Source organism: Dietzia sp. Die43 (genome assembly GCF_024519835.1).
Lineage (GTDB): Bacteria > Actinomycetota > Actinomycetes > Mycobacteriales > Mycobacteriaceae > Dietzia > Dietzia kunjamensis.
The window spans coordinates 1-115,343 of the sequence record NZ_JALJRF010000012.1 but is presented as its reverse complement, the minus strand read 5'-3'; the positions used below and the strand labels follow the sequence as shown (position 1 = coordinate 115,343).

Sequence of the window (115,343 nt, the reverse complement as noted above, 5' to 3'; positions counted from 1 at the left end):
GTTCCGCAAGGCGCACACCGAGCAGTACCCGGAGGAGAAGGTCCCCACCGCGCCCCGCTACCACGGGCGACACCAACTCAACCGCTACGCCGACGGGCTGGAGAAGTGCATCGGCTGCGAGCTGTGCGCATGGGCGTGCCCGGCGGACGCGATCTACGTCGAGGGCGCCGACAACACCGCCGAGGAACGCTTCTCCCCCGGCGAACGCTACGGGCGGATCTACCAGATCAACTACCTGCGCTGCATCGGCTGCGGCCTGTGCGTGGAGGCGTGCCCCACCCGGGCGCTGACCATGACGAACGACTACGAGATGGTCGACGACAACCGCGCCGACCTCATCTACGAGAAGCACGACCTGCTCGGACCGATGCTCGCCGGGATGGTCCCCGCCCCGCACGACATGTACCCGGGCGCCGACCACTTCGACTACTACCGCGGAGAGATCACCGGCTCCGCACCCGAACAGGGTGAGCCGTACGAGCCCGGTGAAGCCGAAGCGCGCGGTGCGACCGCAGCCGGCTCGCGCGTTCGCCGCGGAAGGGGGGCCTCGTGACCACCGGGGAGTCCGTCCTGTTCTGGGTGCTGGCCACCATCGCCGTGGCGGGCGCACTCGGCGTGGTCTCGGCGACCAAGGCGGTCTACTCGGCGCTGTGTCTGGCGGCGACCATGGTCTCGCTCGCGGTGCTGTACATCGCGCAGGGGGCGGTGTTCCTGGGCGTGGGCCAGATCGTCGTCTACACCGGCGCCGTGATGATGCTGTTCCTGTTCGTGGTGATGCTCATCGGGGTGGAGTCCTCGGACTCGCTGGTCGAGCGGATCCGGGGGCACCGGGTGGCGGCGATCATCGCGGGCCTGGGGTTCGGCATCCTGCTGGCCACCGGGCTGGCGCGGGCGCAGCTGCCGCCGTTCGCCGGGTTCGCCCCCGGATACTCCGACGTCCCCGCGCTGGCGGAGCTGCTGTTCTCCCGCCACGTGTGGGCGTTCGAGCTCACCGGGGTGCTGCTCATCATCGCCACCCTCGGCGCGATGGTCCTGGCGCACCGCGAGCGGTTCACCGGGCGCCTCACCCAGCGGCAGATGTCGCAGCAGCGCTTCCTCGACTGGCAGGCCGACGACACCGCCCGCGTGACCCCGCTGCCCAGCTCCGGCGTGTACGCGCGCCGCAACTCCGCCGACATGCCCGCCCGACTGCCCGACGGGTCCGACGCCCCCGACTCGGTGAGCGAGGTGCTGCGGCGCCATGCGACCGATCGCGCGGACGGTCCCGACGAACTCGGCAGCTGCGGACCCGGCGAAGGGGGCCGACGGTGAATCCCGAGTACTACCTGTACCTCTCGGCCGTGCTGTTCACCATCGGCGCGGCCGGGTTCCTGCTGCGGCGCAACGCGATCGTCCTGTTCATGTGCATCGAGCTCATGCTCAACGCCACCAACCTCGCCCTGGTGGCGTTCGCTCGGATGCACGGCGACGTCACCGGCCAGCTCTTCGCGTTCTTCATCATGGTCGTGGCCGCCGCCGAGGTCGTGATCGGCCTCGCGATCATCATGGCCATCTACCGCTCCCGCCGATCGGCGTCCGTCGACGACGCCAACCTGCTCAGGTACTAGGGGGGACGACGATGACGACGACCGTGATGACGACGACGACAACGACCGCAGCCGCCCTCGCCCCCGCCGTCGCCGGGTCCGCGCTCTGGCTCATCCCCGCACTGCCGCTGTTCGGTGCGGCGGTCCTGCTGCTGCTCGGTCGCCGCGCGGACGGGTGGGGCCACCTGCTCGGGTGCGCGACCGCGCTGGCCTCATTCGCGGTGGCGGTGTGGCAACTCGTCGCCATGACCGGCCGCGACGCCGCCGACCGCGCCTCCGGACAGACCCTGTTCGAGTGGGTCTCGGTCGGCGAGCTCCAACTGGACTTCGGCCTGCGCCTGGACGAGCTGTCCATGGTGTTCGTCCTGCTCGTCACGGGTGTCGGCCTGCTCATCCACGTGTACTCCATCGGCTACATGGCGGCCGACCCGGCGCGGCGCAAGTTCTTCGCCTACCTCAACCTGTTTCTCGCGGCGATGCTGCTGCTGGTGCTGGCCGACAACTTCCTCGGCCTCTACCTGGGCTGGGAGGGTGTCGGCCTGGTCTCCTACCTGCTCATCGGGTTCTGGCAGCACAAGCCGTCCGCCGCCACCGCGGCGAAGAAGGCGTTCGTCGTCAACCGCGTCGGCGACATCGGTCTGGGTGTAGCGCTGATGGTCATGGTCACCCAGCTGGGCACGCTGTCCTACGAGGGCGTGTTCTCGGCGATCGGCGGCGGGGCGGCGGGCGGCGGGGCGGCGGGCGGCGGGGCGGCGGGGGCCGACGGCGGGGCGGTGAGCTCGGGGCTGGTCACCGCGCTCGGGCTGCTGTTGCTGCTGGGCGCGTGCGCCAAGTCCGCCCAGGTGCCGCTTCAGTCCTGGCTCGGCGACGCGATGGAGGGTCCCACCCCGGTGTCCGCCCTCATCCACGCCGCGACCATGGTCACCGCGGGCGTCTACCTCATCACCCGGTCCAACCCGATCTATGACGCGACCCCGACCGCGCGCGCCGCGGTGATCACGGTCGGCGCCGTGACGCTGCTGTTCGGTGCGGTCATCGGTTGCGCCAAGGACGACATCAAGAAAGTCCTCGCCGCCTCCACCATGAGCCAGGTCGGGTACATGGTCATGGCCGCCGGCTTCGGGCCCGCCGGATACGCGCTGGCGATCATGCACCTGCTCACCCACGGTTTCTTCAAGGCCGGACTGTTCCTCGGCGCCGGCTCGGTGATGCACGGGATGAACGACGAGGTCGACATGCGACGCTACGGCGCCCTACGCGCGGTCATGCCGGTCACCTTTGTCACCTTCGGACTCGGCTACCTGGCCATCATCGGCGTCCCGCCGTTCGCCGGCTTCTACTCCAAGGAGGGCATCATCTCCGCGGCGTTCGACGTGGGCAGCGGGTCGGCTGCGGGTGCGGGCGCGTTCGGCTCAGGATCGGCGGTCGGCTACCTCCTGGGGGCGGTGGCCCTGCTCGGCGCGGGCCTGACCGCCTTCTACATGACCCGCGTGATGATCCTGACCTTCTTCGGGCCCGGGCGCTGGGCCGACGACGCCCACCCCCACGAGTCGCCGGCGATCATGACGGCGCCGATGATCGCGATCGCCTTGGGATCGGTGCTCTCGGGTCTGCTGCTGTCGCTCGGCGGGCGGCTGCAGGACTGGCTGGCACCGGTCGTCGGCGAGCACCATCCGGAGCACGTCCTACCGGTGTGGTTGGTCACCGCCGCATCCCTGGTCGTGGTGGCCGTCGGTATCGCCCTCGCCGTGCACCGCTACACCCGTAGTGAGGTCCCGACCACCGCCCCCGCCGGCTCCGCGCTCACGCGGGCCGCGCGCCGCGACCTGTATGCCGACGACCTCAACGAGGCGGTGTTCATGCGACCCGGCCAGGCCCTGGTCGCGGGCACCGAGGTGATAGACCGGCGAGTGGTGGCCGGGACGGCGACGGGTGTCGGCACCACCCTCGGGGAACTGTCCGCCCGGACGAGGCTCCTGCAGTCGGGGCTCACCCGCTCCTACGCGCTGTACATGCTGATCGGCGCGGTTCTGGTGATCGCCGCGATGTTGGGTGGTGGTGTGCTGTGACCGGTCCCGGACTACTCACCGCGCTGTGGCTCGCTCCCCTGGTCGGCGCACTCGTCGTCGTCGTCCTCCCTGCGAGCGCGCGCCGCGCGGCGAGGCCCCTCGCCCTGGTCACGTCACTGGTCGTCCTGGGGGTGGCCGTCGCGCTGGCTGTCGGGTTCGAGCCGGGCGGCGACACCCACCAGTTCGTCGAGTCGCGGCCGTGGATCCCTGCGTTCGGCGCGACGTACACACTCGGGATCGACGGCGTGGCGCTCGTGCTGGTGCTGCTCACCGCCGCACTCATGCCGTTGCTGCTGCTCGCCGGGTGGCGTGACACCGACGACTCCAGCGGCGCCACCTCGGACGGTCGGCGCGCACAGTCCTACCCCGCGCTCATGCTGGCCACGCAGGGGCTCGCGCTGGTGGCGTTCACGAGCCTGGACGTGTTGCTGTTCTACGTCGCGTTCGAGGCCATGCTCATCCCGCTGTACTTTCTCATCGGGGGATTCGGAACAGGCGCGTTCGGGGACAGCGGCGCCGACCGGGCGCAGGCGGCCGTCCGGTTCCTCCTCTACAACCTGCTCGGCGGACTCGTCATGCTGGCCGCGGTGCTCGGGCTCTACATGTACACAGCCCGGGCCGGACTCGGGCCCGACGGCCGCGGCACCTTCGACTACCGCCTCATCACCGACGCCGTCGCCGACGGTCGACTGCAGATCCCGCCCGGCGCAATGCTGCTGCTGTTCGCCGGGTTCACGCTGGCCTTCGCGATCAAGGCCCCGCTGTGGCCGTTCCACACCTGGCTTCCCGGGGCCGCCGTCGCCGCGACGCCCGCCTCCGCGGTGCTCATGATGGCCGTGGTGGACAAGGTCGGCACCTTCGCGATGCTGCGGTACTCGCTGCCGCTGTTCCCCGAGGCAGCGGCGACCGCGGCGCCGGTGATGGTGACGCTCGCGGTGATCAGCATCGTCTACGGCGGCATCATGGCCATCGCCCAGACCGACCTCCTGCGGCTCATCGCCTACGCGTCGATCTCCCACTTCGGGTTCATCGTGCTGGGTGTGTTCGCCGCGACCGAGCAGTCGGCGACCGGCTCGACGCTGTACATGGTCAACCACGGCATCGCCACGGCCGCACTGTTCCTCGTGGCCGGGTTCCTCGTCCGGCGGCACCGGATCCGCGAGATCGGCTACTACGGCGGGGTGCAGCAGGCCGCGCCCGTGCTCGCCGGGGTGTTCCTCATCGCCGGGCTCGCGACGCTGTCACTGCCCGGGCTGGCCCCGTTCATCAGCGAGTTCCTGGTGTTCGTCGGCACGTTCGAGGTCTACCCCGTCGCCGCCGTACTGGCCACGTCCACCTTCGTCCTGGCGGCCGTCTACATCCTGTGGACCTACCAACGGGTCATGGGCGGGCCCGTCGCACCGGGACTGCGGTCCACGCCCGACCTGACGACCCGCGAGCGCGTGGTGCTGGCCCCGCTGGTCGTGGCGCTGATGGTGCTGGGCTTCTACCCGCAGCCGGTGCTCGACGTGATCGACCCGGCGGTCGCCGAGACCGTCGCCCACGTGGAAGGTGCCACCCGATGACCCCGGACATCGCCTACTCCTCGCTTCTGCCGCTGCTCGTGGTGCTCGGGACGGCGATCGTCTCGGTGCTCATCGAGGCGTTCGCCCCCGCCCGGCACCGCTACGCCGCGCAGCTGGTTCTGTACCTCGGCGGGCTCGTCGCGGCGCTGGTGACGGTGGTTCTGCTCGCCGGGACGCGGTTGGTGACGGCCGGCGGCGCCGTGGCCGTGGACGGGCCCGCGCTGTTCCTGCAGGGGGCGACGGTCCTCGTGGCGATCGGGGCGGGGGTGCTCATCGGGGAACGCTCCCGGGTGGGCGCGCCGGCCGGGGCCTCGTCGGATGCGGTGGGCGCGTCGGCCACGGCCAGCCGCCCGGTGCTCGCGGGTTTCGCCCCGCAGGCCGCCCTGGCCCCGGGCGGCGACGCCGAACGCGAGGCCGAGCGCGCGGGCGTCTCCCAGACCGAGGTCTTCCCGCTCGCACTGTTCGCCACGGGCGGGCTCATGCTGTTCCCCGCGGCGAACGACCTCATCACCCTGTTCATCGCGCTCGAGGTGCTCTCCCTGCCGCTGTACGTGATGTGTGGCATGGCTCGCCGTCGGCGACTCCTCTCGCAGGAGGCCGCGGTCAAATACTTCCTGCTGGGGTCCTTCTCCTCGGCGATCTTCGCCTACGGCGCCGCGCTGATCTACGGGTACGCCGGAACCGTCGAGTTCGGCGGCATCGCCGCGGTGGTCGCGACCGAGGGCGGCAGCTCACTGGCGCTGATCGGCGTGGCGATGATGTCGGTGGGCCTGCTGTTCAAGGTCGGGGCCGTGCCGTTCCACACCTGGACCCCCGACGTCTACCAGGGCGCGCCCACCTCGATCACGGCGTTCATGGCCGCGGGGACCAAACTCGCCGCGTTCGGTGCGATCCTGCGGTTCTTCCACACCGCCGTCCCCCGCCTCGAGGACGACTGGGCGCCCGTGCTCTGGGTGATCGCGGCGCTGACGATGATCGTCGGCACGGTCGTCGGTGTCACCCAGAACGACGTCAAACGCCTGCTGGCATACTCCTCCGTCGCACACGCAGGGTTCCTGCTCACCGGGGTGCTCGGCCCTCCGGCGGCCGGTACCTCCGCCGTGCTGTTCTACCTCGCGGCGTACGCGGTCAGCACCGTCGGCGTGTTCGCGGTGGCCGGGCTGGTCCGCGCGCCCGACGGCGCCGAGATCACCGACCTGCAGGCCTGGGCCGGGCTCGGCCGACGTCAGCCACTGGTGTCGGGCGCGTTCGCACTGCTGTTACTCGCACTCGCGGGCATCCCGCTGACCAGCGGGTTCATCGCCAAGTTCGCCGTGTTCTCCGCAGCCGTGGCCGGTGGCGCGGTGAGCCTCGTGGTGGTCGGCGTGCTCACGAGCGCGATCGCGGCCTCGTTCTACGTCCGCGTGATCGTGGTGATGTTCTTCCGCGATGCGGGCGACGACTCCGCAGGGTCGGGCTCTGCAGGGTCGGGCTCTGCGGGGTCGGGCTCTGCGGGGTCCGGTGAGGTGGCGTTCGCGCGGAGGCCCGTCACGTACGCGGTCGTCGGCGTCGCGGTAGTGGTGACGATCCTCCTGGGGATCGTGCCCCAGCCGCTGCTCGACCTGGCCACCGCGGCGGCCGCGTTCGCGGGGTAGGAGTCCGAGTTGGCGGAGTTCGCGGGTAGACAGCCAACCGGCCATCAGTCACCGCGTCGACAAGAGTCTTTCACCCGCATCGGTCGAGTAGCAGTGTACGAAACACTCTTCTCGACGACTGCCGCCCACTGCCTGCCGCCCGCCGCGCCCCCGGATCCCGCCGCGCCCCCTACTCCCCCAGGCCCAGCGGGGTGGCGTCGAACTCCCCGGACAGCGCGGAGACCGACCGAGCCAGTCGGAGGTCGCGCTGGGTCACCCCGTCGACGTCGTGGCTGCGGAGATCGAGGGTGACCTCGTCGTAGCTCCACAGCAAGTCGGGGTGGTGGTCCTGCGAATTGGCGGCCTGCCCGATCGCGGCGACGAGGTTGATCGCGGCCTGCGGGGTCTCGCACACGGCCGTGTAGGTCAGCGACCCCTCCGAGAAGGCCCAGCCGGGCAGGTCGGCGAGACCTTCGGCGATCTGCTCCTCGGTCAGGCGGGTGTTGTCGTCGGCGGCGGGGCGGGCGTTGTCGGCGGCGGGGCTCATGCTGTCCAGTCTGGCACCTCGCAGCGCACCCGGCACTCCCGCCGGGGCGCGGGAACTCATCGCCGCGCCCGCTGCTTCTCGCCGGGGCCCGGGGAATCCCAGCCGCGCCCGGCACTTCCCGCCACGTCGGCCCTTCCCGGTCGCGCGGCCTACTCTGTTCAGCGTGGAAGCCCCCGCCAGTCCTCTGCCCCCCGGCGCCGGCCGGTACGCGCCCAGCCCGTCGGGCGACCTGCACCTGGGCAATCTGCGCACGGCGGTGGCGGCGTGGGTGCTGGCCCGCGATTCGGGCCGGGCGTTCCGGATGCGCGTAGACGATCTCGACGCCGCCCGAGCGCGCCCCGGGGTGGCCGAGCGTCAGCTGGCGGATCTGGCGGCGATCGGCCTCGACTGGGACGGCGAGATCATGTGGGAGTCCGAGCGGTCGCACGCCTACGCCGCGGCGGCGAACCAGCTGTCCGACCAGGGCCTGGTCTACGAGTGCTACTGCTCGCGCCGCGAGATCGCCGAGGCCCCGCGCGCACCGCACTCCCCGCCCGGGTCGTACCCCGGCACGTGCCGTGACCTGTCGGAGGCGGAACGGGAGCGTCGCCGGGAGGCACTCGGCCCGGGGCGGGTGCCTGCGCTGCGACTGCGCGCGACGGTCGACGAGCTGACGATCACCGACGGCGTCCACGGGCCGTACACGGGTGTCGTCGACGACGTCGTCCTGCGCCGCGGTGACGGCGTTTGGGCGTACAACCTCGCCGTCGTCGTCGATGATGCCGAGCAGGGCGTCGACCAGGTCGTGCGCGGCGAGGACCTGCTCTCCTCCACTCCCCGCCAGGCCCATCTGGCCGACCTGCTGGGGCTGCCGCACCCGGAGTACGTGCACGTGCCGCTCGCGGTCAACGCCGCCGGTGAGCGTCTGGCCAAGCGGGACGGCGCGGTGACCCTGGCCGATCTGGCGCAGGAGGGGACGACGACGAGGGCCGCGGTCGCCAGTATCGTGGCCTCCCTCGGTGGGCCGGAGGGCGCGGACTCGATCGAGGCGCTGCATGGAGTGGTGACCACCGAGTCCTTGCGGGCCGGCCCCTGGGTGGTGGCCTGATCGGCCGACGCGCGCCCAGCCCGGCCCTCCCGCCTCATCGAAAAGAGCGTTCCGCGCAGACCTACTCGCACAACGCGTGCGGAAGCGACTTGTCGATCAACGGTGACGCGGCGCGACGCGACCTATTCGACAGGCAGGGATTCGGCATCGCGGCGGGCGGCGCGGATAATCGTCGTTCGTGACCACTTCCTCGCAGAATCCCGACCAGCTGGGGACTGGGCGGCCGGACGGGAACACTCCCGAGCCGGCGCCCAGTACCCCTTCTACCGCGTCCGCCGCCTCCGCCGGTCTCCCCGGCCGCGCCGTATTCGCCACCGTCGCCAGCCCGTACTACGGCTATCTCATCGCCCTGTTCGTCGGCGTGATGCTCATCAGCAACGTCACCGGGACCAAGGGCGTCCTCCTCTTCCCCGACCTGAGCTTCGAACTCGGGTTCCTCTCGATGGACGGGCTCGTCACCGACGGCGCCTTCCTGCTCTTCCCGCTGGCCTACGTGCTCGGCGACGTGATCAGTGAGGTGTACGGCTTCAAGGCGATGCGCCGCGTCGTGCTCTCCGGTTTCGCCGTGCTGGCGCTGGCCGCGTTGAGCTTCAGCCTGACCGTGCAGTTGCCGCCGGCCGACTTCTACGAGAACCAGGACGCGTTCGAGGCCGTCGCGGGGGTCATCCCGCAGTTCTTCCTCGCCGGCCTGGCCGGGTACGTCGTCGGCGAGCTGCTCAACTCCTACGTCCTGGTGTGGATGAAGCGCCGCACCGGTGAGCGGAGCCTGTGGGCGCGGCTCCTGGGGTCGACCGTGGTCGGCCAGCTCGCCGACACGCTGGTGTTCTGCACGATCGCGGCCCCGGCGCTGGGCATGGTGCTCGGCTCGGGCGACTACTGGAACTACGTCGTCATCGGTTTCGTCTGGAAGACCCTCGTCGAGGCGGTCCTGCTGCCGGTGACCTACGTGGTGATCGCGTGGATCAAGAAGCGCGAGCCCAGCTATCAGGCCGCCCTGTCGGGTTCCGCCCTGTCACACTCGGCGGTATGACCTCCGCTGACCGGGACGCAGACGACGGGCGCGATGTCGAACGACCCGCCGCGGTGACGGTGCTCGGCGCGACGGTCGACGACCAGACCAGGTGCGTCCACTACCACGGCCCGTTGGACGTCATCGCGATCCGCTTCCACTGTTGCGGCGAGTTCTATCCCTGTTTCCGCTGCCACGCCGACGCCACCGACCATGCGCTGTCGGTGTGGCCGCGGGACGAGTTCGACACCGATGCCCTGCTCTGCGGCGCATGTTGGAGCACGCTGACCATCGCCGAGTACCAGGCCGTCGACGCCTGCCCGGCCTGCGGCACGGCGTTCAACCCGGGCTGCTCGCTGCACTACCCGCTCTACTTCGAGTCATAGGTCGAGTTCAACGGCGCGCGAAACTCCTCGACCATGCGTGCTGCCAGGACCAGGTGAGCCCGGATCACGCCCGCGAGTTCGTTCTCGATGCGTTCTCGGGGCAGGTCCCGAGCTCTGGCCCCCTCCGGCAACCTGTCAGCCACCCGTTGTAACCGGTCGTTGTGGACTCCGCCGCGTCGCTGTCTCCACGGGTCGGAGAGCACGTCGAGGATCGATGCCCGGAGCGTCGCGAATGCCACTGGGTCCGCCCCGTACGCGGCTCTGTAGATCCCAGTCGCCACGGAGACCCGGGGCTCCTCCTCCTCTAGTTCGGCGATCAGTTCGTCGTCTTCGTCGAAGTACGCCGCCTCGTACAGATCCTTCTCCTCCTCGAACTCTTCTACACCTTGCTCGAGCACCCCGGAGAGAATCTGGTCGGCGGCCACCAGCTGTGGCCACCTAACCATGAGCTCGTCGAACTCCAGATCCGCCATTCTGCTGATCAGTCGCCGAACCGCGGCGTCATCCCCGGCCAGCGCCTTTCGTAGCGCCTTCTCCGCGAGGTTGAACGCGGCGGTTTGCCACGTCTCACTCTTTTCTGAGCTATCGCGTACCGGACTGTGCAGGAGGACGCCCAACGGCGAGCGCCTCTCGAGGTCGTCGTGGGGGTGATCGTTTCTGGTCTGGTTCGTCATGCGCGCAGCGTCGCACGCAGCACCGACACCTACGAGTCGCCTCGGTCGTGCGGAGCTCATCCGCTGGTCGACCAAGACCGACGTGTAGGCCCGCCTATGTAGGTTCCTGCGTCATAGTGACGTATGGCCTCACCCCGCGTACCCGCCGCACTCGCACTCCTCACCGCCGCACTGCTCCTGGCGGGTTGCTCGGGTCAGAGTGAGGATCCGCGGGTCATCAGCACGCAGGGAACCGGCATCGTCACCGGTTCTCCCGATACCGTCACCATCGTGCTCGGCGTCGAGACCCGGGCATCTGACGCCAGCACAGCGCTGACCGACAACGCGGAACGCGCCCGATCCCTTATCGAGACCATCAAGGCCCAGGGCGTCGAAGAGGAGGACATCGCCACCAAGAACCTGTCGGTGCAGCCCAATTTCCTGCCCAGCGGCAGCATCGACGGATACATCGTCACGAACCAGGTGACGGCGACCTTGCGCGACGTCGACAGGAGTGGCGATCTCATCGATGCAGCGGCGGGCGCCGCCGGCGACGCGATCCGGGTTCAGCAGTTGACGTTCTCCATCGACGACGACAGCGACCTCAGGGCCCAGGCCCGGGCGCAGGCGGTCACGCGAGCTGAAGAACAGGCCCAACAGATCGCCGAGGCGGCCGGGGCGGAGTTGGGGGCGGTGCAGTCGATCACCGAGGTACCGGAGACCGGAGCGACTCCGTTTCCGGTCTCGAGGTCGTTGGCAGACGGCGCAGCTTCGACGCCGATCGAGGCCGGTAGCCAGGACCTCACTGTGTCCGTCTCCGTGACCTACGAGATCAACTAGCTGATCCCGCCGACGGATACGGGCGGCCGGGCGCCCTGGCCGCGCGGCCACGGCGGCCAGGGATCAGCGTCCCGAGTAGTACCGCCCCAGGAACTGTTCCTTGTAGGCGACGTACTCGTCGGGCCCGGCCGCCATCGCCGCGCGCACCTCGTCGACCAGCCGCACCACAAAGGCGAGGTTGTGCAGGGTGAGCAGGGTGGAGCCGAGGAACTCCTTGGCCTTGAACAGGTGATGCAGGTAGGCGCGGCTGTACTCGCGCGACACCTCGGACGGCCCCTCGGGGTCGAGCGGGGTGTGGTCGTGGCGGAACTGGGCGCGGGTGATGTTGACCCGCCCGTCGAGCGTGTAGATCCCACCGTGGCGGGCCAGCCGGGTGGGCGCGACGCAGTCGAAGGTGTCGGCACCGTTTTCCACGGCGGTGAAGATGTCGTCGGGCTCGCTGATCCCCAGCAGGTGCCGCGGCCGGTCCTCGGGCAGTTCCTCGGTGCACCAGCCGACGATCGTTCCGAGGTTCTCCTTCTCCAGCGCGCCGCCGATCCCGTAGCCGCCGAACCCGCGCCGCCCCTCCGCCTCGGCGCGCTCGCTCATCTCCACGAGCCCGCGCACGGCCTGTCGCCGCAGGTCCTCGAACTGTGCACCCTGGATCACGCCCCACAGTGACTGCCCCGGCCGGTGCCCCCGCTCCTGCGACAGCCGCTCGTGCTCGTCGAGGCAGCGCTGCGCCCACCGCCGGGTCCGCTCCACCGAACTCTCCTGGTACTTCCGCGTGTTCATCAGCGTGGTGAGCTCGTCGAACGCGAACAGGATGTCGGCGCCCAGCGAGTGCTGGATCCGCATGGACACCTCGGGCGAGAAGCGGTGCCGCGAGCCGTCGAGGTGCGAGGTGAAGGTGACACCGTCCTCGTCGACCTTCGCCAGCCGCCCCTGCCCCTTGTTGGTGGCCTTGTCGTCGGGCTTGGCACCGGCCGACATCTCGATGACCTTCTTGAACCCCACCCCGAGGCTCATCACCTGGAAGCCGCCGGAGTCGGTGTAGGTGGGCCCGGGCCAGCGCATGAACTCCCCCAGCCCGCCGGCGGCGTCGATGACCTCGTGGCCTGGCTGCAGGTACAGGTGGTACGCGTTGGCCAGGACCGCCTGGGCGCCGGTGGAGCGGACCTGCTCGGGGGTCAGCGTCTTGACGGTGGCCTTGGTGCCGACGGGGATGAACGCCGGGGTGGCGATGTCGCCGTGCGGGGTGTGGATGACGCCCGTCCGCCCGCCGGCCGTCCCGTCGAGGACCATCCGCTCGCCCACGTCGAAGGTGGTCGCGCGGGTGGTGGGCGTGTCGTTGTCCGGCATCACTCCATCGTGGCATGGCGGTCGCGGATTGCGGACGTGACCCTAAGATGGAGAGGTACGTCGGCACGGGGGGCGTAGTCGTCGGCGTCGGGGGGCGCGACGTGCGCGCCCGAGGAGTACGACGACGAGGTGGGGCGATGACCACATCAGGTGGCCGTAGGCTCTCCAAGCACGAACGCCGATCACAGCTGATCGTGTTGGGGATCCGTTTGCTGGAGACCGTGCCTTTCCACGCCCTGTCGCTGGACGACGTGGCCGAGCGGGCCGGGGTGTCCCGCAGCCTGCTCTTCCATTACTTCCCCACCAAGCTGGATTACCTCACGGCGGTCGTGCGGGCGGCGGCCGACCACGTGCTGTCGCTGACCGAGATCCCGGTGGGCGCGCACGCCGAGGACAGCACACGCGCGATCATCACGGCACTGGTGCGCTACATCCAGCGGCGTCGCGACAACTACGTGGCGGTCCTGCGTTCGGGCCGCGCGGTGGATCCGGTGCTGGAGAAGGTCGTCGACGGCATGCACCGCACGATCAGCCTGCGGATCCTCGACAGCCTCGGGGTACACGAACCGGACCCCCTGGCACTCGCTCTCACGCGGGCGTGGCTGGCCGGCGTCGAAGAGTTGGCACTGCTCGGCGAGGAGTCGGGGTTGCCACAGGAGGCGGTGATCGAGTCGGCGCTGTCGACGCTGAACGCGGTCGTGACGCTGCCGAACTTCGTCGAGGATTCCTCCGACCACGTCTGAAAGCGGGGCTCGCCTGCCCCACCCACAGCCGCCCGTCGCCATGGCGTCTCGCACCTTCCCCACACACAGCCGCCCGTCGCCATGGCGTCTCGCACCTGCCCCACACACAGCCGCCCGTCGCCATGGCGTCTCGCACCCACCGCGGGGCAGGCGAGACGCCATCGTCAGGGGCGGCTGCAGCCGGCACGGACAGGCGCTCGAGCGAGACGCCAGGCGCGGGAGCGGCTGCAGTCGGCACGGACAGGCGCGGGAGCGGAATGACGAGAGCCCCGGACCTCTCTCGAGATCCGGGGCTCTCCCCGTGGCGGTGGCGGTGGGATTTGAACCCACGGTTGGGGGTTACCCAACACAGCATTTCGAGTGCTGCACCTTCGGCCGCTCGGACACGCCACCGCCGATTAGGCTACTTCACCGGTGGCCCCAGACGAAAATCGCCAGGCCAGAGGCGAGGAGTCAGCTGCTGCAACTCACTTGTCGTTGCCGGTGAGCTTGCTCGCGGCCTCGTTGGCCTTGTCCTTGAGCTTCTCGGCGCCCTGCTTGACGTTGGCCGAACCCTGGTCCGCCTGGCCCTCGGCCTGCAGGTCACGGTCTCCCGTCGCGGCGCCGGCCGACTCCTTGGCGCGGCCGCCCAGCTCCTCGGCCTTGTTCGAGAACTTGTCTCCCACTCCCATGTGGTGCTCCTCTCGATCGCGGCGCCGGGGTCCGGCACCTCTCACGACCCACCGTACGGAGATGCCGGACCGGCCTCCACCGCGAGCGGGTCACGATCGGGTCACCGCCGTGCGCCCCGACGCGGCCCCGGTCACGGCCACCCTCACCGACGAGCGCGGAAGAAGTCCTCCAGGACAGCGGCGCACTCGTCCTCGAGCACACCACCCCGCACCTCTGGACGGTGCACCAGACGCCGGTCGCGGACGACGTCCCACAGCGACCCGCACGCCCCGGTGCGCGGCTCCCAGGCGCCGAAGACGATGCGGCCGACCCGCGCCGCGACCGCCGCCCCCGCGCACATCGTGCAGGGCTCCAGGGTCACCACGAGAGTGCAGTCCTCCAGCCGCCAACCGTCGCCCAGGACCCGCGCTGCCTCGCGGAGCGCGATCACCTCGGCGTGCGCGAACGGGTCACCGTCGGCCTCACGCCGATTGGTGGCGGCGGCCAACTCCCGACCGTCGGGGCCCAGCACCAGCGCGCCGACGGGCACGTCCTCGGCCGGGGCACCGCCCGCCACGGCCAGGGCGCGCCTCACCAGCATCTCGTCGGCCACCCGCGCAGAGCCCCGGTGTTCGGGGTGCGCCGATCCGGGCGGGTTCACGGACACACCGCGGTCACGGACACGGCGCCGTCACGACCCGTGGCTCACGAGTCGGGCTGGTGCCGCTCGAACTCGTCGCCGAAGCCCATCCGCTCGGCCACCGACTGCAGCTGTTCGTCGGCGTACAGGTCGGTCTCGGAGACGATGATCTCCAACACCCCGGCGGGCAGGCCCATGTCGTCGAGGATCGCCATGTCGCCCTCGCCCCACGGGTCGGTCTGCTCGAGCTCCTCGTCGGTCATGTCGGGCACGTCCACGTTGAGCTCGTCGAGCACATCCGCGGCGAGGTCGTAGTCCAGCGACGCGGTCGCGTCCGAGAGCATGAGTCGCATCCCGGACGGGCCCGGGCGCAGGATCACGAAGAACTCGTGGTCCACGTCGACCAACCCGAACGACGGCCCCTCCGCGCGCAGCGACCGGACCTGCCGGGCGGCGTCGTCGAGACTGGTGAGGGCGGCGTCGTCCAGACGGGTGACCTGCCAGGAACCGCCGTCCTGGACCACCCCGAGTGCGATGCCGGTGACCGAGTCGTCGTCGGAGTCGCGGGAGAGTCGGTCGGAGCTGCTGGGCATGGGCTCAACCGTAGTCTGCTGTGAGAACCTTGTCAGGTGACGGTGACGGCGGACGTGTGCGTGCTCGGGGTCGGCCTGATCGGCGGCTCACTCCTGCGGGCCCTCGGCCCCGATCGGACCTTCGGCTGGAACCGCTCCCCCGCCGGCGCCGAGGCCGCCACCGCCGCCGGTTTCGACGTCACCACGGATCTGCCCACCACACTCCGCCGGGCCGCGGAGGCGGATGCCCTCGTCGTCGTCGGCGTCCCCCTCCCCGCCCTCGAGTCGGTCCTGGGCGCGGTGGCCAAGCACGCACCCACGGCCGCCCTCACCGACGTGATCAGCGTCAAGGGCCCCGTCCTGGAGGCGGTACGACGTCACGGACTGGGGGCGCGGTTCGTCGGCGGGCACCCCATGGCCGGCACCGCCCACTCCGGCTGGGACGCAGGCGACCCCGACCTGTTCCGCGGCGCCACGTGGCTCATCGCGGCCGACGACGACGCCGACCCCGACACCTGGGGACGGGTGGCGCGACTCGCGCTGGACAGCGGCGCACGGGTGGTCGCGGCGACCTCCGCCGACCACGACGCGGCCGTCGCCCGGATCTCCCACCTGGGGCACGTGCTGGCCGAGGCGCTCGCGCTGGCGGGCGGCCGGGGCGGCGACCTCGCGCTCTCGTTGGCGGCGGGGTCGTTCCGCGACGGCACGCGCGTCGCCGGGACCGCGCCCGATCTGGTGCGCGCGATCTGCGAACCCAACCGGGACGCGCTGCTGGACGTGCTGGACGAGTGCCTCGCCGACCTCGGGGCCGCGCGGGCGGCGCTGGCCGAGCGGGGAACGCTGGGGCCGCTCGTCGACGACGGCCACCGCGCGCGGCGTGCCTATGAGGACGCGCAGGCCGATCGCACCGGCGGGGATCTCCGACCGGCGGAGGTCACGCCGGGGGCGGCCGGGTGGCTCGAGGCGCTCCGCGAGGCGGGCGCCTTGGGCAGGGAGGTCCGGCTCGCCGACAGGCCGTAGAGGCCCCTCGGCTGGCCGTTCAGGCCCTTCGGCTGGCCGTTCAGGCCCTTCGGCTGGCCGTTCAGGCCCTTCGGCTGAGCCCCGGCACGTCGATGATCACGCCGTCGGGGTCGACCGTCGCGCTGGTCGACGCGGTGGCGGTGATGCCGTGGACCTGCTCGTCGTCGCTGGAGAGCGTGACCGTGTCCTCGGTGACGTCGAGCGTCATGGAATCCACCGACAACACCCGCACATCCTCGGAACCCGGCTGCGCGTGCAAGCCCAGGCGACGGATCATGACGCTGGCGAAGAACACGCTGTAGGTGATGTCCACGTCCACCACGCCGTCGCCGCCCACGCGGGAGCGGGTGCCGGAGGAATCCTCGAGCAGCCAGGCCCCCTCGTCGTCGCAGACCAGGCCGATCGTGCGCTCGTGTTCCTCCGTGGTGAGGGTCAGCCACACCCGGCGCAGGGTCGTGTCGGCGCCGAGTTGAGCCTCGTACTCCACGGTGAAGGCGGAGTTGTCCGGGCTGGCGGCGGCGACGATCCGACCGCGAGCGCGGCTGGAATCACCCTTGGGGACGACCCTGACCTGCTCGATCAGCCTGCCGTTCTCGGATATCCACGTGTACATACGGGTGACCGAGGCGCGGTGCGCTTCGGTCTGCGGCGAGGACGTCTCAGAAGCGTTCACAGCCTCCACGGTAGGAAAATCTCCACCAAAACGCACATCTGAGTCCCGTTAACCTCCTGCCCACCACCCGTCACACAGGCGGATCCGGCCCCCGGACGGCCCTGAGGAGGAACTGAGGGCCCGGGACGGCGGCGGGCGCCGCCGGCCCGTACGCCGGGCTCAGCGTCGCCGCAGGTCCACCCGCGCACGGCGCCACGGGTACAGGGTGACGTTGCGGGACCGCGGCCACTCGCGACCGCTGCCCACCGACTCCAGGCGATACCGCTCCAGCAACTGCCGCAGGATGACCTGGCCCTCCATCATCGCGAACGATGCCCCGATGCAGCGGCGCGCGCCGCCGCCGAACGGCAGCCACTCGGTGGGCGTGGGCACCTCGCCGAGGAACCTCCCCGGGTCGAAGTCACGGGGTCCGGCGTAGGTGGCCGCGGAGCGGTGGGCCAGGACGATCGACGGCGAGATCGTCACTCCCCGCGGGTAGGTCCGCCCGCCGACGGTGGCCGGCTCCTGCAGCTCCCGCATCACCATCGGCACCACCGGATGCAACCGAAGGACCTCCTTGAGCACGGCGTCGAGGTACTCCGACCCGCCCTCGGCGATCTCGGCCACACACCGGTCCTGGACGTCCGGGTGGCGGGCCAGTTCCAGCATCGACCACGCCATCGCCGTGGCCGTGGTCTCGTGCCCGGCCGCCACGAGGGTCATGAGCTGGTCGCGCAGCTCCTGGTCCGACAGTCCCTGCGCGTCGGCCGCCGAGGCGCGGACCAGCAACGCCAGGAGGTCCCGCCGCTCGGACAATCCCGGGTCGAGGCGGGCCGCGGAGATCTCCTCGCCGAGGAACTCGTGGATGGTCTCCAGGTCGCGCACCTCCCGGCTCCACGGCCGGAACCTGCGCAGCGCCGGGATCCCCAGGCCGATCATCACCACCGGACCGGCGTCGACCGCCCGGGCGACGATCGGCCGCATGCGGTCCAGGCGCGCCGAGTCCGTCACCCCGAAGACCACCCGCAGGATCACCTCGAGCGTCAGCTGGTTGAGCAACACGTGCGCGCGGACGCGACCCGACCGCGGCCAGTGGTCCAGCTGTTCGCGGGTGACCTCCTCGACGAGCGTGCGGTAGCCGTCGATCTCGCGCCGCCCGAACGCCGGCGCGAGCAGCCGCCGGGCGCGCGCGTGCTCGTCGCCGTCCTGGAGGAGGAGGGAGTGCTCGCCGAGGAGGGGACGGAGCAGGTCGTTGCCCTTGCCGGCGTGGAAGACCGACGGCGAGCCGGCGAACACGTCCTTGATCTGCGCGGGCTCGGACACTGCGACGACCTTGCGCCCGGCGGGCATGAGATCGAGCGTGAACGGCACCCCGTAGCGCCGGGCCGCCGCCGGGAAGACGACGGCGGGAGCCGACAGGGCCAGCACCGCCTGCAGGATCCGCGGGAGCCGGGGGCCGGGCGGGAGCCCGTCCCGCCCGATCCCGGCCTGCGTGGTCGGGCCGGGGCCCGCGTGACCGTGTGCCGGGCCGGGGCCCGCGTGATCGTGTGTCGCCTCGCTGCGCATGCGCTCACCGTACGAGTCGGCACGCCCCCGCCGCAGCGGGATCGGTGATGCCCGGCGCCCGCCCGCGCACCCCTGCGTCACCCGCGGGTAGCCGGACGTTCACCGGTATCGCCACCTCGTCGTCGTCGATCAGGTCTAGCGTGGACCACATGGCCGTGCTCCCCGTGGACCTGGACTCGACGCCCGACGACATCGCCTCCCTCCTCGCCGTGGACGCCGCCGTCCGCGCGGCGGTGGGCCTCGACCACCACGCGCCCGCCACCGGCGCCCTGCACTGGTCGGTGGACGAGGGGATGTGGATGGCGTTGCTGCGACCGGGGCCCGGGCGCGCACTCCTCGCCGGCTGGCACCACGAGTTCTCGCTCACCGAGGGCAGCGGCAATGCCGGCGAGGCCGGCACCGACCTGGTGGGCGACGCCCCCGGCTGGTGGCGCCGCGGCGTCGAACACGCCCGCACCCACGACGCGTGCCTGGGCTTCCTGTACGGGTGGGACGGGTCACGGTGGTGGCGACTGGATCAACCCGCCGACGACGGCTTCGACCCCGAACTGTTCCCGGTGACGCGGGCCGCCCTGCGCGACATCGTCGACGAACTGGCCGACGACACCCTGCTCGACGCCCCCGACCCCGATGCCGTGGAGGCACTGCTCAACGCCGGGTCCGCCCTCACCGCCGTCGAGCTCGGCGCGGTGCTCCACGCCCCCGACGGCTGGCCCGAGGTCGACCTCGACGCCGGCGCCCGCGCCGCCCGGGAGTTCCGCTCCGCGGTCCCCGCCTGAGCCGGCGGCCCGTCCAGCGCTGTAGAAAAAAACGCTGGTAAGGATAGCCTTTCGAGGCTTGTCGGCGACTCCGGGGAGTCCTACCGTAGGGGCATGAGCGTCCCCGGTCCGGCACCACACAGCACGGTGGAACCCCACGATTCATCGGTCGGCGGCAAACTCAACTGGCTGCGTGCCGCGGTCCTGGGTGCCAATGACGGGCTGCTCTCGACCGCGGGCCTCGTCCTGGGCGTCGCCGCCGCCACCACGGATCGCCCGGCGATCCTCGTCGCCGGCATGGCGGGGTTGGTCGCGGGCGCGAGCTCGATGGCCATCGGCGAGTACGTGTCCGTGAGCACGCAACGCGACACCGAGAAGGCGCTCATCGAGAAGGAGACCCGCGAGCTCGAGGAGGCACCCGAAGCGGAGTTCGACGAGCTCGTGGGCCTGTACACGGCCAAGGGGCTCAGCGAGGAGACCGCCCGGCGGGTGGCGGAGGAGCTGCACGCCGACGATCCCCTGGCGGCCCACCTCGATGCGGAACTGGGCATCGACGCCGAGTCGTTGACCAACCCGGTCAGCGCCTCGATCTCGTCCGCGATCTCCTTCGCGCTCGGTGCCGTCATCCCCCTGCTCGCCGTCCTCGCCCCGGCCACGCTGAGGGTTCCGTTGATCGGCGTCCTCACGGTGGTGGGGTTGATCCTCGCCGGGTACGTCTCCGCCCGACTCGGGGACGCGGATCCCCGCCCGGCCGTGCGCCGGCTCGTGATCGGGGGCGTCGCGGCCATGACGGTGACCTACGGGATCGGCCTGCTGCTCGGGACCAGTGTGGCCTGAGCCGTGGGGCGCCTCCGCTGTTCGGGCCCGGGACGCGGGGGGATCGCCTGCATCGGAGGCGCGGACTCTGTAACCATGGTCCGGTGAAGAGACTCGGCTACGTGGCGGTGAGACGCCTCGCGCTCGAGATCATCGGGTGGACGCTCATCGTTCTCGGCATCGCCGCACTGTTCCTCCCGGGTCCCGGGCTCCTCATGCTGTTCGCCGGGACGGTGGTGCTCTCACGGCAGTACGAGTGGTTCGACCGGCGCCTCCTGTCGATCAAGCGCGTCGCCATGGAGGGCGCCTCCCGCGGGGTCCAGTCGTGGCCCAAGATCGCGGGGTCACTACTCGGCGCGGCCTGGCTGATCGGCCTGGGGATCTTCTGGGGGATCGGCTCGACGGTGCCGACCTGGTGGCCGCTGTCGGCCGACCTCTGGCTCATCGGCGGCTGGGGCACCGGCGGCACCCTCATCTTCTCGGGCCTCGTCGGGCTGGCGCTACTCGTCTACGCACTGCGACGGTTCCGCGGCAGCCCGTACGACCACGAGGCGGAGGTGGTGCACGACCACCAGCGCCGCGAGGAGCGGCGCAGGGCACGGGCCGTACGTCGACACGCCCACGCGGCGGCACGCCGCGCCGACCCCGGCGTCACTCCAGGCTGAACCGCTCCTCGCCGCCCACCTCGACCATCCGCTGCTCCCCCCGAACGCACACGCACACCGGGGTCTCGTCGATCACTCCGTCGCGGTGACGGATCACCACCTCGTCCCGCATCACCGTCACCGTGAGCGGCGAGCGCAGGTAGGTCATGTTGAACGAGACCCCGTCGATGCCGCCGGGCAGATTCGGGTCGAACTGCAGCATCCCGCCCTCGACCCGCATGCCGGCGTAGAAGCGCTGCACGAGGTCGACCGTGCCGGACATGACCCCCATGTGGATACCCTCGCGGGTCGTCCCACCCTGGATGTCGTGCACGTCGCTGCGCAGCGCGACCTTGAACCGCTCCCAGGAACTGTCCGGGTCGAAGCGTGCGAGGACGCCCGCGTGGGTGATGTACGACAGGGTCGACCCGTGGGAGGTGCGGCGGTCGTAGTACTCGATGGTGCGCCGCGCGGCGTCGTCGGGGAACTCGTACCCGAGACGCCCGAACACCCGTCGCAGCTCGTCGTCACTGAACAGGAAGAACAGCATCACGGCGTCGGCCTGCTTGGCCAGCTTGTACCGGTCCGGGGTGTCGCCCTCGGCCTTGAGGATCCGGTCGAGCCGCTGGATGTTGCCGTACCTGGCCCGGTATCCCTCCCAGTCCAGCTCCTCCAGCTCCTCGTAGCCCTCGAACTGGCTGATGATCCCGTCCTGGAACGGGACGAACATCTTGTGGCTCATGTCCTTCCACCGGGCGATCTCCTCGTCGCGCAGTTCGAGCCGGGCGCGGACGGCACCCGCCTGGGGCGTCGGCAGCAGGTCGAGCAGGTGGGCGGCGATGTCGCAGATCCACGCCACGAAGACGTTGGTGTAGGCGTTGTTGCGCACTCCGCCCTCGGACGCGCCCGGGTACTTCTCGTGGTACTCGTCGGGCCCCATCACGCCGTGGATCTCGTAGCGCTGCCGCTCGGGTGAGTAGTGCGCGATGGATGACCAGAACCGCGCGATGCCGAGCATCATCTCCGCGCCCCGGAACTCGAGGAACATCGTGTCCTCGGTGAGGGTGACGTACTGCCAGACGTTGTAGAAGATCGCCGCGCTGACGTGGCGTTGGTTGTGCGACAGGTCGATGTCCCACCGCCCGGACATCGGGTTGAGGTGGAGTTCCTGGGTCTGTTCCGTGCCGAGGGATCCGCTCTGCCACGGGAACATGAACCCCTCGTACCCGGCCGACGCCGCCGCCACCCGCGCCTCGGACTGCCTCCGGTAGCGGTACATGAGCAGGCTGCGGGTCACGGCCGGGAGCCGGAAGGTCAGGAACGGGAAGACGAACAGCTCGTCCCAGAACACGTGGCCCCGGTAGGCCTCCCCGTTGATCCCGCGGGCGGGCACACCGGCGTCGAGGTCGGAGGTGTTGTGCGAGCACGTCTGCAGGATGTGGCTGATGTGCACCCGCAGCAGGTGCTGGGCCTCGTCGTCGCCGAATACGTGCAGGTCACACGCCTGCCACAGCCGCTCCCACGACTCGCGGTGGTGCGCGTACGCCGCGTCGAACGGTCGCGACCGGGCGGCCGACCGGGACGCGCGCAGGAGCGTGTCCCCGGTGGCCGGGTCACGGGAGGTGAACAGGGCGACCGATTTCTCGATCGTCGTGGGGACGTCGCGCTCCAGTTCCACGTGGAGGGTCTGCTGGATGTAGTCCGCCGTCCGGAAGTCGGAGCGGGGCACCTCGCGTTCCCGGCCGCCGGTCGAGACGAGGGTGCGTGCCGCGACGCCGACGTTCACCTCGGACTGCCGGGTGCGCACCTTGAGTGCCATCACCTCGGGCTGCGGGAACACCGTGCTGCCCGGCCGGAGGTGATCGCTCTCGAGTTGCCGGTAGCGGGGCACCCCGTCGTTGGTGACGCGCCCGTCGAGCGCGCTCACGATCTCCGCCTGGCCGGACCAGTTCAGCGGCGTGATCGTCCACTCGAGGTAGGCGTGGTGCATGCTGGCCATCGACGCGAACCGTCGGCTCACCAGCTCGGTCTCCCGTCCCTCCCGGTCACGGAAGCGGATCTGGCGGGTCATCAGCGCCGAGCGCAGGTCCACCCGGTGGCGGTACTCGAGGATCTGCACCTCCGAGAGCCGTAGTACCTCGGCACCACCGATGCGCAGCTTGAGCGGCAGCCAGTTGGGGAGGTTGACCAGGTCCTCGTTGTGCACCGGCACGCCGCCGAGCATGGTGGTCGCGCGGTTGTAGAGGCCGTGCACGTAGGTGCCCGGGTAGTGGACCCCGTCGTTCTCCTCCCATTCGGCGGCGCCGCGGGTGGACATGTACCCGTTGCCGGTCGAGGTGAGGGTCTCGCGCAGGCCCTCCTCACCGGGGTCGAACCCGTCGTAGGACAGCGAGAAGGCGTCGTCCTGCCCGCCCGGGGAGCCTGCACGTCCGGTCTGTGAGGTGGTCACATGCCCGACACTAACCAGTCCGTCGGCTCCTCGGCGGCGGTCCGGCCGGACGGCTCGGCGAGATCGTCATCCCGCCGAGACCCGCCCCGCACGGGTCTGCGATATGATCTACGTCACAGTCGGGACGGTTCGGGGCCGCGCCGCGATCCCTCTTGTCGACCGTCTCTGTCCGACAGGGGTTCATCATGACCGTTCAGCTCATCGAGATCACCGAGGACGTCGCCGACCGGCTCCAGGTCCTCACCACACCGACGGCCTGTCAGGTCGGCGATGCGCGCATGATCATCATCGATCTGCTCGGTTCCGGGCCGTCGTGGCCGTTGTCCGTCCTGGTCGACCACGTCTGCACCTCCTACGAGGCCCCGGACGGTGAGCGCCTCATGGTCGACCTGCGCGACCGTGAGGGCCTGGCCGACCACGTCCTGCGTGACGAGCCCGCCCTGCGCCACGTGACGTGGGTCCGGGCCACGCGCCTGGCGCTGCGCGAGTTGACCGACGCCGGTGAGGTGGTGTGGAGCCTGCCGTCTGACGATCCGGACGAGGTCGACCATCCGGAGGTCGAGGTACTGATGTCCGGCGCCCAGCCGCGCGCGTTCCGCGTCTACGTCGGCGATCCGCTGCCCGACGGCTCGGTCTCCCTGCGGTAGCGGACGGCCACCGCGAGCATCACCGCGCCGACGGCGATGAACGACAGCACACGGAACAGTCCCGGCAGGGTGGCCAGGTCGAGCAGGAGCAGCTTCGCCAGCGCGAGGGAGCCCAGGACGAATCCGAGTCGATGCGCGTCGGCGATTCGCGGGTTCGCGGTGAGGACGAGCCAGGCCGCGCAGCAGATCCACAGCACCGTCACCACCAGGTGTGCGGCGAGGAACCCGTTCCGCGCCACCCCGGTGAGGTCACCGATCACGACGCCCGCCGCGACCACCATCACCGAGAAGGCCGCCAGGGCCACGACGGCGCCCGCCATCATCACGCGCGTCGACTCGCGGGGCAGGCGGCGGCGCGCCCACCACGTCACGGCCACCGCCAGCGCCGTGATGGCGAACGCGGAGACCACGTCCCAGTAGGTGAACTCGCGGACCGCGAGCCGGTCGCTCAGCGCGAGGTGCGGGTGGTTGACGGCCGCGTAGACGAGCACGGCGATCACGGAGGCGGCCGCGGCCACCAGGTCCACCCACCGTCGTCCCCACAGGCCGGCGGCCACGACGTAGGCCAGGGCGCTCAGGGTCAGCGCGAATCCCGTGAGCTCGCGCCCTCCCAGTTCGACCCACGTCAGCAGCAGCAACGCGCTCCCGACGAACCCCGTGACCGCCGCCAGAAGCACGTGAGCCCTGTCGTGGCCGGTACGGCCGGCGAGAACCGCGACGGCGAGGTAGGCGGCGGCGAGGGCCAACCCGACGGGCCAGCCGGGCCGGAGGAGGTGGGTGGCCGGCAGGAGGGCGAGGGGCAGGGCGGTGGGGACGACGACGAGGGCGGCATTGGCGAGTGCCGGGCGGCGGCGGGCGGTGTCGAACCAGGCCACCCCGACGCCCACGGCGGCAAAGACGAGCGCGGTCGCGATGAGCGCGATCTGTTCGCCGCGGCTGTGGAGTGCGGCCTGCGAGAGGTAGCCGGCCAGCAGGAACCCGGGTAGGACGGACCACACCACGCGGACGGCCGCCCCGAGTTCGGCGGCGAGTACCGCGGTGGCGATGCCGACGATCGCGACGAAGATCGGCAGCTCGACACCGGTGGAGATGAGGGGCGCCAGGAGCATCGTGCCGGCCGAGACCAGGCAGGCCAGCAACCCGGAGGACCAGCGCCCCGCGAGTGCCATCCCGCCGAGGGCGAGCCCGCCCACGAACATGTACGCGGCCGGGACGGGGATCCACAGGTAGAGCGTGGTGCTGGCGATGACGTCGAGCATCGCCGCGGCCAGGCCCGTGCCGACCAGGGCCAGTGCGCCGGGGTTGACCGGGGTGTCGGCCGTGGGCTCGTGGCGGGACTGCAGTCGCAGGCCGAGGCCGACGAGCACCACCGCCAGGACCGCGGCGGCGACGACCCGCGCGAGCGGCGGGAACAACCCTGCCTGGATAGCCACGACCAGCAGGAACGCGATGCCGGCGAGCATGACCGATCCGCCGATCGCGGCGATGACGGTGGCTGCCGTGATGCGCGGCCCCCGCCGCGGCGACCGACGCGGCGCCGCCCCCGCCGGCTGTTGCCACGGCCCGTCGGGATGCGCGGGCGGCGGCCCGTCGGGATGCGCGGGCGGCGGCGCGAACCGCCCGGTGGGGTCGTCCTGTCCGGGTGGCCGCCAGGGCCCGCCCGGACGTGCCGGGGCGGGCACCTGCGAGGCCGACGCGCCAGACGGGGCCGGCGTTACCAGATGCGGCGCCCCCTGAGGCGGCGCGCCCTGAGGCGGCGCGCCCGCACGCCACGGCGACTCCCCCGGCGACTGTCCGGCCACCGCCGGGCCGGACTGCCGGGCGAGTGCCGACAACCCGGCCCGGACCTCCCCGACCTCTGCGGCGACGCGTCCGAGACGGGCGTCGAGGTCGGCGAGGGCGCGCTGCAGGTCGGACTGCTGGGGGTTCACCCCTGAATCATCTACCGCACGGGCCCCGGCGTCCACGGACTCATCGGTGCGTGTCCCGCCCCGCGACGGTGCTGGCCGCGGCGTGCGCGAGCTCGACCAGGTCCTCCCCCGTCAACCCCGGGTAGCCGTGGCAGATGTCCCGCCACTGGCTCGGCACGGCCGACGCACCCCAGCGCGCGCCCAGCAGGCCCCCGGCGATGGCGGCGACCGTATCGGTGTCGCCTCCGATCCCGATCGCCGTGACCAGTGAGTCGGCCAGGTGCCGCCCGGGATCTGCGGCGGGGACCGGCGTGTGGTGGATCGCCGACCACGCCGACTGCAGGGCGGTCACCACCCAGCCGTTGCGGCGGAACCGTTCGGGCGGCCCCTGTTCGGCCTCGTCGATGCGGGCCTCCCAGTACTCCCGGTCCGGCCCGTCGAGGTGCACCAGTCCGCCGCGGAGGTCCAGGACCTGCTCCCGCACGGCGCGGTCGATGGCCGAGGACCACAGGACGCACGCCTGGGCGGTGCGCGGGTCGGAGTGGGTCAGGTCGCTCACGGCCGTGGCTGCCCGGACGATCGCCCCGGTGTCGCCGAGGTGGGCCAGGGCGACGGGTGCGGTCCGCATGAGGGAACCGTTGCCCGCGGAGTGGTGACTCCGCCTGAAGTGCTCCTCGGCCGCCTCCCGCGCGGCGGCGGCCGTCGGCGCCGGCCCCGCGGCCCGCAGGACCGCGGCGGTCTGGTTGCCGATGTCCGGCGGGCCGGAGTCGTACCACCGCCCGAAGTTGCGGGTGACCTCCGAGAGCGCCTCGTCCGTGAGCAGGCCCCCACCCCTGGCGGCCACGTCGAGCACGCACCACGCCATGGACGTGTCGTCGGTCCACTGTCCGGGCGCGAACCCGCCCAGGCCGCCGCCGATCATCTGCGGCCCCTCGGGACCGAGCGGCGCGGAGCCGTACTCGTATCCGGCGCCGAGAGCGTCCCCCACGGCGGTACCGAGCATCACCCCGGCGACCCGGTCGTCCCACCCCCGGTCTCCACTGCCCGTCATCACGCCACCTTCCCTCCGAGCCGGTACGCCAGCTCATCCCGGTTCTGTTCGAGGTCCTTCGCGAACGCGCGGAGCATGCCCTCGATGTTGTCCGCCGAGAGCGGGCGCGCGGGGAGGGTGATCCGCTGGAACACGTCGCGCCCGCTGAGGTACCAGGTGCTCCACATCCCCTTGCTGTTGAGCAGATCCACCTCGACCGCGGTGTTGCGACGGCTGTACACGCCGCGGACCACGAGGGCCCAGGCCTGTACCAGCCCGCCGTCGGGGCTGAAGATGACGAACACCGTGGTGCCGGCGACGGTGAAGTACACGTCGCCGTCGGCGTCGACGCCCGGCTCCTGCCCGAACATCCTCCCCACGGCCTCCATCACCACCGGACGCAGCGCGTCCGGACCGCCACGGACCCCGCCGTCCGTGCGGCCGTCCGGCCCACCCGGCGCGTCCGCGTCCGCGAGCCCCAGGGACTCCGCCAACTCGGCTGCTCCGCGTCCGCTCGCGCGGGCCGTGAACAGCTGGGGGTGCGGCAACCGCAGGTCCTCGCGCGCCACGCGGACGATCGCGTCCGCCAGTGCGAACGCCCCGTCGGCGCCGGCGCTGGCCACGACCTCCTCGGCGGCGGTGCTGCCGGCGATCCCGCGGGTGACCCACATGAATCCCCGACCGCGGTCCGACCGGACGACGAGCTGCTGGCTCCACCCCTCCGGCCCGGGCGGGGCCACCAGCGCCAGCGCGTCACCGTCCCCGACAGCACCGATCCGCAGGATCAGCGTGTCCAGGAACACGCCCCAGGCGCACTCGGTGGCCTCGCCGCCGACCCCGTCCATGCCGTCGTCTCGTCGACTTCCCATGACCCCTCCACTCCTTTAGCACTCCAGGCGCGCTAAACATTAGCACGCCGATCGCGCTAAAGTGAAGGCCATGTCCGATCTCGATAAGTTCCCCCGGCCCGCCGTCGCCGTGGACCTGGCGATCCTCACCGTGACAGGGGCCGGCGGCACCGACCCCGAGCTGCGGATATTCACGCAATCACGCCGGAATCCGGACGGTCGCGCGCTCCCGGGCGCCTTCCTGCGCGAGCGGACGACCGTCGCCGAGACCGCGGACCACGTACTCCGCGAGAAGGTGGGGATCGCGCCGCACGAGACCATCCGTCCGCGCCTGCTGCGGCTCTTCGACGACCCGGAGCGCGACGGGCGGACGTGGGCCGTCTCCGCCGCCCACGCGCTCCCCCTGCCCGAGTCCGCGCTGGCCGGAGCGACCGGGGAACTCACGAGGGTCACCGCGGACGGCCGGCTCGACGGCATCGAGTCGCTACTGTTCGACCACGACGCGATCGTCGACGCCGCGATCCGCGACGTCCGCGAGCGCTACGAGATCCGCCTGCGCTACGTCGACGTGGGCCCCGACCCCGACGGCTTCCTGGCCGAACCGTTCACACTGCTCCAACTGCGTCGCGTCCACGAGGCCGTGATCGGCGAGGAGCTGCACAAGGACAACTTCGCGCGCCGGATGCGACCGCACCTGGAACCGGTCGTGGACGACGACGGCGAGGTGGCGCTGTCCACGGCCCTACGCGGTCGCCCGGCCGCGCTCTTCCGGCGCGCGCGCTGAGGCGTCCCGCGCCGCCCGCGACCGCAGCACCAGGGTCACGCCGACCGCACTGATCGCCATGCCGACCACGGCCGGGAGGGTGATCGGGACACCGAACATGAGCCACACCCAGACCATGGTCGTGGGCGGGGTGAGGTAGAGCAGCACGCTCGCGACGGTGGCTCCACGGGTGCGGGTGACAAAGACGAAGAGGACGTACCCACACAGCGTGGACAGGAACACCAGCCACGCCACCGCCGCCCAGAAGTCGGGTTCGGCCACGGGCGCCGCCTGGCCGGTCACCAGAGCCGCGGACATCAGGGTGACCCCCGCGACGACGGACTGCATGGTGATCGACTGCAGCAGTGACTCAGTGGGCCGCAGACGCTGCGTGAGGACCGTGCCCGTGGCCAGACTGAGCATGCCCGCCGCCGGGAACAGGTACGCCCACCACGGCGCGGAACCCGCGTCGAGACCGCCGGAGACCACCACCACGACGCCCGCCATCCCCAGCACCATTCCGACCCACATCCCGGCCGTCGTGCGCTCGCCGAGGACCCTGCCCGCCACCGTCGCCACCAGCAGTGGCTGGAGCGCGGCGATGAGCGCCGCGGTGCCACCGTCGACGCCCCGGGAGACCCCCTCGAAAATCATGAACAGGAAGAACGCCTGACTGAACAGGCCCAACACCGCCTGCCGCGTCCACGCCGCGCGATCGTTCAACCGCACCCCCAGCACGAGGCAGACGGTCACCAACAGCACGCCGAGGATGGAGAACCGCCAGCCCAGCAGCTGCAGCGGGGTTCCGTCGGCCCGGATCCCGAGTTCCGCGCCGACATAGCCCGAGCTCCACATGAGCACCAGGGCCACCGACGCCAGATGGCCGGCGTTGCGGCGGAGCGCCTCTCGCGCGGGCTGAGCCATCGGCACAGCCTACGAAGCGGCCGACCTCGTCGTCGTCGTACTCCTCCGTCCCACCCCCGGCACGTGGCCGTTCACCCCTCCGCGCTCACTCCTCCGCGTCGACGATCACCGTCCCGGCCTCGAGCCGGGTGTCGGTGGGGCCGGAGACCGTGCGCGTGTCGTAGTCGATCTCCAGGGCCTGGACCGAGCCGAAGAGCCCCCCGGGGGACTGCGCGACCGCCCACCCCAGAGCGCCGACCCCCCGGGCCGCCGGTGAGCCCAGCAACGCCGGTTCGACGACGAGGGTCCGCGACGCGCCGTCGAACCGGAACCGCGGGGCCGCCACCGCCTCCTCCAGCGGCTGGCCGAGGAGCGCCCACCGCGTGAGGGTGTTGGCGAGGACGCTCAGGATGTTCGCCCCGCCCGGCGTGCCGAGGCCCAGGACCGGCCTGCCCTGGCCGTCCAGGACCAGGGTCGGGTTGGACCACGTCACCGATCGCCTGCCCGGCTCCGGCTGGTTCTGCGGGGAGTCCACCGTGCCGAACCGACTGAGCTGATCGTTGAGGAAGAACCCGCCGACCTCCGTCCCCGCGCCCCAGAACTGGGTGAGGGTGTTGGTCATCGACACCACCGTGCCGCTGCTGTCCACGACCGTGAGGTGGGTCGTGTTCCCCGGCTTCTCCAGGTTCTCGCCCTCCGACGCCCGGGGCGCGGTGCCTCCGACGAGCTCGGCGTTCCTGACCGGGTCGACCAGCTCGTCGACGGGCACCTCGGTGAAGTCCGGGTCGCCCAGCTCCGTCTGCACGGTCTGCTCCGCGATGAGCCACGCCTCGGAGATGAGCCGGACGTACTCCGTCGACCCCGGGTCCACCTCCGAGATCCCCTGGCTCTCGAGCACCTGCAGCATCTGGATGAGTGCGGCTCCGGGCAGGGCCGGCGCCCCCGAGACCACCTCGTAGTCGCCCACCGGGCCCTGCGGCGGCTCGCTGCGCTGCACCTCGTACTGCTCCAGCGAGGCAGGGTCGATCCCCTCGACCGCGGTGAGCTGGTCCGCGATCGCGCCGGTGTAGAAACTCTCCGGCCCCTCGTCCCGGAGCGTGCGGAGGGTGGCGGCGAGTTCGGCCTGGACGAGGGTGTCCCCGACCCGGAGCGGCGCCCCGCCCGGTGCGAACTGATCGAGACCGGCGACAGCGTTCGCGCCGCCGACGGCGATCCTCTCGATGAGCGTCCCGGTCGCCGGGACACCGCCCTCCGCCATCCGCACGGCGGGTTCCAGCAGTTCGGCCCACTCGAGGGCGCCGTGCCGGGCGTGGAGTTCCGCCATCCCGGCGACGAAACCGGGAATGCCCGTCTCGGTCGGCGGGATGACGCCATCGGCGGCGACGACCTCGCGGTAGTCGACCGCCTCCGGGGCCGCGCCCTGGGTGGCCACCAGTGCGGAGCCACCGCCACCCACACCCGAGGCGTAGGGCTCGACCACCGAGACCGCGAACGCGGCGGCGATCGCCGCGTCCGCCGCCGTGCCGCCGGCCTCGAGCATCTCCACCCCGGCCTCGGCCGCCAGCGGATGCCCCGCGTTCACCCCCTGCTGGGACAGCACCTCCGGTGGTTCCGGCGCCTCGGTGGTCGGCGGCGCGGTTGTCGGCGGCGCTGTTGTCGGCTCCGCGGCCGAGGAGTTTCCCGGGCCGGCGGCGGGGTCCTCGTCCGTCCCCGCGCACCCCGAGAGCGTCAGTGCCGCGGCCAGCAGGGACGCGAGGACCACCCGGTGCCCGGCCGGCCGCTGTCGCGGCTGCCGCTCTCGACGGTTGATTCGCATAGGATCCGCCCCCACTTCGCCCTCGACCGTGACCGCGCGGATGCCGATCACGCTAGACGACCGCACCGCCGGCGACCACCGTGTTCTCCGACGCCGCGGGAGCATCGCCCCGGGCCGGTTCGAGCAGTTCCCCTGCGGGCTCACGTCGCAGGCGACAGGCTGGTCGCCACGTGGCGCGGTGCAGCTCGTCACGTGGCTCGGTGCAGCTCGTCGCGGGGCGCGGTGCCCGCCTCCGGCCTTCGGTCTGCAGGGGGTGACGTGTGAGGGACACCGATCACCGTGACGCGCCCCCGTCGTACCCGGACCTCCTCCGGGCCCGCATCAGGCGACTGGAGCCGCCCGCCCGATTACCCGGGATCGACATGGCGCGGGGTGCCGCAGTGCTCGGCATGTTCGCCGCCCACCTCGTCGTCACCGCCCCGCTCGAGTGGGACTCGCCGGCGACGTGGACCGGGCTGGCCTACGGGCGGTCGTCGATACTCTTCGCCACGCTGGCCGGACTGTCGCTCGGGCTGTCGCAGGGCGACACGGCCGACCCGGGCGTCCGGCGGGCGACCGTGCCCCGCCGACGGCTGGCGGTGCGGGCGGCCGTCGTCTGGATGCTCGGAATGCTCCTGGTCCTGCTGGCCGTGCCCGTCAACGTGATCCTGCCCGCCTACGGTGTCCTGTTCGCCATCGCGATCGCGCTGGTGACGCTTCCCACCCGGGCCCTCGTCGTGCTCGCGGCGTTCCTCGCCGTGGTGATGCCCTTCGCGGTCGGGGCGATCAACCGGGTGACGGGCGGGGCGGACGGTGAGAGCACGAGCACGATCGCCGTCATGTTGGGTTGGTACTACCCGTTCCCGCTCTGGACCGCGTTCCTCGCAGCGGGGTTGGTCGCCGGACGGATGGTGATCGCGTCCCCGCGGTGGGCGGTGGTCCTGGTGGGGGTCGGGGCGGCGCTCGCCTCCACCGGCTACCTCGTGCTCGGCCCCATCGGCAACCGTGCCGCCGAGGCCCTCGACGACGGCGCGCGGTCAGAGGTCGGACTGTGGCTGCTGTCGCGGCTCCGGGACGGGCCCCACTCGTCGGGTATGGGTGAAGCGGTCGGGTCCGTGGGGTTCGCGCTCGCGGTCATCGGAGTGTGCACGCTGATCGGCGGGACGCGGCTGCGGTGGCTGTTCTGGCCGGTACGGGTGCTGGGCGCGATGCCGCTGACCGCGTACACCGCCCATCTGGCCGTCTGGGCGGCGTGGATCGCGATCACCCGTGCCGAGGGCCGACAGTTCGACCCGATGGACGACTTCCGTGCCCTGGATCCGTTCTGGCCGATGGTTCTCGGGGTGACGGCCGGGTGCGCCCTCTGGGCGGTGTTCGTCGGACAAGGCCCCCTCGAGACGGCCGTCTCGCGGCTCGCGGTCGCGGACCTTCCCCACCGTATGCGTCGGCACGAAGTGTGAAGGTCCTATTATCGACGATGTCGGTCGGGCTCTCACCAACCGATACCCCCCGATCCACCGAACCCGAAGGTGACTCCATGACCGACACCCGCGTGCCCCTGCGGCTCTCCGACGCCCCTCGCTCCGACGACGGCTACTACGGCCCCGACAGCATCTCCTGGCGGGTGTTCTCGGACCCGGCCTCGGGGCTCGGCGCGAAGAACGCGCTCTTCCTCCAGATGCTCGAACCGGGCATGATGACCCACTTCGAGCGCGTGTCGCTGACCAGCGAGGGCGCCGATGAGATGGCCGCCCGGTTCGACCGCACGGCCGCCTACCTGCGGGACTCGGTCTTCGCCGACACCGCCCACGCGGACGCGGCGGCCAAGCGCGTCGACCACCTCCACGAGATGGCGACCTGGACCAACCCGGAGACCGGAGAGGTGGAGGAGGCCAAGCAGCCGGAATGGATGCGGTGGACGTGGTGGACGTACATCTGGTCGGCCGTCCGGGGCTACCAGGAGTTCGGCCCCGGCCTGAGCGCCGCGGACGCGGACCGCCTGGTGATGGAGTCGCACATCGGCGCGGACAAACTGCACGTCCCCGGCCCGCACCTCGAGACCTTCGCAGCGGTCGACCAGTACGTCACCGAGGGCCTCGACACCAAGGCGTTGACCATCTTCGCCGCGATGGCCGGCCACTCGCTCCGACACCCGGACGTGAAGGGCCCGGTGGCCAGGTGGGTCACCCGCCAGATCCTCAACGGCGTGCTGTCGCTACTCCCCGACCAGGCCAAGCTGTTCTTCGCCGTGGAGGACCGCAGCGCCAAGGAGTTCGCCCGCGGGGCCCGGTTCACCAAGCTCGTCGCCACACTCGCGCGGAAGAACCGGACCGCCGAGGACCTCATCGCGCAGGCGATCGGCGAGTCCGTCGCTGCCCCCTACCAGCGGGTGCGGGTCAAGAAAACCAAAGCCTCGCCGGCTTCCTGACGCGTCGACCGCGAGACCCCACGCAGTCCCGCAACCCGGCAGTGCGCCGGGCCGCGGCCTCCCGACCTGCGGTGCCCTGCACACCGTCTTCAGGGCACCGCAGGTCAGGGCCGGTCAGGGCCGGTCGATGGCGGAGTGTCGCGGTGCAGCGGGTGGAGCGAGAGGGCCCGCGCCGAGGCTGTGCGCCATTTACATAGTGTGTGCCACACACTAACGTGTGCCGCATGGGCGACGACGCGGACGCGGCACTGGGCACCCACCTGCAGGAGCTCCGGCGCGGGTCGGTCGTCCTGGCGAGTCTGCTGGCCTGCCGGACGCCCAGGTACGGGTACGCCCTGCTCACCACGCTGGCCGAGGCGGGAATCGCCACCGAGGCCAACACCCTCTACCCGTTGCTGCGCCGCCTCGAGGGACAGGGCTTGCTCACCTCGACGTGGCGGACCGAGGAGCCCAGGCCCCGCAAGTACTACGAGACCACCGCGCTCGGCACCGAGACCGCCGAGCGCCTGCACGCCGAGTGGCTGGCATTGGGTGCCGGCTACACCGATCTGCGGAAGGCGGACGCGTGATGTCCACACTGACCGATCGCTACATCTCCGAGGTGGTCCGCCACCTCCCCGAAGACCAGCGCGGCGACATCTCCTCAGAGATCGCCGCGACCATCGCCGACATGGTCGCCGCCGAACCCGACGCCGTGAACGACGCCAGCGGGACCGAGCCGGCCGGGACCGCCGACCGCGATTCCGCCGAGCGCGCCGTCCTGGTGCGACTGGGCGACCCGGCCGAACTCGCTCGCCGCTATGCCGGCGCCCGCCAGTACCTCGTGGGGCCGGAGGTCTACCCGGTCTGGGCTCGGGTACTGCGGTGGCTCCTGCCCGTCGTCGGAGTCATCGCCGCCCTGGCCGGCAGCATCCTCTACGTCTCGACCACCGCGGAGCCGGAGCTCGGCGGCCTCATCGGCCAACTCGTCAGCTCCGTCGCCGCCGCCCTGCTGTGGGCCTTCGCGGCCTGGACGCTCGTGGTGGTGATCATCGAGCGGACGACCCCGGAGGGCGAACGCAGTCCGTTGACCCTGACCCCCACCTGGGACCCGGCGCACCTCGACGGGCCCCGTGGCGGGGCGGACACCCGCGTCGACGCGGTCGTGTCGCTGGTGATGCTGGCCATCCTGGTCGCGGTGCCGTTCGTCCCGTCGACGTTCCTGTACATCGGCCATCTCAACGGCGGCGAACCGCTCGTGAACCCCGCCATCCCCACCAGGTGGTTCACGGGGTACGTGCTGCTGATCGGAGCGCTGGCGCTCGTCCAGGTGTGGCGCCTGGTGAGGCCGGGCAGGTCACCGGCGCGGCTCGGCATCGACGTGGTGGTCGACGTTGTCTTCGGCGTCTTCCTCACGGTCCTGGTGCTGAGCCACGACTCGGTGATCCACCCCGATCTCGTCCCGGACGACGGCGGCACGGCGACCACCGCGATCCGCTGGAGCATCATCGCCACGATCTGGGTGATCGTGGTCTGGGATCAGATCGAGACCCTGCGCGCATACCGGCGGGGGGCCGCGAACGCCGCGTGAACACCGCAGGCCGGAAATGGCGAACGCCCCCGTCCGCGTGGACGGGGGCGTTCCTTCTGTGCGCCCGAAGGGACTCGAACCCCTAACCTCTTGATCCGTAGTCAAGTGCTCTATCCATTGAGCTACGGGCGCAATATTCTTCTGTGGTGCCAGCTATCCGGTCACCCGGATCCCCGGCATGGCGGAGGCGAGAGGATTTGAACCTCCGGTCCCCTTTGAGGAGGACAACTCATTAGCAGTGAGTCCCATTCGGCCGCTCTGGCACGCCTCCTGGAGGCTCTGCTGAGCCAACGAGGAATTACAGTACACACAGGCCGGGCCGGTGCGCAAAACGGCCGGACACCGGGCCCGCAGGGGGTGGTCCTACCCTGTAGTCATGTCCCCCGACGTGCGCAGCGACCTCGACGCCATCCCCGCCTACATTCCGGGCGCCTCCGTGCCGGGCGCGGTCAAACTCGCGTCCAACGAGACCACCGCGGGCCCGCTGCCGAGCGTGGCGGCGGCCATCGCCGAGGCCGCGGCGGGCGCCAATCGCTACCCGGACATCACCGCCGGCGCGCTCGTCGACCGGCTCGCGGACTTCCTCGACGTGCCCACCGGGAACGTCACCGCCGGCTGCGGCTCGGTCGCCCTGTGCCAGCAACTGGTCCAGGCGGTGTGTGCACCGGGCGACGAGGTGGTCTTCGGCTGGCGCTCCTTCGAGGCGTACCCGATCATCGCCCGCATCGCCCACGCGGTCCCGATCGCGGTCCCCAACCGGGACGACGGGTCGCTGGACCTCGACGCGATCGTCGCCACCGTCACCGACCGGACCCGGCTGATCTTCGTCTGCACGCCCAACAACCCGACCGGCCCGGCGGTGACCCGCGCCGAACTCCTCGCTTTTCTCGACCGCGTCCCCGAACGGGTCACCGTGGCGCTGGACGAGGCCTACTACGAGTACATGCGATCCGAGGACCCGGTGGACGGCGTCGCCGAGGCGATGTCGCGGCCCAACGTGGTCTCGCTGCGCACCTTCTCCAAGGCCTACGGTCTGGCCGGCCTCCGTGTCGGCTACCTCGTCGGACCCGCCGAACTGGTGGTACCGGTGGCGAAGATGGTCGTCCCGTTCTCGGTGAGCTCCCTGGCGCAGGCCGCCGGAATCGCCTGCCTCGAGGCCGGGGACGAACTGCGGGCCCGCACCGACGCGGTCGTCGCCGAGCGCTCCCGCGTACGGGCTTCCCTGCTCGACATGGGGCACGCGGTCCCGGACACCCAGGCGAACTTCGTCTGGCTACCCCTCGGGGACGCCGCGGCTGATTTCGACGCCCACTGCCGCGAGCACCTGGTCGTCACCCGGTGTTTCGCCGGCGACGGAGTGCGGGTGTCCATCGGGGATCCCGAGGAAAACGACCGATTCCTCACTGCCGCCCGGCATTTCGTGACCAGAACGTAATGCTTCCGGCGGGGTCCCGTGACATCGCGAGGGCAGCATGGGCCGGGTTTGGGAGAGCAGGTCACGATCTCGCGATCCCCGGATCGCGGAACGTGCGAGCCCCCGCCCCCCTAGGAGACGATGTGCAGCAGAAGAGTTCATGGCACGAGGTGAACTCCGCAGCTATCCACACGTCCATAACGGGCCGCGTCGGGCCGGTCGCTTTCGCGCTGTTCGCGGCCGTGGTCCTCGTCGCAACCCTCGCCTCCCCTCCGCGTGCCGACGCGCAGACCAGCAGTCCCTGGAGCCCGGCGGCGGAGACCCGGTCGGTCCGCATCCTGGGGATCGGGGAGTTCTCCGGTGCGCTGTCCCGGCCCGTGGGGTTCCAGGGCGAGCTCCGTGACGGCTCGGGCAACGTCCGCCCCGCCGGTGGCGGGCCACACCTCGCCGCCACGGTCGGGAAGCTGCGCGACCAGGCCGAGGACTCACTGCTGCTCGCCACCGGCGACTCGATCGGCGGGACCGCCCCCGAGGCCGCGTTGCTGGGTGACCGAGCGACCATCGAGTACTTCAACCGGCTCGGTGTGGACGGGGCCGGCGTGGGACGACGCGAACTCGAGAAGGGCGCCGACCACGTCCGATCCCTGGTCACGCCGGGGTGCGCGACCGAGCGGGATTGCCGCGTCGATCCCCCGCTCCCGCCGTTCCGTGGGGCGGCGTTCCCGTTCCTGGCATCCAACGCCATCCCGTCGCCCGATTCGGCCCCCACCTTCCCCTTCGCGATCCACCGAGTCGGTGACGTCCTGGTGGGGGTCGTGGCGGTGACTTCCCCGTCGACGTCCGTCCCGGAGACGACCACGCGGTTGACCGACCCCCTCCGCGCGATAGACGAGACCGTGGAGTCACTCCGGTTCCTGGGCGTGGAGGCGATCGTCGCCATGGTCCAGTCCGACACCGTCCACGCCAACCTCGACCCGGCGGCGTGCCCCGACGAGCTCGCCGAGATGGACCTGGTCAAGCAGCTCAATCCCGCCGTGGACGCCCTCATCGTGGGAGCTTCCGGAGGCCCGGCCACCTGCCGTGTCTTCGACTCGGACAACGACGAGCGCGTCGTCGTGGCCCCCGCGTCCCACGGCCGGTCCGTCACCGTCGTCGACCTGGCGGTCGACCCCGCCACGGGCGACGTGATCCGGCCCCAGACGTCGGTGTTCAACCAGACGGTCAACCTCGACATCGAACCCGATGCCGGGACCGAGGAGCTCGTACGCCAGGCCCGGGCCGCCGCGGCGCCGCAGGCCCGCGCGGTCATCGGCACCGCCGACGAGACCATCGAGCGGGACATGGACGCGAACGGCGAGTCACCACTGGCGGACCTCATCGCCGACGGCCAGCTCCACGCCGCCCGGGGCCGGGGCGCCGACCTGGCCCTGTCCAACCCGGACTCCCTGCGCACCGACCTCCCCGCCGGTCCCCTCGACTACGCCGACCTGCACACCGTGCAGCCCTACGGGGATCGCCTCTACCTGGTCACCGTGACCGGGGAGGAACTCCGCGCGGCCTTCGACCACTTCGCCGACGACATCGGCCGCAACGGCCCGGCGGTCTCGTCGAACGTGCGCTACACCGTCGACCTCCGCCGCCCGCCCGGAGCGCGGGTGTCGGAGATAATTATCGACGACGAGCCCGTCGACCCCCGGCGCGAGTACACCGTCGTGGTGAACGAGTTCCTCTCCTCCCCCGAGTGGGACGGCTCAGTCCTGGCCGAACGCGGGGACCGCCGCGAGGCCAGGGTGACCGATCTCGACGCACTGCGTCGCTATGTGGCCGAGGAGGGCCCGCTCAGCGCCCCCGAGACCGGCCGGATCAGCGTCGTCGGCTGACGAGGCCCGACAGTCGCACCGGCTCGCCGCGAGCCGGGCTCGGCACGGCACGCCGGGTTCCGACACGGCACGCCGGGTTCCGACACGGGGGGCACCTCTCAGCGCCGCAGGCCTGTCAAAGAGTAAGATCAGCTTCACTCTCCGCGATTCCGGACGCCCCCGCCCCTGTGCACCGTGCCCACCCAAGGAGAAAAAAGGTACTCCGCCTTATTGACTCCTGAGGAAGTGGTGGCCATGTCGTCGCGAAGACCCGTCGTGGGACCGGGGCACCTCCTCATGCGTGGCGCGGCCCTGGTGGGCGGCGCACTCACCCTGGTCGGCTGCATGACGACGACCGCCATTCCGCAGGTGGACCCGACCTATGCGGGAACCGTCCGACTGGACGAGGTCACGGTCCAGCGCTTCGAGTACCCGACCCGGGATTCCGACGCCGATCCCGAACAGAACTGGGCGGACCTGTACCTGCCGTCCGGGGCCCAGGAGGTCGACACCATCCCGCTCGCGGTCCTCATCCACGGAGGGGCGTGGCAGAACCAGCTGGGTGCGGACATCTTCGACCCCCTGGCGCGCGAATTGGCGAGCCGAGGGATGGCGGTCTACAACGTGGAGTACCGCCGGGTCGGATCCGGCGGCGGCTGGCCCGTCACCTTCCGGGACATCGCGGACGCACTCGACCACGTGGTCGAGGTGGACCGGCGCTTCCCCCAGATCACGACCGACGACGAGGTCGTGGTGGGCCACAGCGCGGGCGCGCAACTCGCCGTGTGGGGCGGCACCCGCCACCTGCTCGAGGACGACGAGGTGGGCGCCGAGCCCGCGTTCCGGCCCACGCGCGTGATCTCGATCGCCGGACCACTGGACAACGTGTACGCGGCGACCCACGGGGACGACAGGATCGTCACGGCGATCGGCGGGACGCCCTCCGAGTTCCCGTGGCGGTACGCGTCGGTGGACCCCATCCAGAACATCGACACCGGCACACCGGTCGTCGCGATCCACGGCAACCGGGACGCGACCGTCTCGGCGGAGAACTCCCGGCGCTACGTCGACGAGGTCACCCGCCGGGGAGGACGCGCCAAACTGGTCCTGCTCGAGGGTGAGGACCACGTCTCGATCGTCTCGGGAAAGTCCCGCTCGTACCCGCGGGTGCTCGAGATCATCCGCTACGTCGCGGCAGCGGACCTGCAGGAGACGACCGCCTGAGCCGGCCCTGCCTCGACTCGGGCCCGCGCGGATCGGACCTGGGCGGAAGTGGAGGGATTTGAACCCCCGGTGCTGTTTAGGCACGCTCGCTTTCAAGGCGAGTGCATTCGGCCGCTCTGCCACACTTCCCCGCCGCCTGCCGCGACACGCACGACCGCGTGGTTCCACGTGGAACCCGCGTTGACGACGCCGTTCATCGTAGTGGACCGCGGGCGTGCGCACCCAGCCCGCCTGCCCTCAGGTCTCATCCCGGCTACCGTCGGAGGACATGAAGGCAATCGCATATGACAACGGCCCCGACACCCTGCGCCTGACCGAGGTCGACGACCCGGTCGCCTCCGCCGGCGAGGTACTCATCGATGTCGCGGCCTCCGCGGTGAACCGGGCCGACCTGCTGCAGTCCAGGGGCCACTACCCGCCGCCGCCCGGCGCCTCCGAGATCCTCGGCCTCGAGTGCTCGGGCCGCATCGCCGCGGTCGGCGAGGGCGTGGAGGGCCTGGCGGTGGGCGACGAGGTGTGCGCGCTGCTGGCCGGCGGCGGGTACGCCGAGAAGGTGGCCGTCCCGGCCGGGCAGGTCATGCCGGTCCCCGCCGGGGTCTCGCTCCACGAGGCCGCGTCGCTCCCGGAGGTGGCGTGCACCGTGTGGTCGAACCTGGCCATGACGGGCGGGCTCGGCCGCGGCGTCCTGGCCGCGCAGGCCCGCTGGGGCGACACCGACCTCGGCGCCCCGCGGGTGCTGATCCACGGCGGTGCCGGCGGGATCGGCTCGCACGCGATCCAGGTGTGCCGCGCCCTCGGGGCCCGCGTGGCCACCACCGCGGGCGGGCCGGAGAAGGTGCAGATGTGCCGCGAACTGGGCGCGGACCTGGTGATCGACTACCGGGACGAGGACTTCGTCGAACGGGTCAGGGACTGGACCGACGACGACGAGCGCGGCCGCGGCGTCGACCTGGTCCTGGACGTGATGGGCGCGAAGTACCTGGAGAAGAACATCGCGTCCCTGGCGCCGGACGGTCGCGTCATCGTCATCGGCCTCCAGGGCGGGCTCAAGGGTGAGCTCAACCTGGGCCGGTTGCTGCCCAAGCGTGCCGGCATCCTCGCGACCAACCTCCGGGCCCGACCCGCGGACGGCCCCGGCGGCAAGACCGGCATCTGCCGGGAGGTCGTCGACCAGGTGTGGCCGATGGTCGCGGCCGGGGACGTCACCACCCGGGTCTCCCGCGAGATCCCGCTCGACCGGGCCGCAGACGCACTGGCCCTGCTGGAGTCGGGCGAGAGCCACGGCAAGATCCTGCTCACGGTCGACTGAGGCGATCCAGCAGGTCGAGGGTCTCGTCGCACCAGCCCACCCACGCCTGCTCCGCCTGGATGCCCAACTTGAGCACCTGGTGTTGGAGCGCACCCCGGACCTCAACGGGGTCGCGGTCCGCGAAGTCCTGCTCCTCGATCTCCCGGTACCGCCGCAGGTTCTCCACCCGCTGGCGGCGGTGGTACCCGAGGGCCCGCCGAAGGTCGTCCACCCTACCCGTGGCCGCGGCCGCGCGGACACGGACCGCGAGGCTCGAGCGCATCGGTTCGGGCTCGTCGTCCTCCCCGATCCACTCCACCAGCAGGGCCCGGCCGGTGTCGGCGACGGCGAACCTCCTGGGTTGTCCCCGCCGCGGCGGTCCCTGCTGCGGCAGCTCGCGGATGAGGCCCGCGGACGCCAGCCGATCGAGCTCGCGATAGATCTGCTGGTGGGTCGCGGGCCAGAAGTACCCGATCGACTTGTCGAACCGGCGGGCGAGTTCGATGCCGCTGCCCTCCCGCTCGGTGAGGGAGGTGAGGATCGCGAACTTCAGCGACATCGGGTCAGCGGATCGCGGGCAGACCCGCGGTGAGGGCCGCCACCGCGTCGTCGTACTCGGACCGCAGCCGCTCGACCAGCTCGCGGACGGGCCCGACCGAGTCCACCGCGCCCACGCCCTGACCGGCGCCCCAGATGTCGCGCCACGCCTTGGAGTCGGTGGTCCCCCCGGAGCCGAAGTCCATGGCCGAGGGATCGGACTCGGGCAGATCGTCGGGGTTCAGGCCGGCGGCCTCGATACTGCCCCGCAGGTAGTTTCCGTGGATACCGGTGAAGAGGTTGCTGTAGACGATGTCGCCGGCGCCGCTGTCGACGATCATCTGCTTGTAGGCGTCGGTGGCGCGGGACTCCTCGGTCGCGAGGAACGCCGAACCCACGTAGGCGAGGTCGGCACCGGCCGCCTGCGCGGCGAGGATCGAGCGACCGTGGGCGATGGCCCCGGACAGCAGCAGCGGGCCGTCGAACCACTCGCGGATCTCGCTGATCAGCGCGAACGGAGACTGGGTGCCGGCGTGTCCCCCGGCGCCCGCGGCGACCGCGACGAGCCCGTCCGCCCCCTTCTCGACGGCCTTGCGGGCGAACCGGTCGTTGATCACGTCATGCAGGACGATGCCGCCGTACGAATGGACGGCCTCGTTGACCTCCTCGCGCGCGCCGAGGGAGGTGATGACGATCGGCACCTCGTGCTCGACCACGGTGGCCAGGTCCTGCTCGAGCCGATCATTGGAGCGATGGACGATCTGGTTGACCGCGAACGGGGCGACGTACCGGTCGGGATTCGCGGCGGCGAACGCCTCATTGCTCTCCCTGACCTGCTCGATCCACTCGGCCAGCGCCGACTGCGGCCGCGCGTTGAGCGCCGGGAACGACCCGATCACCCCCGCCTGACACTGCGCGGCCACCAGCTCGGGGCCGGAGTAGATGAACATCGGCGAGGCGACCACCGGGACGGTGAGCGGGCCGGCGAGCACTGAGGGAAGGGCCATGAGCAGTCCTTTCGAGAGCGGGGCGGAGCAGACTTCTCCGCTGACCGTACGGTCGCGCCGACTTTCATGCAACTAGTTGCACAAAAGTCGACGGCCTCGCGTCGGCGACAGAACCCACACCTCACGGACGGGAATCGCGGTCTAGGACAGCTCCGCGAAGCGTTCGGTGTCGCGCACCTTGCCGGAGACGATGATGGTGTCTCCCGGGTGCAGGATCGTGTCGGCGGTGGCGTAGGTGAAGCCCTCCCCGGGACGCTTGATCGCCACCACGGTCACGCCGTGGTCCGTGCGGATCGAGGTCGCACCGAGACTGCGACCCGTCGCGAACGCCGGGGCGGTCGTCTTGACCATGGCGAACCCGTCATCGAACTCGATGTAGTCGATCATCCGGCCGCGGACCAGGTGGGCCACCCGCTTGCCCATGTCGTGTTCCGGCCGCACGACATGATGCACACCGATCTGCGTGAGGATCTTGGCGTGGGAGTTGCTGATCGCCTTGGCCCACACGTTCGCCACGCCCATATTGATCAGGGCCGAGGCGGTCAGCAGGCTGGCCTCGAGGTCGGAGCCGATCCCCACCACCGCGCGATCGAACTCGTGCACCGACAACTGACGTAGGGACTCCTCGTCCGTGGTGTCGGCCACCACCGCGTGCGTGAGGCGGTTGGCGATCTTCTGCACGACCGCATCGCTCGCGTCGACACCCAACACCTCCGCGCCCTGGGACATCAACTCCAGGGCGAGCGACTTGCCGAACCGACCCAGACCGAGCACTGCCACGGCGTCCGGCGCTGATTTCCTAGCCAATGAGTGGCCTTTCTGCGGGAAGGTCGTACCGTCGTCCGCGCTGGCGAGCGGCCAGGGCACTGACCATGGTGATCGGGCCGATCCGGCCCAGGTACATCAGTCCGATCAGTATCCACTGACCCCACTCGGGAAGCCGCGCGGTGATGCCGGTGGACAGCCCCACCGTGGCGAACGCGGAAGTGACCTCGAACAACAGTTCATTAAGCCCGAACGGCGTCCCCGCCAGGAGCACTATGGTCGAGACCGTCACCAATCCGATACCGATGAGTGCCACGGCCAACGCCTGGCGCTGGACGCGGGTGTCCACACGGCGGTCGAAGATCGTGACCGATTTCTCGCCCCGCACCTCTGCGACCATGACGAACAGCAGAAGTGCGAAGGTCGTCACCTTGATACCGCCGGCAGTGCCTCCGCTGCCGCCTCCGATGAACATCAACACGTCGGTCACGAGCAGGGTCGCCTCGTCCATCTGCGCGTAGTCGACGCTGTTGAAGCCGGCGGTTCTGGGCATCGTCCCCTGGAACGCGGCCACCAGGACCTTGTCGGCGAAACCGAACGATTGCAGCGTGCGGGTCCACTCCAGCGCCAGGACCGCCGCGAACCCCGCCAACAGCAGGATCGCCGTGACGTGCACGGTCAGCCGGGTGTGCAGGCTCCACCGCGGGTGCTCCCGGGTCGCGGATCCGGACCGGCGGATGCGCCGCCCCACCTCGAACAGGACCGGGAAGCCCAACCCGCCCAGGATCACCGCCACCATCAACGGCACACAGATCCACGGATCGGTGGCGAAGCCGATCACGTTGTCGCTGTACAGCGCGAACCCGGCGTTGTTGAACGCCGAGACCGAATGGAACACGCCCAGCCACAGCGACCGCAGCACCGGCTCGTCGTACCCGACCGCGAAACGAATCGCCAGCGCCGCCGCGGTGACCGCCTCGATGAGCAGACTCATCCGGACCACGCCCACGACCACGCCCCGCACGTCGCCGAGTTCGGCCGCCCGGGCCTCGGCGGCGGTGTTCAACCGTGCCTTGAGTCCGATCCGGTGCGCCAACATCAGCCCCACCAACGAGGCCATGGTCATGATCCCCAGGCCACCGACCTGGATCAGCCCCAGAATGACCGCCTGACCGAATCCCGACCAGTGCACAGGGGTGTCCACCACGATCAACCCGGTCAAGCACATCGCCGACGTCGCCGTGAACAGCGCTGCGGTCACACTGGTGGCGCCGCCGGACGCCACCGCCGCGGGCAGCAGCAGCAACCCGGTCCCCACCGCGATCGCCGCAGCGAAACTCAGGGCGACGACCCGGACCGGACTCAACGTCGCCCAGCCCGCCCACCGCCGCATCACAGACGGTGACACCCGCCCATACGCAGTCACGAGGTCAGACAGTAGACCTCGGCGGCACCGATGAACAGTAGGGGTTTGCGCCCGGTGAACCGGCTGCGTATCACTGCAGCGTGCGGCCCGCAGCCCCCGCGTAGATCTCCTGTGCCAACCGCTCCGCGACCTCCACGAGCGCGACGACGGTGGCCGGATCGACGCCACCCGCCGCGGGCACCCCGGAGACGACGGAGCGCGGGTCCTCGTCCGCCGCCACAGAACTCCACCGCGACCCGGCGGCGAGCAGCGCCCCGTGCTTGACGTCGTAGTAGGCCGACCCCGACCGCAGTGCCACCCCGGAGGCCCCGCGGGCCGCCGCGAAGAGATGCGGATGGAAACGGGTGGTCAGCCAGACCTGCCCCGGCCGGGCGGGCAGACCCGTGGCCCACAGTTCCTGGAACGGCACGAAACGCGCGCGGGGCAACCGCAGGTCAGCCAGGGCGCGGCCCACCTCGTCGTCGTCGCCGTCGTATCCACCCTGTCCACCGTCGGCGCCGGACGCGGCCGCCGCGCGCGCACACACCCTGTCCCACACCACCCGGTCCCCACCGGGGATCGACTCGACGACGGTGATCCGCTCGCCCGGCACCGCCCACGCGGCGAGGATCCGCGCGACGGTGGCGGCGAGGACCTCCGGCTCCACCAGGTCGGACTGGGCGCAGAGCACCAGGTCGCGGCACGCGTCCGGGTCGGGCGAGTAGACGGGGTGGTCGCCGGCCTCGACGACACCCGCCGCCGACAGGGCGAGCCAGCCGTCGTCGGCCACGTGGCGGACCGGCACCCCCGTGCCCGCGAGGAGCTCGAACGAGTCGGCGTCACGGACGGTGACCAGGTCGTAGTCGCGCAACGCCCCCGCCAACCGTCCGGCGTCCCCGCACGGCACGAACCCCTGACCGGTGGCCACCACGCGCGCGCCCGCCGCCCGGCCGGCCTCCCCCGCCGCCGCGACCACGCCCAGGTGGTGCGGCCACAGGTCGTTGACGAAGCCCCCGCCGATGAGGTGGACCACAGACGCGCTGCGCAGCAGGTCGATGCCCGTGGCCAGCGCCGGACGCAGCCCGGGGTCGCCCACCGCGGCGCGACAGAACCCGATCGCCTCGTCGGCGCCGGTGTGCTCGGAGGCCAGGCGCCACAGGGTGTCGGTGAAGAGCACGTCCGGGTGCTCGGAATGGTGCAGGACCGCCGCCTGGCCGGGCGTGTGGCAGTCCACCACGACGGGCGTCCCCGGCAGTGCGTGCCGCAGGTAGCGCAGCCACCCCGCCAACAGCTGCTCGTCGCCGTGGTTGGGGTGACCGGCCGGAGCGACGAGGTACACGGGCCGCTGGCCCTCCCGCGGCCGGCCCCACCGGGCGTCCGCGGTGGCGCGCGCGGCATCGAGCAGGCGACGGGCCCGTCGTCTCAGGCGGGCGGCGGGCGCGGCTCGGCGAGTCGGCGTCATGACGTCAACCCTGCCGCACCCCCGTGGCGCCCCGCCTCCCGGGTCAGACCGCCGCCGGCCGCCGGACCGGACTGGGGGTCAGATCGGTGGGATCAGATCCGCACGAGCATCTTGCCCACGTTCGCGCCCTTCATCAGATCGAGGAACGCGTCGACCGAGTTGTCGATGCCGTCGACGACGGTCTCGTCGAACACGATCTCGCCCGAGGCGACCCACGGGCCGACCTTCTCCGCGAACTCCTTGAACAGATGCATGTACTTGTTCACCGTGAAGCCCTGCAGGGTGAGGCCGCGGGTGATGGCGTGCCACATGTTGTCCGGCCCCGGCGCACGCTCGGTGGCGTTGTAGGAGCTGATCGCGCCGCACAGGGCCAGTCGGCCCCCGTCGTTCATCAGGTCGAGCGCGGCCTCGAGGTGGTCACCGCCCACGTTGTCGAAGTAGACGTCGATACCCTCACCGTCGCGGGCGCCGAAGTGCCCCCGCAGGAGCTCACGGACCGAGCCGTCCTTGTAATTGATCGCGGCGTCGAAGCCGTAGCGCTCCGTGCACGTGGCGACCTTCTCCGCGCTGCCGGCCGAGCCGATGATCGTGGACGCGCCCTCGAGCCTGGCGATCTGGCCCACCGCGGAGCCGACGGAACCCGCCGCACCCGAGACGAACACCGACTCGCCCGCCCGGAACCGTCCGATGTGCATGAGGCCCACGTACGCCGTGAGCCCGGTGGTGCCGAGGATGCCCAGGTACGCCGAGACCGGCACGCCGTCGATCTCCTCCACCACGCGGAACTGCCGACCGTCGGCCTGCGCGACGTCGCGCCACCCCAGGTCGTGCAGGACCACCGCACCGACGGGGTGGGCGTCGGACCGCGACTCGACGACGCGCCCCACCGCGGCACCGGTCATGGTCTCGTCGAGCTCGAACGGCGGGATGTAGGAGCGCCCCTCGTTCATGCGGCCGCGCATGTAGGGGTCCACGGAGACGTACTCGTTGGCCACCCGCACCTCGCCCTCGGCGAGCTCGGGCAGGTCGACGGTGACCGTGCGGAAGTTGTCGTGGGTCGGCCATCCGCGGGGGCGGCTGGCGAGCTGGATCTGCGTACTGGTCGTCATCTCTACTGTCTACGCGCACTCGCTGCGGGGCTGCCACCGCCGGCCGCTCTAGTAGGCTTCCCGATCGTGCAGGACCAGCCCCTTCCCGATCCCACCTCGGCGACGCTCCCCGACGAGCGCGTGCGCGGCGAGATCGTCAACGACTCCCACACCTTCCGCCGGGCCATCGCCGACCTGCGGCAGGGGCTCAGCCAGCGCGAGCTGTGGTTGTCCCTGGGATGGCAGGACATCAAACAGCGCTACCGGCGGTCCACGCTCGGTCCCCTGTGGATCACCATCGCCACCGGTGTCATGGCCGTCGCGCTCGGCCTGCTGTACTCGATCCTCTTCCAGATCCCGCTCGCCGAGTTCCTCCCGCACGTCACCGTGGGCCTCATCATGTGGGGCTTCATCTCCGGGTGCATCAAGGAGGGCTCCGAGGTCTTCATCGCCAACGAAGGCCTGATCAAGCAGTTGCCCAGCGCGTTGAGCGTCCACGTCTACCGCCTGGTCTGGCGGCAGTTCCTGTTCCTGTGTCACAACCTGGTGATCTGGGTGGTGCTCATGCTGGTCTTCCCGCGCCCCCTGGGCTGGGACCTGCTGCTGTCCGTCCTGGGACTGGCGGTGCTCATGATCAACGGCGTCTGGGTGGCCATGCTGTTCGGCATCCTCGCCACCCGGTTCCGCGACATCGCGCCGCTGCTGGACTCGATGGTGCAGCTGCTGTTCTACATGACCCCCATCGTCTGGACCACGCAGACGCTCTACGAGCAGGGCGGGGAGATCGCCGAGCGGGCCCGGATCGCCGAGCTCAACCCGCTCTACCACTACCTCGAGATCGTCCGCGCCCCCATGCTCGGGGAACCCACCGCCGCCTATCACTGGTGGATCGTCCTGGGCTGCACCGCCGTCGGCCTGGTCCTCGCGTTCGTGGCCCTGCGCCAGTTCCGCTCCCGAGTCCCGTACTGGGTGTAGGAGATATATCCCATGAGCTCCGCTGTCCCCACGCCCGGCGGCGTGTCCATCGACTGCGTGGACGCCTGCGTCGACTTCCCGATCTTCGACGCCAAGTCGCGATCGCTCAAGAAGGCCGTGCTGGGATCCGCCGGCGGCGCGATCGGCCGGAACGCGTCCAACGTCGTCGTCGTCGAGGCCCTCAAGGACATCACCCTCTCCCTCCGGGAGGGCGACCGCATCGGGCTGGTCGGCCACAACGGGGCCGGCAAGTCCACGCTGCTGCGCCTGCTCTCCGGCATCTACGAGCCCACCCGCGGGGCCGCCCGGATCCGCGGTCGCGTGGCGCCGGTCTTCGACCTGGGCGTCGGCATGGACCCGGAGATCTCGGGCTACGAGAACATCATCATCCGCGGGCTGTTCCTCGGGCAGACGCGCAAGCAGATGAAGGCGAAGGTCGAGGAGATCGCCGACTTCACCGAGCTCGGCGAGTACCTCGACATGCCACTGCGCACCTACTCCACCGGCATGCGCGTCCGCCTGGCGATGGGGGTGGTGACCTCCATCGACCCCGAGATCCTGCTGCTCGACGAGGGCATCGGTGCCGTGGACGCGGAGTTCATGAAGAAGGCGCGGGTCAAGCTCGCCGAGCTGGTCTCCCGCTCCGGCATCCTCGTGTTCGCCTCACACTCCAACGAATTCCTCGCGCAGCTGTGCGACTCGGCCATGTGGGTCGACCACGGCCGGATCCGCCAGCGCGGCAGCATCGAGGAGATCGTCACCGCCTATGAGGGCCCCGAGGCCGGGCGCTCGATCGGCGAGTACATCGGCAGGATGCACCATGAGGACTGAGCGGCAGGGCGCGGGCCGCCCGGGCGGTGCGGGCGACACGCCCGGGTCGGACGCCCCTGCGGTGATGGGCTCGGACCTGCGCGCCCAGAATGGTCCCGACACGCAGCACAACCCCGCCGGAAGCGAGCATTCCGCCAGCGCAACCCAGCGGGGCGGCGACGGGCGGCGCGTCGTGGCCGTGGTGGTCACGCACCGCCGGCTGGAGCAACTGCGCGCCTCGCTCGAGGTGGTGTGCGGCCAGACCCGCCCGATCGACCACCTGGTGGTGATCGACAATGCCGACGAGCAGGCCGTGCGAGAACTGGTCGAAGCCCAGCCGGTCGAGGCCACGTACATCGGCTCAAAGCACAACCTGGGTGGCGCGGGCGGGTTCGCACTGGGGATGCTCCACGCCCTGGCCACCGGGGCGGGCCTGGTGTGGTGCGCCGACGACGATGGCCGCCCCGAGGGGCCCGAGGTGCTGGCGACCCTGCTGGGCTGCATGGACCGCCACGGGCTGGCCGAGGTGTCGCCGGTGGTGTGCGACCTCGACGATCCCGACCGTCTGGCGTTCCCGCTGCGGCGCGGCCTGGTGTGGCGACGACACCGCTCCGAGCTGTTCACGGTCGGCGGGGCCGGTGGGACGGGCGGGGCCGGTGGGACGGGCGGGCCCGCAGCACCGGCCGAGGACCTGCTGCCCGGCATCGCGTCGCTGTTCAACGGCGCGCTGTTCACCGCCGACTGCCTGGACCGGGTGGGCGTTCCGGATCTACGGCTGTTCATCCGCGGCGACGAGGTGGAGATGCACCGCCGCCTGGTCCGCTCCGGCCAGCCCTTCGGCACCTGCCTGACCACCGCCTACCTGCACCCGCAGGGCTCGGACGAGTTCAAGCCGATCCTCGGCGGCCGGATGCACACCCAGTTCCCCGACGACCCGGTCAAACGCCACTTCACCTACCGCAACCGCGGGTACGTGCTCACCCAGCCCGGCAATCGGCGACTCATCCCCCAGGAGATCCTGCGCTTCGGCTGGTATTTCCTGGTGACGAGGCGCGACCCGGCGGGCCTGCGCGAGTGGCTGCGACTGCAGCGGATGGGCGCCGGCGAGCGGTTCGACAAGCCCGGCGGCTGACCCACGAAATCCGCTACCGCGAATCCGGATCCGCTATGCCGATTGGACTCGCGGATCCGGAGGTGGAGTAGCGGATTTTGGCAGGATGGGTCCATGACCGACTGGATCGCCCTGCAGTCCCGCGCCGCCGACCTCTACGACGAGGTCCTGCCCGCCATCACCGACTGGGACGCCGCCACCCCCTGCAGCGACTGGACGGCGCACGAGGTGCTGGCCCACGTGGTCGACGAGCAATTGTGGGTGCCGGGGTTGCTGGCCGGCGGCACCGTCGACGAGGTGGCCGACGATCTGGAGGACCGCCTGCGTCGGCTCCACGAGGCGACCGGGCCGGAGCTGGTCACCGACTGGCACGCGATCCGCCCGCCGGTGGCGGCGGCGTGGCGAGGGACCCCGGACGACGAGGTGCACCTGTCCTACGGGCTGGCGCCCGCGAAGCACTACCTGGCGCAACAGGTGTTCGACCTCGCCGTCCACGCGTGGGATCTCGCCGTCTCCCAGCGGATCGACCTGCGGTGGGGCGACGAGCTCGATCGGGCCGTGCTGGAGTTCGTCCGGGCAGATCTCGCCGACAACCCGGCCCCGGAACTCTTCGATCCCCCGGTGCCCGGCTACGAGGGGCCGGACGTCCCCGCCCGGGACACGGCGCTGGCGCTGACCGGACGCGATCCGGGGGCGTGGCCCGTCAGGCCTCTCTGAGAGCAGCCATCGGGCACTTCGCGACGGCCTTCCGTGCCCGCTTCTCGTGCTCCTCGGGGACCTCGTCGACGATGACGCGCACCACCTCGTCGTCGTCCCCCAGCTCGAACACTGCGGGGGCGAGCCCGACGCACACCGCCTGGCCCTCGCACCGGTCCGGATCCACGATGATCCTCATGACGTGCCTCCTCGTCGTCGGCCACGATCGGTTCCGTGGTCGGACCCCTGAACTTAGACAAATCGGTGCTTTTTGTCTAGGGAATTCGTGTTTTCGTCACCGGATCGCAGCCGCCCCGAACTGATCCGCCGGTAAGTTAAGCTCGCCCCGTGCCCAAGACGCTGCTGCACCGATACACCTCGAGCCCCCGGGCGTTCCCGGTCCTGGCCTCGCTCTATCCACCCCTGCTGGGCTCGGGGATCCGCATCCGCCACGTCGCGCCGGACTGGACCCGCGGGGAGCTCGACATGCACGTGGCCCCGTGGACGGCCAACACCAACGGCACCGCGTTCGGCGGCGCGCTGTTCGCCGCCACCGACGTGCTCTACGGGGCGCTGCTGTCCGGGCAGCTCGGCACCGGTTACCAGGTGTGGACCAAGTCCGCGACGATCGACTTCCGTACCCCCGGACGCGGTCGTCTGCGGTGCGTCGTGGAGGTCCCCCGCGTGGAGGCCGACTCCATCCGTGAGCAGCTGACCGCGCGGCCCCGGACGAGCATCGTCCACACGGCCCTGGTCACCGACGCCCGCGGCGGGACGGTCGTGGAGGCCCGGCACACGATGTCGATCCGCCGCAGGGATTGACGGGCAGCGGTCAAAACCTCCGCCGGGGGTCTCCCGCCGCCGGACACGGGTAGGATAATCCGGTCCCAGGCCCTCCCCGGAAAGGAACCCCCGTTGGGAGCCACCCCGCTCGCATGGTCGTTGTCAGTCGGCCTCATCATCGCCCTGTTGCTGTTCGACTACTTCTTTCACGTGCGCAAGGAGCACATCCCCACCCTCAAGGAGTCGGCCATCTGGTCCGCGCTCTACGTGGGGATCGCCCTGATCTTCGGCGGCGTGGTGTGGATCTTCGGCGGCACAGACATGGGCGTGGAGTACTTCGCCGGGTACATCACCGAGAAGGCGCTCTCGGTGGACAACCTGTTCGTGTTCCTGCTGCTGCTCACCAGTTTCAAGGTGCCGCGTGCGGGCCAGCAGAAGGCACTGCTGTTCGGCATCGTGTTCTCGATCATCGCGCGGACCGCGTTCATCTTCGTGGGCGCCGCGCTGCTCAACAAGTTCGCCGTCCTGTTCTACATCTTCGGCCTGTTCCTCATCGTCACCGCCGGACGTCTGCTGGCCGAGGACGACGAGGACGACGACGCCGACAACGTGGTGGTGCGCCTGGCCAAGCGATTCATCCCGGCCACCGACCACTACGACCACGACAAGCTGTTCACCATCGAGAACGGCAAGCGCGTCATGACGCCGATGATGATCGTCATGGTCGCCATCGGCGGCACCGACATCATGTTCGCGCTGGATTCGATCCCCGCGATCTTCGGTCTCACCCAGAACGTCTTCATCGTCTTCACCGCCACCACGTTCTCGCTGCTCGGCCTGCGCCAGCTGTACTTCCTGCTCGACGGCCTGCTCGACCGGCTCGTCTACCTCAAGTACGGGCTGGCCGCGATCCTCGGCTTCATCGGCGTCAAGCTCATCCTCCACGCCCTGCACGAGAACAACCTCCCGTTCATCAACGGTGGCGAGCACGTGGACGTGGTGGAGGTCCCCACGTTCCTCTCGCTGGGCATCATCGTTGGTGTGCTCGTGGTGACGGTCCTCGGCTCCCTGCTCAGCCCGGCCGGCAAGGCGCTCACGGTGCTCGGCAACCTCAAGCGACACTCGCTCGAATACCTCGACAAGGACTTCGTCGACGATCCGGTCGAGCGGGCGAAGCTGTGGGCGAAGATCGTCGAGAACGAGGACAAGCTCAAGGACATCGAGCGCAGGTACTTCGGCAGCGAGGGCGACGTGTGGGAGCTTGAGCAGCTCCTGCGGAGGGTCTGGGACGAGCAGGGCCGCTACGAGAAGGCGACCGACTACACCCGCTGACGCCGGCGGCGGGGCCGGGCCTTACCGGGGCTTCCTCACCGGGGTTCCTGACCCGGGCTCCTCACCAGGGGCTGCCTGACCACATGCCGTGCGGATCCACCGCGCCGTCCTCGCGCAACGGGGACCGGACCTCCGTCGATGGCCAGCGCGACCTCAGCACCGCCGCCGCGCGGTGCCCTTCCCCCCGACCTCCCGGAGGCGTGAGCGCGGCTGGCCCGGCAAACGGAGCGGGCACAGCGGACGGAGCGGGCGCCGCGGCCCCCTCCGGAGAGACGGGTCCTCGGACGACGATCACCGTCCATCCGGCCCGACGCAAGTGCTCCCGGTAGCGCTCGGCGGGTCTCCCGAACGACGGGGCCCGCCCGCCGGGCGTGAACACCACGCACCGGTCGAAGGGATCGGCGAGCGGCAACTCCACCGTGAAGTGCCCCAGCCGGACCGTGTGCCCGTGCCCGAACGTCCCGCACCCCGCCGCCGCCAACTCGAGCCGGGCCCGGGTCGACGCGACCGATCCCGAGAGCGGATCCGCCGCCCCGGCGACCTCACGGAAGGCCCTCGCACCACGCCCGGCGGGATGCCCGGCGGCGCCCGACAACTGGCCCGGCAGTTCGGGCAGCATCCCGCACAGCCGCTCCACCGCGACGACCGCGTCCTCGAACGACAGATCTCCGGCCAGGTCCCGGCAGGTCCGCAGCGGGGTGGTCACACGCAACCCGTCGATCTCCGTGACAGCGGACGGGGGCATCGAACCGTAGCGGTACACCCTGCCCGGACGCGACCTGCGCGTCGACGGCAGCCAGATCTCGGGTGGCGCGTCCGCGGGCGCGGAGTCGTCGCCCCACAGCAGGGCGGCGCTGCGCCCGCGCAGCACCCCTCCGGGCCAGGTCCGCGCCAGCGCGACGCTGCGCATGCGGAGATCGTCCCGTTGGTCCTCCCGCCGGTACATTCCGTGCCAGATCCGCCGATAGCGCGCGCGGTCAGCGGGATCCGGTACCGCGACGGCGAGTTCGGCCGTGGTCAGCGGGCCGGGTGGCAGAACGCCCCGTGCACCCCGTGTTCCCTGTGCGCCGCGGCGGATTCTGCCCGGTGGTGGCGGGTCGCCGGCCACCGTCTCCGCACCGCGTCCTCCCGCATCGAGGACTCGGGCACGGGACGCATCTGGGATCTCCATACCCGTCACTGTGGCGCACGGAGCCGTTGCTCTAGGGCCGGGAAGCCGCCTTCCGGGCGGCGTCTGTGGAGAACGCCACACCTGTGGAATCTCACGACCCACCGCTGTTACACGCAGCTAGCTAACTCGACTCATCGTCCGCCGAGGATCAACCTGTCACACCGACTCACAGACGGAGGAAAAGATTCAGAAGGAAATCGTCGTTCCCGAGGACATGGCCCACTTGGTGGAGCGGTTCAACTACTCACCGGCAGTGAAGGTCGGCAGCCTGATCTACTGCTCGGGCCAGGCCGGGCGGGACTCGGAGATGAACGTCATCGACAGCAGCCTCGAGGATCACTTCGTGGCGGCCTGGGAGAACCTGGGCACGGTACTCCGGGCCGGCGGGTCGGATTTCGAGCACATCGTGGAGATGACCACGTACCACGTCGGTCTCCAGGACCACCTGCCCCTGTTCCTCGACGTCCGCAGCCGCTACATCCCCCGGACGGACGTCCCCACGGCGTGGAGTGCGATCGGCGTCAGCGAGCTGACGTTCCCCGGCCAGCTCGTCGAGTTGAAGGCGGTGGCCCTGGTGCCGTGATCGACCGCCGGCCCCCTAGGGGTGGTGCTCGCGGAGATAGGCGGAGAACACCTGCTCCGGGGGGCCACCGCGGTGCAGGAACTGCTGGTCCAGCGTCGCCGCGAGCCGCTCCAGTGCCACCGAGAGCTGGCAGCGACCCAGCTCCACGGCGGCCGGCGACCCCGCCGGGCCGGGTTCGGACAGTCGCACCGCGCCGGCCAGCTGTCGTGGCAGCGACAGGTCCGCGGACCGCTCGCGGAAGTAGAAGCCCTCGGAGTGCTGGAAGAAGTCGATCCGGACCTCCTCGACCCTGTCTGCCACCGCCGTCAACTGGGCACACACCGGCTCCGCCGGCAGGTCCGGGATCCGCCCCGCGAAGTCGACCTCGTCCAGACGCGACAGTTCCTGCGCCAACGCCCGCCGCCGCAACAAGGGCGGATACACCTGGTTGAACCAGGTCAGTGCCCCGGTGAGCAGGGCGAATCCCGTCAACGCCTGGAACGGTGTGATCCACCGGATCCACGAATCGGAGGGGACCATGTCGCCGAACCCCAGGGTGGCCAGCGTGACGAACGAGAAGTACAGGGCCTCGACGAACGCCGGGAGACTGTCCGGATCGATCCCGTCGGAGTAGGTGAAGTCCGCGGGCACGTGCGGGTAGTAGATCACTCCCCAGCCCAGACCCTGGAGCACCACCCACAGCAAGATGACCGTCACCAGGGCCGCCGGACCCACCGCGCTGCCCACCCGGTGGCCCGTCGCCCGGGACACCCGCCACATCCCCGCGAACACCCAGGGACTCAGGTACCCGGTGCCCCCGGGGTGCATCAGCGTGTGGAACACGTCCATCAACACCACCGCGATGAGCGCCACGCCCACCGCCGTCAGCACGATCTCGACCATCACCCCACCCTAAGCGGCGAGCGGACGGCGGGTCAGAGTCCGTACAGCCGCGCCCAGTTCTCCCGCGTGGTGAGCCCGGCCTGCGCGGCACGCCACCGCTCCTGGGCGGCCGGGGCCTCCCGGACGAACCGGGCGAGCAGCGAGACCAGCCGCTTCTGCAGCTCGGTGGCCCGCGCCGGGTCCACCTTGCGGTGGTGCACCCCGGTCTGCGAGGCGTCGGTCACGTACACCTCGTCGAACAGGGAGACGTGCCACCAGGCCGCGTCCTCGTAGGGGATCGCCACCACACCGCGGCGCTGCCGGCCCAACTTCTGTAAGAGCAGCCGCTTGGCGAGCACCTGGTCCTCGCGGTCCTCCCGCGGGATCCCCACCTTGCGCCGGACACCGATCCCGGCGGGCAGGGCCTCCACCCCGAGCTTGGCGGTCTCCGGGTACCGCGCGCGCTCGGCGCGGATCGCGGCCAGCGCGGCCTGACCGCCGTCACCGACGCCGTGGGTGCCGTCGGGCCCGTCGAGGAACGCCTCGATCCCGCGCAGGCGGGTGGCGGCGAGCCCGTACTGCATGCCCGCCACCGCGCGCAGGACGCTCCGGGCGAGGTTCTTGGCCATGTCCTTCGGGTCGATCCCCTGCCGGACCGCCGCTGTGGTCAACGAGTTGCGCAGGGAGAAGAACTGGCCGAAGTCGTCGCCGTCCTTCCAGTAGAAGTCCGCGTGCCACACCGCCGCGCCCTGCAGGGTGCACGTGGGCATCCCCGCCTGGCGGCAGCGCAGGCCGTACTCGATGTCGTCCCACTGGAAGAAGTACGGCATGGGGAGTCCGACGCGCTCCACGGCCTCGCCGGGGACGAGGCAGGACCACCACGCGTTGTACTCGGCGTCGATCCGCCGCTCCTGCCGGCCCGCGACCACCGACTCGTCACGCAGCGCGAACTCGTCGGCGTCCAACCCGCCCCGGAGCTCGTCGAGCTGCGTCCGTTCGGCCGAGACCAGCAGGTAGTCCGGGTTGAACAGGTACAGCATCTGGGCACCCACGAGCATCGGTTCGCGGGTGACGGCGGCGAAGGCGAACAGGCGCAGCACCGTCTCGGGCTCCACCCGGACGTCGTCGTCCATGAGCAGCACGTCCACCGGCCCCGGGCCGTCCGGGGCCGTGGCCTCGTACAGCCCGCGGCTGAAGCCGCCGGCACCGCCGAGGTTGGGCTGACGCAGGTAGTGCAGCCGGTCGCCGAACTCCTCCGCCGCGTGCCGGAACGGATCGCGGGTCTCCACCAGATCGGTGCCCTGGTCCGTGACATAGAGGTCGTCGATCAGGTCCGCGACGAGGGGATCCGAGGCCAGCGAGTCGACCGTGGCCGCACAGTCATCCGCCCGGTTGAACGTGCAGATGGCCACGGCGGCGCGGCGGGCGGGCCTCGTCGTCGTCGTACTCCACTCCACCTCCGACACCGTCGCCGGCGCGTCGACGGCGTGCACCTCCAGCCACATCGCGCCACCGTCGGTGAACGTGTCCACCGGCACGTCCAACACCGCCATACCGTCGCCGTGGTGGTGGACCACCTCCACCGTCCGCACGTGGGAGCCGATGTCCGAGGCGCGCACCAGCACGTCGACCTGCCCGACGGTCTCCACCGACACCCGTACGGTCAGGTCGGTGACGGAGGTCCAGCGCTGCCAGTAGGACGCCTCGAACCGGCCGAAGTAGGTGTTGGTGTCGACGATCGCGCCGGGCTCCAGGTGCAGCTCGGTGCGTGTGCGGCGCACCACGCCCCGCGTGATCCGCGAGTACAGGTCGTCGTTGACCCACCGGCGCGGGCCGGAGAACAGGGTGCGCTGGAGCAGCAGATCGCGCTCGGGCCGGTCGGTCCCGGTGTCGGCGTCTGCGGTTGTCACGGTGGTGGCGTCCATGGGGCGATGCGCTCCTGGGAGTCGGTTAGGCGGTGCCGTCCAGGCTAGCCCCCGGGCCGGGGGGCGCCGCCTCGACGACCGGTGAGTCGGTGTTCGGGGGCTGCCCCGGCGGCGTCACCGGGGGGATGCCGGGTGGCGGGGGCAGCGGCTGGTGGTCCGCGGGCACCGGCAGGACCTCGTACAGACGGGCGCCCGGAGTGGCCTCCACCAGCCGCAGGTTCGGGTTGAGGTGCAGCCCGATGAACCCACCCGGCCGGCCCGGCCCGCCCACGGACTCCGTCCCGACGATCACCCAGCGCACGTCCCGGAGTTGCATCTCGCGGGTGACGGTCGGGTCGAAACCGTAGCGGTTGACCGAGGTGTACAGCGTCATGCGGTCGGCGCCGACCTGCGCGACCGGGTCGTCGGCGAGCGGCGCCCCGAACACCACCGGCACCCCGTGGAGCGCGTAGACCCAGGCGGTGCCGTCGAACGGGTCGTTCAGGGCCACCCCGCCGTCGTACCTCTCCCCCAGCGCGTCCAGCACGAGCCGCTCGTCGGCGGTGACCGCGGGCCCGTCGGCGTACCCCCAGGCGGTCAGGTCCCGCGCCATCACCGCGTGCCCGGAGGCGGTGAGCAGGGCCAACGCCGCCGCCACGGCCACGCCGACCCGGGCCGCCGGCCGGCGCAGCGACCCGCGCGGAACCAGCGCCCGCACGCCGGCCCCGGCCAGCACCGCCGAGGGCAGGACGAGCAGCGACGCGAACCGGTAGAAGTCGTCCCACCAGAAGCCGGTGAACGTCCGCACCCAGTCGCCCCGGACGGCCGCGGCCAGGACGTACAGGGTCCCGTAGACGAGGAGCGCGGCGACGGGGGCGGCGAGCGGGCGACGCCGCCGCGGGTCGGCGACCGCCGTCGCCAGTCCCACGATCACCGCCACGGCCATGCCCACCGAGGCCACCGCCGTGGGACCGAGGTCGAGCACCGCGGCGACCGCCCGCGCCACACCCACCTCCCGTGGCCACGAGAACCCGGCGAGCGACTGGGTGGTCCCGGACGACACCATGCTCACCGACCACCCGACGTACGCCCCCGCGGGCACGGCGGCCAGGACGAACGCGCCCAGCACCGTCAGCCGCGGGCGCAGGCCGGGAGCGGCGGCCAGCCCGGCGAGGGCCTGCGCGGCGAGCGGGATCGCCGCGGCCAGTGCCACCGACGGGTGCACCGACCACGCCCCGGCCATCCCGGCGCCCAGGAGCAGCGCGTGCGCGGGCATCCGGGACCGACGGGCGGCGAGGTGCTCACCCAGCAGGAGCAGTCCGGGGATCACCGCGACGCCCAGCGCGAACGGCAGTACGGGTCCGCGCACCAGGGCGAGGTACGGGAACGTCCACGCCGACGCGGCGACCGCCGCGGCCGCCACCGCCGCGAGTCGGGACCCCCCGCAGAGGCGGGCCGCCAGGACCGCGACCCCCAGCACGAACACCACCCCGGTCGCCGCGGAGACGGCGCCCAGGGCCTCCGGCAGGCCGCCTCCGGGCAGCCCGACCAGCAGCGACGCGAACGCGTGATAGGTGTCCGGGTAGAAGAAGTGCGGGTTGGCGGGCTGGCTCACCGGCGCGAGGTCGGTCAGGCCGGCCCGCCCGGTCTCGGCGATGAACCGGGTGGCGCCGCCGTGGAAGATGGCGTCCCAGCCCTGGGGAATGGCGGTGAGACCGCCGGTGGCGACGAGGATGTGGGCGACCGGGATCACCGCGAGGACGACGACGACGAGGTCCGCCACCCCCGGGCCCGGCCCGCCGCGGCGGGGGTCGTCGTCGTCCTCCCCCTCGCCACGCCGCCACGTCTCCCGGTCGGTGACCCGGGACGCGATACCCACGACGACGGCGCAGACCAGCGCGGCGAGCGCAGTCACCCCGGCCGAGACGACGCCCCAGCGCAGGTCCACCGCGGCGGTGACCGCGCTGCCGACCGCCACCACCGCGAGCGTCAGCGCCGGCCCGGCCGCCACCGCGTCCCGCCACCGGGTGCCGGCGGCCAGGCAGACCACCGCCCCCGGCAACACCACCAGCGCCACCGCGGCGAGCAGGACGAGCGCGACCGTCACGGTGCTCAGCGCACCCGGAAGATCACGGTCCGTTGGACGATGAAGTTGGTGACCGTGGCGACGCCCTGGGCGATGACGTAGGCCACGGTCGTGGCCCAGAACGGGCTCCAGTCCATACCGAGGAACCACGGTGTCAGCACCATGAACAGGCCCCACTGCACGCCGAACATCAGCGCGTAGAGGCCCATCGTGGCGATGAACCGGGCGCGCGACGGCTCGGCCTGGAACGTCCACCGGCGGTTGAAGGAGTAGGCGGTGAGCGTGCCGGCGACGAAGGACAGCGCCTTGGCCGTGCCGTAGTCCAGGCCGAGGACCCGGAGAAGCTGGAGGAGCCCGTAGTCGACGATCGCCGACAGCACGCCGGTGAGGAAGAACCGGACGACCTGCGTCTTCAGGTCGGTCGGGCGGGCGGGGTCGGACTCGTGGCGGGCCTCGAAGGGGTCCACGGCGCCCCGCAGGGAGTCGAGGACGGAGTCCTCCGGCGGGTCCGCCGGGCTGCCGTGGATGGGTCCGCCGCTGGATGTCGTCACGCGACCAGGGTAGATCGCCGGCCGAGGGCACAGCGTCACGCACTGCCGAGGGGGACACTGGAGGCGTGAACTCCCCCGACCCCGCCGCCCGCCGCCGCGTCCTGGTGGTGGACGACGAACCCCACATCCGCCGTGTCCTGCGCGGGTATCTGGAGGCGGACGGTTTCGCCGTCGACGAAGCCGGTACCGCGGCCCAGGCCCGGGAGCTGGTGGGCGCCGCCGACCTCGTCCTGCTCGACATCGGACTGCCGGACGGGAACGGCCTCGACCTGCTGCGCGACCTGCGGGCGGTGTCACCGGTGTACGTGATCCTCGTGACCGCCCGCGCCGAGGAGGTCGACCGGCTGATCGGCCTCGAGGCCGGGGCCGACGACTACGTGGTCAAACCCTTCAGCCCCCGTGAGGTCACGGCCCGCGTCCGCGCCGTCCTGCGCCGGGCACGCGAGGCCGGTCCGGTGGTGGTGGCCACGCCGCCGCTCACCGTCGGCGGGCTGGCCGTGGACGTCGGGGCACGTGAGGTCGCCGTCGACGGATCGGCGGTCCCGCTCACCCCGATCGAGTTCGATCTGCTGGCCACCATGACGGCCGCCCCGGGGCAGGTGTTCAGCCGCCGTCAGCTCCTCGACGCGGTGTGGCAAGACGGGTACTTCGGGGACGAGCGAGTGGTCGACGTCCACGTGCGCGGGCTACGGCGGGCCCTCGGGGACGATCCGGCGGCACCCCGCTTCGTGGCCACCGTGCGGGGCGCGGGCTACAAGGTCCTCCGGCCGGCGGGCCACGGGGGTGCGCAATGATCCGGACCCTGCGCGGGCGGTTGTTCCTCTCCCACCTCGCGGTGGCCGTGGTCGGCGTGGTCGTGGTGCTGGTGGTGGTCCGGCTGACGGCTCCGATGCTCTTCGACGACTCGCTCCGGCCCGGCGGTCCCGGTGGGGTCGGTGGGGTCGGCAACCGCGGCGCCGGCCCGGGTCTGCGCTCGACCGTCGCCGACGCGGTCACCACGGCCACGGTCTGGGGGGCGGTCGCCGGCGTCGCGGTCGCGCTCCTCGCCGCCGGGATCGTCGGGCGTCGCCTGCTCCGGTCGCTGGCGGAGGTGGGGGCCGCCACCACCGCGATAGCCGCCGGGGACTACACCCGCCGCATCACCCGTCCCCCCGAGCGGGAGATCGCGGCCCTCGCCGACGACGTGACGACACTCGCCCGCGCGATCGACCAGACCGAGGCGCGCCGGATGCGTCTCATCTCGGAAGTCGCACACGAGATGCGCACGCCGCTCACCGTGATCGACGGGTACGTGGAGGGCATCGCCGACGGCGTGTTCGGCGTGGAGGAGTTGCGTCACGTGCGTGCCGAGAGCGCCCGGCTCCGGCGCCTCTCCGAGGACCTGTCGACGCTGTCCAGGGGCACCGAGGGCCGCCTCGACCTCGCGCCGACGGTCACCGACCTGGCCGAACTGGTGCGCCTCACGGTCGAGCGGCTCCGGCCCCGGTTCGCCTCGACGGAGGTCGACCTGCGGGTGGAGTTGCCCGACGACGAGGTGCGCCTGACGGTCGACCCGGACCGCGTGGCGCAGGTCGTCGAGAACCTGGTGGTCAACGCACTGGCCGCCACCGAGCGCGGCCGGGTGACGGTCTCGGTGCGCGGCACCTCCGGCGGGGCGGAGATCACCGTCGCCGACACCGGCATCGGCCTGGACGACGACTCGGCCGAGCGCGTCTTCGAGCGGTTCCATCGCGGGCCCGGCGGACACGCCGGCGGATCCGGCCTCGGTCTGACCATCGGACGCCAACTGGCCCGGGCCCACGGGGGCGACCTCACAGTCGCCTCCCGGGGCCCGGGCCAGGGGTCCACCTTCGTGTTCAGCCTCGCTCGAACGCCGCCAGGTGCTTCTCCGATCCGTCCCTGAGGTGCTCGTACACCGCGTCCAGATCGGGTTGCTCGGTGGCCGCCATCGCGGCCTCGAGATCGGCGATGTCGCGTCGCTCGAGCTCGGCGCCCACCGCCAGCGCCTCGGACTTCGAGGTCAGGCCCCGCTCCAGCCAGTCGTCGTACAGCTCCTGGAGCTCCGGGTAGTCGTACACTCCCGGGGTGGAGCCGACCGACGGGTCGGGCAGGTCGTGGTTCGCGAGCAGGGTCGCCGTGGCCTCACCGTGCCGGGCTTCCGCAGCCGAGATGTTGTCGAACCGGCGGTCCGGCCACGCCTCGCCCAACGCCACGTACAGGTCGTGGGCGAGCCGCTCCTCCTCGCGCATCATCGACAGGGTCTCGGCCTCCTCGGCCGACAACGTACCGGCGGGCGCGGGGACCTCGAGCCCGTGGCCCTTCTCGCCACGCTGGCCCTTCTCGCCACGCTGGCCCTTCTCACCCTGCGGGGCCTGCTGGCCCGCTCCGCCCTGGCCCTGCCCGCCATGGCCCTGCCCGCCCTGGCCCTGCTGTCCGTGGTGCCCCTGGGGGCCTCCCGTCTGCTGCTGTGTCGCCACCGTCGCGACCCGGGTGCCCTCCGTGGGCCCGTCGGACCCGGCCAGCGCATATCCGCCGACCCCCGCCACCGCCAACGCACCGACGGCCGCGACCGCGCCCATCGAGCGACGGATCGTCCTGTTCGAGTTCGCCATCATGATCCTCACCTCGTCCTGCCCCGCGGGTGGGGCCTCGTGTGTCGGTTCGTCCGACACCTCGATTCCACCGCCTCCGCGTGAAGCACCCGAGGGGTCTCCGTGAGGATCACGTGAAGATCGTCACCCCCCTTGCGATCAGGTCTGCGACGTGCAATTCTTTCTCCACTGCGGGCACACAAGCCCGCTTCTGGTCGAACCGGAAACGGCACATCCGCCGACTGCGTTCGATTCCGCGGGAGCGATCCGTTCCGGCCACCCCATCTCACCCGGCGCCCTCACCACCAGGTCCGCGCCATTCCCGGGTAGCCGTCGTCGCCTCCACCCAACGCATCCGAGCACGGCTCGTCGTCTCGTCACCAGTGGACGTGGCGGCTGTGCAGCTCGCTTCCCGACCAGGAGGAATCCCCATGTCGCAGTACCGAAATCCCGCCATGAACAACGCGCCGACCGCGTTCTCGTACACGCCGACCGGCCGGGCCATCCCGCCGTCATCGCCGCTGCGGACTCCGAACCGTCGCCCGGTCTCGCCGTCGTACACGCCCACCGGCCGCGTCGTCCTGTCGACGCCGGCCACCCGCGGCTCCGCCTGAGCGCGAGCCCACCGCACCGCTACTCGCGCGCGGCGCCCACCGTCCGGCCCACCGGCCGACAGTCGGGCGTCGTGCGCGAGGCGTCTCCCGGCTACAACCGGTCGGCGGCCACGAGACGGGTGGTCACCACCAGGGCTATCGCGCCACACGCGAGGATCCCGGTCGAGACGAACAGTTGCATCACCCCGGCCTCCCACGGACGGGCACCGCCGAGCACCATCCCGACGAACGCCCCGGGGATCGTGACCAACCCGATGGTGCGCGTCTGGTCCAGCGAGGGCTGCAGGGAAGTCGCCGCCGCCTCGCGGCACACCATCATCCGCGCGGGGATGTCCGTGAAGCCGAGCGACAGCGCGGCCTCCACCTCACCGTGACGGGTGGCGAGTTCGTCGTGCGCGCGGCGGCCGGACAGGCCCGCCACCGCCATGGCGTTGCCCAGGAAGATCCCCACCACCGGGATGACCGACAATCCGTTGGGGCGGACCACCCCGGCCGCGAGCAACCCCAGGACGATCACCGCCGCCGGCAGAGCCACCGCCACCGCGCACCACAGCGCATCACGCACGGTCACCCGCGCCGCACCAGCCTGAGGCGCGCTGCGCTGCGCCAGCCTCCGGGCCGCGGCCCACGAGGCGACGGACGCCATCACCACCGCGAATGCCGCCACCAGCCACGGCCGGTCGGCCACGTACCCGATGATCAGCGAGAGCGCCACGAGCTGGACGGCCGCGCGGATCGACGTCCACGGGATCTCCCACTCCTGCCCCGTGCCGCCCAGCCACGCCGCCGTCGCGCCGATAACCACGAACAGGACGACGGCCACCGCCAACGCCGGCCCGATCTCGATCATCGTCGACCCCACGTGGGAGAGCCTACGACCGACCCGCCCCGACCGGGAGGGTCCGGCGAGGTCGATGTGCCGACCGCCCGGTGGCCATGTCCGAGGCGCGCGATACCGTACGCGCATGAGGTCGCGGCGTCCCCTCCGTCCCGCCCGCGCAGTCGCCGCGGCAATCGTGTCCCTGGCCTGCGCGGTGGCCGGGGTCCCGTCCACCGCCGCGATGCCGGCACCGGCGCCCGGGTCCTCGCCCGCGGCACCGCCCGATCCGCTGGCGGCGTTCCGACCGGCACCCCCGCACGAGCGCACGCCGGAGCGATATCTGCCCAGCCCGTCACCGGATCCCTGGTACTCCGCACCGCCCGAGGTCGATCCCGCCACGGCCCCCGGGACGATCCTCGACACGAGGCCGGTGACGATCCCGCCGCACAACGTCCGCAACTTCGGCCGCGGCTGGCAGGTGCTGGTCCAGAGTCTCGACTCGCACGACCGGCCGCAGCAGATCGTCTCCACCATCATCGAGCCGGCCACCCCCTGGACAGGGCCGGGTCCGCGACCGCTCGTGTCGTTCAACGTCACCATCGATTCCCTCGGCCTGACGTGCATGCCGTCGCACACGCTGCCGCACGAGCTGAACCTCGAGATGCCACCGTTCCTGCAGATCCTCGCCGACCGCGGGTACGGGCTGGTCGTGACCGACTTCCAGGGACCCAAGGCCGCGTACGCGGCCGGACGGGCCAACGGCCGGGCGGTCCTCGACGGGATCCGAGCGGCCCGCGCCTTCGTCCCACCCGGTGAGAGCGGCCCGATGTTCGTCGACTCGCGGGTCGTCCAGGTCGGTTACTCCGGCGGCGGTATCGCCACCGGCTGGGCCGCCCAGCTGCAGCCCGTCTACGCGCCCGAGTTGACCGGTGTGCTCGTGGGGTCGTCCGTGGGCGGTGTCCCCGCCGACTACTCGGAACTGTTCGACACGATGGACGGCAACCTCGCCTCCGGGCTCTACCGAGCAGCGGTACTGGGGATCGCGCGCGAGTACCCCGAGCTGTACACACTGCTCAGCGACGCCGGGGACGTCGCCGCCCACGGGCTCCGCGACTCGTGTGCCGCCGCCAACACCGCGTCGGGGCTGTTCCCCGTCCCGCTGGCGACGCTGATTACCACCGACCCGCGGACTGACCCGACCGTGTCAGAGGTGCTCGCCCGCAACCGGCTGGGCACCGCCGACCCGGCCCACGGCGCGGACCCGCGCGAGGTGCCGACCGGCCCGGTGCAGGTGTGGCACGGGGACGCCGCCGCGCCGATCGGGCCCGGCCCGGGCTCGTCGCGGGGTCCCGGAGACCCGTTCGTCCCCGAATGGACGGCCCGGCAGCTGGCCGACGAGTGGTGCGCGGCCGGTGCCGACGTCGAGTACACGCCCGTTCCGGGCGAGCACATCCTGGCCGCCTACACCGCGGTGGGCCCGGCGCTCGACTGGGTCGACGACCGCGCCCGCGGGGTCCCGTTCACCACCGGCTGCCGATAGCGTCACCAGCGGTCGGGCGCGCCGGGGGCGTTGCGGACGTCACGCCGGGGCCGTCGAGGGGTGGGTCGGGAGCCGCTGAGCGGTACCCTCGACCCTGTGAGCACCGCCCAGAACTCCTCCCCGGCCCAGTCCGCCCTGGACACCGAACTCAAGCGCCTCACCGGCTGGGGGCGCACCTCTCCCGCGATGAGCCACGTGCTCACCCCACGGTCCGTGGAGGAGATATCGGCAGCCGTGGCGGCGGTCAACGACGCCAACGCGTCGAGCCCCGCCCACCTGCACCGCGGCGTGGTGGCCCGCGGGCTCGGTCGCTCCTACGGCGACAGCGCCCAGAACTCCGGCGGTCTCGTGCTGGACATGAGCCACTTCAACCGCATCCACGAGCTCAACGCCGAGAAGGCGCTGGCCGTGGTGGACGCGGGCGTGAACCTCGACCAGCTCATGCGCGCGGCCCTGCCGTTCGGCCTGTGGGTTCCGGTGCTCCCGGGCACCCGGCAGGTCACGGTCGGCGGCGCGATCGGTCATGACATCCACGGTAAGAACCACCATTCGGCCGGGTCCTTCGGCAACCACGTCACCCGCATGGAACTGCTCGTCGCCGACGGCCGGGTGCTGACCCTGGAGCCGAGCGGTACCGCCGACGACCCGGAGGGCACCCTGTTCTGGGCCACGGTCGGCGGCAACGGCCTGACCGGCGTGATCCTCAAGGTGTGGATCGCCATGACCCGCACCGAGACCGCCTTCTTCCTGGCCGATTCCGATCAGACCGGGTCGCTCGACGAGACGATCGCCCTGCACACCGACGGTTCCGAGTCGAAGTACACCTACTCCTCGGCCTGGTTCGACGCGATCAGCGCGCCGCCGAAGCTCGGCCGGGCAGCCGTGTCCCGCGGGTCGCTGGCCACCCTCGCCGAACTCGAGGAATACGCGCCCAAGCTGGCGAAGAACCCCCTGGCGATGGACGCCAAGCCGCTCATCACCTTCCCGGACATTTTCCCCAACGGGCTCGCGAACAAGTACACCTTCGGCCCCATCGGCGAGGTGTACTACCGGCTCGGGGTCACGTCCCGGAACCAGATCAAGACGCTGCCGGCGTTCTACCACATGCTCGACCTGTTCTCCGAGTGGAACCGGGCCTACGGGTCCAAGGGATTCCTGCAGTACCAGTTCATCGTCCCGCCCGGCGAGGTCGAGGGCTTCAAGGAGATCATCGGCGACATCCAGCGCTCGGGGCACTACTCGTTTCTCAACGTCTTCAAGCTCTTCGGCCCGGGAAACCAGGCGCCGCTGTCCTTCCCCATGGAGGGATGGAACGTCTGCGTGGACTTCCCGATCAACAGCCGGCTCAACACGTTCGTCAACGAACTCGACGCCAAGGTCATGTCGATGGGCGGCCGCCTGTACACGGCCAAGGACTCCCGCGTCCCGGCCGAGCGCTTCCACGCGATGTACCCTCGGATCGATTCGTGGATCGCCACCCGCCGGGGGATCGACCCGAACGGCGTGTTCGTCTCCGACATGGGGCGTCGCCTCGAGCTGATCTGACGGTCGACCGGGGCGGGGCCTCCCCGCCGCCGCCGCCCGGCTCCACGGCCGCGACGCGCCTCCGCCGGGGGACCGCCGGCGGGGGCTACACACGACCCCGGCCCGGCGTCACACTGGAGGATGTCCTCGGACCACGAGCGTCTACCGACGCGTCCGAAATGGAGCCCGCCATGATCCTCCGCGCCGCTGTCGCCGCAGTCGCCCTGATCGTGACCACCCCGCCCTCGGCGGTGTGGGAACGGTCCCCGAGCAGACCGGCCCCGTCACCCACCTCGGTACGCCCACGGCCACGCGCACCGCGCCGAGCCGGGCCCGGACGACCTCGATTCATCTGATCCGGGCGGCCGGGGGCCGGCCGGACCGGGCCACCGCGCAGCGGCGCACACCGCCTCGCGCCCGTCCCGATCCACCCGCCACCCGTGAGGGGCGCAGCAGCGTCGGACCCCCTCGGTAGACTCCTGCCCATGATCAATGCCGTCGGCGTCCCCCAGACCCTGCTCCTCCTCGGTGGTACCTCCGAGATCGGCCTGGCCATCTGCGCCGAGTACCTCCAGCAGGGCCCGATGCGCGTGATCCTCGCCTGCCTGCCCGGAGACCCGGGGGTCGACGACGCGCGCGCGGAGATGACCGCCGCCGGTGCGAGCGCGGTGGAGGTGGTCGACTTCGACGCCGCCGCGACCGAGTCCCACCCGGCCGCGTTCGAGCAGATCTTCGCCGGCGGGGACGTGGACGTGGCGATCGTCGCGTTCGGCCTGCTGGGTGAGAACGAGGAACTCTGGTCCGACCAGCGCAAGGCCGTCCAGATCGCCCAGATCAACTACACCGGCGCGGTCTCGGTGGGCGTGTTGCTCGCCGAACGGATGAAGTCGCAGGGTTACGGCCGGATCATCGCCATGAGTTCGGCCGCGGGTCTCCGTGCCCGCCGCTCCAACTTCGTCTACGGCTCCACCAAGGCGGGGCTGGACTCCTTCTACACCGGCCTCGGGTACGCGCTGGCCGAGCACGGGGTGGACGTCCTGGTCATCCGGCCCGGCCAGGTCCGCACGCGCATGTCGGCGCACGTCAAGGAGGCGCCGCTGACCATCAACAAGGACGAGGTCGCCCGCATCGCGGTGAAGAACGCCGGAGCCGGTAAGGGCGCGGTCTTCGCACCTGCCGCGTTCGGCGGGGTCATGGCCGTGCTCACGCACGTCCCCCGCCCCATCTTCCGCAAGCTCCCCTTCTAGGGATGCCGGTGGCGCTCCGGGGGCTCGGCCTGGCCGGCGCGGCGACGCTGCTGGCCGCCGTCGTCACCGCGGTCGTCCTCGCCGGGTTCTCCCTCGTCTCCTTCCCCGCCTACGGCAACTCCAACGTCCTGCGGGCGCTGACGGTCGTCGGTCAGGTCGCCGCCATCGCGCTGGTGGTGCTGGGGATACTGTCCGTACGCGCCGGCGAGCAGCCGGGCGGTCGGTCCGCGCTGGTCCGTCTGGGTAAGCTCGCGGCCCCCACCGGCTCCGCGTTGCTGGTCGCCGCCACACTGGGGATCCCGCTCGCCGCATCGCGGTTGTACCTGCACGGCGTGAGCGTGGACCAGGAGTTCCGCACCCAGTTCCTCGGTCGCTCGGCGACCTCGCTCGGACTGCCCGACATGGCGTACGCCGACCTGCCCTCGTTCTATCCGTCCGGCTGGTTCTGGCTGGGCGGGCGGTTCGCCAACCTCGCCGGCCTCGAGGGCTGGGCGGCGTACAAGCCGTGGTCCATCCTCTCGCTCGCGATCGCCGCCGCGCTGGTCACCGTGCTGTGGACCCGCCTGTTGCGCACCGACCTCGGGGCGGCGGTGGGACTGGCGTCGACCTCGATCATGCTCGCCTACGGCAGCCCCGAGCCCTACGGCGCGATCGTGGCGCTGTTCCTCCCGCCTGTGCTCATCCTCGCGTGGCACGCCGTCAACCCCACGGCGCGGCACGCCGGTCGCGGTGCGGCCCTGACCACCACCCTGTTCCTGGGCGTCTCGGCCAGCATGTACACGCTCTACACGGGTCTGGCGGCGGGCACCGTCGTACTCATGGCGCTGGTCGCGACCGTCACCGCCGTGTTCGCCGGCCGCCGCGCCGACCGTGCGGAGGACCGTGGGACCGACCGCGCCGACGGGGCACATCCCGCCCGTGAACCCCTCCCGCTCTGGCTGCCCGCGGTCCGGCTCGCGGCGATCGGGTTCGGCTCCATCGCGATCGCGCTCATCGTGTGGGCGCCCTATCTGCTCGCCGCCCTGCGCGGAACCCCGGCCGACTCCGGGACGGCGATGCACTACCTGCCCGACGCCGGCGCCCGCCTGCCGCTGCCCATGACCGCCGGCGGCCTCACGGGCTGGGTGTGTCTGGCCGGTCTGGTCTGGATCGTCGCCCGAGCGTGGACCTCGCGCCGCGCTCAGGCGCTGGGCCTGGGCGTGGTGGCCGTCTACCTGTGGTGCCTGGCCTCGATGGCGATCACCGTCCTGGGCACCACCATGCTCGGTTTCCGCCTCGAACCGGTGCTCATCGGTCTGCTCGTGGTGGCGGGCGTCTTCGCGATCACCGATGTCGCCGGCCTCGCCGTGCGCCTCGCCGGGCGCCAGAACGGCACCGACCGGCCCGCTGCGGAGGCGGCCGACCGGCGTCGCCGGGCCACCGCGGTGGTGGGGGTCCTGGCCTCACTGGCCGCACTCGCCCACGCTCAGGGCATCCCCGATCACCTGCACGAGGAGATCCGGCTGGCCTACACCGACACCGACGGTCACGGAGAGCGGGCGGACCGCTACCCGCCCGGGCCCGAGTCCCACTACGCCGAGGTCGACGAGACCATCCGGGAGGCGTTCCCCGGCCGGAGGCGGACCGACCTCGTCGTCGTCAGCACCGCCGATGCCTTCCTCGCCTACCACCCGTACCTGGCCTACCAGGCCGTAACCTCCCACTACGCCAACCCCCTGGGGCGGTACGCCGACCGCAACGAGGCCATGCTCCGGTGGGAGGACGCCACCAGCGGCGCCGAGCTGCACGCCATGATGGACCAGACCCCGTGGCGCGGCCCCGACGCGATCGTCACCCGCCGGTCGGGCGACGGATACGCACTGCGCCTGGCCGAGGACACCTACCCCAACGACCCCAACGTGCGACGGTTCGGCGTCACCATCCCCGCCGAGGCCGTCGAGGGCCCCCACTTCGAGGTCCACGACGTGGGCCCGTTCGCCGTGATCGTGGTGCGGTGATCACGTGGTGACGACGCGGGGAGCGGGTGACGGCCGCGGGTCCGGTGACGACCCGGGAGCAGGGACCGTGCCAGGGGGTGACGACGACGAGGTGCGCGACACCGACCGTGAGCGTCCCCTCGGACTGCACCCCTACCCCGGAATGGACCGCCACCGCCGGTGGGCGATCATCACCGGGTTCCTCGGTGCGTTCCTCGCCGTCCTCGCCGGGATACTGCCCGTCGACCAGGACACCACCCGTGTGCAGTGGACGGCCGGGCCCGACTACGCCCCGGTCACCGCGCCCCTGGTCTCCGGGCGGCCGCTCGACCTGACGATCACCGCCCCCTGCGCGCCGCTGGCACAGGTGCCGGAGAACACGATCGTGTTCTCCACCCTCCCGCAGGACGCCCCCGGGCGGATCTCCGACGGGCTGGTCGTCCAACGCGTCCGGGACGCCGCGGGCGATCCCGTCATCGAGGTCGCGGTCCGCAACATCACGCTGCTGTCCGTGCCGTTGTCGACCCTGCGCGACCCCGCGTGCGAGACGCTGCACGTGCGCGCCGAGACCGGGATCCTCACCGCCGAGTTCACCGGCCTCGAACGGGACCCCGACGACGCCGACGACGCCGTGCGCGCCGCCGTGCCCGGAAGCATGCGGCCGCAGGTCACCGGCGTCTTCACCGACCTCACGGCCGCAACCGCACCCGACGGGCTCGGTGAGTCGACGGTGGAGGTGACCGTCGACTCCCGCTACTCGTCCAGCCCCACGCTGCTCAAGCTGGTGCTGATGGTGATCGGCGTCCTTGCCACCCTCGCGTCCGTGGTGTTCCTGCACCGCCTCGACGGCATCGACGGCCGCTCGGGTCGACGGTTCGTGCCCCGGTCCTGGTCGCGACTGTCCGGGGTCGACGGCGTGGTGATCGGCGTCCTGGGTTTCTGGCACCTCGTGGGCGCCAACACCTCCGACGACGGCTACCTGCTGACCATGGCCCGCTCCGCCGGGCCCAGCGGATACATGGCCAACTACTACCGCTGGCTCGGCTCCCCCGAGTCCCCGGTGGGGTGGTACTACGAGATCCTGCGGGTGTTCGCCGAGGTGTCCACGGCCAGTCCGTGGATGCGCCTGCCAACCCTGGTGTGCGGAATCCTGTCGTGGCTCATCATCAGCCGGGAGGTCGTCCCCCGGTTGGGCAGACTCGCCCGCACCTGGCGCGGACCGCGCTGGACGGGGGCCGCCCTGTTCCTCGCGTTCTGGATGGCGTTCAACAACGGGCTGCGGCCCGAGCCCGTGATCGCGCTGGGCGCCCTGCTCACCTGGTCGCTGGTGGAGCGGTCCATCGCCACCCGCCGCCTCGTGCCGGGCGTCGCGGCGATCGGTGTGGCCGCGTTCTCCCTCGGTGCCGGCCCGACCGGGCTGATGTGCGTGGCGGCGCTGGCCGCCGGCGCACGCGAGTTCGTCCGCATGGTGCGCCGCCGCGCGCAGGTGGTCGGATGGGCGGCGATCCTCGGACCCGTGCTGGCGGTGGGCCTCGCACTGCTCTACACCGTGTTCGCCGACCAGACCCTGGCCGCGGTCCTCGAGGCCACCCGCATCCGCACCGAGCTCGGTCCGAGTCTGCCCTGGTACGGGGAGAAGGAACGCTGGGAGGCACTGTTCGGGGTCTCCGCCGACGGCGGGGTCGCCCGGCGCTTCCCCGTCCTGCTCATGCTCATGTGCCTCGTGCTCGTCTCGGCCGTGATGCTGCGGCGTGGGCGGATCCCCGGCGCCGCCGCGGGGCCGTCCCGCCGGCTGATCGGCGTGATCGCGGGATCGTTGCTGTTCCTCGTGTTCACGCCCACCAAATGGACCCACCACTTCGGGGTGTTCGCCGGACTGGCCGGAGCCCTGGCGGTGCTGGCCGTGATCGCGCTGCGCTCCTCGACGGTGTCGCTGAGCCGGAACCGCTGGCTGGTGTGGGCGGCGCTGTGCCTCGTCGTCGGACTCTCCACCGCCACCGACAACACCTGGTGGTACGTCTCCGACTACGGCATCCCCTTCTCGGACTCCTTCCCCGCCATCGGCGGGGTGCAGATCCAGTACGTCGCGTTCGTCGGCGGCTTCGTGTGCCTGCTCATCGCCGGGCTCATCCACTCCGGGATCCTGCCCGACGACCCCGGCGCCGCCCTCCGCGTCCGCATCAGACAGGCGGTGCCCTTCCTGCGCACGCACGCCGACACCCCCGCGTCGCGACGGCGGGACGGCGGCTCCGGGGACACGGCCCGCCCGCGCCGGCGCGCCGGGATCGGCGGCGCCCCGCTGACGGTCGTCGCGTTCTCCGTGGTGATCTTCGAACTGTCCTCCGCGGTCATCGCCGTGTTCGCCCAGACCCCGGCCTACACGGTCGGGCGCGGCAACATGCGCGCCCTGGCCGGCGAACCCTGCGCACTGGCCGACTCGGTGCTGGTCGAGGAGGACTCCAACGACGGCCTGCTCGGCGCCATCGGGGCCGGGCCGGAGATCTCCCTCGGGGCCGGCGTGGTCAACGGCTTCGCCCCCAACGGTCTGCCGGACTCCATCACCGTCGACAGCACCGAGGCCTCCGGCTCCCTGGCGACGTCCGAGACCGGTGAGCGCGACCCCGGCGACGGCGTGGACGCCGGCACCACCGGTGGCCGCGGCGCCGTGACCGTCAACGGCTCCACCGTGGCCCTGCCCTTCGGCCTCGACCCGGACACCACTCCCGTCCTCGGCTCGTACCGGCGCGGGCCGCAGGTCGCCGCCGAACTCACCAGCGCCTGGTACCAACTGCCCGCCCGCAGCCCCAACCGGCCGCTACTCGTCATGGCCGCCGCCGGCCGGATCGGGAGCGGCGACCTGCGGATCGAGTACGGACGCCCCGGCCGGGTCGGCCCCGCCGGACCCACCGATTTCGAGGTCATGGGGTCCATGTCCCCCATCGACATCGGGCCGGCCCCCGCCTGGCGCAACCTGCGCATCCCGCTCGAGTCGATCCCCGCCGAGGCCGAGGTCGTCCGCGTGGTCGCCGCCGACGGCAACCTCGATCCCGACCAGTGGCTCGCTGTGACCCCACCACGGAACCCGCGCCTGCGCACCCTCGACGAGGTCGTCGGCCACACCGACCCGGTGCTCGTCGACTGGGTGGTGGCACTGGCGTTCCCGTGCCAGCGGCCGTTCGTGCACAACGGTGGCGTGGCGGAGATCCCCCGATACCGCATCCTCGCCGACCGGGAATCCTCCTCCGCCGCGAACTGGTGGCAGAGCGCCGGCGGCGGCGGACCCCTGCTGTGGACCACCCAGACGGTCGAGGCGATCACGGTCCCCACCTACCTCGACCACGACTGGTCGAGGGACTGGGGTTCGCTCCAGCGGTTCGAACCTCTGGACCCGCAGGCGAGTCCGGCCGAACTGGTCCGCGGCAGCGAGTTGCGGTGGGGCTGGACCACGCCGGGTCCGATGAAGTGATCGTCGCCTAGAATCGGTCGTCGTGTCAGACTCCTCGCCGGCCCCGTCCCCGGAAACCGCCCCGGCCACCGGCCCGGTGGCCGGCTCGGTCGCCGCCGACTCCCGCGTCAAGCGACTCCGTCTCATCTCGATAGTCAGCGGGCTCCTGGGGACCCTGTGCTTCCTCTCCCTGCCGTTCCTGCCGGTCGAGCAGACGACCTCGACCGTGCAGTGGCCGCAGAACGGGTCCGTCGACTCGGTCACCGCCCCGCTCATGGCGCACTCGCCGCAGCGGTTCACCGCCTCCGCACCGTGCACCCTGGTCGCGGATCTCCCGGAGGACGGGGGCATCCTGCTGGCCACCGCGCCCGCCGGCGGCGAGGAGGCCGGCGACCGCGCACTGTTCGTGCGCGCCTCCGCCGAGACGGTCGACGTGATCTCGCGCAACCGGGTGATCGTCTCCGCACCGCGAGACCGCGTGGAGGCCGGCGACTGCACACGGCTCAGCGTCGTCGCGGCCCCCACTTACGTGGAGGCGGCGTTCGAGGGGATGGACGATCCCGCGGCCACCCGCAGGGTGGACGCCGAGGACCTGCGCCCGATGGTGGTGGGCGTCTACACCGACCTGCCCTCGGACACAGCCGTGCCCGACGGTCTCGGCGCCACCGTGGAGGTCGACTCCCGGTTCACTACCGACCCCACCGCCCTCAAGTGGGCCGCCATCGTGATCGGCCTGCTGGCCACCGCGGTCGCCCTGTGGGCCCTGCACGCACTCGACCAGACCGACGGCCGGCGCGCCCGCCGCTTCCTGCCTCGCGGCTGGTTCAAGATCCGGCCGCCCGACGTCGTCGTGATCGGCACACTCGGCATCTGGCACTTCATCGGCGGCAACACCTCCGACGACGGCTACATCCTCACGATGGCCCGCGCCGCCGACCCGGCCGGGTACATGGCCAACTACTACCGCTGGTACGGGGTCCCCGAGTCGCCCTTCGGCTCCCCCTACTACGACCTGCTCACGCTGTTCGCACAGGTCTCCACCGCCAGCCCGTGGATGCGCCTGCCCGCGCTCGTCGCGGCCATCCTCTGCTGGCTGGTCATCAGCCGCGAGGTCCTGCCACGCCTCGGCCGGGCCGCCCGCACCACCCCGGTGGTGCTCTGGAGCGCCGCCGCCGTGTTCCTCGCGTTCTGGATGGCGTTCAACAACGGCCTGCGGCCCGAGCCCGTCATCGCGCTGGGGGCCCTGCTCACCTGGGTCTCCGTCGAACGGGCGATAGCCACGCGCCGGATGCTCCCGTTCGCGATCGCGGTGATCATCGCCTCGTTCTCACTGGCCACCGGCCCCACCGGCCTCATGGCCGTCGCCGCCCTCATCATGGGGCTGCGGGCGGTCGTCCGCACCGTGGTCGTGCGCGGCCGCCGGATCGGCTCGTACCTCGCCCTGATCGCCCCGGTGCTGGCCTCCGGCACCATGGTGCTCATCGTCGTCTTCGGCGTCCAGAACCTCGCCGCCGTCCTCGAGGCCATCCGCGTCCGCGGCGAGATCGGCCCCAACCTCAACTGGTTCGAGGAATTCGTCCGCTACTACTACCTGATGATCCCCACGGTGGACGGGTCCCTCGCCCGCCGCCTGCCGGTCCTGCTCGTGCTGCTGTGCCTGGCGCTGGTGATCGGCACCATGCTGCGCCGCGGCAAGGTGCCCGGCGCAGCCTCGGGACCGGTCTGGCGCCTGGTCGGCGTGGTCGTGGGCACCGCCTTCTTCATGATGTTCTCGCCCACCAAGTGGACCCACCACTTCGGTGTGTACGCCGGCATCGGCGGGGCGATCGCCGCGTTGGGCGCCCTCGCGATCTCCGCGTCCGCCGTCCGGACGGCCCGCAACCGCACGTTGTTCCTGGGCGTCATCCTCGTGGTGGTCGCGCTCGCCTTCGCGGGCCCCAACGGTTGGTGGTACGTCTCCAGTTACGGCATCCCGTGGTGGGACAAGGCACCCAGCGTCCGCGGCATCGACGCCGCCACTGTGCTGCTCGCCCTGGCCGTGCTCACGTTCGCCTACGCCGGCTGGCAGCACCTCCGTCGTGACTACATCGGTGAGCACGCGCCCCGCACCTCGGCGGGTCGTCGCCGGGTGCGGACCTTCGCCGCCGCCCCCATCGCGGTGGTCGCGGGACTGCTGGTGGTCTTCTCGTTCGCCTCGTTCGCCAAGGGGATCCACAAGCAGTACCCGGCCTACACCATCGCCGCCGGGAACGTGTCCGCGCTCGCCGGCAACCCCTGCATGCTCGCCGACCGCGTCCTGGTCGAGCCCGACGCGAACGCCGGCATGCTGGACCCGCTCGACGCCACCCCCCTGCCCGACGGGTCGATCGACCCGCGGGACCGGGCCGCCGCCATCGAAGCCGGGGAGAACACCGCGTTCACCCCGGACGGTGTCGCCCCGGACCTGTCGGCCGACGCGGTGGTGGCCGACCCCGGCGCCGCCAACACCACCTCCGAGCCCGGCGGCGGCCCGTCGGTCAGCACCGGGGAGAGCGCCGGCACGGCCGGCGGCCGCGGGGCGGAGGGCGTGAACGAGTCCACGGTGGCCCTGCCGTTCGGGCTCGACCCCGCCACGACCCCGGTGCTCGGGTCGTTCTTCGTGGGCCCGCAGCGGGAGGCGAGCCTGGAGACCGGCTGGTACCGCCTGCCCGAGAACCGCGAGTCCCACCCGCTCCTGGTGATCTCGGCGGCCGGCCGGATCGGCCGCTACGACGCCGACGGGCTCTACGAGTACGGCCAGGAGGTCGTGGTCGAGTTCGGCCGGTCCGGCGACGCCGGGGTCGACACGGTGGGCGAGCCGGTGGTGCCGTTCGACATCGGTCCCGCGCCGACGTGGCGCAACCTGCGGGTGGACATGCAGGACGCCCCCGCCGACGCCGATGTCATGCGGGTCCGGGTCGACGACAACGACCTCACCCCCGAACAGTGGACCGCCATCACCCCGCCGCGCGCACCCGAGCTCGTGACGGTCCAGGAGATGGTCGGGTCGGAGTCGCCCGTCCTGCTCGACTGGGCGGTGAGCCTGCAGTTCCCGTGCCAGCGGCCGTTCGAGCACTACGCGGGTGTGGCGGAGTTGCCGGAGTTCCGGATCCTGCCCGACCGTCCGCTCGCCGTGAGCGCCACCAGTACGTGGATGTCCTACGAGGCCGGTGGGCCGCTCGGGTGGATCGAGACCGCCCAGCGTGCCCGGACGATCCCGTCGTACCTGCGCCACGACTGGAACCGTGACTGGGGTTCGATCGAGGCGTACACGCCGCTGGGCACCTATCAGGAGGACCCGCCGGCGCCCGCGGAGGTGACCACCGGGAACGAGACCCGTTGGGGCTGGTGGCAGCCCGAGGGGCCGATCCTGGTGACCGACCCGGAGTAGGCCGCACCGCGGTACCGGGAGAATGTGGTGTGCCGACACGCCCACCGTGGGTACCGTGTCGGCTATGAGCATCTCAATGACCCGGTACGCCGCTTCGGCCGCGATGGTCCTCGCCCTGGGGGTGTCGACCGCATGCTCGTCCGACGACCCGGAACCGGATTCGACCAACCGCGGCGGAGGAGAGACGGACGGTCAGACCTCGGTCGAGAACGTCTTCATCGCACCCGCCTACGCGATCGACTGTTCGCTGCAGGTGGACGCACCCGCTCAGCTGAGCTTCACCGCGGTCAACGACAGCTCCACCGAGGCGGAGACTCTCTCGGAGATCACCAGCCCCGCCGCGGAGCGGGTCGAGATCGACGCCCCCGCGGGTGCCCTCGAGATCGCCCCCGAGTCGTCGATCGCCGCCGGTCAACCGGTGGAGAACGTCGAGGACGCCGACGCACCCGACCGGCCGTTCAGGTCCTTCATGTTCGGTCTCGACGACAGCGCCGAGCCGGGGAAGTCGATCCCGGTCACCTTCACCTTCGAGCGGGCGGGGGACATCACCCTCCAGGCGGCCGTCGACGCCTGTCCGAACCAGTCCGAGTAGCCGCCCAGTCGACCCCGCCCGCGGCGGTCACATGGGCGCGATGGGGTGCTTACGCGGCGGCTCGTTGCTGATCTTGTCCCGCAGCTGGTTCAGCGCACCGCGCAGCACCAGGCGGGTCTGCGACGGCTCGATCACGGCGTCGATGTACCCGCGCTCGGCGGCGGTGTACGGGGTCGCGATGAACTCGTTGTACATGTCGATGAGCTGCTTGCGGAGCTTGGGACCCTCCTCGGGGCCCGCCTCCTCGATCTGCCGACGCTGCAGCAGGTCGACCGCGCCCTCGGCACCCATCACCGCGATGCGCGCGGTGGGCCAGGCGAAGTTGAGGTCGCCACCCAGGTTCTTGGACCCCATCACGGCGTACGCGCCGCCGTAGGCCTTGCGGACGACGAACGTGACCTTGGGGACCGAGGCCGCCACCACGGCGAAACCCATCTTGGCCCCGCGGTGGATGATGCCGAGCTTCTCCTGCTGCACGCCCGGGAGGTAGCCGGGGGTGTCCACCACGTAGACCAGCGGGATCGAGTAGGCGTCGCACAGCATCATGTGCCGCGTGGCCTTCTCCGAGGCGTCGATGTCCAACGCGCCCGACAGGTGCAGGGGCTGGTTGGCGACGACGCCGACGGACTCACCGTCGACCCGGGCGAAACCCGTGATGATGTTGGACGCGAACTGCCCGGAGGTCTCCACGAACTCGCCGTCGTCGAACATCCGCAGGAGCACGTCGTGCATGTCGTACGCGGCGTTGTCCGAGTCCGGGATGATCGAGTCCAGCTGTCGGTCCGACTCCGTGGTCTCCGCCTCGAGACCCGGGTTGATCCGCGGCGCCTTCTCCGCGGCCGAGGACGGCAGGTAGCTCAGCAGGTTACGCACGTACATGAAGGCGTCTTGCTCGCTCACGGCGACGTGGTTGACGTTGCCGTTCTTGGCCTGCTGCAGGGCCGAGCCGAGCTCGTCCATGGTGACGTCCTCGCCGGTGACCTGCCGGATCACGTCGGGCCCGGTGACGAACATGTACGCCTGGTCCTGGACCGCGATCACGAAGTCGGTGGTCGCGGGGGCGTAGACGGCGCCGCCCGCGCACTTGCCCAGCATGATCGAGATCTGGGGCACGTACCCGGAGGCCGGATACTGCCGCCGGGAGATCTCGGAGTAGTAGGCCAGCGAGGTCACGGCGTCCTGGACTCGCGCGCCACCGGAATCGTTGATGCCGATGATGGGGCACCCGACCTTGATCGCGAAGTCCATGATGGCGCAGACCTTCTTGCCGAAGCCCTCGCCGACCGACCCGCCGAACACCGTGTTGTCGTGCGCGTACACGGCCACCGGGCGGCCGTCGATGGTGCCGCGGCCGGTGACCACGCCGTCACCGAACGGGTTGTCCGGGCTACCGGGCGCCTTGGCGAGCTGGCCCATCTCCACGAAACTGCCGGCGTCGAGCAGCAGTGCGATCCGCTCCCGCGGCGGGGTGTGCCCCGCGGCGTCGCGGCGGGCCTTCGCCCGCTCGCTGCCCGGGTCCTTGGCCTGCTCGGTCTTGACCCGCAGTTCCGCGAGCTTCTCCGCGGTGGTCTTCGCCGTCACGCGTCTGTCCCCTTCCGTACACCCGCGTCGAGCTCGGTGAGCCGACGCGCCAGATGCTTACCGACGGTACCGACCACCGGTTCGTCGACCATCGCGAGGTGGTCCCCGTCGAGCTGGACGACCTCCAGGTCGCCGACGATGCGGGCCCAGCCGCCGTCCGGGTCGATGTGTGCGTAGCGGGGCTCGAGCTCGATCGCCCCGTCGTGCATCCGCTCCGCGCGGTACAGCACGAACGGCACCTCGGCGCCGACACCGGCCCAGGTGGACAGGTCCGCGCTCTGCAGGATCCGGTTGTCGACGAAGCTGGCCCGCTGGTGTTCGATGACACCGCCGCCCATGGCGTTGGCCTCGGCACCCAGTGCCCCGAGCAGCATATCCAACACGCCGTCCTCACCGTGCTCGGCCAGGAAGTCCCGCGGGACCTCCACGTCCAACCCGTAGGTGCGCTTGGCGAACTCCGAGTACCGACGCCACCGGGCCTCGGCCTCGTCGAGGGTGTCGGGGATCGGCTCCGACGGCTGCACGGTGTCCAGCAGGACCACCAGCGCGACCTCGTCGCCAGCGGCCCGCAGTTGCCGGGCCACCTCCACGGCCAGCGCGCCGCCGAAGGACCAGCCCCCCACGGCGAGCGGACGGCCGGCCGCGATCTCGCGGATGCGGTCCAGGTAGCTCGCGGCCCGCTCCTCCAGCGGCCCCTCGACGCGCTCGACGCCGTACACCGGGGTGTCCACGCCGAGTCGGTCGACCAGCGGCTCGTAGACGAACGACGACCCGCCGGCGGCGTGGAAGAGGAACAGCGGGGTGGCCTCGGTCGACCCCTCGGCCAGCACGCGAATGTTGCCCTCCACCGCGACCTCGGTGAACGGCCGGAGCAGGTCCGCGACCTCGGCGATCGTCGTGGCACCGGCGACCTGCGCGGCGGTGATCTCGCCGCCCGAGCGGGCCGAGAGCCGCTCGGCGAGAGCGACCCGGGTCGGCTCGTCGACCGGGGGCAGCGTGCCCGTGACGCCGGGTGCCGCGGCGCCGGTGACCACGGCCCACGCACCGAACGCCATGCGCTCGGTGTCATCGCGCGGCGCGATGGCGACCGAGGCGTCATCGCCGCCGGAGCCCTCCTCGGACGCCGGCGCGTCACCGCGTAGCGCGGCCACGTCGACGGCGCCCTCACCGCGGGCCTGCTGGGCCGCCAGGTCGCCGACCCGGTCCGGGTTCTCGACGGCGAACCGCACCATGTCCGCGACATCGTCGAGCGACGCGTCGCGCATCGCCTGCAACTCGAGCGGCGGGATGGCGAACTCGTGCTCGACACGGTTCTTGATCCGCACCGCCATGAGCGAATCCAGGCCGAGATCGAGCAGCGGGAGCTCCCTCGGCAGGTCGTCGGGGCTGTATCCCATCGAGGAGCCGATGATCCGGGCCAGGCGGTCACCGATCGCTTCGCCGGAGTCGGGGTTCCAGCGGGTGTCGACCTCGTCGTCGTCGTCCTCGTCGTCGACCACCGGCGCGTCGGACTCACTCGACACGTAGTGCTGCTCGGGCGCGGAGTCCGGGGCGATGGGGGCGCCGCCGGTCACGGCGCACTCGGCGACCAACACGAACGCCGCGGTGGCGTCGCCGGCGCGGGCGTGGACCTGCACCGACGCGCCACCCGGGTGCGGGGTCATGGTGGTGGTCACGGAACCGGCGGCCGGCAGCATGCCGGGCCGGTTCACGGCGGTGAGGGTCACACCCTCGAGCACCGACGCCGCGGCGGCGGTCATCAGCGCGTCGACGCTGGGCACCACCTCGGCACGGACCTGCCACGCGTGGCGACCGTCGGGCAGCGCGACGTGCGAGCCCGGCATCCGGCCCTCGCCCGACCCGCCCCCGGCGGTGACCTTGGGCCACAGGGTGCGGCGCTTCCACGCAGTCCCCGGCACCGGCGCGTACCGGCCGGGGCCCGTGACGTAGCCGTGGATCATCTCCACGACGCTGGGCACGTCGATGGTGTGACCGTGCACGTACAGCTGCGCGACGGCGTGCAGGAGCGTGTCGGCCTCGGACTCCTTGCGCTTGAGCGCATGGAGCAGGTTGGGCTCCATGAGGCCGGCGTCGAAGCACGTCGCGGCCACCGACATCGCGGCCACCGGGTTGGGGGCCAGCTCGAGGAACGTCACGTACCCGGCGTCGACGGCCTTGCGTACGGCGTGGGTGAACCACACGGAGTGCCGCATGCCCTTGACCCAGTACTCCTCCGCGTGGACCGGCTCGTGACCGGCGCGGTAGAAGGTCTCGCGGTCGACGGAGGAGAACAGGCCGGAGGTGAGCTCGCGCGGCTCGAGACCCGCGATCTCCGCGGCCAGCTCACCGAGGAGCATGTCCACGTCCGAGGTGTGGCCGGCGCCGCGGACCTGCAGCTGGCGGGCGAACTTGCCCTGCTCCTCGACCCACGCGACGAAGTCGGCGACGGGCTTGGCACGGCCGCCGACCGTGGTGTGGGTGGGCGCGGCGTAGACGGCGGGCTCGATGGAGGCGAACTGCGGGTTGTCGGCGATGATCTGCGCGATCTCCTCGGCCGAGTACTCGACCAGCGCCATCGCGCCGGCCTCATCCTCCGAGACCTGCCCCTCGGCGTCGCCCATGAGACGCGAGCGCACGCAGATCACGCGGACGGCGTCCTCGAGGCCGAGGCCACCGGTCGCGTAGGCCGCGGCCACCTCACCCATCGAATGCCCGATCACGGCCTCGGGCTTGGCCCCGAGCGCGCGCAGGGTGTCGACCAGCGCCACCTGGATGGCGAAGATCCCGACCTGGGAGTTCTCCAGCTCGTACGTCTGTGAGTCATCGAGGATCAACTCCGCGATCCGGTAGCCGGCCTCGAAGTCGATGAGCTCGTCCACCGCGTCCAGGCACGAGGCGAACAGCGGGTTGGACAGGTAGAGCTCCTTGGCCATCTTCCGGTGCTGGGACCCGAAGCCGGAGAACACCCACACGTCGCCGGTGCCGGCGGGGGCGTCGGCGCTGAACACGCCGGGACCGGGGTCGCCGGCGGCCAGCGCGCGCAGGCCCGCCACGAGCTCATCGCGGGTGTGGCCCACGACGGCTCCGCGCGAGCGACCGTGGTTGCGGGTGGCGAGGGTGCGGGCGACGGCGCCCAGGTCGACCGAGTCGTCCTGCGCCTCGAGCCAGTCCGCGATCTGACCGGCCGTGGACTTGCGGCGCGACGGCAGGGAACCGGAGACGACGAGCACGGTCGCGGGGGCGCCGGGCACGGAGGTACCGGTGGTGGCCAGCTCGTCGGCGTTGCGCTCCACGGCCTCGGCCACGCAGCGTGCGATGTCGTCCGCGGCGGCCGGGGTCGCGGCGGCCGGGGTCGCGGCGGCCGGGGCCTCGGGGGCCGGGGCTTCGGCGGCAAGGGCGTCAGGGGTGGCGACCTCGCCGGCCCGGACGTCGGAGACGGAGTCCTCGTCGACCGTGGTCTCCTCCGACGCGCGCACCGGCGCCGGCTGGTACTCGGCCACCACGACGTGCGCGTTGGTGCCACCGAACCCGAACCCGGAGATGCCGGCCAGGGCGCGCCCGCTGTAGCGCGGCCACCCGGTGGTCTCCGTGACCACGCTCAGTCGCGCGGCGTCGAAGTCGATGTACGGGTTGGGGCCCGCGAAGTTGATCGTCGGCGGCAGGGCGTCGTTGGTCATCCCTAGGATGATCTTGGCGAGGCCGGCGGCCCCGGCGGCGGACTCCATGTGGCCGAAGTTGGTCTTGGCCGAGCCGAGCAGCGTGGGGCGGTCGGCCTCGCGGCCGCGGCCGAGCACCTGGCCCAGGGCGGTGGCCTCGATGGGGTCCCCGAGGATGGTGCCGGTGCCGTGCGCCTCGATGTAGTCGACCTCGCGCGGGTCGACGCCGGCGTCGGCGTAGGCCTGGCGCAGGACGGCGACCTGTGCGTCGGGGTTGGGTGCGGTCATACCGTTGGAGCGACCGTCCGAGTTCACGGCGGACCCCTTGATGACGGCGAGGATGTCGTTGCCGTCCCGTTCGGCCTCCGACAGGCGCTTCAGGATGAACACTCCCCCGCCCTCCGACCGGCAGATGCCGTTGGCATCGGACGAGAACGCCTTGATCCGCCCGTCGGGGCTGAGCGCGGCACCGGTCTTGGCGAAGCCCATGGTCGCGGCGGGCGCGAGCATCATGTTGACACCGCCGGCGACGACCAGGTCCGATTCGTGCAGTCGCAGCGAGTTGACGGCCTCGTGGATCGCCACCAGGGACGTCGAGCAGGCGGTGTCCAGCGTCATGGACGGGCCGCGGAAGTCGAACGTGTACGAGACCCGGTTCGAGATGATCGAGTTGGAGGCGCCGGTGACCGCGTACGGCGAGGCCGCAGCGGAGTCCGAGGTGAGGAACACCTGGTAGTCGCTGGAGGACGATCCCATGAAGACGCCGACCTCGTGGCCCTTGAGGTCGCTGGCGGGCAGGTGGGCGTTCTCCAGGGCCTCCCAGGTGAGCTCGAGTGCGAGCCGCTGCTGCGGGTCGACCATCTCGGCCTCGCGGGGGCTCATGCCGAAGAACTCGGCGTCGAAGTCCCGGACCTCGGCGTCGTCGAGCCAGCCGCCACGATCGGGCGCCTCGGACAGCACCTGCTGGACGTAGGCGTCGCCGGACCACTCGGACCAGCGGGTCGCCGGGCGGGGGGTGGTGGCGTCCCGACCGGAGGCGAGTAGCTCCCAGGTCGCCTCCGGGGTGTCGGCGCCGCCGGGGAAGCGGGTGGCGAACCCGATCACGGCCACGTCGAACTCCATGCCCGCGCCGCGGTCACGGAACGTGTGGAAATCGGTGGGCGCCTCGGATTCGACCGGTCCGTTGACGACGTACTCGGCCAGCGAGGCGATGGTGGGGTGCTGGTAGGCGACGGTCGCGTCGAGTGGTCGACCGATGAGGTCCTCGAGATCGGCGGACAGGGACACCGCGTCGCGGGACGACAGGCCGTATTCCTCCAGCGAGCGGTCGTCGGTGACCTTGGAGATGTCGAGCCCGGTGGCCCGGCAGACCCAGCCCCGCATCCATTCGCGGAGCTCTACTACCGTCATCTCGCTCTGTGCCATCGTCCTGGCTCGCCTTTCCTCGGGTGTCGTCCGGTGTGTCCCGTCGCGGCGGGGCACCCGTGGTGCTTGAACCGGCCCGGCCGGGCGGACGCTACTGCGCCGGCAGGTCCGGGAAGGCGGTCTGCTGGTGACCCCCGCGCAGGGTGCCGTCCACGTAGGCCGCCTTGCACGCGCGCCGCGCGATCTTGCCGCTGGACGTGCGGGGGATGGATCCGGCGGGGACCAGCAGCACGTCCTGGGCGGTGACGCCGTGACGTGCCGAGATCGCCGTGCGGACCGCGTCCGCGATGGGGCCCGGGTCGGCCTTGCCGGCGCCGGGTGCGCGCTCGCCGACCACGACGAGCGTCTCCGAGGAGTCATCGGCGGCGATCTCCGCGCCGTTACGCGCCTCCATCGGCAGCTGGTTGGCCGGCACCGAGAACGCGGCGACGAATCCGGGGCGCAGCGCATCGGAGGCGCCCTGCGCCGTGTTCTCGAGATCCTGCGGGTAGTGGTTGCGGCCGGCGACGATCACCAGGTCCTTGACGCGGCCGGTGATGTACAGCTGACCGTCCACATAGGCGCCGTAGTCGCCGGTGCGCAGCCATCGAGCGTCGGAGGGCACGGTCCCGAACTCCCGGACCGTGCGGGACCCCTCCTCGAGGCACTCGACGAGCCGGTTGCCGAAGGTGGCGTCCGACTCCTCGGGGCGCCCCCAGTAGGCGCGACCGACGTTGGTCCCGTACAGCCAGATCTCGCCGACGCGCCCTTCGGGCAGCTCCCGCCCGGTGCCGTCGTGCTCACCCGTGGCCTCGTCGATGTTCGCCTCGACGATGGTGGCCCACTGGCTCGGTGCGACGTACCCGCAGGCGACCTGCGGGATCGCGTCCTCGTTGCCTTCCACCTGCGCCGGGTCGAGGACGGTCATGACGCCCTTGTTGAGGTCCGACCGGTCCACGTGGATGACGATCGCCTCGTCGTCGCGGCGCGGCGAGGAGACGAACAGGGTCGCCTCGGCCATCCCGTAGGACGGTTTGATGACGGTCGGTGCGAGCCCGTAGGGCGCGAAGGCCTCGTTGAAGGCACGCATGGAGGCGGGGGTGACCGGCTCCGAACCGTTGATGATGCTGGTCACGCCCGACAGGTCGAGGGTCTCGCCGTCCCTCGGCAGCCCTCGGCGTGCGGCGTGCTCGAACGCGAAGTTGGGGGCGGCGGCGAACACCCCGTCGCCGTCCGACATCGCGCCCAGCTGCGAGACCCAGCGACCCGGGCGCTGCACGAACGCGCGGGGGCTCATCACCGTGATGGTGGCCCCGCCCATCGCGGGCAGGATCACCGTCAGCAGGCCCATGTCGTGGAACAGCGGCAGCCAAGTGACCCCGCGGGACGCGCGGGTCAGCCCGAGCCCGTCGAACAGCTGCATGACGTTGGTGACCACGTTGCGGTGGGTGATCTCCACACCGGCCGGTACGCGGGTCGAGCCGGAGGTGTACTGCAGGTAGGCGATGTCGTCGGCGCCGAGATCCGGTCTGGTCCACCCCGAGCCGAGCTCCGCGGGGATGGCGTCGACGGCGACGGTGCGCGGACGCTCTCGCGCAGGCAGGGAGCGGAACAACGTCCGGACCCCGGCCGCGGAGTCGGTCGAGGTGAGGATGACCGCGGGCGTGCAGTCCGCCAGGACCGCGTGGAGGCGGTCGTGGTGACCGGGCTCATCGGGGTCGAACAGGGGCACCGCGATGAGCCCGGCGTGGATGGCCGCGAAGAACGACACGATGTAGTCGAGGCCCTGCGGCGCGAGGATCGCGACCCGGTCCCCCGGCTTCGCGACCTGCTGGAGGCGGGCGGCGATGGCGTAGAGCCGGTCACCGAACTGCGACCATGAGAGTTCGTGCACCTCGCCGTCACGGGAGGACGAGTAGTCGATGTAGCGGTAGATCAGCCCGTCCTCGGCAGGATCCTCGCGGGCGGCGGAGACATTGGCTTCGACGAAGTCGACAAGGGTGGTGCGATCAGGGATGACGATCGCCCCACCGGCGTCGTGGTACTGCTCGAACTCCACGTTGCTCCGTTCCGATCCGTCTTACGTTGGTCGACGTCGTCGACCACGGAAATGCCGGGTGCACTGACGACAAGCTTGGTCGATCCTACAGCGTGCCCCAGAGCGCATCCGAACTCCGAATCATCCGGCTCGTCAGGCGTGTCGCAGGCCGAGCCCTCGGGAGGCGTGGACGGGTCACCCGTGGGCGATCTCCGGGGCGGCGTCGACGAGCTCACGCACGTGCCCGATCGTCCACTCCGGGACCGTCGTCCCCTCGATCACGTCCGGGTTGGTCGCGTACATGGCGTGGATCGCGTTGTTGGCGACGAACTCCTGGAACCGGGCGGCGCCGTCCACGACGTTGAGCGGGGCGTTGCAGATCAGGTCTCGGGAGTCGCAGATCTGGGCGGTCCTGTCGCCGAGTTCGCCGAAGCCACCCGGGCGGGGCCCGGTCATGGTGGCGCCGGCGATGAGCTGGGTGAGCCCGGTGGCCGGCTGTAGGGAAATCTCCATCCCCTGCCCGTTTCCGGGCGACAACCCCGGCGACTGACCCTGGCCCGGCACGCGGCGGCCGTCGGCGATGAGGACCGATCCCCGGACCAGGTCGGCGGGCACCGGCCCGTTGCCGGTACCGATCTCGCTGGTGAGGTCACCCGCGATCACCGCACCCTGGGAGAAGCCCAGGAGCACGAACGACGTGTACGGGCACCGCTCGTGCGTGGCGGCGAGCTCGGCGCGGGCCCTCTCGGTGCCCTCCGCCCGGCTCTGGTCGTAGGGGATCTCGTTGGGCGCCTGCGGGTTCCTGAACTGGGCCACGTAGGGGACGGTGAACACCTCGAGCCGGTCGTCCGGGTACTGCTCGCTCAGCGGGTCGGTAATCGTCCTCAGCAGGGCGTTGGGCAGGAAACCCGGGTTGTACGGGTCGTCGGTGGGGCTGCTCTCCCAGGTCCCCGGCACGGCGACCATCTCCACGTCCGGACAGTCCGCGGGCTGGGTCAGCTCCGGCTCCCCCGGGCCGGGCAGGGGCCCGTCGGGACCCGTGGGCAGCCCACGATTCCCGATCCACCATCCGATGCCCAGCACCAGCAGGACCACCAGCACGAGTGCCCCCAACGAGCACCCGAGACGACGGCCTCTCCCACGACGCATTCCGCGAGCCACGATACGAACTCCTTCCCGGCCTCCCCGCTCGACTGGGGCGGGTGGCCGACGACCGGTCAACGCCCCGGTGGCGCTGCGGGTTCCGGGAGCACCGGGAGGGTGTCCCGTCTCACCCCGGGGCGACGCGGGCCGGGTCCTGCCGGACCGGGCGCCGCGGCGCTGTGTGCATTCGTCGGACTACGGACAGAGCTGGCCCGCCGAGGCGTCCACCACGACGCGGGAGAGCTCGTCGACCTCGCGATCCGAGTACCCGCCCGCCGAGATCTGACCGGCGACCGCGTCGGCGATCGTCGTCGTCTCGTCGGCGGCGCCCCCGGTCGTCCGGATGCGGCAGATGGTGTTGCCGGCGGCGACGAGCGAGTCGGAGAGGTCCGCGGTGTCGATGCCCTCGCTCTCCAGCGCCGCGAGATACCCGCGCTCCCGCGCGCCGACGGCCGGGGCGGTGTACCCGGAGGCGTCCGGATCGACGGGTGCGGGCGCCTCCGTATAGCGGCCGGAATCCTCCGTCGCGGGAACGCGCGACACCCCGGGTGATCCGCTGCCGCCCGGGGGCGGGGCCAGCGTCTCGGAGTCGGGCACGCCGGAGACCGTCGAGTCCCCTCCGCCGCAGGCGGTGAGCATCCCACCGCCGACGAGCAGCGCGGCGGTCAGCGTCGCCAACCGGGTTCTCACGACGAGATCTCCGCCCGGCCACCGCTCACGGTGATGCGGCCGCCCTCGAACTCCATCTCCTGACCGTCCCTCGTGGTGCGCAGCGGGCCGGTCGGGTAGCCGAGCCGCCCGCGTTCGTAGTCGACCGTGCCCCAGGCGTCGAACACCGGCCCACGGGGGACCACGTGGGCCCCGGTGCGCGGGGACCAGTAGATGTACCCGCCCTGGAACCGGCTGAACGCGCCGTCCCGGGTGCTCAGGGCGATCTCGTCGGTGGTCGGGTAACCCAGCTCGGAGTTCTCGGCGCCGGCCTCGCGATAGGTCTCGAGGATCTTGCCCTCGACGACCTTCGGGCCCGTCTCCTCGGACCAGTAGACGGTCCCGCCCTGGAAGCCCTGGACGACACCCGGCTTGTTGGGGTTGGTGATCTCGTCTGTGGTCGGGTAGCCGAGCTCGCCGCGCTCGGTGCCGCGCTCCTGCCACATCGCCCGGATGCCACCGCGGACGGCGTGCGACCCGGTGGTGGGCGACCAGTAGATGACGCCGTTCTGGAAGGTGGAGAACCGGCCGCGGCCGTCCGGGGTGGTGGTCTCGCCCGAGGTCGGCAGCCCGAGCACCCCGTCGGGGCCGCCCTCGGCCTGGTAGGCCGCGCCGATCGCGCCGAGGACCGAGTGGGCCCCGGTCCCCTGCGACCAGAAGGCGCGGCCGAAGCGGAAGTCGGTGGCCTTGCCGCCGCGGACGTCGTACTCGCCGGTCAGACACGGCCCCAGGCCGGGCTGCCGCTCGGCGAGGCGTGCGATGTCGCCACTCGCCGCGCACGGCTTCTCGACGTTCTCGATCCCCACCGCCGTCGCGAACTGCGGCCATGCCTGGGTCATCTCGAACTGCCAGTACGGCCAAGTGTGCGTGCCGGACGGGCGGAAATTGGCGGTGACCTCGACCCCGGCGGCGCGGGCCCGGTTGACGAAGGTCTGCGTGGTCATCCGCGAGAGCAGCTCGAGGCCGTAGCCGGGGAAGTTGGTCGGGATGTCCGGCAGGCCGGACGGCTGGTCCCAGGGCCCGGTGTTGCCGCTGCCGGCGGAGACGTAGACGCTCTGCCCGCGCATCTTCTCGGTGTGGAGCTTCGGGTCCTGTTCCTGCCAGCGCCGGGACCCGAGCGGGCCCCACATGCTCTCGGCCGGGTAGCCGCCGGCGTCCTGCATGGCCACCTTGACCGCCTCGGGCATCCCGAAGCTGGTGGTGTCGAGGAAGCCCGAGTAGCTGGCGGCGAAGTCGAAGTGATCCGGGTAACGCTGGGCCAGCATCATCGCGGCCGTTCCGCCCATGGACAGTCCGGCGACGCCGTGCTTGTCCCCCACCCGCCAGTCGCGGGCCAGTAGCGGCGGCAGTTCCTGCATGAGGAACGTCTCCCACTGGTACGCCGAGCCCTTGGCGTCGGAGACCCAGTCCGTGTAGAAGCTCGACTCTCCACCGATCGGCAGGACGATGACGGCGTTCTTGGCGTCGAAGAACTGCGAGATCTTGGTCTCGAGCGTCCAGCCGCTGGCGTCGTCGCGGGCCCGCAGCCCGTCGAGCAGGAGCAGGGACGGGTAGGTGCGCTCGGGGTCGGCGTTCCACTGGGCCGGGAGCATGAGCTGCACCTGGATCGCCTGCTCCATGGCTGGTGACCGGACCCAGAGTGCCACCCGGTTGGCGGACTTCCACTCGACCTTGTCGAGCCGGACACCGGACGGCGGCGTCGACGGCACGCGCAGGGTCGGCGCCTCGGGCGCAGTGGCGGGACTCTCCGCGGGGGTCGACCGCGCCGGGCTCTCCGCCGGGCTCGTCTGCCCCGGGGTCGGCCGGGACGGCGTCTCCTGTGCCGCCGCGACGGGCGGGAGGACGAGACCGGAACCCACCACGGACGCCACGAGGGGAGCCGCGAGGAGGGACGCCCACCGGTGCCGGGGGCTCGCGTCTGAGCTGGGGGTCGCCATGTGTTGTTCTCTTCCTTGCCGCGTCGTCTCGCCGAATAGTTAGTGGGCGCGCGTCAGAACGACCCGCGCCACATGTATCCGGAGCCCGGGTCCGTGGTGCGCCCGCGGGTTCCCCTCCCGCGGCCGAACCCGGTGGTCAGATGCGACCGGGGCCCCGCACGAGAATCTACGCGCGGGGCCCCGGTGTGACGGGTGAGGACTCGCTGACGGGAGTCCGATTCGTCGGCTAACTCTGCGCGATCACCACGCGTGGGCGTCCATCACGTCGAGGATCTGCGCCGAGCGGGCCGCGATGAGGTCGTCGTTCCAGTAACCCCAGCCGTGGATGCCGGTGGTGCGGTACTCGAACGTGGCCTTGTTCGGCGCGGCGTTCATGGTGTTCTGGAACGCCAGCGTCGAGCCGCGGGACAGGCCCTCGAGGATGATGCCGTTGAACGTGTTGAACACGGACTGCAGGCTGGAGGGCTGGTCGTACCGGCCCGGGATGGCGGACCCGGCGGTCACGTACATCGGGATGTCGCGCAGCTTGGCGGCGTTGAGCAGCGGGTCGTGCTCGCCCCACTTCGGCGAGCCCGGCAGACCCCACATGGCGAACGGGTCGCACTTGCACTGGTCGAACATCGCCAGCGGGATCATGGTGTACATGCCCGGGGCCGTGGGGTTCATGTAGCCGGAGAACACCGAGACCTGCTTGAACTGGTCGGGATGCTTGGCGGCGAGCGTCGCGGCCGCGGAGCCGCCCATCGACAGGCCGGCGACGGCGTTGTTGTTCGGGGCCACGCCGAAGTGGGCCTGCAGGTAGCCGGGGAGCTCCTCGGTCAGGAACGTCTCGTACTTGTACTCGAGCAGGTTGCCGCCCAGGTTGATGGGCCGCTCCCAGTCGGAGTAGAAGGACACCTGGCCGCCGACGGGCATGACCAGGGTGATGTTGTCCTGCAGGAAGATGCGCTGGGCCTGGGCGTCGTGGGTCCACGCGTTCCAGTCGTCACGGGCGCGCAGCCCGTCGAGCAGGTACAGACCGGCGTTGCCGCCGAAGCGGGCCGGCTGGACCTGGACCTTGATGTCCCGCTTCATGGCCGGCGAGTAGACGTTGCACAGCTGGACCCAGGAGGCGACCGGGTCCCACTGGCAGCCGGGACGCAGCCAGTTACGGAAGCCCACCGGGTTCTCGTCACCACCGGCCGGCCGGAACGCGGGGGCGGCGGGCGGCGCGGCAGCCGAGCCCGCGGACCCGAGGCTGGCCGACGAGCCCTGCTCGGTCGCCTGGGCACCGGCCAGGGCCGGGGCGCCGACGACGAGCCCTGCGGCCGTCGCCAGTGCGGTGAGCCCGGCGGCGAACCTGCGCCGGAGGGTGGAGTGGGACATTCGTGTGTTCCTTTGTTCGTTCCTGGTGCCCGGGAGGGCATCGGTGACGTTCATCGGACCGGCCCCACCAGGGGGAGGACCGGAACTGCGACATCGAGTTCATCGATACTGTCGCGCACTTTGGGGCAGGTGTTACAGGTCGGGGACCATTTCGACCCCCGACTGTTACCGTTTCGAGACAACAGCGTGCGCAACACTACCGAGTGCCCTGATACTTCTCCACTTCCTCCGGCATCGGCAGCCCGCACCTCTGGACCTCGTACGCAGGGATTCTGTTGATCCTGTACTCGGCGTATGAGAATGCATTCACCACGTTGGACCAGCGCCTCTCGAGGGTCAACGGGGCCGTGTAGGACTCGATGAGTGCCTGCGTGGCGGGACACTGGAGCGCGACCTCGGCCTGGTTCACCCAGTTGACGTCGATCCACCGCGGGAAGTTGACCGGGTCCTCCACGACTCCGGTGCGCGCGAGCACCCAGTCGTACGGCAGGAACTTGTCATGCCCGATCCGGCCGTCCTCCATACGGTCCGTGTGCGCGGCCAGCGGCGAGGCGAGCCCGACGGTGTCGTAGACGTCCACGTCGAGCGGCAGGTTCATGCTGGTCATGCCGAGGTTGAGGAACACCACCGTCTTGAGGGGCTCCTCCGGCAGCTCGAACGGTGCCAACCCGGGCATCGGTCGGTCGTAGGACACCACGTCCCACCGGTCCTGGAACCCCGGCACCGGGAGGAATACCGCGCCGGTCCGGTTCCGGGTGACGTCGTTCACCAGGGCCCGCATCCGGGGGAAGTCCAGATAGTCCTCGGCGAGCAACGGGTGCCTGTGCCCGGTCCGCTGGATGTAGAACTGGCGCTCGTCGACGATCCCCGCCGACGTGATCGACTCCGGTTCCTCCCGGAACGGGTTCTCGGTGACCTGGACGGTCACCGCCCAGCCGACGACGACGAGCCACGCGGCCGCGATCGCCGGGACCGCCACCCGGCGCACCGAGGCCTCCGCGGACCCGCTGGCGGGACCGACGGGGAGGGGCACCACCGAGACCGGCAGGAGCAGGAGGAACAGAGACGGCAGCAGCACGCGGCCGTGCATGAAGTCGCCGCCGACGCGGATGACGTAGAGCAGCATCACCAGTGCCACCACGAGGAACACGATCGTGACGACCGGGGTGGAGCGGGCCCGGCGGCGCAGCCGCGGCAGGCGACCGCCCTCGTCGTCGTCGTGGTCGTCGGCGTCGTGGTCGTCGGCGCCCCCGCCATCGCCGCCACCATCGGCGGCGCCACCATCGGCGCCCCGCGGATCCGCTATCGTCCCTCCGGATCTGCTACTCCAATCCGGGTAGCGGATCCGGAGCGGGAATAGCGGATTTCCGGGGCGGGGGGCGAGGCGGGCCCAGAGGGCGACCATTCCCGCGACGAGCACGGCGGCCAGCGGCACCAGCAGGACGTACGGCGACAGCAGGTTCCACAGGTACTCGGCGCCCTTGTCCCACTTCGACCCGCCGGCGTCCTTGGCCACGGCCGTGAGCGGGTACGGCAGCGCGTAGAACGACATCCGCCATACCTGGTAGACCACCGGGACCGCGCCGGCGATCACCACCAACCACCCGAGGTGACGCCACGACTGGTGGGCGACGGCCATCAGCGCCAGGAACGCCGCTGCGGCCAGCGCCATCTCGGGGCGGACCAGGGGGCCGAGCCCGGCGAGGAAGGCGATCGCGGCCGTGCCCGGGGTGGGCAGGCCGAACCGGCCCTCACGATGGGGCGCCCGCGCCCACAGCTGCAACCCCAGCCACATGGCGCCGATCCAACAGATGACCAGGCCCGTCTCGAGACCCGAGGTGGCGAAGTCGCGGGCCGGGGGCAGCATCACGTAGACCAGCACGCCGAATGGCAGCAGCACCATCGGCCCACCGGCGGGTGCGCGGCCGGTGCCGCGGTACATCACGTGGGTGCCCAGCATCGCGAACACCACCGCGAGCATGCTCAGCGTGAGCGCCACACCCAGGACGACCAGTTCGAGCCGGTACCCCACGATCTCGTGGACGCCGTAGATGAGGTACGTCCACAGCGTGGAGGTGTTGGACTCGACCCGCTCCCCCGCGTTGAACACCGGGCCGTTGCCGGCGATGAGGTTGCGGACGGTGCGCAGGACGATGAGGCCGTCGTCGGCGATCCACCGACGCTGCCAGGCGCCGGCGAAGAAGACCGCCACCACCACCACGACCCCGGTCCAGAAGACCGTCCCGGTGCGCCCGAACCGGCGCGCCGCCGTCACCTGCGACATCGTCCGTCCGCCGGACTCAGGCGATCGACGGGACGATGTAGACGCCGATCACGACGGTGAGAACCCACAGCGCCGCGAGGACCTGCAGGACGCGGTCTCCGAGGGCGATGTCCTCGGGCTCGCCGGCCTGCGCGGCGTCGACGTCGACCGCGTAGCGCAGGACGGCGATGGTGAACGGCACGATCGAGATCTGCAGCCAGATCGCCGCCCCGTTCGGCTGCGTCGGGTCGGAGCCGCGGTCGTACGCCCACAGGGCGTAGCAGAGCACGAGCACCGTCGCCGAGAGCGTCCAGACGAACCGCAGGTAGGTGGGGGTGTAACTCTCCAACGCCTTGCGGATCTTGGCGCCGGTCTTCAGGTGCAGGCTCAGCTCGGCGTAGCGCTTGCCGGCGGCCATGAACAGCGAACCGAACGCCATGACCAGCAGGAACCACTGCGAGATGTCGACCTCGGCGGCCGCGCCACCGGCGACCGCGCGCAGCAGGAAGCCGGAGGAGACGAACGCGATGTCGAGCACCGGCTGGTGCTTGAGCCCGAAGCAGTACATGAGCTGCAGGACGATGTACACGGCCACGACGATCGCCAGGGCCGGGTGCGCCAGCAGCACCGAGATCGCGATCGACGCGATGATGAGTACCACCGCCATGCCGTACGCCAACCCCACGGGCAGGACGCCCGCCGCGATGGGGCGGAACCGCTTGGTCGGGTGGGCGCGGTCGGCCTCGACGTCCAACGCGTCGTTGATGAGGTACACGCTCGAGGCGGCCATGCAGAACGCCACGAACGCGATGAACACCGAGAACAGGACGCTGCCGTCGGTGAGGGTCTGGGACCCGGCCGCCGCGGGCGCGGCGATGACGAGGACGTTCTTGACCCACTGACGCGGCCGGAGCGCCTTGACCATGCCGTCGAGGAGGTTCTTGGGCGGCGCGCCCTTGGCATCCTCCTCCGCCTCGGCGATGTCGTCGATCTCGTTGGCGGTGTGCGGTTCGGCGCCGAGGAGGTGGTGGTCTGCCCCGCCCCGGGTCACCGGCGCTCCGGACTGATCGGTCATCGCTTCTCCTCGCGGTTCTGGGTGACGCCTGGGCCCGCCGCGCCGTCGCGCAGTGTCTCGGGCAGCACGCTCTGGACGGCGGCCGAGGGCCACACGGCGCGGGTGAGCGCAGCGCAGCCCGCGCCGACCGCGGCTCCGGCGAACACATCCGAAGGGTAGTGGACTCCCAGCACCAACCTCGACGCCAGCATGACCGGCACGAGCGCCGGCGCCACCGGGACCCCGACCACCGACCCCGCGAGCAGCGCGAACGCGGTGGTCGACGTGGCGTGGGACGACGGGAAACTGAGCTTGGAGGGGGTACCGACGCCGACGGTCACCGCGGGGTGGTCCGGGCGCCGCCGACGGATGACGCGCTTGACGACGACGGAGGTGGCATGGGCGCCGACGCTGCCGAGGCCGACCATCGCCCACCGACCGCGGCGGGCCGGATCGACGGCCATTCCCGTTGCCGCGACCGCCATCCAACCCAGCGCGTGCTCGCCGACATGCGATAGCGTCACGGCCGCCTCCCGGGAACCGGGCACGGCCAACAGCTGACGCTGGATCGCCGCCAGCAACCGGACCTCGCCGGTCGGTACGGGGATCTCCACGGCGGGATCGGACACCACCGGATCAGGATTCGAAGACACGGCCCCAGGCCTCCTTGGTCACGAGATCGGCGTGGGCGTCGCGGTAGCGGCGGCGCATCTCCGGGAACCGGCGGAACAGCTCACGGTGCACGGCGGCCGACTCCTTGAACAGGGCGGCGGCGAGGTCGCGGTCGCGCTTGCGGTAGACGACCCCGCGACCGTCGGCGGTGGTGACGGTCGCGCCGTCGACCCTGCTGAGCGAGTACCAGCGGGCCTCGATCGGCGGGAAGTTCGCCTGCGGCACCTCGTGGTGCGTCTTGTCGTCCCTGCTCAGGGTGTGGGCAAGGCCCCGCGCCAGCGCCACCGCCTTGCGGACCGGGCCCCTCGGCTCGGAGTGGATGCCCGCCGGGCCACCCGACGGTGCGGGCAGGTCGACGGCCGACGGGATGACCACCGCGTCGGGGAACTCCGCCCGCATCGCGCGCACCTTGGGCAGCGCGGTGGGCAGCAGTTCGTACAGGGCCTCCGGCCCCCTCAGGAAGTCCCGGATGGCCTCGATCTGGATGGCGACCGTCGAGTACTCGAGGCACACCAGGTGCTTGACCAGCGCCTTGAGGCTGGACTGCATGATGCCCCTGTGGTCGCCGTCGTGGTACATCGACGCCACCACCAGGCGGTTGCGCAGGTGGAAGTAGGCCTGCCAGTCGATCGCGTCGTCCTTGTCCGACCACGCCATGTGCCAGATCGCCACGCCCGGCATGGTGACGGTGGGATGGCCGGCCTGCCGCGCGCGCAGCCCGTATTCGGCGTCGTCCCACTTGATGAACAGCGGGAGCGGCTGCCCGATCTTCTCGGCGACCACGCGCGGGATGAGGCACATCCACCAGCCGTTGTAGTCCACGTCGATGCGGCGGTGCAGCGGCTTGGGGTTCTCGCGGTCCGTCAGCTGGTAGCGCGAGAAGTCGTAGTCGTAGTCCGCGTGCGGGGCGGCGGTCCACATGAAGTCGTGGGCGCCCACCACCTCGCCCATGGTGTGCAGGTGGCTGCGTTCCTGCAGGTTGAGCATCTGCCCGCCGACCAGCATCGGGACCGTGGAGAAGCGTCCGAACGCCAGGGCCCGCAGGATCGAGTCGGGCTCGATCTCGATGTCGTCGTCCATGTACAGGATGTACGGGGAATCGGTCAGCCTGCGCGCCTCGTACATGATGCGGCTGTAGCCGCCCGAGCCGCCGAGGTTGGGCTGGTCGAAGATGTGGAGTCGGTCCCCGAGGAACTCCGCCGCCTCCGCGAAGCCGGGCTCGTCGCGGACCTTGCGGTCGCCCTGGTCGGGCATGAGGACGGCGTCGATCACGGCGTCGACCTCGGGATCGGAGGTCAGTGCCCGCAGCGCGGCCACCGCGTCGCCGGGCCGGTTGAACGTGGGGATGCCGACGGTGACCCGCCGGTCGTTGGGCACCTGTACGGCCGGGTCGGGCGTGCCGTCCGGGCGGGCGTCGGGACGCGTGGGCGGTGCGTCGACCGAGGAGTACCACCCGCCGGCGAGCAACTCCACGTCCGTGTCGGAGGTGAGGTCGAACCAGATCCAGCCGCCGTCCTCGAACGGGCCCAGGTCGCAGACGAACTCGACCGTCGTCACCTGGTCGGCGCGGCCCGGTTCGCCGACGACGTCACCGGTGACCGCGATCCGCGAGCCGTCGATCTTGGAGCGGTACAGGTCCACGCGCCCGGAACCGCGCACCGTCAACCGGAGGACGACCTCGCCGAGGACGGACCAGCGCCGCCAGTACGCCGCGGCGAACGCGTTGAAGTAGGTGGCGAACGAGACCTCGGAGTCGGCCCCGATCCGCAGGGAGGTCCGGGCGGAGGAGTGCGCGCGCCGGACGTTGGTGGGCGCCTCGGCGAGGTAGAGCGAGCGCACGTCGAGCGGTTCACCGGCCCGCGGCAGGATGATGCGTTGGAGGCATTCCCGGCCACGTGGAGCGGAGAGCGCGACGACCGACCGCTCGATCTCGTCGATCAGTTCGTGGTGGCCGTGGTGTTCCATGTGTGCCAGTCCCCGTCCCGACGGCCGGGGGCCGCCCTCATCAGCCTTGCTGCGCCTCGCCCTGCCCGCACGGCGGGCAGGAAAGCCGGGTCGATCGTACCCGTCGGGGGCGTGATGCCCAGTCCAGCACGCGCCGCGGCCCACCCGGGCCGGCGGAAGAAGTAGGTTCGTCCCATGCACCTCACCGGATCCGCCCGCCGCCGCCCGACCGTCCGCACCGCCCTGGGGGTGCTCGCCCTCGCCACGCCCCTCGCGCTCGCCGGGTGCGGCTCCGATGACGCCCCGTCCGACGACGCGGCGACCACCGGGGCGACCGCGGCGTCCCAGTCCGAGGGCCGCGAGTCCGGCGGGTCCACCGGGGGCGCTGTCGAGTGCCCGCCCGCCGAGGGCGCAGCGGAGCGCACCACCTCGTTCGACTCGGCCCCGCCGATGTGCCTGACCGACGGCGTCGACTACTCCGCCGTCATCACCACCGACGCCGGCCCCGTCACCGTGGACCTGCTCGAGGAGAAGGCCCCGGAGACGGTGAACAACTTCGTGTTCCTGGCCCGCAACAAGTACTACGAGGGCATCACGTTCCACCGCGTCATCCCCGGCTTCATGATCCAGGGCGGCGACCCCCAGGGCACCGGCAGCGGCGGCCCGGGATACGAGTTCGCCGACGAGCTGCCCGAGTCCGGCGAGTACGAGATCGGGTCGATGGCCATGGCCAACGCCGGACCGGACACCAACGGCTCCCAGTTCTTCATCGTCACCGGCGACTCCGGCGTCTCCCTGCCGCCGGACTACAGCCTCTTCGGCACCGTCACCGACGGAATGGACGCCGTCACCGCTATCGAGGACGACGGCAGCCCGCAGGGCCGGCCGCAGACGCTGCACACGATCGAGTCCGTGGAGATCGTCGAGGGCTGAGCCCGCCCGGGCCGGACGCCCGGGCCGGGCGGCTCTAGTACCCGCTCGACCCTCCGCCGCCGGAGAACGACGCGTTCGAGTAGCCGGTGGTGGTGGAGCTGGCCGCCTGCGCCGCCTGCACGTCGTGCGCGTGCCAGCTGGAGACCACATAGAACGGAACGAAGCCGTTGTAGCCGTACCCGGCCCGCCAGTCCCGGTCGTACAGCCGGGGCGCGTGGCGGTCGCCCGCGTCGTCCGCCGTCTCGACGTCCGCCATCTCGCGCGCCCGGATCGCCTCCACGACGATCCGGTAGTCGACGACGAGCCGGGCGTAGCGGTCCATGAAGTCGGGCGCCTGCGTATCCCGGGCCAGCTCGTCGGCGCGGGTGTCCAGTGCCCGGGCCTCGGCGGCCAGTCGCTCGTCCTTCGTCCCCAGCGCCGCGGCGAGCATGTCCTCGTGCAGCTCGCCGAGCTGGCGACGCCGCACCTCGGCGTCGCCCTGCTCCATGCGGAAGAGCTGGTCGATGTTCTGCTCCGCCGTGGTCATCTGGTCGACCGTGGTGTGGGCGGTGTCGATGTCACCGGCCTTGGCGCGGAACTCGGCGTCCGTCGAGTCGGGCCGCAGGTCACCGATCCGGCCCATGACGGTGTCCAGCGCGAGGAACCGGCCGCGCACGTCCTCCCACTGGGAGCGCAGCTCGTCATCGGCCAACGGGGAGGTGAGCGAGTTGGCGCGGATGTCCAGCCCGCTGAGCTCCCCCGCGACCCGTCCGTATTCGCGGGAGACCCGGTCGTACCGCTCCCTCGCCGTCGTCGCCTTCTTCTTGCGGCTCGCCGCGACCCCGGCCCCGACCGCGCCGGCGACGACCACCCCCGCCCCGGCGAACGCCCACGGCAGCCACGCCGGCGCGGGCTCGGGCTCGGGCTCCGGCGCCTGCACGGTGGGATCGGCCGCCGCCTGCGCACCCGCCAACAGCCCGACCGCGTGGTTCTCGCGCCGCATCGGGTCCTTCATCGCCTCGAGCGAACCGTCGAGGTGGCCGCCCTCGAAGAGGTCGAGCGCGGCGCACACGTCGTCCCCGCAGTAGATGCCGACGTCACGCGCCTCCGTGTCGTTGGCCACGATCAGGGTCCCCGGCGCCCACTTCTCCCTGTCCTCCGCCACGAGATCCGGTCGCTCGGCCTGGGCGAAGCGCTCGGTGGTGTCGTTGAGGTTGTCGCCGTCGTCGTCGAAGACCAGGTACTCGACGCGCGCCACCTGCGGCGGGAACGCGATGCGCCCGGTCTCGGTGCGGAGCAGGTCCTGGTCCCCGGGTGAGAGCACGCCCGCGCGGTCGGTGATGCCGACCTCGACCGTCTGCGCCGGGGCCGGCGCGGGGGCGGGGGCCGGCGCCTGCGCGCGGGCCGGCGCGAGCGGGAACAGCAGGAGCAGCAGTCCCGCGACGCCGGCGAGCACCACGAGCAGGCGCAGGGCCGGGGCGGTCGTCGTCCGTGTCATGACCCGAGCCTAGTGCCGCAGGTGGGCGGTGGCGGCGACACCGGTCGGCGATAGTCTCGACCGGGTGTTCGTCCTGGAAACGCTCATCGCCCTCACCGTCGCCCTGACGACCGCGTTCGGCGGCCTCGTCGCGGAGGACCTCATCACCCGAGACGCCTCGTGCACGATCTCCTCCGTGCCGGACCTGTGGTCCGAGGCCTGCACGTCCCCGTCCCGGCTGGGCTGGTTCGTCGGCACCCTCGTCGTGCTCGTCGTGGCGATGGCCGTGCGGGCGTGGCTCCTCGCCCACAACGGCACCCTGTACTACCTGCGCCTGCTGCCGGCCGAGAGCGCGGACCGGATGCGCGCCGCGGTGGACGTGGCCAACGCGCGCAGCCTGGGCTTCCGTTCTGCCACCGGGTGGTTCGGCACCGCGAACGAGGTGGTGGACCTGCGCCGCGAGGTCGACCACGTCTCCGACGAACTCGAGCGGGCGATGAACGACGACGACGACGCGACCGGCTTCGTCCTGGCCCCCAACCTCGCGTTCCCGGCGGCGCTGGCGGTGGGATACGACGTCCTCCTGCGCGAGCGCACCCACCTCGCCGAACTGCCGATCGAGGCCCGCAGGCGCCGCCTGCCCGGCGGCGACACGGGCGTGCGGACGGTGTACTTCGACGACGGCGACGACATGTGGGCCGAGCGCCGGTGGCGCTCCCGCCGCAGCCAACCGGGAGCCGAACTGTCGATGATCACCCTCCCCGCCGGGTCGGCGACCGCGGCGCGGGCCGACCGGACCTCCGTGCAGAGGGTCTGGCTCTCCCTCCAGCTGGACGGGGGCGGTCCGGTGTCCGAGGTGGACGCGGGGCATCCACTGCGGGAGGCGGCGGACCTCGTCGTCGTCGTCGCCCCCACCGGCGGCGCGGGCGGCCCCACCGACGGCTCGGACGGCTCCAACGGCTCCGGCGGCGCGCGCGGCGCCGGATCGGACACCACCGCGACCCTCCGCCCCTGGACTCTCCCCGCCGGACGGTGGTACCCGGGCGCGAGCGGGCGACAGATAGACCGGCGGGCCTTCGCTCGGCTCGTCGAGGAACTGTCCGGCGCGGTCGAACAGGTCCTCGACGACTACCCGGAGGCGCAGGTCCTGCTGTCCGGTCGGATGCCGCGGAGTGTGGCGTTCGCGCTGGGCTACGTGATCTCCCAGCGCAAGGACGACCGGATCGAGGGCAAGCGCGCGGCCCTCCACCCGACCCGGGCCGACGACACCCGCGCCGAGCGCGCCCAGGCCCGGGCGGAGAACGAGGGGCTGAGCTCGCTGAGCCGCTTCTGGACCTCGGTCACCCCGGTGCTCGAACACCTCGGCGAGGCCAAGCCCACGCTCGTGCACGCGGCCCAGCGCGATGCGGTCGTGCGCGGGCTCGTCGCCCCGGCCGGCAGCACAACCGCCGAATCCGCTACCCCGACTGGGGATCCGCTATCCCGATAGGAGTAGCGGATCCCGATTCCGAGTAGCGGATCCTGGGGGTCAGGCACGCGGTACGGGCCCGGCGCCGCGGCGAGCAGGCTCAGCCCTCGAGCGGCGCCCCGTCGCGCAGGTGCGGCGCCAGGGTGTTGTCGAACATCGTCAGCGCCGAGGCGATCGCCATGTGCATATCGAGGTACTGGTAGGTGCCCAGCCGGCCGCCGAAGAGCACCTTGTTGGCGGCGGTCTCGGCCTTGGCCCGCTCGCGGTAGGCGGCCAGCCGCTCACGGTCGGTGGACTCGTTGATCGGGTAGTACGGCTCGTCGTCGCGCTCGGCGAAGCGGCTGTACTCGCGCATGATCACCGTCTTGTCGGTGGGGTAGTTCTTGCGCTCCGGGTGGAAGTGGCGGAACTCGTGGATGCGGGTGTAGTCGTATTCCGCGTCGTTGTAGTTCATCACCGGGGTGCCCTGGAAGTCGCCGGTGGGCAGCACCTCGGTCTCGAAGTCCAGGGTGCGCCAGCCCAGCTCGCCGTCGGCGTAGTCGAAGTACCGGTCCAGCGGGCCGGTGTAGACCACCGGCGCGTCGGGGCTCGCGGCACGGACGGCCTCGCGGACGTCGAACCAGTCGGTGTCGAGCACCACGTCGATCTTGTCGTCCGCCGCCATGTTCTCCAGCCACGCGGTGTAACCGTCGACGGGCAGGCCCTCGTGGGTGTCGTTGAAGTAGCGGTTGTCGAACGTGTACCGGACGGGCAGGCGGGTGATGTTGCCAGCCGGCAGGTTCTTGGGGTCGGTCTGCCACTGCTTGGCCGTGTAGTCCTTGATGAACGCCTCGTACAGCGGGCGGCCGATCAGGGAGATGGCCTTCTCCTCGAAGTTGGCCGCGTCCTCGGCGGAGAACTCGGCGGCCTGCTCGGCGATGAGCGCGCGGGCCTCGTCGGGCGAGTAGTAGCGGCCGAAGAACTGGTTGATGAGACCCAGCCCCATGGGGAACTGGTAGGCCGTGCCCTTGTGCATGGCGAACACGCGGTGCTGGTAGCCGGTGAAGTCGGTGAAGCGGTTGACGTACTCCCACACCCGCTCGTTGGAGGTGTGGAACAGGTGCGCGCCGTACTTGTGGATCTCGATGCCGGTCTCCGGCTCGGCCTCGGAGTAGGCGTTGCCGCCGATGTGGTGGCGCCGATCGAGCACCAGGACGCGCTTGCCGAGCTCCGTCGCCGCCCGCTCGGCGACGGTCAGGCCGTAGAAGCCCGACCCCACCACGATGAGGTCGTAGGTGTCCCACTGCCGTTCGCCTGCCATAACCGTCGGGCCTTTCCGTCGTCCGTCGCGGCGGGCCGTCCGGGAGTAGTGCGCCCGCCGGCCGCTCGCCTGACCGCGCGCCGGTCGGCGCGGGTGCGGGTCCCAGGGTATCCGGCGGGTCGGGGGTGGGTTCAGGGCACGCCGACGACGACGAGGTGGGCGACTTCTCGAGCCGACCGCAGTGGCCCACGGTGCAGGTGGGGCGTCGTCGCCGTCGTACGCCGGTTCGAAACTACATCCCTGTAGTCCCAATATTCACGTCTTTATCACTTGGTTTCACGAGTTTCTTGGATAACATTGACCCCGTTCGTCACATTCGTCCCAGTGGTCGCGCTCCGATGCGGCCTCCGGGAAGTTGTGCCCCGCAGGTGAGCAGCTTCGGGACACAGACATCTGATCTGGAGAAGCCCTTGAGAACACGACGCCGCCCCCTGTACGTCAGTGGTCGACGCCGGACCCTCGCCCTGGCGGTGGCGGTCGCGGCGTCCGTCGTCACGCCCCTCGCCGTGTACGGGGCGGACCAGGTCGTCCAGTCCGGCGACGACATCGCCACCACCGCGGGCAGCGCCCTGCCCACCGCCGAGACCGAGGTCCCGCTGGCCGAGGCGCCTCCCGCCGTCGGCGTGGAGACCGACATCGCCTCCGGCGGCACCACGGTCCGCCAGGTCACCTCCGACACACCGTTCTCGATGGCCGGCGTCACGTGGAAGGGGCACAACCCGGCCGCCGTCGCCACCCTGCGCGCCCAGAACCCCGACGGCTCGTGGGGCCCCTGGTACGAGGCCGAGTCCACCGACGGCAAGGGCGAGAGCGTCACCGGCACCGGCGGCACCGAGCCCGTCTACCTGGGGACCGACACCACCGCCGTCCAGATCACGCTCTCCGGGATCGACCTCGCCGACTCCTCGCTGGCCGACGCGCCCGAGGTCACCGTCCCCGACGACGAGGCCGCCCCGGCCCCCGCGAAGCCCACCGAAGACGCCGCTCCCGCCGCCGCTGATACCGGCGCCGCTGATTCCGCCGCCGCTGACGCGGACGTCGCGGCCACCCGCGCGGCCGAACCCGCCGCCCCCCGGACCTCTGCTCCCGCCGGCCCGACGTCCGAGCCGGCCCGGCCGGCCGCCGACAGCGCCCCGCCGGTTCCGACCCGGTACGCGGACATCAAGCCCGTCGCCGAGACTTCGGGCCTCGACGCCGGCTCGGGCAGCGCCGATTCAGGCATCACCGACCTGGGCAGCACCGATTCGATCGAACCCGCCTCGGTCAAGGCCGTCCTGCTCTCCCCCGACGACACCCCGACGCCCGATCCCGAGGCGTTCGCCGACATCACCGCCTCCGGCGGCAGCGGCGCGCACGGGGACATCGCGGCCAGGCAGCCGTCGATCATCTCCCGCTCCGGCTGGGGCGCCGACGAGTCGATCCGCTGCCGCAGCGCGAGCTACGACCCCACCCTCGCCGCGGCGGTCGTGCACCACACGGCGGGCAGCAACAACTACTCCCGCGAGGGGTCGGCCAGCGTCATGCGCGGCATCTACACGTACCACGCACGCACGCTCGGCTGGTGCGACGTCGGATACAACGTGCTGGTCGACAAGTACGGCCAGGCCTTCGAGGGCCGCCACGGAGGACTCAGCCGCAACGTCCAGGGCGCCCACGCCGGCGGCTTCAACGGCAACACCTGGGGCATCTCGATGATGGGCGACTACTCGACCGTCTCCCCGTCGGACGCCACCGTCCGCAAGGTCGGCGAGATCATCGGCTGGCGCCTGTCCGTCGCCGGCGTCGACCCCAAGGGCACCGACACCCACTACTCCGAGGGCACCTCGTACACCAAGTACTCGTACGGGACCGCCGTCCGGCTGCCCAACATCTTCGCCCACCGCGACGTCGGCCTCACGTCCTGCCCGGGCAACTCCGGTTACGCCAAGATGGGCCAGATCCGCGACATCGCGGCCTCCTACGCCAAGAGCGGCGGGGGCGGCGCCCCGGCCCCGACCCAGCCGAGCCCCAGCCCGGGCACGGGCGGTGGCACCGGTGGCGGCGGTGGCACGGGAGGTGGCACCGGTAGCGCGGATCTCCCGTCGGTCATCACCCAGGGAAGCGTCCAGGAGGCCGTGACCTCCGCATTGCGGACAGTCCTCACCGGCGGCAAGCTCGATCCCGCGACCCTGACCCGGATCCTCACCGGCGGCAAGTCGCTGTCGGACATCCCGCTCGACGCGGGGTCGGTGCAGGACGCCATCGGCCTCGACGCGGGCTCGGCGCAGAACGTACTCAGCCGCGACTTCTCCGGCCTCGCCCAGAAGCTGTCCGGCCCGCTCGGCAAGGCACTGTCCGGAGTCCAGCGCTTCGGCGACGTCTCCCTGGTCAAGCACGAGAACGGCGCGCTGTACTCCTCCCCCGAGACGGGCACGCACCCCGTGTGGGGCGTGATCGGTGACGCGTGGGCCGCCCAGGGCTTCGAGCACGGTCCGCTCGGACTGCCGGTCTCCGCGGAGGCCGAGCGCGCCGACGGAACGGTCGCCCAGCGGTTCGTCGGCGGCACGCTGGTCTACGACCCGGCGACGCGGGAGCTCACGGTCGAACCGAACCCCTGATCCTCGGCCGGCACCGCCCGATCACCGGGCGCGCGCCGGCCGACCACATCGTGCGGACCGGGTCCCACCAGGTGTGCACCCCTCCCCCACCCGGGGCGGCGTGCACACCGGGGAAGTGGTGGGGACCGGTCCGCATCCCATTTCGACCCATTTCGACAGGACCCCGGTCGGGTCAGGCGCTCAGCCCCACCAACGCCGTAGGACGTGCGCGATCCCGGCTTCGTCGTTGGTGAGCGTGACCTCGTCGGCGGCCGCGTGCACGGAGGGGATCGCGTTGCCCATCGCGACCCCGTGATCTGCCCAGCGCAGCATCTCCAGATCGTTGGGCATGTCACCGAACGCGACGGTGACCGGAACCGCGTCGGACGGGACGGCCGCGCCGGCCGCCGTCCCCGCCGCGATCCGAGACAGCCCACTCGCCTTGGTCACACCGCGGGCCGCGAACTCGATCAGCCCGTCGGTGGTCGAGTAGGTGAGATCCGCCAGGTGGTCCACCTCCCCGCGCAGTGCCGCCACCATGTCGGCGCTCGGCATACCGGGGACCCGGGCGAGCAGTTTGAGCACCGGCTCGGAGAGGACCTCGTCGTGACCCACCTCGAGGTGCGCGGGATGGATCCAGGCGTGTTCGTAGTCCGGGCTGGCCACGAAATCGGCATCCGCGGCGTCGGCGCCCAGGCGCTCGGCCGCGATCCCGCTGCCGGGCAGCAGCCTGCGCAGCACCTCGTCGATCGCGGCGAGCGTTTCGGGATCGAGGAGACTGGTGGCCAGGAACTCGCCACTGTCGGTGTCCATGATGACGGCGCCGTTGGCGCAGACCGCCAGGGGCGCGACGGGCAACTGGTCGACCACTTGGGGCAGCCAGCGTGGCGGGCGTCCGGTGGCCAGGACGAACGTGGCCCCGTCCGAGACGAGGTCCGCCACGACGGCCCGGTTCGCGGCCGGGACGAGGTGATCGTTGTCGATCAGGGTCCCGTCGACGTCGGAGGCGACGAGCAGCGGTCGGGAACGGGTCACGGAGCGTCCGGGCCCGCCGGTCCCTCCGGCTCGTCACCGGCATCGGCATCCGGGTCGACTGCCTTCTGGGCACGGCGTCGCATGCGCTCGGCGTGTTCGGCCTCGTCCAGGGCGGTGGCCTCCTCCAACGTGGGGGCGGAACCGCCGAGGCGGGCGGGCACCCAGTTGGCGCCGGCCGGGTAGGCGCCGTAGCGCTCCGCGTACTCCTGTTGGAGGCGCTCCAGGGTGGCCTGGATGCGGGAGCGCAGCTCCTCGGTGCACTCTTCGACGGGCTCGTAGGCCCGCATCGGCTCGCCGACCTCCATCATGATCGGCACCTTGGGGCGCAGGAGCTTCTTGGGCAGGCCCTTGGTCCATACCCGCTGCGATCCCCACAGGGTCACGGTGATGATGGGGACATCGGCCGCCAGTGCCATCCGCACCGCACCCGACTTGAAGCCCTTGACCTCGAAGCTGCGGCTGATGGTGGCCTCGGGGAACACACCGACCAGCTCGCCGGCCCGGAGACGGGCGACGGCCTCGTCGAAGGACGCCTTGCCCGCCGTCCGGTCGACGGGGATGTGCTTGAGCTCGCGCATGATCGGCCCGGACACCTTGTGGTCGAACACCTCGACCTTGGCCATGTAGCGGATGAACCGCTTGTGCACGCGCGCCGGGATGCCGCCGTAGACGAAGTCGAGGTATCCGGTGTGGTTCATCACCACCACCGCCCCACCGACCTCGGGGAAGTTGCGCTCCCCGCGAATCGTAAGGTCCAGGCCCTGGACCTTGAACATTGTGCGGGCGAACCCGATGATCCCCGTATAGAGCAGCTCCACGGCCACCAGCGTAGCCGCCCGCACCGACACGGGTGCCCGCCCCTGCCGGTAGGTTCGGCGGGGTGGATGACGCCCCCTTCGATTCGGTCGACCCGGTGGCACACAGCCGCCACTACTCCTGGCCTGCCCTGCCGGGTGCTGCCGAGCGCAGCGTGCACGCGGGTCTGGAGGCGCTGCGCCTCATCATCGACGGCGAGCGACACCTCTCCCCCGGCGCGCATACGCTCGGCGTCCGCTTGTCCGCGGCCGAGGTGGGCGCGGTGACCATGACGGCCGAGCCCGCCGAGTGGGCGCTGAACAACGGCGGGACGGTCCACGGCGGGATCGTCTCCGGGTGGGTGGACACGGCGCTCGGCTACGCGACGGCGACGGTCGTGGAGGAGGGAGTCGGCTACAGCACCCTCGACCTCACCGTGCGGTACATCCGGGCGCTCCGGTTGGAGCGCACGCCCGCCACGATCCGCGCGGAGGTCGAGCACGCGGGCCGGTCGACGTGCGTGGTGCAGGTCCGGGTCACCGACACCGACGGCCGCACGTGCGCCAGCGCGAGCGGCGTGATGATGCTGTTCCGCCCGTGACCCGGGCGGCGGCCCGCGAGGCGTCCGACGACCTCGTCGTCGTCCCCGGACACCCCGGCGACCACCCGCGGTTCGTGGTCAGCGGGTCGGCTCGAGCACGTCCTTGCCGACGAACGGCCGCAGCGCCTCCGGCACCACGACGGAGCCGTCGGCCTGCTGGTGGTTCTCGAGGATCGCCACCAGCCACCGCGTGGTGGCGAGGGTGCCGTTGAGGGTGGCGGCGGTCTGCGTCCGACCCTCGTCATCGCGGTACCGCACACCCAGGCGGCGGGCCTGGAACGTCGTGCAGTTGGAGGTCGAGGTGAGTTCGCGATAGGTGCCCTGGGTGGGGACCCACGCCTCGCAGTCGTACTTCCGGGCCGCCGAGGAGCCGAGGTCGCCGCCCGCGATGTCGATGACGCGGTACGGCAGGCCCATCGCCTCGAGCATCTCCTTCTCGAACCCCAGCAGACGCTTGTGCTCGGCGTGGGCCTCCTCGGGCTTGCACCACGAGAACATCTCCACCTTGTCGAACTGGTGGACGCGGATGATGCCGCGGGTGTCCTTGCCGTGGCTCCCGGCCTCGCGGCGGAAGCAGGACGACCAGCCGCAGTAGCGCTTCGGGCCGTCGGACAGGTCGAGGATCTCGCCCTGGTGGTAGCCGGCGAGCGCCACCTCGGACGTGCCGACCAGGTAGAGGTCGTCGGCGTCGAGCTTGTAGACCTCGTCGGCGTGCGCGCCGAGGAACCCGGTGCCCTGCATGATCTCCGGTCGCACCAGGACGGGCGGGATCATCATCGTGAAGCCGTTGGCGGTCGCCTTCTGCGCCGCCAGCTGCAGCATGCCCAGTTGCAGCAGGGCGCCGTAGCCGGTGAGGAAGTAGAAACGCGCGCCGGAGACCTTCGCTCCGCGCTCCATGTCGAGCAGCCCCAGTCTCTCGCCGAGCTCGAGGTGGTCCTTCGGCTCGAAGTCGAAGGTCGGGATCTCGCCGACGCGCTCGATCTCCACGAAGTCGTCCTCGCCGCCGGCGGGCGTGCCCTCCTCGACGACGTTGGACAGCAGCCGCTGGAGTCGCTCGACTTCCGCCGCGGCGGTCTTCTCGGCCTCCTCGGCGTCCTTGACCGCCTGCTTCAACGCACCCGCGGCCTCGAGCAGCGCGGGACGCTCGTCGGGCGAGGCCTGTCCGACCTTCTTGCCGTGGGCCTTCTGTTCGGCGCGGGCCCCGTCCGCGGCCGCGATCGAGGACCTGCGGGCCTCGTCGGCGGTGAGCAGCTGGTCGACCAGCGACGGGTCCTCACCACGGGTGCGCTGGGAGTCGCGGACGACGTCGGGGTTCTCGCGGAGCAGCTTGAGATCGATCACGCACCTCAGCCTAGCGGCCCCACCCGGCCGGCCCGAGCCGCGACCGTGGCCGCGGGTGGATCAGACGCCGAACAGCTCGAGGAAGGCGTCCTTCTCGAACATGCGCGCGGTGTCGACCGCGGTGGGTGTCCCGCCGTAGGGGTCCGCACCGGCCTCGAAGAGCGCGCGGACGACCTCGCCGTACCCCTTGAACACCGCTCCCGCCAGCGGCGTCTGGCCCCGGTCGTTGGCGCGGTCCACCTCGGCGCCGCGTTGGAGCAGGGCGCGGACGGTGTCCGGGTGCCCGTTGTAGGCGGCGAGCATCAGCAGGGCGTCGCCCCGCTCGTTGGTGAGGTCCGGGCTCACCCCGGCGTCGACATACGCCGCGAGCCGCTCGGTCTCGCCGTCGCGGGCCAGCTGGAACAGCATCTGTGCGAACTCGAGGACCTCCGGGTCCACCCCGTCCCGCGGCGAGCGCACGTCGCCGTCCGCACCGGCCGGCTCGTCGTGGTTCTGTCCGCTCATGCAGTGGATCCTATCGGGACCGCGCGATTGCGGCATCATGGAAGGCGATGACCACTTCCACCCGATCGTCGCGCCGTGGTCGATCGCTGCTCCGCACACGGGGCGCGGTCATGGCCTCCCTCCTCGCCATCCTGTCCGGCGGGGCGGTCACCGGTGCGCTCATGGCGTCGGCGATCAACGATCCCAATTCCTCCCGCGCCGAGCGCATCGCGGCGGTCGTCCCGCAGGTCGACCCGCGCACCCTGTCGGGGCCCGCGTACGCCGAGGCCGCGCCGGGTACCTGCCTGACCTGGTCGCTCGACGCCGCGGACCGCGTCACCTCGTTCGACACGGTGGACTGCGCCGAGCCGCACCGGTTCGAGGTGGCGGCCCGGATCGACCTGTCGGAGGTCCCCGGTTTCGGGGAGGGCGCGCCGCTGCCGGTCAGCGCCGAGCTGGCGCCGGTGGGGACCGAGCGCTGCCTCCCGCTGATCTCCAGGTACGCCGACGGGCGCGAGGTCGACCCCGACGGCCGTTTCACCGGGCTCGTCGTGCCGCCGTCCGAGGAGGGCTGGGACAAGGGCGACCGCAGCGTGCTGTGCGGTGTCGCCGCCGCCGAACTCGACGGGCGCTCCGCCCTGTCGACGGGCACGTTCGCCGAGGCCGACCAGCACCGTCGGTGGGACCCGGGTACCTGTCTGGGCTTCACCGACGAGGGCCTGCCCGGCGCGACCACGCCCTGTTCGGAGGACCACTCGATCGAGATCGTCGCCGACGTGGACGTCTCCGCCGTGTTCCCGGAGGGGCCGGTCCCGCCGGACCCCCGCCAGCAGTCCGAGCTCACGGCCGACGCCTGCCGGGAGGCCGGTGTCGCCTACCTCGGTGACGCCGAGGCACTGCGGCGGACGACCCTCATCTCGACGCTGGTCAACCCGATCTCGGAGGTCTCGTGGCAGACGGGTAGCCGGACCGTCAACTGCGGGTTGATGAAGGCCGCGGAACCCGGCCCGTTCGCGGTACTCCGGGGATCGGCGCGCCAGGGCGTGCTGGTCGACGGAGCCACCCCGGTCGCTCCCACCACCACGCAGATCCCGCCGCCGGGTCAGCCGCCGGGGGGCGTCCCCGGAGCCCCGACCGACACGGGCCAGGGCACGGTGTCGGTACCGGTGCCCGGCGGGACGCCGTGAGCCTCCGCGTCACCGAGACGCGATTCGAGGAACTGGTGGACGACGCGTTGGACTCGGTGCCCGACGCGCTGTTCGAGGCGATGGACAACGTCGTCGTGCTCATCGCCGACCGCCACCCGGACGAGCCCGACCTGCTGGGCCTGTACGAGGGGGTGGCGCTGACCGAGCGTGACACCACCTACTCGGGGTTCCTCCCGGACACCATCACGATCTACCGGGGCGCACTGTGCGCGTTCTGCTCCACCGAGGAGGAGCTGGTCCACGAGGTGGCGGTGACGGTGATCCACGAGATCGCGCACCACTTCGGGATCGACGAGGAGACGCTCCACGCGCTCGGCTGGGGCTGAGCTCGATCTGGGCCGAGCTCGATCGGGGCCGAGCCCGCCGCCGTCAGTACCCCGGCCGCCCCGGGTGGTCGCCCCACCGTTCGCACGACCAGCCGCCGCCGTCCGGAGCGAGCTCGATGACCCCGCAGTTGGAGATCCGGTTGTCCAGCGCCCACTGCGAGGGGACGGCGCCGGCGAACACGGCGAGCATCCGCATGAGCGTGCCGTGCACCACTAACACCACGTCCACGGCGTTGTCGAGATGGGACTCACGCAGCTCGGCGATCAGCGGCATCGCCCGGTCCCGCACGTCCAGGGCGCTCTCGCCGTCGGGGAGCCGGGAGGCGAGGTCGCCGAGCTCCAACCAGTCACGCACCACCCGGTTGTAGGCCAGGAGCGCCTCGGCACCGGTCTGCATCTCGTAGCGGCCGGCCTGCACCTCGTGGACGCCGGGCACGGCCTGGGTGGGCAGGCCCATCTCCCCGGCAATGAGCCCGGCGGTCTCGCGGGCGCGCGCGGCCTCGGAACTGAGCACGACGGACGGCCTGATCCCCGACCCGGCCAGCTCCCCGCCCACCAGCCGTGCCTGATCGCGGCCGAGGTCGGTGAGCGGTGCGCCGGGCAGGGCGGTGTCGAGGGCGCCGGCGACGTTGGACGGGGTCTGCCCGTGGCGGACCAGGTGGAGGCGGGCGCTCACCCCGCGTCCTCCCCGCGTCGCAGGCGGTCGAGCCAGTCGATCTCCTCGGCGCGGTCCGGTGGGGGCGCACCGGCCTCACCGCCGCCGGCGACGGGCCACGACCCGAGGTAGCGCAGGTCGGCGGTCCGGTGACGCAGCGCGACGAGCGCCTCCGCCACCGCGGGGTCGTCGATGTGCCCGACGAGGTCCACGTGGAACAGGTAGGTGAACCGCTCGACGCGGGTGGGCCGGGAACCGATGCGCGTGAGGTCGATGTCGCGGATCGACAGTTCGGTGAGCGCCTGGACGAGGGAGTTGGGCTCGTGGGGCAGCCCGAAGATCACGCAGGTGCGGTCGCTGCCGGTGCGCGGCGGCGGCGCGGCGGGCCGTCCGACCAGCACGAACCGGGTGCGCGCCCCGCCGATGTCGGCGACGTTCTCGGCGAGCGGGACCAGTCCGTTGATCTCGCCGGCCCGGCCGGGCGCGGCGGTGGCGTCGGCGGTGCCGGCGGCGACCTCCTCGGCGCCGGCCGCAGTGGAGGAGGTGGTCTCGATGTGGGCCCGGGGCAGGTTCATCCCCACCCAGCGGCGGACCTGCGCGGCGGCGACGGGGTGGGTCCGCAGGACGCGGACGTCGTCGGCGGCGGTGCCGGGCCGGACCAGGATGGAGAACACCACGTCGAGTTCGGTCTCGGCGAAGATCTGCAGCCGGTCCCCCACCGCGAGCGCGTCGCTGGTGGGGTTGACGGTGCCGTCGACGGAGTTCTCGAACGGCACGCACGCGTAGTCCGCGGTGCCGGCGCGGACCATGGCCAGCGCCTCGTCGGGGGTGCCGGCGGGGACCGCCTCGGCATCGGCGAGCAGCACCGAGGTGCACGCGTCCGAGCGGAGTCGGTGCAGGGCGGCATCGGTGAAGGTGCCGGGCGGGCCCAGGTAGGCGACGGTGACCACGACGACAAGCCTAGCCAGCGTCAGGGACCGTCGACCGACGCGAGGTCCGCCGAGACGGCATCGACCCGCCCGCCGGGCACGAGGGCGCACGTGACCACGTCGCGGATCGCCTCCCGGGCCGACCTCGACAGGCCCAGGATCCGGGCCGGGTCCGGTCCGGCGATCGCCGCGCGGACGTCCGCCCCGGTCATGGCGGCCACGGCTCCGGCCAGGATCGCCCACACCTGATCGGCGTCGGCGCAGCGGGGCACCAGCCCGGATCCGAACCCGACCCCGGAGTGCGCGGCCACGGCCAGCAGGTCCGCGAGGTGGTCGGCGGCGGGCCCGGGGCCGGCCAGCCCGGGTGCCACGTCGACGACCGCGGGCGTTCCCGCGGCGAGCACCCCGGCCACCGCGTCGAGCGCGGGCAGGCCGGCGGCGGCCGCGGGTTCCACCTCGACCGGGGCGGGCGCCGACCAGCGCGCCAGGGCCGACACAATCGACGCCTCGTCCACCACGAGGTCGTCCAGCAGATCCGGCCGGGAGGGCCCGCGACCGAGCAGTTCGAGCGACACCGTCATGGCCTCAGGTCTACACCCCCCGCGATGACCCCAGGGCCACACCCCGCACGTTGCTACGCTCTCCCCGATGGGTACCGACGACTCCCCCGTGCCCGGGTACGCGGCCGACTACACCCCCGCGCCGGACGACGCCCCGGACGCCTCTCACCTCACGCCTGAGGAGAAGCGCGGGCCGCGCACCGTCCACGTGGCACTGGGCCTGCTGGCCGCGTTGCTCGTCGCCGCCGTGGCCACGAACCCCGCGTCGGTGCTGCCCCGGGACTCGACCCTGTCCGGCACCTACTACGTCGACGAGGGCTCCGGGCTCGAGCTGCAGGTGCCGGTCGGCTGGCGTGTGATCGACGACCCGGAGTTCGGCAGTGTGCAGCTGAGGCCGGTCGGCACCGGCCGGGCCCTGGACACCCGCATCCTCGCCGGTCCGCTGGACGCCGGGATCGCCGCCGCCGCGATCACCGATGACCAGGGGGCCGCGACCGCGCTCGCGGAGACCATCCAGTTGTACGTCCTGGGCGTGTCCGGGACCCGTGACGAACAACGGGTGGTCCCCGTGGACAACGAGGCGGGCACGGGCGCCGCGATCTCCTACGTGGTGGTCCCGGACGGCATCCCCGACCAGGACTCCGGCGGGTTGGTGTACACCGCCGTATTCGGTTCCGAGGACAGCCGGTGGTGGGTGGCGTACGTGACCACCGCGCAGCAGTCCGCTCCCGGCGTCCGGTGGATGGACCGGATCGTCGACCACGTCCGGCTCCCCGAGTGACCGGGGGGAGGTGAGCGGGTCGATGCCACCGGCCTCCGGCGCGGGACGGGTCCGCGCAGCCCTCTCGCCCCGCGAGGCGTTCGCCCGGTACGCGGCTCGGTTCGACCCGGTCACCGACCCCCGTGTCCGCCGGCTACTGGTGGCCGAGCTCGTCGTCGTCCTGGCCGTCACCTTCGGCCTGTCCGGCGCCTACGCCGTCCTCGACCTGGTCTCCGCGCTTCTCGCACCCGCGGACCTCGGGGAGCAGACCGCCGCCCTCAACGTCTCACGCTCGGAGCACTCGTGGCTCGACCTGGCCTACCAGGCGCTCGGGGTCCTGCGACTGCTGGCGTGGGCGCTGCTGCCGCTGGTGTTGCTCGCCCATTCCGGGCTCGGCGCGCGGGCCGTCGGGCTCGTGCGCGACCGTCCGGGCCGTCAGATCGCGTGGGGGCTCGCGCTGACCGCTGTCATCGGCGTCCCCGGGCTGGCGTTGTACCTCGGCGCGGTCGCCGCGGGCGTCAATCTGCAGGTGTCGGCATCGGGTCTGGGCGAGACGTGGTGGCGGCCCGTCGTGCTGGTGCTGTCCGCTGCCGGCAACGGCGCCGCCGAGGAGATCCTCGTGGTGGGGTACCTGCTCATCCGGCTGCGCCAGCTGGGGGTGCCGCCCGCACTGGCCCTGGCGGCCAGCGCCCTGCTGCGCGGGTCGTACCACCTCTACCAGGGGTTCGGCGGCGGGCTCGGGAACCTGGCGATGGGTGTGGTGTTCGCGTTGTGGTGGATGCGGACCCGCCGGCTGTGGCCGCTCGTGCTGGCGCACACGCTGCTCGACGTGGTCGCGTTCCTCGGCTACGCGCTGCTCGCCCCGCACCTGTCGTGGCTGTGACCGCCCGACTCATCGCTGTGACCGCCCGGCCGCCGCTCCGCGCCCGCCACCGCTTCAGGTGCGCTGCCCGAATGGTCCATTCAGGCAGCGAACCGGGTCGAATTGCGTACATAGGGGCAGCGCACCCCGGCGCAGAGGGGCGACCCCCGCGGTTGTGACGCTTGTCCCGCCGGGGCCGTGGGACCCGCCGACCGCGGCACCGGGCAAGTAGAGTCCGATCCCATGACCGACGACTCCAGGCGCCGGCACCTCACCCCGGAGGAGGCCGCCGAGCTCCGGCGACGCGCGCGCGAACGCCGTGGCTACGCCGACCCCGGCGCGCCGCGGGACCCGTCGGCCAGGCCCGACCGCGGCGATCGGGGCGACCGGCGGGACCCCCGCGCCGCGGGCGGTGACCGTCCCGTGGGTCGCACCGGCTATCAGCCACGCCAGCAACCGGAGCCGCTGTCCCCGGAGGAGCGGGCCCGCTACGCCGCCCGGGACCGCCGCGACCCCGCG

Annotated in this window: 99 protein-coding genes, 4 tRNA genes and 1 pseudogene (1 of these 104 running past the window's edge); 51 read left to right on the top strand and 53 right to left on the bottom strand. The window is 71.6% G+C overall.

Annotation, left to right across the window (positions count from 1 at the left end):
* The 6 genes in view from nuoI to nuoN are tightly spaced (at most 26 nt apart) and all read left to right on the top strand, a layout consistent with a single transcriptional unit that may run on beyond the window.
* A protein-coding gene (nuoI, locus tag NR111_RS11820) for an NADH-quinone oxidoreductase subunit NuoI (RefSeq protein WP_256820856.1) crosses the window boundary here: on the top strand, window positions 1-553 show its 3' portion. 77 nt of this gene lie to the left of the window's left edge; 553 of the gene's 630 nt are visible here — the last part of the coding sequence; its start codon lies beyond the left edge, outside the window; it ends in the stop codon at window positions 551-553.
* A complete protein-coding gene (locus NR111_RS11815) occupies window positions 550-1,311 on the top strand; it encodes an NADH-quinone oxidoreductase subunit J (protein WP_256820855.1) in 762 nt (253 codons plus the stop codon). Before nuoI ends, NR111_RS11815 begins: the two co-directional genes overlap by 4 nt.
* Window positions 1,308-1,607: an NADH-quinone oxidoreductase subunit NuoK gene (nuoK, locus tag NR111_RS11810; protein WP_067714654.1), complete on the top strand. Its 300-nt coding sequence runs from the start codon at window positions 1,308-1,310 to the stop codon at window positions 1,605-1,607. The genes NR111_RS11815 and nuoK overlap by 4 nt, the downstream gene beginning before the upstream one ends.
* Before the next feature lie 26 nt (window positions 1,608-1,633).
* Window positions 1,634-3,655, top strand: coding sequence for an NADH-quinone oxidoreductase subunit L (gene nuoL, locus NR111_RS11805; protein ID WP_256820885.1), 2,022 nt, complete (start codon window positions 1,634-1,636; stop codon window positions 3,653-3,655).
* Window positions 3,652-5,220 carry an NADH-quinone oxidoreductase subunit M gene (locus NR111_RS11800; RefSeq protein WP_256820854.1) on the top strand — a complete coding sequence of 523 codons (1,569 nt, stop codon included), beginning with the start codon at window positions 3,652-3,654 and terminating at the stop codon, window positions 5,218-5,220. Before nuoL ends, NR111_RS11800 begins: the two co-directional genes overlap by 4 nt.
* Window positions 5,217-6,854 carry an NADH-quinone oxidoreductase subunit NuoN gene (gene nuoN / locus NR111_RS11795; RefSeq protein ID WP_256820853.1) on the top strand — a complete coding sequence of 546 codons (1,638 nt, stop codon included), beginning with the start codon at window positions 5,217-5,219 and terminating at the stop codon, window positions 6,852-6,854. The genes NR111_RS11800 and nuoN overlap by 4 nt, the downstream gene beginning before the upstream one ends.
* A 169-nt stretch (window positions 6,855-7,023) precedes the next feature.
* Here the strand turns inward: nuoN and NR111_RS11790 are convergent, their stop codons facing one another.
* Window positions 7,024-7,380, bottom strand: coding sequence for a 4a-hydroxytetrahydrobiopterin dehydratase (locus tag NR111_RS11790; RefSeq protein WP_256820852.1), 357 nt, complete (start codon window positions 7,378-7,380; stop codon window positions 7,024-7,026).
* Window positions 7,381-7,543: 163 nt separating this feature from the next.
* Here NR111_RS11790 and gluQRS point away from each other — a divergent pair, with 163 nt between their 5' ends.
* The 3 genes from gluQRS to NR111_RS11775 all read left to right on the top strand — a co-directional run bounded on the left by gluQRS (window position 7,544) and on the right by NR111_RS11775 (window position 9,862).
* Window positions 7,544-8,467, top strand: coding sequence for a tRNA glutamyl-Q(34) synthetase GluQRS (gene gluQRS / locus NR111_RS11785; RefSeq protein WP_256820851.1), 924 nt, complete (start codon window positions 7,544-7,546; stop codon window positions 8,465-8,467).
* 178 nt (window positions 8,468-8,645) lie between these two features.
* Complete coding sequence (locus tag NR111_RS11780) at window positions 8,646-9,497, top strand: queuosine precursor transporter (RefSeq protein WP_374210718.1); 852 nt, start codon at window positions 8,646-8,648, stop codon at window positions 9,495-9,497.
* The gene (locus NR111_RS11775; RefSeq protein WP_256820850.1) at window positions 9,494-9,862 is read left to right on the top strand and encodes a CHY zinc finger protein; all 369 of its coding nucleotides are present in this window, start codon (window positions 9,494-9,496) and stop codon (window positions 9,860-9,862) included. The genes NR111_RS11780 and NR111_RS11775 overlap by 4 nt, the downstream gene beginning before the upstream one ends.
* Here NR111_RS11775 and NR111_RS11770 read toward each other — a convergent pair.
* Window positions 9,847-10,536: a hypothetical protein gene (locus NR111_RS11770; RefSeq protein WP_256820849.1), complete on the bottom strand. Its 690-nt coding sequence runs from the start codon at window positions 10,534-10,536 to the stop codon at window positions 9,847-9,849. The genes NR111_RS11775 and NR111_RS11770 overlap by 16 nt on opposite strands.
* 123 nt (window positions 10,537-10,659) lie before the next feature.
* Here NR111_RS11770 and NR111_RS11765 point away from each other — a divergent pair, with 123 nt between their 5' ends.
* Window positions 10,660-11,355 (top strand): SIMPL domain-containing protein, encoded by a 696-nt coding sequence (locus tag NR111_RS11765; protein WP_374210717.1) that lies wholly within the window; start codon window positions 10,660-10,662, stop codon window positions 11,353-11,355.
* Window positions 11,356-11,418: 63 nt separating this feature from the next.
* On the opposite strand, the gene tgt is transcribed toward NR111_RS11765, so the two are convergent.
* The gene (gene tgt, locus NR111_RS11760; protein WP_256820848.1) at window positions 11,419-12,696 is read right to left on the bottom strand and encodes a tRNA guanosine(34) transglycosylase Tgt; all 1,278 of its coding nucleotides are present in this window, start codon (window positions 12,694-12,696) and stop codon (window positions 11,419-11,421) included.
* A 137-nt stretch (window positions 12,697-12,833) separates the two neighbouring features.
* On the opposite strand from tgt, the gene NR111_RS11755 reads away from it, so the two are divergent.
* Window positions 12,834-13,439, top strand: a complete 606-nt coding sequence (locus tag NR111_RS11755; protein ID WP_256820847.1) for a TetR/AcrR family transcriptional regulator — start codon at window positions 12,834-12,836, stop codon at window positions 13,437-13,439.
* Between the two features lie 302 nt (window positions 13,440-13,741).
* On the opposite strand, the gene NR111_RS11750 is transcribed toward NR111_RS11755, so the two are convergent.
* The 4 genes from NR111_RS11750 to NR111_RS11735 form a co-directional block, all read right to left on the bottom strand.
* A tRNA-Ser gene (locus tag NR111_RS11750) sits at window positions 13,742-13,832 on the bottom strand.
* Between the two features lie 74 nt (window positions 13,833-13,906).
* Window positions 13,907-14,110 (bottom strand): CsbD family protein, encoded by a 204-nt coding sequence (locus tag NR111_RS11745; protein ID WP_163375355.1) that lies wholly within the window; start codon window positions 14,108-14,110, stop codon window positions 13,907-13,909.
* Between the two features lie 143 nt (window positions 14,111-14,253).
* Window positions 14,254-14,691, bottom strand: a complete 438-nt coding sequence (locus NR111_RS11740) for a nucleoside deaminase (RefSeq protein WP_206474486.1) — start codon at window positions 14,689-14,691, stop codon at window positions 14,254-14,256.
* A gap of 104 nt (window positions 14,692-14,795) precedes the next feature.
* A complete protein-coding gene (locus NR111_RS11735; RefSeq protein ID WP_069388832.1) occupies window positions 14,796-15,323 on the bottom strand; it encodes a tRNA adenosine deaminase-associated protein in 528 nt (175 codons plus the stop codon).
* A gap of 36 nt (window positions 15,324-15,359) precedes the next feature.
* On the opposite strand from NR111_RS11735, the gene NR111_RS11730 reads away from it, so the two are divergent.
* A complete protein-coding gene (locus NR111_RS11730) occupies window positions 15,360-16,322 on the top strand; it encodes a prephenate dehydrogenase (protein WP_256820846.1) in 963 nt (320 codons plus the stop codon).
* A gap of 61 nt (window positions 16,323-16,383) precedes the next feature.
* Here the strand turns inward: NR111_RS11730 and NR111_RS11725 are convergent, their stop codons facing one another.
* The 3 genes from NR111_RS11725 to NR111_RS11715 all read right to left on the bottom strand — a co-directional run bounded on the left by NR111_RS11725 (window position 16,384) and on the right by NR111_RS11715 (window position 18,691).
* Window positions 16,384-16,995, bottom strand: coding sequence for a putative glycolipid-binding domain-containing protein (locus tag NR111_RS11725; RefSeq protein WP_256820845.1), 612 nt, complete (start codon window positions 16,993-16,995; stop codon window positions 16,384-16,386).
* A 159-nt stretch (window positions 16,996-17,154) separates the two neighbouring features.
* Window positions 17,155-18,540, bottom strand: a complete 1,386-nt coding sequence (locus NR111_RS11720) for a cytochrome P450 (protein WP_256820844.1) — start codon at window positions 18,538-18,540, stop codon at window positions 17,155-17,157.
* A gap of 4 nt (window positions 18,541-18,544) precedes the next feature.
* Window positions 18,545-18,691 carry a hypothetical protein gene (locus tag NR111_RS11715; protein WP_256820843.1) on the bottom strand — a complete coding sequence of 49 codons (147 nt, stop codon included), beginning with the start codon at window positions 18,689-18,691 and terminating at the stop codon, window positions 18,545-18,547.
* On the opposite strand from NR111_RS11715, the gene NR111_RS11710 reads away from it, so the two are divergent.
* The 3 genes from NR111_RS11710 (at window position 18,690) to NR111_RS11700 (ending at window position 20,779) form a co-directional block, all read left to right on the top strand.
* Window positions 18,690-19,319, top strand: coding sequence for a hypothetical protein (locus NR111_RS11710; RefSeq protein ID WP_256820842.1), 630 nt, complete (start codon window positions 18,690-18,692; stop codon window positions 19,317-19,319). The two genes, NR111_RS11715 and NR111_RS11710, sit on opposite strands and share 2 nt — an antisense overlap.
* A gap of 93 nt (window positions 19,320-19,412) precedes the next feature.
* Complete coding sequence (locus NR111_RS11705) at window positions 19,413-20,135, top strand: VIT family protein (RefSeq protein WP_069389076.1); 723 nt, start codon at window positions 19,413-19,415, stop codon at window positions 20,133-20,135.
* Window positions 20,136-20,218: 83 nt separating this feature from the next.
* Window positions 20,219-20,779: a PGPGW domain-containing protein gene (locus NR111_RS11700; RefSeq protein ID WP_069389075.1), complete on the top strand. Its 561-nt coding sequence runs from the start codon at window positions 20,219-20,221 to the stop codon at window positions 20,777-20,779.
* On the opposite strand, the gene NR111_RS11695 is transcribed toward NR111_RS11700, so the two are convergent.
* Entirely contained in the window at window positions 20,766-23,207 is a 2,442-nt protein-coding gene (locus tag NR111_RS11695) for a glycoside hydrolase family 65 protein (protein ID WP_256820841.1), read from the bottom strand. The two genes, NR111_RS11700 and NR111_RS11695, sit on opposite strands and share 14 nt — an antisense overlap.
* A 185-nt stretch (window positions 23,208-23,392) precedes the next feature.
* Between NR111_RS11695 and NR111_RS11690 the strand changes: the two genes are divergently transcribed.
* Complete coding sequence (locus tag NR111_RS11690; protein ID WP_253003040.1) at window positions 23,393-23,854, top strand: hypothetical protein; 462 nt, start codon at window positions 23,393-23,395, stop codon at window positions 23,852-23,854.
* Here the strand turns inward: NR111_RS11690 and NR111_RS11685 are convergent.
* The 3 genes from NR111_RS11685 to NR111_RS11675 are packed head-to-tail and all read right to left on the bottom strand — an operon-like array spanning window position 23,809 to window position 27,663.
* Complete coding sequence (locus NR111_RS11685) at window positions 23,809-25,785, bottom strand: DUF2339 domain-containing protein (RefSeq protein ID WP_256820840.1); 1,977 nt, start codon at window positions 25,783-25,785, stop codon at window positions 23,809-23,811. The two genes, NR111_RS11690 and NR111_RS11685, sit on opposite strands and share 46 nt — an antisense overlap.
* 40 nt (window positions 25,786-25,825) lie before the next feature.
* A complete protein-coding gene (locus NR111_RS11680) occupies window positions 25,826-26,815 on the bottom strand; it encodes an ADP-ribosylglycohydrolase family protein (protein WP_256820839.1) in 990 nt (329 codons plus the stop codon).
* On the bottom strand, window positions 26,815-27,663 hold the full coding sequence (locus NR111_RS11675; protein ID WP_256820838.1) for a hypothetical protein: 849 nt from the start codon (window positions 27,661-27,663) through the stop codon (window positions 26,815-26,817). The genes NR111_RS11680 and NR111_RS11675 overlap by 1 nt, the downstream gene beginning before the upstream one ends.
* 70 nt (window positions 27,664-27,733) lie before the next feature.
* Between NR111_RS11675 and NR111_RS11670 the strand changes: the two genes are divergently transcribed.
* Window positions 27,734-28,426, top strand: a complete 693-nt coding sequence (locus NR111_RS11670; protein ID WP_256820837.1) for an NUDIX hydrolase — start codon at window positions 27,734-27,736, stop codon at window positions 28,424-28,426.
* On the opposite strand, the gene NR111_RS11665 is transcribed toward NR111_RS11670, so the two are convergent.
* Together NR111_RS11665 and NR111_RS11660 are read right to left on the bottom strand one after the other, a co-directional pair.
* Window positions 28,385-29,329 (bottom strand): DMT family transporter, encoded by a 945-nt coding sequence (locus NR111_RS11665; RefSeq protein WP_256820836.1) that lies wholly within the window; start codon window positions 29,327-29,329, stop codon window positions 28,385-28,387. The two genes, NR111_RS11670 and NR111_RS11665, sit on opposite strands and share 42 nt — an antisense overlap.
* An 85-nt stretch (window positions 29,330-29,414) precedes the next feature.
* Entirely contained in the window at window positions 29,415-31,124 is a 1,710-nt protein-coding gene (locus NR111_RS11660) for a gamma-glutamyltransferase (protein WP_256820835.1), read from the bottom strand.
* Window positions 31,125-31,384: 260 nt separating this feature from the next.
* Between NR111_RS11660 and NR111_RS11655 the strand changes: the two genes are divergently transcribed.
* The 4 genes from NR111_RS11655 to NR111_RS11640 all read left to right on the top strand — a co-directional run bounded on the left by NR111_RS11655 (window position 31,385) and on the right by NR111_RS11640 (window position 35,101).
* Window positions 31,385-32,563: a heparan-alpha-glucosaminide N-acetyltransferase domain-containing protein gene (locus tag NR111_RS11655; protein WP_256820834.1), complete on the top strand. Its 1,179-nt coding sequence runs from the start codon at window positions 31,385-31,387 to the stop codon at window positions 32,561-32,563.
* Window positions 32,564-32,640: 77 nt separating this feature from the next.
* The gene (locus tag NR111_RS11650; protein ID WP_256820833.1) at window positions 32,641-33,531 is read left to right on the top strand and encodes an oxygenase MpaB family protein; all 891 of its coding nucleotides are present in this window, start codon (window positions 32,641-32,643) and stop codon (window positions 33,529-33,531) included.
* 224 nt (window positions 33,532-33,755) lie between these two features.
* Entirely contained in the window at window positions 33,756-34,100 is a 345-nt protein-coding gene (locus tag NR111_RS11645; RefSeq protein ID WP_069390443.1) for a PadR family transcriptional regulator, read from the top strand.
* Window positions 34,100-35,101 carry a hypothetical protein gene (locus tag NR111_RS11640; protein ID WP_256820832.1) on the top strand — a complete coding sequence of 334 codons (1,002 nt, stop codon included), beginning with the start codon at window positions 34,100-34,102 and terminating at the stop codon, window positions 35,099-35,101. Before NR111_RS11645 ends, NR111_RS11640 begins: the two co-directional genes overlap by 1 nt.
* 59 nt (window positions 35,102-35,160) lie before the next feature.
* Here the strand turns inward: NR111_RS11640 and NR111_RS11635 are convergent.
* Together NR111_RS11635 and NR111_RS11630 are read right to left on the bottom strand one after the other, a co-directional pair.
* A tRNA-Arg gene (locus tag NR111_RS11635) sits at window positions 35,161-35,233 on the bottom strand.
* A 47-nt stretch (window positions 35,234-35,280) separates the two neighbouring features.
* Window positions 35,281-35,372: transfer RNA gene (locus NR111_RS11630), tRNA-Ser, on the bottom strand.
* Window positions 35,373-35,477: 105 nt separating this feature from the next.
* Here NR111_RS11630 and NR111_RS11625 point away from each other — a divergent pair.
* From NR111_RS11625 to NR111_RS11615, 3 genes are all read left to right on the top strand, one after another.
* Window positions 35,478-36,536, top strand: a complete 1,059-nt coding sequence (locus tag NR111_RS11625; protein WP_096906230.1) for a pyridoxal phosphate-dependent aminotransferase — start codon at window positions 35,478-35,480, stop codon at window positions 36,534-36,536.
* 122 nt (window positions 36,537-36,658) lie between these two features.
* Window positions 36,659-38,395 carry a bifunctional UDP-sugar hydrolase/5'-nucleotidase gene (locus NR111_RS11620; protein WP_256820831.1) on the top strand — a complete coding sequence of 579 codons (1,737 nt, stop codon included), beginning with the start codon at window positions 36,659-36,661 and terminating at the stop codon, window positions 38,393-38,395.
* Between the two features lie 276 nt (window positions 38,396-38,671).
* Entirely contained in the window at window positions 38,672-39,598 is a 927-nt protein-coding gene (locus tag NR111_RS11615) for an alpha/beta hydrolase family protein (protein WP_374210722.1), read from the top strand.
* 43 nt (window positions 39,599-39,641) lie between these two features.
* Here the strand turns inward: NR111_RS11615 and NR111_RS11610 are convergent.
* A tRNA-Ser gene (locus NR111_RS11610) sits at window positions 39,642-39,727 on the bottom strand.
* A 139-nt stretch (window positions 39,728-39,866) separates the two neighbouring features.
* Between NR111_RS11610 and NR111_RS11605 the strand changes: the two genes are divergently transcribed.
* Window positions 39,867-40,907, top strand: a complete 1,041-nt coding sequence (locus tag NR111_RS11605; protein ID WP_256820830.1) for an NAD(P)H-quinone oxidoreductase — start codon at window positions 39,867-39,869, stop codon at window positions 40,905-40,907.
* On the opposite strand, the gene NR111_RS11600 is transcribed toward NR111_RS11605, so the two are convergent.
* The 6 genes from NR111_RS11600 to NR111_RS11575 form a co-directional block, all read right to left on the bottom strand.
* The gene (locus NR111_RS11600) at window positions 40,894-41,445 is read right to left on the bottom strand and encodes a PadR family transcriptional regulator (protein ID WP_070720094.1); all 552 of its coding nucleotides are present in this window, start codon (window positions 41,443-41,445) and stop codon (window positions 40,894-40,896) included. The two genes, NR111_RS11605 and NR111_RS11600, sit on opposite strands and share 14 nt — an antisense overlap.
* Before the next feature lie 4 nt (window positions 41,446-41,449).
* Window positions 41,450-42,430 carry a nitronate monooxygenase family protein gene (locus NR111_RS11595; RefSeq protein ID WP_256820829.1) on the bottom strand — a complete coding sequence of 327 codons (981 nt, stop codon included), beginning with the start codon at window positions 42,428-42,430 and terminating at the stop codon, window positions 41,450-41,452.
* A 141-nt stretch (window positions 42,431-42,571) separates the two neighbouring features.
* On the bottom strand, window positions 42,572-43,210 hold the full coding sequence (locus tag NR111_RS11590; RefSeq protein ID WP_256820828.1) for a TrkA family potassium uptake protein: 639 nt from the start codon (window positions 43,208-43,210) through the stop codon (window positions 42,572-42,574).
* A 19-nt stretch (window positions 43,211-43,229) separates the two neighbouring features.
* On the bottom strand, window positions 43,230-44,588 hold the full coding sequence (locus NR111_RS11585) for a TrkH family potassium uptake protein (protein ID WP_256820881.1): 1,359 nt from the start codon (window positions 44,586-44,588) through the stop codon (window positions 43,230-43,232).
* A 103-nt stretch (window positions 44,589-44,691) separates the two neighbouring features.
* Window positions 44,692-46,062 carry a polysaccharide pyruvyl transferase family protein gene (locus NR111_RS11580; RefSeq protein WP_256820827.1) on the bottom strand — a complete coding sequence of 457 codons (1,371 nt, stop codon included), beginning with the start codon at window positions 46,060-46,062 and terminating at the stop codon, window positions 44,692-44,694.
* A 92-nt stretch (window positions 46,063-46,154) separates the two neighbouring features.
* The gene (locus NR111_RS11575) at window positions 46,155-47,171 is read right to left on the bottom strand and encodes an NADP-dependent oxidoreductase (RefSeq protein WP_256820826.1); all 1,017 of its coding nucleotides are present in this window, start codon (window positions 47,169-47,171) and stop codon (window positions 46,155-46,157) included.
* A 66-nt stretch (window positions 47,172-47,237) separates the two neighbouring features.
* Here NR111_RS11575 and NR111_RS11570 point away from each other — a divergent pair, with 66 nt between their 5' ends.
* From NR111_RS11570 to NR111_RS11555, 4 genes are all read left to right on the top strand, one after another.
* Window positions 47,238-48,125, top strand: a complete 888-nt coding sequence (locus tag NR111_RS11570; RefSeq protein ID WP_374210716.1) for an ABC transporter permease — start codon at window positions 47,238-47,240, stop codon at window positions 48,123-48,125.
* A 12-nt stretch (window positions 48,126-48,137) separates the two neighbouring features.
* Window positions 48,138-48,956, top strand: a complete 819-nt coding sequence (locus tag NR111_RS11565; RefSeq protein WP_067714748.1) for an ABC transporter ATP-binding protein — start codon at window positions 48,138-48,140, stop codon at window positions 48,954-48,956.
* Window positions 48,946-50,067: a glycosyltransferase gene (locus NR111_RS11560; protein ID WP_240341220.1), complete on the top strand. Its 1,122-nt coding sequence runs from the start codon at window positions 48,946-48,948 to the stop codon at window positions 50,065-50,067. The genes NR111_RS11565 and NR111_RS11560 overlap by 11 nt, the downstream gene beginning before the upstream one ends.
* 93 nt (window positions 50,068-50,160) lie before the next feature.
* Window positions 50,161-50,763 carry a maleylpyruvate isomerase family mycothiol-dependent enzyme gene (locus tag NR111_RS11555; protein ID WP_256820825.1) on the top strand — a complete coding sequence of 201 codons (603 nt, stop codon included), beginning with the start codon at window positions 50,161-50,163 and terminating at the stop codon, window positions 50,761-50,763.
* Here the strand turns inward: NR111_RS11555 and NR111_RS11550 are convergent.
* Window positions 50,750-50,941 carry a ferredoxin gene (locus NR111_RS11550; protein ID WP_007633389.1) on the bottom strand — a complete coding sequence of 64 codons (192 nt, stop codon included), beginning with the start codon at window positions 50,939-50,941 and terminating at the stop codon, window positions 50,750-50,752. The genes NR111_RS11555 and NR111_RS11550 overlap by 14 nt on opposite strands.
* Window positions 50,942-51,090: 149 nt before the next feature.
* Here NR111_RS11550 and NR111_RS11545 point away from each other — a divergent pair, with 149 nt between their 5' ends.
* Window positions 51,091-51,564, top strand: a complete 474-nt coding sequence (locus NR111_RS11545) for a DUF4442 domain-containing protein (protein WP_067714753.1) — start codon at window positions 51,091-51,093, stop codon at window positions 51,562-51,564.
* A gap of 93 nt (window positions 51,565-51,657) precedes the next feature.
* Entirely contained in the window at window positions 51,658-52,857 is a 1,200-nt protein-coding gene (locus NR111_RS11540) for a TerC/Alx family metal homeostasis membrane protein (protein WP_069390375.1), read from the top strand.
* Window positions 52,858-52,918: 61 nt separating this feature from the next.
* Here the strand turns inward: NR111_RS11540 and NR111_RS11535 are convergent, their stop codons facing one another.
* Window positions 52,919-53,767, bottom strand: coding sequence for a hypothetical protein (locus NR111_RS11535; RefSeq protein WP_227022101.1), 849 nt, complete (start codon window positions 53,765-53,767; stop codon window positions 52,919-52,921).
* A gap of 475 nt (window positions 53,768-54,242) precedes the next feature.
* On the opposite strand from NR111_RS11535, the gene NR111_RS11530 reads away from it, so the two are divergent.
* On the top strand, window positions 54,243-54,611 hold the full coding sequence (locus NR111_RS11530) for a RidA family protein (RefSeq protein WP_067714759.1): 369 nt from the start codon (window positions 54,243-54,245) through the stop codon (window positions 54,609-54,611).
* Between the two features lie 15 nt (window positions 54,612-54,626).
* On the opposite strand, the gene NR111_RS11525 is transcribed toward NR111_RS11530, so the two are convergent.
* Genes NR111_RS11525 through NR111_RS11510 form a run of 4 tightly spaced genes read right to left on the bottom strand, consistent with a single transcriptional unit; the run spans window position 54,627 to window position 60,013 of the window.
* Entirely contained in the window at window positions 54,627-55,493 is an 867-nt protein-coding gene (locus NR111_RS11525; protein ID WP_159148146.1) for a potassium channel family protein, read from the bottom strand.
* Window positions 55,494-55,525: 32 nt separating this feature from the next.
* On the bottom strand, window positions 55,526-57,397 hold the full coding sequence (locus NR111_RS11520; RefSeq protein ID WP_182635873.1) for a glycosyltransferase: 1,872 nt from the start codon (window positions 57,395-57,397) through the stop codon (window positions 55,526-55,528).
* Between the two features lie 25 nt (window positions 57,398-57,422).
* Complete coding sequence (locus NR111_RS11515; RefSeq protein WP_256820824.1) at window positions 57,423-59,483, bottom strand: DUF6541 family protein; 2,061 nt, start codon at window positions 59,481-59,483, stop codon at window positions 57,423-57,425.
* A gap of 5 nt (window positions 59,484-59,488) precedes the next feature.
* The gene (locus NR111_RS11510) at window positions 59,489-60,013 is read right to left on the bottom strand and encodes a GtrA family protein (protein ID WP_256820823.1); all 525 of its coding nucleotides are present in this window, start codon (window positions 60,011-60,013) and stop codon (window positions 59,489-59,491) included.
* Window positions 60,014-60,078: 65 nt separating this feature from the next.
* On the opposite strand from NR111_RS11510, the gene NR111_RS11505 reads away from it, so the two are divergent.
* Entirely contained in the window at window positions 60,079-60,807 is a 729-nt protein-coding gene (locus NR111_RS11505; protein ID WP_256820822.1) for a response regulator transcription factor, read from the top strand.
* Window positions 60,804-61,916 carry a cell wall metabolism sensor histidine kinase WalK gene (locus NR111_RS11500; protein WP_256820821.1) on the top strand — a complete coding sequence of 371 codons (1,113 nt, stop codon included), beginning with the start codon at window positions 60,804-60,806 and terminating at the stop codon, window positions 61,914-61,916. The genes NR111_RS11505 and NR111_RS11500 overlap by 4 nt, the downstream gene beginning before the upstream one ends.
* On the opposite strand, the gene NR111_RS11495 is transcribed toward NR111_RS11500, so the two are convergent.
* Entirely contained in the window at window positions 61,870-62,628 is a 759-nt protein-coding gene (locus NR111_RS11495) for a DUF2202 domain-containing protein (RefSeq protein WP_256820820.1), read from the bottom strand. The two genes, NR111_RS11500 and NR111_RS11495, sit on opposite strands and share 47 nt — an antisense overlap.
* A gap of 407 nt (window positions 62,629-63,035) precedes the next feature.
* On the opposite strand from NR111_RS11495, the gene NR111_RS11490 reads away from it, so the two are divergent.
* Window positions 63,036-63,218 (top strand): hypothetical protein, encoded by a 183-nt coding sequence (locus NR111_RS11490; protein ID WP_067714780.1) that lies wholly within the window; start codon window positions 63,036-63,038, stop codon window positions 63,216-63,218.
* A 91-nt stretch (window positions 63,219-63,309) separates the two neighbouring features.
* Here the strand turns inward: NR111_RS11490 and NR111_RS11485 are convergent, their stop codons facing one another.
* On the bottom strand, window positions 63,310-64,080 hold the full coding sequence (locus NR111_RS11485; RefSeq protein ID WP_227022103.1) for an ABC transporter permease: 771 nt from the start codon (window positions 64,078-64,080) through the stop codon (window positions 63,310-63,312).
* Between the two features lie 103 nt (window positions 64,081-64,183).
* On the opposite strand from NR111_RS11485, the gene NR111_RS11480 reads away from it, so the two are divergent.
* From NR111_RS11480 to NR111_RS11450, 7 genes are all read left to right on the top strand, one after another.
* Window positions 64,184-65,578 carry a lipase family protein gene (locus tag NR111_RS11480; protein WP_096906235.1) on the top strand — a complete coding sequence of 465 codons (1,395 nt, stop codon included), beginning with the start codon at window positions 64,184-64,186 and terminating at the stop codon, window positions 65,576-65,578.
* A 96-nt stretch (window positions 65,579-65,674) separates the two neighbouring features.
* Window positions 65,675-67,123 carry an FAD-binding oxidoreductase gene (locus NR111_RS11475; RefSeq protein ID WP_067714788.1) on the top strand — a complete coding sequence of 483 codons (1,449 nt, stop codon included), beginning with the start codon at window positions 65,675-65,677 and terminating at the stop codon, window positions 67,121-67,123.
* A gap of 464 nt (window positions 67,124-67,587) precedes the next feature.
* Complete coding sequence (locus tag NR111_RS11470) at window positions 67,588-68,349, top strand: decaprenylphospho-beta-D-erythro-pentofuranosid-2-ulose 2-reductase (protein ID WP_067714791.1); 762 nt, start codon at window positions 67,588-67,590, stop codon at window positions 68,347-68,349.
* Window positions 68,350-68,351: 2 nt separating this feature from the next.
* Window positions 68,352-70,346, top strand: a complete 1,995-nt coding sequence (locus tag NR111_RS11465) for a galactan 5-O-arabinofuranosyltransferase (protein WP_096906236.1) — start codon at window positions 68,352-68,354, stop codon at window positions 70,344-70,346.
* 67 nt (window positions 70,347-70,413) lie between these two features.
* Window positions 70,414-73,791 (top strand): arabinosyltransferase domain-containing protein, encoded by a 3,378-nt coding sequence (locus tag NR111_RS11460; RefSeq protein WP_256820819.1) that lies wholly within the window; start codon window positions 70,414-70,416, stop codon window positions 73,789-73,791.
* 22 nt (window positions 73,792-73,813) lie between these two features.
* Window positions 73,814-77,179, top strand: coding sequence for an arabinosyltransferase domain-containing protein (locus NR111_RS11455; protein ID WP_240341218.1), 3,366 nt, complete (start codon window positions 73,814-73,816; stop codon window positions 77,177-77,179).
* A 64-nt stretch (window positions 77,180-77,243) separates the two neighbouring features.
* Window positions 77,244-77,771 (top strand): hypothetical protein, encoded by a 528-nt coding sequence (locus NR111_RS11450; protein WP_132062190.1) that lies wholly within the window; start codon window positions 77,244-77,246, stop codon window positions 77,769-77,771.
* Window positions 77,772-77,798: 27 nt separating this feature from the next.
* Here NR111_RS11450 and NR111_RS11445 read toward each other — a convergent pair whose 3' ends face one another.
* From NR111_RS11445 to NR111_RS11395, 11 genes are all read right to left on the bottom strand, one after another.
* Window positions 77,799-79,352: an acyl-CoA carboxylase subunit beta gene (locus NR111_RS11445; RefSeq protein WP_069389356.1), complete on the bottom strand. Its 1,554-nt coding sequence runs from the start codon at window positions 79,350-79,352 to the stop codon at window positions 77,799-77,801.
* Window positions 79,349-84,433, bottom strand: a complete 5,085-nt coding sequence (gene pks13 / locus NR111_RS11440; RefSeq protein WP_256820818.1) for a polyketide synthase Pks13 — start codon at window positions 84,431-84,433, stop codon at window positions 79,349-79,351. The genes NR111_RS11445 and pks13 overlap by 4 nt, the downstream gene beginning before the upstream one ends.
* A gap of 91 nt (window positions 84,434-84,524) precedes the next feature.
* Complete coding sequence (fadD32, locus tag NR111_RS11435) at window positions 84,525-86,471, bottom strand: long-chain-fatty-acid--AMP ligase FadD32 (protein ID WP_096906239.1); 1,947 nt, start codon at window positions 86,469-86,471, stop codon at window positions 84,525-84,527.
* A 174-nt stretch (window positions 86,472-86,645) separates the two neighbouring features.
* Window positions 86,646-87,611 carry a cutinase family protein gene (locus tag NR111_RS11430; protein ID WP_082923820.1) on the bottom strand — a complete coding sequence of 322 codons (966 nt, stop codon included), beginning with the start codon at window positions 87,609-87,611 and terminating at the stop codon, window positions 86,646-86,648.
* A 177-nt stretch (window positions 87,612-87,788) separates the two neighbouring features.
* The gene (locus NR111_RS11425) at window positions 87,789-88,283 is read right to left on the bottom strand and encodes a DUF732 domain-containing protein (protein WP_067714813.1); all 495 of its coding nucleotides are present in this window, start codon (window positions 88,281-88,283) and stop codon (window positions 87,789-87,791) included.
* Window positions 88,280-90,238: an alpha/beta hydrolase-fold protein gene (locus NR111_RS11420; RefSeq protein ID WP_096906240.1), complete on the bottom strand. Its 1,959-nt coding sequence runs from the start codon at window positions 90,236-90,238 to the stop codon at window positions 88,280-88,282. Before NR111_RS11420 ends, NR111_RS11425 begins: the two co-directional genes overlap by 4 nt.
* Before the next feature lie 240 nt (window positions 90,239-90,478).
* Window positions 90,479-91,603 carry an alpha/beta hydrolase family protein gene (locus NR111_RS11415; RefSeq protein WP_096906241.1) on the bottom strand — a complete coding sequence of 375 codons (1,125 nt, stop codon included), beginning with the start codon at window positions 91,601-91,603 and terminating at the stop codon, window positions 90,479-90,481.
* A 196-nt stretch (window positions 91,604-91,799) separates the two neighbouring features.
* Window positions 91,800-93,887 (bottom strand): arabinosyltransferase, encoded by a 2,088-nt coding sequence (locus NR111_RS11410; protein ID WP_096906242.1) that lies wholly within the window; start codon window positions 93,885-93,887, stop codon window positions 91,800-91,802.
* 16 nt (window positions 93,888-93,903) lie between these two features.
* Window positions 93,904-94,941 carry a decaprenyl-phosphate phosphoribosyltransferase gene (locus NR111_RS11405; protein WP_096906243.1) on the bottom strand — a complete coding sequence of 346 codons (1,038 nt, stop codon included), beginning with the start codon at window positions 94,939-94,941 and terminating at the stop codon, window positions 93,904-93,906.
* Entirely contained in the window at window positions 94,938-95,573 is a 636-nt protein-coding gene (locus NR111_RS11400; RefSeq protein ID WP_069388758.1) for a phosphatase PAP2 family protein, read from the bottom strand. Before NR111_RS11400 ends, NR111_RS11405 begins: the two co-directional genes overlap by 4 nt.
* The gene (locus NR111_RS11395) at window positions 95,557-97,557 is read right to left on the bottom strand and encodes a glycosyltransferase (protein ID WP_069388759.1); all 2,001 of its coding nucleotides are present in this window, start codon (window positions 97,555-97,557) and stop codon (window positions 95,557-95,559) included. Before NR111_RS11395 ends, NR111_RS11400 begins: the two co-directional genes overlap by 17 nt.
* Window positions 97,558-97,731: 174 nt before the next feature.
* On the opposite strand from NR111_RS11395, the gene NR111_RS11390 reads away from it, so the two are divergent.
* The gene (locus tag NR111_RS11390) at window positions 97,732-98,469 is read left to right on the top strand and encodes a peptidylprolyl isomerase (protein ID WP_096906244.1); all 738 of its coding nucleotides are present in this window, start codon (window positions 97,732-97,734) and stop codon (window positions 98,467-98,469) included.
* A gap of 34 nt (window positions 98,470-98,503) precedes the next feature.
* Here the strand turns inward: NR111_RS11390 and NR111_RS11385 are convergent, their stop codons facing one another.
* Window positions 98,504-99,946, bottom strand: a complete 1,443-nt coding sequence (locus NR111_RS11385; protein WP_096906245.1) for a DUF5129 domain-containing protein — start codon at window positions 99,944-99,946, stop codon at window positions 98,504-98,506.
* A 64-nt stretch (window positions 99,947-100,010) separates the two neighbouring features.
* Here NR111_RS11385 and NR111_RS11380 point away from each other — a divergent pair, with 64 nt between their 5' ends.
* Window positions 100,011-101,414 (top strand): hypothetical protein, encoded by a 1,404-nt coding sequence (locus tag NR111_RS11380; RefSeq protein WP_096907384.1) that lies wholly within the window; start codon window positions 100,011-100,013, stop codon window positions 101,412-101,414.
* A gap of 79 nt (window positions 101,415-101,493) precedes the next feature.
* Here NR111_RS11380 and glf read toward each other — a convergent pair whose 3' ends face one another.
* Window positions 101,494-102,693 carry a UDP-galactopyranose mutase gene (glf, locus tag NR111_RS11375; RefSeq protein ID WP_120285010.1) on the bottom strand — a complete coding sequence of 400 codons (1,200 nt, stop codon included), beginning with the start codon at window positions 102,691-102,693 and terminating at the stop codon, window positions 101,494-101,496.
* 410 nt (window positions 102,694-103,103) lie between these two features.
* Between glf and NR111_RS11370 the strand changes: the two genes are divergently transcribed.
* Window positions 103,104-105,290: an N-acetylmuramoyl-L-alanine amidase gene (locus tag NR111_RS11370; protein WP_256820817.1), complete on the top strand. Its 2,187-nt coding sequence runs from the start codon at window positions 103,104-103,106 to the stop codon at window positions 105,288-105,290.
* A gap of 180 nt (window positions 105,291-105,470) precedes the next feature.
* On the opposite strand, the gene NR111_RS11365 is transcribed toward NR111_RS11370, so the two are convergent.
* Both NR111_RS11365 and NR111_RS11360 read right to left on the bottom strand, forming a co-directional pair.
* Window positions 105,471-106,304 carry an HAD family hydrolase gene (locus NR111_RS11365; RefSeq protein ID WP_067714844.1) on the bottom strand — a complete coding sequence of 278 codons (834 nt, stop codon included), beginning with the start codon at window positions 106,302-106,304 and terminating at the stop codon, window positions 105,471-105,473.
* Window positions 106,301-107,122, bottom strand: a complete 822-nt coding sequence (locus tag NR111_RS11360) for a 1-acyl-sn-glycerol-3-phosphate acyltransferase (protein WP_173674785.1) — start codon at window positions 107,120-107,122, stop codon at window positions 106,301-106,303. Before NR111_RS11360 ends, NR111_RS11365 begins: the two co-directional genes overlap by 4 nt.
* A gap of 62 nt (window positions 107,123-107,184) precedes the next feature.
* On the opposite strand from NR111_RS11360, the gene NR111_RS11355 reads away from it, so the two are divergent.
* On the top strand, window positions 107,185-107,700 hold the full coding sequence (locus tag NR111_RS11355) for a PaaI family thioesterase (protein ID WP_256820816.1): 516 nt from the start codon (window positions 107,185-107,187) through the stop codon (window positions 107,698-107,700).
* 78 nt (window positions 107,701-107,778) lie between these two features.
* Here the strand turns inward: NR111_RS11355 and serS are convergent, their stop codons facing one another.
* Together serS and NR111_RS11345 are read right to left on the bottom strand one after the other, a co-directional pair.
* Window positions 107,779-109,041, bottom strand: a complete 1,263-nt coding sequence (gene serS, locus NR111_RS11350) for a serine--tRNA ligase (RefSeq protein ID WP_256820815.1) — start codon at window positions 109,039-109,041, stop codon at window positions 107,779-107,781.
* Window positions 109,042-109,101: 60 nt separating this feature from the next.
* The gene (locus NR111_RS11345) at window positions 109,102-109,545 is read right to left on the bottom strand and encodes an ankyrin repeat domain-containing protein (protein WP_067714851.1); all 444 of its coding nucleotides are present in this window, start codon (window positions 109,543-109,545) and stop codon (window positions 109,102-109,104) included.
* A gap of 47 nt (window positions 109,546-109,592) precedes the next feature.
* Here NR111_RS11345 and NR111_RS11340 point away from each other — a divergent pair, with 47 nt between their 5' ends.
* Both NR111_RS11340 and NR111_RS11335 read left to right on the top strand, forming a co-directional pair.
* Window positions 109,593-110,711: a septum formation family protein gene (locus NR111_RS11340; protein WP_256820814.1), complete on the top strand. Its 1,119-nt coding sequence runs from the start codon at window positions 109,593-109,595 to the stop codon at window positions 110,709-110,711.
* Complete coding sequence (locus NR111_RS11335; RefSeq protein ID WP_067714854.1) at window positions 110,708-111,058, top strand: metallopeptidase family protein; 351 nt, start codon at window positions 110,708-110,710, stop codon at window positions 111,056-111,058. The genes NR111_RS11340 and NR111_RS11335 overlap by 4 nt, the downstream gene beginning before the upstream one ends.
* A gap of 43 nt (window positions 111,059-111,101) precedes the next feature.
* Here the strand turns inward: NR111_RS11335 and NR111_RS11330 are convergent, their stop codons facing one another.
* The 3 genes from NR111_RS11330 to NR111_RS11320 are packed head-to-tail and all read right to left on the bottom strand — an operon-like array spanning window position 111,102 to window position 113,223.
* The gene (locus NR111_RS11330; protein WP_069388730.1) at window positions 111,102-111,734 is read right to left on the bottom strand and encodes a histidine phosphatase family protein; all 633 of its coding nucleotides are present in this window, start codon (window positions 111,732-111,734) and stop codon (window positions 111,102-111,104) included.
* Window positions 111,731-112,663 (bottom strand): prephenate dehydratase, encoded by a 933-nt coding sequence (gene pheA / locus NR111_RS11325; protein ID WP_132062207.1) that lies wholly within the window; start codon window positions 112,661-112,663, stop codon window positions 111,731-111,733. Before pheA ends, NR111_RS11330 begins: the two co-directional genes overlap by 4 nt.
* Before the next feature lie 20 nt (window positions 112,664-112,683).
* Entirely contained in the window at window positions 112,684-113,223 is a 540-nt protein-coding gene (locus tag NR111_RS11320; protein WP_096906249.1) for a hypothetical protein, read from the bottom strand.
* Between the two features lie 55 nt (window positions 113,224-113,278).
* Here NR111_RS11320 and NR111_RS11315 point away from each other — a divergent pair.
* From NR111_RS11315 to NR111_RS11305, 3 genes and pseudogenes are all read left to right on the top strand, one after another.
* A pseudogene (locus tag NR111_RS11315) lies at window positions 113,279-113,983 on the top strand (APA family fibronectin-binding glycoprotein); the annotation flags it as partial.
* A gap of 22 nt (window positions 113,984-114,005) precedes the next feature.
* Window positions 114,006-114,845 carry a CPBP family intramembrane glutamic endopeptidase gene (locus NR111_RS11310; protein WP_069389643.1) on the top strand — a complete coding sequence of 280 codons (840 nt, stop codon included), beginning with the start codon at window positions 114,006-114,008 and terminating at the stop codon, window positions 114,843-114,845.
* A gap of 222 nt (window positions 114,846-115,067) precedes the next feature.
* Window positions 115,068-115,343, top strand: a 276-nt coding sequence (locus NR111_RS11305) for a hypothetical protein (protein WP_256820813.1), incomplete at its 3' end; no start/stop codon positions are given.

Coding starts and splice junctions, on each gene's coding strand:
- NR111_RS11775 (WP_256820850.1), top strand. CDS start 9,494: ATGACCTCCGCTGACCGGGACGCAGACGACGGGCGCGATGTCGAACGA.
- NR111_RS11390 (WP_096906244.1), top strand. CDS start 97,732: ATGCACCTCACCGGATCCGCCCGCCGCCGCCCGACCGTCCGCACCGCC.
- NR111_RS11310 (WP_069389643.1), top strand. CDS start 114,006: ATGCCACCGGCCTCCGGCGCGGGACGGGTCCGCGCAGCCCTCTCGCCC.
- NR111_RS11755 (WP_256820847.1), top strand. CDS start 12,834: ATGACCACATCAGGTGGCCGTAGGCTCTCCAAGCACGAACGCCGATCA.
- NR111_RS11420 (WP_096906240.1), bottom strand. CDS start 90,238: ATGGCGACCCCCAGCTCAGACGCGAGCCCCCGGCACCGGTGGGCGTCC.
- NR111_RS11665 (WP_256820836.1), bottom strand. CDS start 29,329: ATGGCTCAGCCCGCGCGAGAGGCGCTCCGCCGCAACGCCGGCCATCTG.
- NR111_RS11500 (WP_256820821.1), top strand. CDS start 60,804: ATGATCCGGACCCTGCGCGGGCGGTTGTTCCTCTCCCACCTCGCGGTG.
- NR111_RS11600 (WP_070720094.1), bottom strand. CDS start 41,445: ATGTCGCTGAAGTTCGCGATCCTCACCTCCCTCACCGAGCGGGAGGGC.
- NR111_RS11450 (WP_132062190.1), top strand. CDS start 77,244: ATGAGCATCTCAATGACCCGGTACGCCGCTTCGGCCGCGATGGTCCTC.
- NR111_RS11490 (WP_067714780.1), top strand. CDS start 63,036: ATGTCGCAGTACCGAAATCCCGCCATGAACAACGCGCCGACCGCGTTC.
- NR111_RS11555 (WP_256820825.1), top strand. CDS start 50,161: ATGACCGACTGGATCGCCCTGCAGTCCCGCGCCGCCGACCTCTACGAC.
- NR111_RS11605 (WP_256820830.1), top strand. CDS start 39,867: ATGAAGGCAATCGCATATGACAACGGCCCCGACACCCTGCGCCTGACC.
- nuoN (WP_256820853.1), top strand. CDS start 5,217: ATGACCCCGGACATCGCCTACTCCTCGCTTCTGCCGCTGCTCGTGGTG.
- NR111_RS11525 (WP_159148146.1), bottom strand. CDS start 55,493: ATGGTCGAGATCGTGCTGACGGCGGTGGGCGTGGCGCTCATCGCGGTG.
- NR111_RS11550 (WP_007633389.1), bottom strand. CDS start 50,941: ATGAGGATCATCGTGGATCCGGACCGGTGCGAGGGCCAGGCGGTGTGC.
- nuoL (WP_256820885.1), top strand. CDS start 1,634: ATGACGACGACGACAACGACCGCAGCCGCCCTCGCCCCCGCCGTCGCC.
- NR111_RS11385 (WP_096906245.1), bottom strand. CDS start 99,946: ATGACACGGACGACGACCGCCCCGGCCCTGCGCCTGCTCGTGGTGCTC.
- NR111_RS11690 (WP_253003040.1), top strand. CDS start 23,393: ATGACCGTTCAGCTCATCGAGATCACCGAGGACGTCGCCGACCGGCTC.
- NR111_RS11675 (WP_256820838.1), bottom strand. CDS start 27,663: ATGGGAAGTCGACGAGACGACGGCATGGACGGGGTCGGCGGCGAGGCC.
- NR111_RS11345 (WP_067714851.1), bottom strand. CDS start 109,545: ATGAGCGGACAGAACCACGACGAGCCGGCCGGTGCGGACGGCGACGTG.
- NR111_RS11560 (WP_240341220.1), top strand. CDS start 48,946: ATGAGGACTGAGCGGCAGGGCGCGGGCCGCCCGGGCGGTGCGGGCGAC.
- NR111_RS11670 (WP_256820837.1), top strand. CDS start 27,734: ATGTCCGATCTCGATAAGTTCCCCCGGCCCGCCGTCGCCGTGGACCTG.
- pks13 (WP_256820818.1), bottom strand. CDS start 84,433: ATGGCACAGAGCGAGATGACGGTAGTAGAGCTCCGCGAATGGATGCGG.
- NR111_RS11580 (WP_256820827.1), bottom strand. CDS start 46,062: ATGACGCCGACTCGCCGAGCCGCGCCCGCCGCCCGCCTGAGACGACGG.
- NR111_RS11480 (WP_096906235.1), top strand. CDS start 64,184: ATGAGGTCGCGGCGTCCCCTCCGTCCCGCCCGCGCAGTCGCCGCGGCA.
- NR111_RS11575 (WP_256820826.1), bottom strand. CDS start 47,171: ATGACGACCAGTACGCAGATCCAGCTCGCCAGCCGCCCCCGCGGATGG.
- NR111_RS11765 (WP_374210717.1), top strand. CDS start 10,660: ATGGCCTCACCCCGCGTACCCGCCGCACTCGCACTCCTCACCGCCGCA.
- NR111_RS11680 (WP_256820839.1), bottom strand. CDS start 26,815: ATGACGGGCAGTGGAGACCGGGGGTGGGACGACCGGGTCGCCGGGGTG.
- NR111_RS11565 (WP_067714748.1), top strand. CDS start 48,138: ATGAGCTCCGCTGTCCCCACGCCCGGCGGCGTGTCCATCGACTGCGTG.
- NR111_RS11735 (WP_069388832.1), bottom strand. CDS start 15,323: ATGCCCAGCAGCTCCGACCGACTCTCCCGCGACTCCGACGACGACTCG.
- NR111_RS11790 (WP_256820852.1), bottom strand. CDS start 7,380: ATGAGCCCCGCCGCCGACAACGCCCGCCCCGCCGCCGACGACAACACC.
- NR111_RS11320 (WP_096906249.1), bottom strand. CDS start 113,223: ATGACGGTGTCGCTCGAACTGCTCGGTCGCGGGCCCTCCCGGCCGGAT.
- NR111_RS11405 (WP_096906243.1), bottom strand. CDS start 94,941: ATGACCGATCAGTCCGGAGCGCCGGTGACCCGGGGCGGGGCAGACCAC.
- NR111_RS11495 (WP_256820820.1), bottom strand. CDS start 62,628: ATGATGGCGAACTCGAACAGGACGATCCGTCGCTCGATGGGCGCGGTC.
- NR111_RS11595 (WP_256820829.1), bottom strand. CDS start 42,430: ATGGCCCTTCCCTCAGTGCTCGCCGGCCCGCTCACCGTCCCGGTGGTC.
- NR111_RS11705 (WP_069389076.1), top strand. CDS start 19,413: ATGAGCGTCCCCGGTCCGGCACCACACAGCACGGTGGAACCCCACGAT.
- NR111_RS11615 (WP_374210722.1), top strand. CDS start 38,672: ATGCGTGGCGCGGCCCTGGTGGGCGGCGCACTCACCCTGGTCGGCTGC.
- NR111_RS11715 (WP_256820843.1), bottom strand. CDS start 18,691: ATGTGGTCCACGCTAGACCTGATCGACGACGACGAGGTGGCGATACCG.
- NR111_RS11645 (WP_069390443.1), top strand. CDS start 33,756: ATGGGCGACGACGCGGACGCGGCACTGGGCACCCACCTGCAGGAGCTC.
- NR111_RS11660 (WP_256820835.1), bottom strand. CDS start 31,124: ATGCGAATCAACCGTCGAGAGCGGCAGCCGCGACAGCGGCCGGCCGGG.
- NR111_RS11720 (WP_256820844.1), bottom strand. CDS start 18,540: ATGCGCAGCGAGGCGACACACGATCACGCGGGCCCCGGCCCGGCACAC.
- NR111_RS11745 (WP_163375355.1), bottom strand. CDS start 14,110: ATGGGAGTGGGAGACAAGTTCTCGAACAAGGCCGAGGAGCTGGGCGGC.
- NR111_RS11520 (WP_182635873.1), bottom strand. CDS start 57,397: ATGGACGCCACCACCGTGACAACCGCAGACGCCGACACCGGGACCGAC.
- NR111_RS11770 (WP_256820849.1), bottom strand. CDS start 10,536: ATGACGAACCAGACCAGAAACGATCACCCCCACGACGACCTCGAGAGG.
- NR111_RS11535 (WP_227022101.1), bottom strand. CDS start 53,767: ATGCGCAGCGTCGCGCTGGCGCGGACCTGGCCCGGAGGGGTGCTGCGC.
- NR111_RS11640 (WP_256820832.1), top strand. CDS start 34,100: ATGTCCACACTGACCGATCGCTACATCTCCGAGGTGGTCCGCCACCTC.
- NR111_RS11410 (WP_096906242.1), bottom strand. CDS start 93,887: ATGTCGCAGGTGACGGCGGCGCGCCGGTTCGGGCGCACCGGGACGGTC.
- NR111_RS11625 (WP_096906230.1), top strand. CDS start 35,478: ATGTCCCCCGACGTGCGCAGCGACCTCGACGCCATCCCCGCCTACATT.
- NR111_RS11395 (WP_069388759.1), bottom strand. CDS start 97,557: ATGGAACACCACGGCCACCACGAACTGATCGACGAGATCGAGCGGTCG.
- NR111_RS11340 (WP_256820814.1), top strand. CDS start 109,593: ATGACCACTTCCACCCGATCGTCGCGCCGTGGTCGATCGCTGCTCCGC.
- NR111_RS11650 (WP_256820833.1), top strand. CDS start 32,641: ATGACCGACACCCGCGTGCCCCTGCGGCTCTCCGACGCCCCTCGCTCC.
- NR111_RS11585 (WP_256820881.1), bottom strand. CDS start 44,588: ATGCGGCGGTGGGCGGGCTGGGCGACGTTGAGTCCGGTCCGGGTCGTC.
- NR111_RS11530 (WP_067714759.1), top strand. CDS start 54,243: ATGGCCCACTTGGTGGAGCGGTTCAACTACTCACCGGCAGTGAAGGTC.
- tgt (WP_256820848.1), bottom strand. CDS start 12,696: ATGCCGGACAACGACACGCCCACCACCCGCGCGACCACCTTCGACGTG.
- NR111_RS11465 (WP_096906236.1), top strand. CDS start 68,352: ATGCCGGTGGCGCTCCGGGGGCTCGGCCTGGCCGGCGCGGCGACGCTG.
- NR111_RS11740 (WP_206474486.1), bottom strand. CDS start 14,691: ATGCTGGTGAGGCGCGCCCTGGCCGTGGCGGGCGGTGCCCCGGCCGAG.
- NR111_RS11415 (WP_096906241.1), bottom strand. CDS start 91,603: ATGTCCCACTCCACCCTCCGGCGCAGGTTCGCCGCCGGGCTCACCGCA.
- glf (WP_120285010.1), bottom strand. CDS start 102,693: ATGGCAGGCGAACGGCAGTGGGACACCTACGACCTCATCGTGGTGGGG.
- NR111_RS11710 (WP_256820842.1), top strand. CDS start 18,690: ATGGCCGTGCTCCCCGTGGACCTGGACTCGACGCCCGACGACATCGCC.
- NR111_RS11470 (WP_067714791.1), top strand. CDS start 67,588: ATGATCAATGCCGTCGGCGTCCCCCAGACCCTGCTCCTCCTCGGTGGT.